The sequence below is a fragment of the Bdellovibrio bacteriovorus genome (assembly GCF_001592745.1).
In the GTDB taxonomy this organism is placed as follows: domain Bacteria; phylum Bdellovibrionota; class Bdellovibrionia; order Bdellovibrionales; family Bdellovibrionaceae; genus Bdellovibrio; species Bdellovibrio bacteriovorus_B.
Map to the genome: position 1 here is coordinate 1372635 of NZ_LUKD01000001.1, position 115343 is coordinate 1487977.

At 44.5% G+C, this 115343-nt stretch carries 112 protein-coding genes (2 of these 112 cut by a window edge); 50 read left to right on the forward strand and 62 right to left on the reverse strand.

Annotated features, from left to right (window positions below; translation table 11 throughout):
- Positions 1–413, reverse strand: partial view of a substrate-binding periplasmic protein gene (locus AZI87_RS06595; RefSeq protein WP_063205613.1) — the 5' portion only. It extends 325 nt beyond the left edge of the window; the window shows 413 of its 738 coding nt (coding positions 1–413); the start codon lies at positions 411–413; the stop codon falls past the left edge of the window.
- A gap of 157 nt (positions 414–570) precedes the next feature.
- Between AZI87_RS06595 and AZI87_RS06600 the strand changes: the two genes are divergently transcribed.
- The 10 genes from AZI87_RS06600 to AZI87_RS06645 all read left to right on the forward strand — a co-directional run bounded on the left by AZI87_RS06600 (position 571) and on the right by AZI87_RS06645 (position 10039).
- Positions 571–933, forward strand: coding sequence for a hypothetical protein (locus AZI87_RS06600; protein ID WP_063205615.1), 363 nt, complete (start codon positions 571–573; stop codon positions 931–933).
- A gap of 104 nt (positions 934–1037) precedes the next feature.
- Entirely contained in the window at positions 1038–2708 is a 1671-nt protein-coding gene (locus tag AZI87_RS06605; RefSeq protein WP_063205617.1) for a hypothetical protein, read from the forward strand.
- 123 nt (positions 2709–2831) lie between these two features.
- On the forward strand, positions 2832–3581 hold the full coding sequence (locus AZI87_RS06610; protein ID WP_063205619.1) for a hypothetical protein: 750 nt from the start codon (positions 2832–2834) through the stop codon (positions 3579–3581).
- Between the two features lie 92 nt (positions 3582–3673).
- Positions 3674–3976: a hypothetical protein gene (locus AZI87_RS06615; RefSeq protein WP_063205621.1), complete on the forward strand. Its 303-nt coding sequence runs from the start codon at positions 3674–3676 to the stop codon at positions 3974–3976.
- A 13-nt stretch (positions 3977–3989) separates the two neighbouring features.
- Positions 3990–4415: a nucleoside-diphosphate kinase gene (gene ndk / locus AZI87_RS06620; protein WP_041873596.1), complete on the forward strand. Its 426-nt coding sequence runs from the start codon at positions 3990–3992 to the stop codon at positions 4413–4415.
- Between the two features lie 27 nt (positions 4416–4442).
- Entirely contained in the window at positions 4443–5624 is a 1182-nt protein-coding gene (locus tag AZI87_RS06625; RefSeq protein WP_063205623.1) for a class I SAM-dependent RNA methyltransferase, read from the forward strand.
- Between the two features lie 23 nt (positions 5625–5647).
- Positions 5648–6394: a tetratricopeptide repeat protein gene (locus tag AZI87_RS06630; RefSeq protein WP_063205625.1), complete on the forward strand. Its 747-nt coding sequence runs from the start codon at positions 5648–5650 to the stop codon at positions 6392–6394.
- On the forward strand, positions 6394–7515 hold the full coding sequence (locus AZI87_RS06635) for a helix-turn-helix domain-containing protein (RefSeq protein ID WP_063205627.1): 1122 nt from the start codon (positions 6394–6396) through the stop codon (positions 7513–7515). Before AZI87_RS06630 ends, AZI87_RS06635 begins: the two co-directional genes overlap by 1 nt.
- 2 nt (positions 7516–7517) lie before the next feature.
- Positions 7518–8831 (forward strand): ArnT family glycosyltransferase, encoded by a 1314-nt coding sequence (locus tag AZI87_RS06640; protein WP_063205629.1) that lies wholly within the window; start codon positions 7518–7520, stop codon positions 8829–8831.
- The gene (locus tag AZI87_RS06645) at positions 8828–10039 is read left to right on the forward strand and encodes a hypothetical protein (RefSeq protein WP_155722506.1); all 1212 of its coding nucleotides are present in this window, start codon (positions 8828–8830) and stop codon (positions 10037–10039) included. Before AZI87_RS06640 ends, AZI87_RS06645 begins: the two co-directional genes overlap by 4 nt.
- Here the strand turns inward: AZI87_RS06645 and AZI87_RS06650 are convergent.
- Positions 10029–10340, reverse strand: a complete 312-nt coding sequence (locus AZI87_RS06650) for a 2Fe-2S iron-sulfur cluster-binding protein (RefSeq protein ID WP_253696524.1) — start codon at positions 10338–10340, stop codon at positions 10029–10031. The genes AZI87_RS06645 and AZI87_RS06650 overlap by 11 nt on opposite strands.
- Before the next feature lie 69 nt (positions 10341–10409).
- Between AZI87_RS06650 and AZI87_RS06655 the strand changes: the two genes are divergently transcribed.
- Positions 10410–11024, forward strand: a complete 615-nt coding sequence (locus AZI87_RS06655) for a 3'-5' exonuclease (RefSeq protein WP_063206602.1) — start codon at positions 10410–10412, stop codon at positions 11022–11024.
- 52 nt (positions 11025–11076) lie between these two features.
- On the opposite strand, the gene AZI87_RS06660 is transcribed toward AZI87_RS06655, so the two are convergent.
- From AZI87_RS06660 to AZI87_RS06670, 3 genes are all read right to left on the reverse strand, one after another.
- Positions 11077–12696: an NAD+ synthase gene (locus AZI87_RS06660; protein WP_063205631.1), complete on the reverse strand. Its 1620-nt coding sequence runs from the start codon at positions 12694–12696 to the stop codon at positions 11077–11079.
- On the reverse strand, positions 12693–13046 hold the full coding sequence (locus AZI87_RS06665; protein WP_253696682.1) for a DUF2203 domain-containing protein: 354 nt from the start codon (positions 13044–13046) through the stop codon (positions 12693–12695). Before AZI87_RS06665 ends, AZI87_RS06660 begins: the two co-directional genes overlap by 4 nt.
- A 133-nt stretch (positions 13047–13179) precedes the next feature.
- Complete coding sequence (locus AZI87_RS06670; RefSeq protein WP_253696526.1) at positions 13180–14043, reverse strand: hypothetical protein; 864 nt, start codon at positions 14041–14043, stop codon at positions 13180–13182.
- A gap of 31 nt (positions 14044–14074) precedes the next feature.
- Here AZI87_RS06670 and AZI87_RS06675 point away from each other — a divergent pair, with 31 nt between their 5' ends.
- Entirely contained in the window at positions 14075–15451 is a 1377-nt protein-coding gene (locus AZI87_RS06675; protein ID WP_063205637.1) for a tetratricopeptide repeat protein, read from the forward strand.
- On the opposite strand, the gene rimO is transcribed toward AZI87_RS06675, so the two are convergent.
- Positions 15448–16821: a 30S ribosomal protein S12 methylthiotransferase RimO gene (gene rimO / locus AZI87_RS06680; RefSeq protein WP_063205639.1), complete on the reverse strand. Its 1374-nt coding sequence runs from the start codon at positions 16819–16821 to the stop codon at positions 15448–15450. The two genes, AZI87_RS06675 and rimO, sit on opposite strands and share 4 nt — an antisense overlap.
- The gene (locus AZI87_RS06685) at positions 16818–17465 is read right to left on the reverse strand and encodes a LolA family protein (RefSeq protein WP_063205641.1); all 648 of its coding nucleotides are present in this window, start codon (positions 17463–17465) and stop codon (positions 16818–16820) included. Before AZI87_RS06685 ends, rimO begins: the two co-directional genes overlap by 4 nt.
- A gap of 747 nt (positions 17466–18212) precedes the next feature.
- Between AZI87_RS06685 and AZI87_RS06695 the strand changes: the two genes are divergently transcribed.
- Positions 18213–19037 (forward strand): protein-glutamine glutaminase family protein, encoded by an 825-nt coding sequence (locus tag AZI87_RS06695; RefSeq protein WP_063205645.1) that lies wholly within the window; start codon positions 18213–18215, stop codon positions 19035–19037.
- Here the strand turns inward: AZI87_RS06695 and AZI87_RS06700 are convergent.
- The 6 genes from AZI87_RS06700 to AZI87_RS06725 all read right to left on the reverse strand — a co-directional run bounded on the left by AZI87_RS06700 (position 19034) and on the right by AZI87_RS06725 (position 24288).
- Entirely contained in the window at positions 19034–19504 is a 471-nt protein-coding gene (locus AZI87_RS06700) for a 23S rRNA (pseudouridine(1915)-N(3))-methyltransferase RlmH (protein ID WP_063205647.1), read from the reverse strand. The two genes, AZI87_RS06695 and AZI87_RS06700, sit on opposite strands and share 4 nt — an antisense overlap.
- A gap of 3 nt (positions 19505–19507) precedes the next feature.
- Complete coding sequence (gene nadD, locus AZI87_RS06705) at positions 19508–20539, reverse strand: nicotinate (nicotinamide) nucleotide adenylyltransferase (RefSeq protein ID WP_063205649.1); 1032 nt, start codon at positions 20537–20539, stop codon at positions 19508–19510.
- Positions 20539–21570, reverse strand: coding sequence for a GTPase ObgE (gene obgE / locus AZI87_RS06710; protein ID WP_063205651.1), 1032 nt, complete (start codon positions 21568–21570; stop codon positions 20539–20541). The genes nadD and obgE overlap by 1 nt, the downstream gene beginning before the upstream one ends.
- A 189-nt stretch (positions 21571–21759) precedes the next feature.
- Positions 21760–22020, reverse strand: a complete 261-nt coding sequence (rpmA, locus tag AZI87_RS06715; RefSeq protein WP_063205653.1) for a 50S ribosomal protein L27 — start codon at positions 22018–22020, stop codon at positions 21760–21762.
- A gap of 26 nt (positions 22021–22046) precedes the next feature.
- Entirely contained in the window at positions 22047–22604 is a 558-nt protein-coding gene (rplU, locus tag AZI87_RS06720; protein WP_063205655.1) for a 50S ribosomal protein L21, read from the reverse strand.
- A gap of 208 nt (positions 22605–22812) precedes the next feature.
- A complete protein-coding gene (locus AZI87_RS06725; protein ID WP_155722507.1) occupies positions 22813–24288 on the reverse strand; it encodes a hypothetical protein in 1476 nt (491 codons plus the stop codon).
- A 157-nt stretch (positions 24289–24445) separates the two neighbouring features.
- Between AZI87_RS06725 and AZI87_RS06730 the strand changes: the two genes are divergently transcribed.
- Complete coding sequence (locus tag AZI87_RS06730; protein ID WP_063242565.1) at positions 24446–24757, forward strand: helix-turn-helix domain-containing protein; 312 nt, start codon at positions 24446–24448, stop codon at positions 24755–24757.
- Here AZI87_RS06730 and AZI87_RS06735 read toward each other — a convergent pair.
- The gene (locus AZI87_RS06735) at positions 24717–26237 is read right to left on the reverse strand and encodes an Rne/Rng family ribonuclease (protein ID WP_063205659.1); all 1521 of its coding nucleotides are present in this window, start codon (positions 26235–26237) and stop codon (positions 24717–24719) included. The genes AZI87_RS06730 and AZI87_RS06735 overlap by 41 nt on opposite strands.
- Before the next feature lie 118 nt (positions 26238–26355).
- On the opposite strand from AZI87_RS06735, the gene AZI87_RS06740 reads away from it, so the two are divergent.
- On the forward strand, positions 26356–27453 hold the full coding sequence (locus AZI87_RS06740) for a type IV pilus twitching motility protein PilT (protein WP_063205661.1): 1098 nt from the start codon (positions 26356–26358) through the stop codon (positions 27451–27453).
- Here the strand turns inward: AZI87_RS06740 and AZI87_RS06745 are convergent, their stop codons facing one another.
- Positions 27454–27828 (reverse strand): hypothetical protein, encoded by a 375-nt coding sequence (locus tag AZI87_RS06745; protein ID WP_063205663.1) that lies wholly within the window; start codon positions 27826–27828, stop codon positions 27454–27456. It lies immediately after the preceding gene.
- A 60-nt stretch (positions 27829–27888) separates the two neighbouring features.
- Between AZI87_RS06745 and deoC the strand changes: the two genes are divergently transcribed.
- The 7 genes from deoC to AZI87_RS06780 all read left to right on the forward strand — a co-directional run bounded on the left by deoC (position 27889) and on the right by AZI87_RS06780 (position 35934).
- On the forward strand, positions 27889–28551 hold the full coding sequence (deoC, locus tag AZI87_RS06750; protein ID WP_063205666.1) for a deoxyribose-phosphate aldolase: 663 nt from the start codon (positions 27889–27891) through the stop codon (positions 28549–28551).
- Positions 28551–29870 carry a thymidine phosphorylase gene (locus tag AZI87_RS06755; RefSeq protein ID WP_063205667.1) on the forward strand — a complete coding sequence of 440 codons (1320 nt, stop codon included), beginning with the start codon at positions 28551–28553 and terminating at the stop codon, positions 29868–29870. Before deoC ends, AZI87_RS06755 begins: the two co-directional genes overlap by 1 nt.
- A gap of 27 nt (positions 29871–29897) precedes the next feature.
- A complete protein-coding gene (locus AZI87_RS06760) occupies positions 29898–30713 on the forward strand; it encodes a purine-nucleoside phosphorylase (RefSeq protein ID WP_063205669.1) in 816 nt (271 codons plus the stop codon).
- Positions 30714–30942: 229 nt separating this feature from the next.
- A complete protein-coding gene (locus tag AZI87_RS06765; RefSeq protein WP_063205671.1) occupies positions 30943–32172 on the forward strand; it encodes a S8 family peptidase in 1230 nt (409 codons plus the stop codon).
- A gap of 138 nt (positions 32173–32310) precedes the next feature.
- Complete coding sequence (locus tag AZI87_RS06770) at positions 32311–33879, forward strand: acyl-CoA carboxylase subunit beta (RefSeq protein WP_063205673.1); 1569 nt, start codon at positions 32311–32313, stop codon at positions 33877–33879.
- 23 nt (positions 33880–33902) lie between these two features.
- Positions 33903–35405 (forward strand): acetyl-CoA carboxylase biotin carboxylase subunit, encoded by a 1503-nt coding sequence (accC, locus tag AZI87_RS06775; protein ID WP_063205674.1) that lies wholly within the window; start codon positions 33903–33905, stop codon positions 35403–35405.
- 1 nt (position 35406) lies between these two features.
- The gene (locus AZI87_RS06780) at positions 35407–35934 is read left to right on the forward strand and encodes an acetyl-CoA carboxylase biotin carboxyl carrier protein subunit (protein ID WP_063205676.1); all 528 of its coding nucleotides are present in this window, start codon (positions 35407–35409) and stop codon (positions 35932–35934) included.
- A 56-nt stretch (positions 35935–35990) separates the two neighbouring features.
- Here AZI87_RS06780 and AZI87_RS06785 read toward each other — a convergent pair whose 3' ends face one another.
- The 7 genes from AZI87_RS06785 to AZI87_RS06815 all read right to left on the reverse strand — a co-directional run bounded on the left by AZI87_RS06785 (position 35991) and on the right by AZI87_RS06815 (position 41517).
- The gene (locus AZI87_RS06785; protein WP_063205678.1) at positions 35991–36914 is read right to left on the reverse strand and encodes a hypothetical protein; all 924 of its coding nucleotides are present in this window, start codon (positions 36912–36914) and stop codon (positions 35991–35993) included.
- A gap of 124 nt (positions 36915–37038) precedes the next feature.
- On the reverse strand, positions 37039–37338 hold the full coding sequence (locus AZI87_RS06790) for a hypothetical protein (RefSeq protein WP_063205680.1): 300 nt from the start codon (positions 37336–37338) through the stop codon (positions 37039–37041).
- Positions 37335–38936 (reverse strand): hypothetical protein, encoded by a 1602-nt coding sequence (locus tag AZI87_RS06795; protein WP_063205682.1) that lies wholly within the window; start codon positions 38934–38936, stop codon positions 37335–37337. The genes AZI87_RS06790 and AZI87_RS06795 overlap by 4 nt, the downstream gene beginning before the upstream one ends.
- Before the next feature lie 77 nt (positions 38937–39013).
- Positions 39014–39703, reverse strand: coding sequence for a hypothetical protein (locus tag AZI87_RS06800; protein ID WP_063205684.1), 690 nt, complete (start codon positions 39701–39703; stop codon positions 39014–39016).
- A 72-nt stretch (positions 39704–39775) separates the two neighbouring features.
- Positions 39776–40537: a twin-arginine translocase subunit TatC gene (tatC, locus tag AZI87_RS06805; protein WP_063205685.1), complete on the reverse strand. Its 762-nt coding sequence runs from the start codon at positions 40535–40537 to the stop codon at positions 39776–39778.
- Positions 40534–40863: a Sec-independent protein translocase subunit TatA/TatB gene (locus AZI87_RS06810; protein ID WP_063205687.1), complete on the reverse strand. Its 330-nt coding sequence runs from the start codon at positions 40861–40863 to the stop codon at positions 40534–40536. The genes tatC and AZI87_RS06810 overlap by 4 nt, the downstream gene beginning before the upstream one ends.
- Positions 40864–40881: 18 nt before the next feature.
- A complete protein-coding gene (locus AZI87_RS06815; protein ID WP_063205689.1) occupies positions 40882–41517 on the reverse strand; it encodes a hypothetical protein in 636 nt (211 codons plus the stop codon).
- A gap of 162 nt (positions 41518–41679) precedes the next feature.
- Between AZI87_RS06815 and AZI87_RS06820 the strand changes: the two genes are divergently transcribed.
- Positions 41680–42735, forward strand: a complete 1056-nt coding sequence (locus tag AZI87_RS06820) for a hypothetical protein (protein ID WP_063205691.1) — start codon at positions 41680–41682, stop codon at positions 42733–42735.
- On the opposite strand, the gene AZI87_RS06825 is transcribed toward AZI87_RS06820, so the two are convergent.
- Positions 42730–45333, reverse strand: coding sequence for a M16 family metallopeptidase (locus AZI87_RS06825; protein WP_063205693.1), 2604 nt, complete (start codon positions 45331–45333; stop codon positions 42730–42732). The genes AZI87_RS06820 and AZI87_RS06825 overlap by 6 nt on opposite strands.
- Positions 45334–45349: 16 nt before the next feature.
- Between AZI87_RS06825 and hemW the strand changes: the two genes are divergently transcribed.
- The 7 genes from hemW (at position 45350) to lon (ending at position 53324) form a co-directional block, all read left to right on the forward strand.
- Positions 45350–46522 (forward strand): radical SAM family heme chaperone HemW, encoded by a 1173-nt coding sequence (hemW, locus tag AZI87_RS06830; RefSeq protein WP_063205695.1) that lies wholly within the window; start codon positions 45350–45352, stop codon positions 46520–46522.
- A 73-nt stretch (positions 46523–46595) separates the two neighbouring features.
- Positions 46596–47120, forward strand: coding sequence for a nucleotide exchange factor GrpE (grpE, locus tag AZI87_RS06835; RefSeq protein ID WP_063205697.1), 525 nt, complete (start codon positions 46596–46598; stop codon positions 47118–47120).
- A 9-nt stretch (positions 47121–47129) separates the two neighbouring features.
- On the forward strand, positions 47130–48137 hold the full coding sequence (locus tag AZI87_RS06840) for a DnaJ C-terminal domain-containing protein (protein WP_063205698.1): 1008 nt from the start codon (positions 47130–47132) through the stop codon (positions 48135–48137).
- Positions 48134–49810, forward strand: a complete 1677-nt coding sequence (locus tag AZI87_RS06845) for a penicillin-binding protein activator (protein ID WP_063205700.1) — start codon at positions 48134–48136, stop codon at positions 49808–49810. The genes AZI87_RS06840 and AZI87_RS06845 overlap by 4 nt, the downstream gene beginning before the upstream one ends.
- A gap of 107 nt (positions 49811–49917) precedes the next feature.
- A complete protein-coding gene (locus tag AZI87_RS06850; RefSeq protein WP_063205702.1) occupies positions 49918–50289 on the forward strand; it encodes a TraR/DksA family transcriptional regulator in 372 nt (123 codons plus the stop codon).
- 117 nt (positions 50290–50406) lie between these two features.
- Positions 50407–50778, forward strand: coding sequence for a TraR/DksA family transcriptional regulator (locus AZI87_RS06855; protein WP_063205704.1), 372 nt, complete (start codon positions 50407–50409; stop codon positions 50776–50778).
- A 140-nt stretch (positions 50779–50918) separates the two neighbouring features.
- Positions 50919–53324, forward strand: a complete 2406-nt coding sequence (gene lon, locus AZI87_RS06860; RefSeq protein WP_063205706.1) for an endopeptidase La — start codon at positions 50919–50921, stop codon at positions 53322–53324.
- Between the two features lie 88 nt (positions 53325–53412).
- Here lon and AZI87_RS06865 read toward each other — a convergent pair whose 3' ends face one another.
- Positions 53413–54036, reverse strand: coding sequence for a L,D-transpeptidase (locus AZI87_RS06865; RefSeq protein ID WP_253696528.1), 624 nt, complete (start codon positions 54034–54036; stop codon positions 53413–53415).
- 160 nt (positions 54037–54196) lie between these two features.
- Here AZI87_RS06865 and AZI87_RS06870 point away from each other — a divergent pair, with 160 nt between their 5' ends.
- Positions 54197–55498, forward strand: a complete 1302-nt coding sequence (locus tag AZI87_RS06870; RefSeq protein WP_155722508.1) for an MFS transporter — start codon at positions 54197–54199, stop codon at positions 55496–55498.
- Here the strand turns inward: AZI87_RS06870 and AZI87_RS06875 are convergent.
- Positions 55488–55979, reverse strand: a complete 492-nt coding sequence (locus tag AZI87_RS06875; RefSeq protein WP_063205710.1) for a hypothetical protein — start codon at positions 55977–55979, stop codon at positions 55488–55490. The genes AZI87_RS06870 and AZI87_RS06875 overlap by 11 nt on opposite strands.
- A gap of 271 nt (positions 55980–56250) precedes the next feature.
- Between AZI87_RS06875 and AZI87_RS06880 the strand changes: the two genes are divergently transcribed.
- On the forward strand, positions 56251–57450 hold the full coding sequence (locus AZI87_RS06880) for a patatin-like phospholipase family protein (protein WP_063205712.1): 1200 nt from the start codon (positions 56251–56253) through the stop codon (positions 57448–57450).
- Here the strand turns inward: AZI87_RS06880 and AZI87_RS06885 are convergent.
- The 10 genes from AZI87_RS06885 to AZI87_RS06930 form a co-directional block, all read right to left on the reverse strand.
- On the reverse strand, positions 57447–59375 hold the full coding sequence (locus AZI87_RS06885) for a transglutaminaseTgpA domain-containing protein (RefSeq protein ID WP_063205714.1): 1929 nt from the start codon (positions 59373–59375) through the stop codon (positions 57447–57449). The two genes, AZI87_RS06880 and AZI87_RS06885, sit on opposite strands and share 4 nt — an antisense overlap.
- Positions 59372–60316: a DUF58 domain-containing protein gene (locus AZI87_RS06890; protein WP_063205716.1), complete on the reverse strand. Its 945-nt coding sequence runs from the start codon at positions 60314–60316 to the stop codon at positions 59372–59374. The genes AZI87_RS06885 and AZI87_RS06890 overlap by 4 nt, the downstream gene beginning before the upstream one ends.
- On the reverse strand, positions 60252–61166 hold the full coding sequence (locus AZI87_RS06895; protein WP_063205718.1) for an AAA family ATPase: 915 nt from the start codon (positions 61164–61166) through the stop codon (positions 60252–60254). The genes AZI87_RS06890 and AZI87_RS06895 overlap by 65 nt, the downstream gene beginning before the upstream one ends.
- A 137-nt stretch (positions 61167–61303) precedes the next feature.
- Entirely contained in the window at positions 61304–62764 is a 1461-nt protein-coding gene (locus tag AZI87_RS06900; RefSeq protein WP_063205720.1) for an NADH-quinone oxidoreductase subunit N, read from the reverse strand.
- Complete coding sequence (locus tag AZI87_RS06905) at positions 62764–64317, reverse strand: complex I subunit 4 family protein (RefSeq protein ID WP_063205722.1); 1554 nt, start codon at positions 64315–64317, stop codon at positions 62764–62766. The genes AZI87_RS06900 and AZI87_RS06905 overlap by 1 nt, the downstream gene beginning before the upstream one ends.
- Before the next feature lie 3 nt (positions 64318–64320).
- Positions 64321–66234 (reverse strand): NADH-quinone oxidoreductase subunit L, encoded by a 1914-nt coding sequence (nuoL, locus tag AZI87_RS06910; RefSeq protein ID WP_063206604.1) that lies wholly within the window; start codon positions 66232–66234, stop codon positions 64321–64323.
- 28 nt (positions 66235–66262) lie between these two features.
- A complete protein-coding gene (nuoK, locus tag AZI87_RS06915; RefSeq protein WP_041875668.1) occupies positions 66263–66586 on the reverse strand; it encodes an NADH-quinone oxidoreductase subunit NuoK in 324 nt (107 codons plus the stop codon).
- Positions 66576–67112, reverse strand: a complete 537-nt coding sequence (locus AZI87_RS06920; protein ID WP_063205725.1) for an NADH-quinone oxidoreductase subunit J — start codon at positions 67110–67112, stop codon at positions 66576–66578. Before AZI87_RS06920 ends, nuoK begins: the two co-directional genes overlap by 11 nt.
- Before the next feature lie 10 nt (positions 67113–67122).
- On the reverse strand, positions 67123–68274 hold the full coding sequence (locus AZI87_RS06925; RefSeq protein WP_253696533.1) for a complex I subunit 1/NuoH family protein: 1152 nt from the start codon (positions 68272–68274) through the stop codon (positions 67123–67125).
- Positions 68275–68284: 10 nt separating this feature from the next.
- Complete coding sequence (locus AZI87_RS06930) at positions 68285–68653, reverse strand: NADH-quinone oxidoreductase subunit A (protein ID WP_063205729.1); 369 nt, start codon at positions 68651–68653, stop codon at positions 68285–68287.
- 121 nt (positions 68654–68774) lie between these two features.
- On the opposite strand from AZI87_RS06930, the gene mfd reads away from it, so the two are divergent.
- The gene (gene mfd / locus AZI87_RS06935) at positions 68775–72299 is read left to right on the forward strand and encodes a transcription-repair coupling factor (RefSeq protein WP_063205731.1); all 3525 of its coding nucleotides are present in this window, start codon (positions 68775–68777) and stop codon (positions 72297–72299) included.
- Here mfd and AZI87_RS06940 read toward each other — a convergent pair.
- Positions 72296–73051 carry a hypothetical protein gene (locus tag AZI87_RS06940; protein ID WP_063205733.1) on the reverse strand — a complete coding sequence of 252 codons (756 nt, stop codon included), beginning with the start codon at positions 73049–73051 and terminating at the stop codon, positions 72296–72298. The genes mfd and AZI87_RS06940 overlap by 4 nt on opposite strands.
- Positions 73052–73232: 181 nt before the next feature.
- On the opposite strand from AZI87_RS06940, the gene AZI87_RS06945 reads away from it, so the two are divergent.
- Both AZI87_RS06945 and AZI87_RS06950 read left to right on the forward strand, forming a co-directional pair.
- Entirely contained in the window at positions 73233–74777 is a 1545-nt protein-coding gene (locus AZI87_RS06945; RefSeq protein ID WP_253696536.1) for a glycoside hydrolase family 3 protein, read from the forward strand.
- Between the two features lie 236 nt (positions 74778–75013).
- Positions 75014–75976, forward strand: coding sequence for a hypothetical protein (locus tag AZI87_RS06950; protein WP_063205734.1), 963 nt, complete (start codon positions 75014–75016; stop codon positions 75974–75976).
- Positions 75977–76046: 70 nt separating this feature from the next.
- On the opposite strand, the gene atpC is transcribed toward AZI87_RS06950, so the two are convergent.
- The 10 genes from atpC to AZI87_RS07000 form a co-directional block, all read right to left on the reverse strand.
- Positions 76047–76460 carry an ATP synthase F1 subunit epsilon gene (gene atpC / locus AZI87_RS06955; RefSeq protein ID WP_063205736.1) on the reverse strand — a complete coding sequence of 138 codons (414 nt, stop codon included), beginning with the start codon at positions 76458–76460 and terminating at the stop codon, positions 76047–76049.
- Between the two features lie 58 nt (positions 76461–76518).
- Positions 76519–77925: a F0F1 ATP synthase subunit beta gene (atpD, locus tag AZI87_RS06960; protein ID WP_063205738.1), complete on the reverse strand. Its 1407-nt coding sequence runs from the start codon at positions 77923–77925 to the stop codon at positions 76519–76521.
- Positions 77926–77936: 11 nt separating this feature from the next.
- On the reverse strand, positions 77937–78824 hold the full coding sequence (atpG, locus tag AZI87_RS06965; RefSeq protein ID WP_063205740.1) for an ATP synthase F1 subunit gamma: 888 nt from the start codon (positions 78822–78824) through the stop codon (positions 77937–77939).
- A 12-nt stretch (positions 78825–78836) separates the two neighbouring features.
- The gene (gene atpA / locus AZI87_RS06970) at positions 78837–80360 is read right to left on the reverse strand and encodes a F0F1 ATP synthase subunit alpha (protein ID WP_063205742.1); all 1524 of its coding nucleotides are present in this window, start codon (positions 80358–80360) and stop codon (positions 78837–78839) included.
- A gap of 2 nt (positions 80361–80362) precedes the next feature.
- On the reverse strand, positions 80363–80911 hold the full coding sequence (gene atpH / locus AZI87_RS06975; protein WP_063205744.1) for an ATP synthase F1 subunit delta: 549 nt from the start codon (positions 80909–80911) through the stop codon (positions 80363–80365).
- Between the two features lie 3 nt (positions 80912–80914).
- Positions 80915–81463 (reverse strand): ATP synthase F0 subunit B, encoded by a 549-nt coding sequence (locus tag AZI87_RS06980; protein WP_063205745.1) that lies wholly within the window; start codon positions 81461–81463, stop codon positions 80915–80917.
- 10 nt (positions 81464–81473) lie between these two features.
- Positions 81474–81905, reverse strand: coding sequence for an ATP synthase F0 subunit B (locus tag AZI87_RS06985; RefSeq protein ID WP_063205747.1), 432 nt, complete (start codon positions 81903–81905; stop codon positions 81474–81476).
- Between the two features lie 94 nt (positions 81906–81999).
- Positions 82000–82365 (reverse strand): bactofilin family protein, encoded by a 366-nt coding sequence (locus tag AZI87_RS06990; protein ID WP_041875711.1) that lies wholly within the window; start codon positions 82363–82365, stop codon positions 82000–82002.
- Positions 82356–83381, reverse strand: a complete 1026-nt coding sequence (locus AZI87_RS06995) for a ParB/RepB/Spo0J family partition protein (RefSeq protein WP_063205749.1) — start codon at positions 83379–83381, stop codon at positions 82356–82358. Before AZI87_RS06995 ends, AZI87_RS06990 begins: the two co-directional genes overlap by 10 nt.
- Positions 83374–84207 carry a ParA family protein gene (locus tag AZI87_RS07000; RefSeq protein ID WP_063206606.1) on the reverse strand — a complete coding sequence of 278 codons (834 nt, stop codon included), beginning with the start codon at positions 84205–84207 and terminating at the stop codon, positions 83374–83376. The genes AZI87_RS06995 and AZI87_RS07000 overlap by 8 nt, the downstream gene beginning before the upstream one ends.
- Before the next feature lie 121 nt (positions 84208–84328).
- Between AZI87_RS07000 and AZI87_RS07005 the strand changes: the two genes are divergently transcribed.
- Positions 84329–84829 (forward strand): hypothetical protein, encoded by a 501-nt coding sequence (locus AZI87_RS07005; protein WP_155722509.1) that lies wholly within the window; start codon positions 84329–84331, stop codon positions 84827–84829.
- A gap of 27 nt (positions 84830–84856) precedes the next feature.
- Here the strand turns inward: AZI87_RS07005 and rsmG are convergent, their stop codons facing one another.
- The 8 genes from rsmG to rpmH all read right to left on the reverse strand — a co-directional run bounded on the left by rsmG (position 84857) and on the right by rpmH (position 91883).
- Positions 84857–85522, reverse strand: a complete 666-nt coding sequence (gene rsmG, locus AZI87_RS07010; RefSeq protein ID WP_063205751.1) for a 16S rRNA (guanine(527)-N(7))-methyltransferase RsmG — start codon at positions 85520–85522, stop codon at positions 84857–84859.
- Positions 85473–87401 (reverse strand): tRNA uridine-5-carboxymethylaminomethyl(34) synthesis enzyme MnmG, encoded by a 1929-nt coding sequence (mnmG, locus tag AZI87_RS07015; protein ID WP_063205753.1) that lies wholly within the window; start codon positions 87399–87401, stop codon positions 85473–85475. Before mnmG ends, rsmG begins: the two co-directional genes overlap by 50 nt.
- A 2-nt stretch (positions 87402–87403) precedes the next feature.
- Positions 87404–88846, reverse strand: coding sequence for a tRNA uridine-5-carboxymethylaminomethyl(34) synthesis GTPase MnmE (mnmE, locus tag AZI87_RS07020; RefSeq protein WP_063205755.1), 1443 nt, complete (start codon positions 88844–88846; stop codon positions 87404–87406).
- 71 nt (positions 88847–88917) lie between these two features.
- Positions 88918–89478: a protein jag gene (locus AZI87_RS07025; protein WP_063205757.1), complete on the reverse strand. Its 561-nt coding sequence runs from the start codon at positions 89476–89478 to the stop codon at positions 88918–88920.
- Positions 89479–89528: 50 nt separating this feature from the next.
- A complete protein-coding gene (yidC, locus tag AZI87_RS07030; protein ID WP_063205759.1) occupies positions 89529–91166 on the reverse strand; it encodes a membrane protein insertase YidC in 1638 nt (545 codons plus the stop codon).
- Positions 91150–91473, reverse strand: a complete 324-nt coding sequence (gene yidD / locus AZI87_RS18425) for a membrane protein insertion efficiency factor YidD (protein WP_367613501.1) — start codon at positions 91471–91473, stop codon at positions 91150–91152. The genes yidC and yidD overlap by 17 nt, the downstream gene beginning before the upstream one ends.
- Positions 91385–91744, reverse strand: coding sequence for a ribonuclease P protein component (gene rnpA, locus AZI87_RS07035; protein WP_063205761.1), 360 nt, complete (start codon positions 91742–91744; stop codon positions 91385–91387). The genes yidD and rnpA overlap by 89 nt, the downstream gene beginning before the upstream one ends.
- Positions 91734–91883 carry a 50S ribosomal protein L34 gene (gene rpmH / locus AZI87_RS07040; RefSeq protein WP_011166211.1) on the reverse strand — a complete coding sequence of 50 codons (150 nt, stop codon included), beginning with the start codon at positions 91881–91883 and terminating at the stop codon, positions 91734–91736. The genes rnpA and rpmH overlap by 11 nt, the downstream gene beginning before the upstream one ends.
- A 184-nt stretch (positions 91884–92067) precedes the next feature.
- Here rpmH and dnaA point away from each other — a divergent pair, with 184 nt between their 5' ends.
- From dnaA to AZI87_RS07095, 11 genes are all read left to right on the forward strand, one after another.
- Positions 92068–93483 carry a chromosomal replication initiator protein DnaA gene (gene dnaA / locus AZI87_RS07045; protein WP_063205763.1) on the forward strand — a complete coding sequence of 472 codons (1416 nt, stop codon included), beginning with the start codon at positions 92068–92070 and terminating at the stop codon, positions 93481–93483.
- A 227-nt stretch (positions 93484–93710) separates the two neighbouring features.
- Positions 93711–94817 (forward strand): DNA polymerase III subunit beta, encoded by a 1107-nt coding sequence (gene dnaN / locus AZI87_RS07050; RefSeq protein WP_063205765.1) that lies wholly within the window; start codon positions 93711–93713, stop codon positions 94815–94817.
- Positions 94817–95944, forward strand: a complete 1128-nt coding sequence (gene recF, locus AZI87_RS07055; RefSeq protein WP_063205767.1) for a DNA replication/repair protein RecF — start codon at positions 94817–94819, stop codon at positions 95942–95944. The genes dnaN and recF overlap by 1 nt, the downstream gene beginning before the upstream one ends.
- 47 nt (positions 95945–95991) lie before the next feature.
- Positions 95992–98409 carry a DNA topoisomerase (ATP-hydrolyzing) subunit B gene (gene gyrB, locus AZI87_RS07060; RefSeq protein ID WP_063205769.1) on the forward strand — a complete coding sequence of 806 codons (2418 nt, stop codon included), beginning with the start codon at positions 95992–95994 and terminating at the stop codon, positions 98407–98409.
- Positions 98410–98435: 26 nt separating this feature from the next.
- The gene (gene gyrA / locus AZI87_RS07065) at positions 98436–100919 is read left to right on the forward strand and encodes a DNA gyrase subunit A (protein ID WP_063205771.1); all 2484 of its coding nucleotides are present in this window, start codon (positions 98436–98438) and stop codon (positions 100917–100919) included.
- 1 nt (position 100920) lies between these two features.
- Entirely contained in the window at positions 100921–101718 is a 798-nt protein-coding gene (locus AZI87_RS07070; protein WP_063205773.1) for a tetratricopeptide repeat protein, read from the forward strand.
- Complete coding sequence (locus tag AZI87_RS07075; protein ID WP_063205775.1) at positions 101718–101942, forward strand: AtpZ/AtpI family protein; 225 nt, start codon at positions 101718–101720, stop codon at positions 101940–101942. Before AZI87_RS07070 ends, AZI87_RS07075 begins: the two co-directional genes overlap by 1 nt.
- A gap of 6 nt (positions 101943–101948) precedes the next feature.
- Complete coding sequence (locus AZI87_RS07080) at positions 101949–102305, forward strand: hypothetical protein (RefSeq protein WP_063205777.1); 357 nt, start codon at positions 101949–101951, stop codon at positions 102303–102305.
- Entirely contained in the window at positions 102295–102984 is a 690-nt protein-coding gene (atpB, locus tag AZI87_RS07085) for a F0F1 ATP synthase subunit A (protein WP_041875744.1), read from the forward strand. The genes AZI87_RS07080 and atpB overlap by 11 nt, the downstream gene beginning before the upstream one ends.
- 37 nt (positions 102985–103021) lie before the next feature.
- A complete protein-coding gene (locus tag AZI87_RS07090) occupies positions 103022–103342 on the forward strand; it encodes an ATP synthase F0 subunit C (RefSeq protein WP_041875746.1) in 321 nt (106 codons plus the stop codon).
- Between the two features lie 238 nt (positions 103343–103580).
- Positions 103581–104567, forward strand: a complete 987-nt coding sequence (locus AZI87_RS07095) for a MerR family transcriptional regulator (RefSeq protein ID WP_063205779.1) — start codon at positions 103581–103583, stop codon at positions 104565–104567.
- Positions 104568–104944: 377 nt separating this feature from the next.
- Here AZI87_RS07095 and AZI87_RS07100 read toward each other — a convergent pair whose 3' ends face one another.
- The 8 genes from AZI87_RS07100 to AZI87_RS07135 form a co-directional block, all read right to left on the reverse strand.
- Positions 104945–106315: a phosphomannomutase/phosphoglucomutase gene (locus AZI87_RS07100; RefSeq protein WP_063205781.1), complete on the reverse strand. Its 1371-nt coding sequence runs from the start codon at positions 106313–106315 to the stop codon at positions 104945–104947.
- Between the two features lie 45 nt (positions 106316–106360).
- Positions 106361–107317 (reverse strand): 4-hydroxythreonine-4-phosphate dehydrogenase PdxA, encoded by a 957-nt coding sequence (locus AZI87_RS07105; protein ID WP_063205783.1) that lies wholly within the window; start codon positions 107315–107317, stop codon positions 106361–106363.
- Complete coding sequence (locus AZI87_RS07110; protein ID WP_063205785.1) at positions 107310–108254, reverse strand: peptidylprolyl isomerase; 945 nt, start codon at positions 108252–108254, stop codon at positions 107310–107312. The genes AZI87_RS07105 and AZI87_RS07110 overlap by 8 nt, the downstream gene beginning before the upstream one ends.
- Positions 108247–109215: a peptidylprolyl isomerase gene (locus AZI87_RS07115; RefSeq protein ID WP_063205787.1), complete on the reverse strand. Its 969-nt coding sequence runs from the start codon at positions 109213–109215 to the stop codon at positions 108247–108249. Before AZI87_RS07115 ends, AZI87_RS07110 begins: the two co-directional genes overlap by 8 nt.
- 15 nt (positions 109216–109230) lie before the next feature.
- On the reverse strand, positions 109231–110040 hold the full coding sequence (locus tag AZI87_RS07120) for a peptidylprolyl isomerase (protein ID WP_063205789.1): 810 nt from the start codon (positions 110038–110040) through the stop codon (positions 109231–109233).
- A gap of 53 nt (positions 110041–110093) precedes the next feature.
- Positions 110094–110621 carry a lysophospholipid acyltransferase family protein gene (locus AZI87_RS07125; RefSeq protein WP_253696540.1) on the reverse strand — a complete coding sequence of 176 codons (528 nt, stop codon included), beginning with the start codon at positions 110619–110621 and terminating at the stop codon, positions 110094–110096.
- 128 nt (positions 110622–110749) lie between these two features.
- Positions 110750–111718: an electron transfer flavoprotein subunit alpha/FixB family protein gene (locus tag AZI87_RS07130; protein WP_063205794.1), complete on the reverse strand. Its 969-nt coding sequence runs from the start codon at positions 111716–111718 to the stop codon at positions 110750–110752.
- Positions 111719–111727: 9 nt separating this feature from the next.
- Positions 111728–112501: an electron transfer flavoprotein subunit beta/FixA family protein gene (locus AZI87_RS07135; RefSeq protein ID WP_063205796.1), complete on the reverse strand. Its 774-nt coding sequence runs from the start codon at positions 112499–112501 to the stop codon at positions 111728–111730.
- A 183-nt stretch (positions 112502–112684) separates the two neighbouring features.
- On the opposite strand from AZI87_RS07135, the gene AZI87_RS07140 reads away from it, so the two are divergent.
- The 3 genes in view from AZI87_RS07140 to AZI87_RS07150 are tightly spaced (at most 11 nt apart) and all read left to right on the forward strand, a layout consistent with a single transcriptional unit that may run on beyond the window.
- Positions 112685–113344: a succinate dehydrogenase cytochrome b subunit gene (locus AZI87_RS07140; protein WP_063205798.1), complete on the forward strand. Its 660-nt coding sequence runs from the start codon at positions 112685–112687 to the stop codon at positions 113342–113344.
- 11 nt (positions 113345–113355) lie between these two features.
- Positions 113356–115272 carry a fumarate reductase/succinate dehydrogenase flavoprotein subunit gene (locus tag AZI87_RS07145; protein WP_063205800.1) on the forward strand — a complete coding sequence of 639 codons (1917 nt, stop codon included), beginning with the start codon at positions 113356–113358 and terminating at the stop codon, positions 115270–115272.
- 10 nt (positions 115273–115282) lie between these two features.
- A protein-coding gene (locus AZI87_RS07150) for a succinate dehydrogenase/fumarate reductase iron-sulfur subunit (protein WP_063205801.1) crosses the window boundary here: on the forward strand, positions 115283–115343 show its 5' portion. 728 nt of this gene lie beyond the right edge of the window; the window shows 61 of its 789 coding nt (coding positions 1–61); its start codon is at positions 115283–115285; the stop codon falls past the right edge of the window.

Here is a 115343-nt window from a genome sequence, read left to right on the forward strand (position 1 = left end):
ACGTACTGAAGCATGGTCCCGATAGTTTTCCCTTTTAGATCCGAAACCTTTTTCGGCATAGTCTCAGGCCCAAGAATGATTTCTCTTTTTGAAAACAGAGTTTTAGAAAAATCCATTTGATCTTGATTGCTTGCCCACACTTTGCTTGTGTAGCACATCATATCCACTTGGCCCTTCAGCAAATAGCTGTCCAGACGATAACGCGTGATAATACTAAAGGTGGCGGTTCGCCCCATAGCTTGCGCCAGAGCGGCCGCATATTCGGCCACAAGTCCCTTTGTTTGGGGGGATTTTTCATCAAAAAGCAAAGGCGGTGCAAGTCCCGCGGGAATTCCAATTCGAACTTCCTGGACATCAAAGGCAAAGGCTATCGCCGTAGCAAAAAGAATAGTGGCCAATAAAAATAGACGCATTGGTTTCGAGCTTGCTGCAAAAAAGGAGCTTTATCAAAAGCATATTGCAGCTGGCGTTAAAATATTTCACTGTTCTTTAAGATTCCATCAACGGGCTGATTTTGATTAGGTCAGGTAGCACGGCCGTGATAGAAGCTCCTAAAATTAGGAGTCTTTCATGAAAAAATTGGTTTTTGCCATTCTTGTATCTCTTTTTTCAACCACAAGCTTCGCACAACAATTGGAGCTTCCTCTTCAACCTAAACAATGCATTTCAGTTCAAGAAGCCGCAGTTGCTTTGAATAATTACCTGACTCCCCTTATTGGTACGGTTCCTTCTGACGACTTCGAATGGGCAGATCAAGAGGTCACTCAAGAAGATGTCTCTCGCGCACTTCGTTCATTGAAATGGAATCAAAAAGCGTTCAACTATCAATCCACAGCGGTGACTGAAGGTTACTGTGCAGCGGGTGCAAGCTGCTGGGGTTACTATGAAGTGGATTGCGCAGGAAACGTGACTGCGAACTACGACGGCGAATAGGTCGTCCTCACCCTGAAGTATTTTCAAAAAATCGTCCGCTAATCTTTGTAAAAGCTCAGAATATTATTGTCTTGTAATGGTCCCCAAGGAATAAACTTGGGGCCATGAAGTTCATTACGATCTTGTTATTGATTCTTTCTTCCCATTCGTTCGCGTCTTCTCCAGATTGGTCCGCTGGTGTGGCCATCCCGACAAATGGACGCCACAATATCTATCAATGGTCCGACGAAGATTTCGTACAGATTAAAAATCGCGGGAAAATCCATACGCAGATTTATCCGGTCACGGTCACCGGTATGCTTCCGCCTTATTGGCCAACGGTGCGATTGATTGAAGAAGACAACAAAAATCCTTTTAAAAAATGGGTGCAGTCGATCCTTCACGGAGTCAGTGGCTTTGACTCTTTCAATGATGTTCTTAGGAATCTGGGTCTTCACCCTTACCCCAAAAAAACTGATGAAGGTGTTTACTCTGTACCCTATCCAGAGAATATCGGCCCTGATGATCTGATGGGTTTGGGACTAATTCAGCGAAATGGTGCCGAAGGGTTTACCTTTAGCTGTGCCGCCTGCCACTCGAGCAATCTCTTTGGCAAAACAGTTTTAGGAATGACCAACCGTTTTCCAAAAGCGAATGAGTTTTTCATCAAAGCTAAGAAATTGATGGCTGTGACAGATCCGTATCTTTTCCAAGCCTACACTGGAGCGACGAACGCTGAGCGCGAACTACTATCTGAAGCGCAAGATCATCTGCGTTTTGTTTCTTTAAAGCAGCCTATTGCGTTGGGGCTAGATACGTCTTTGGCGCAAGTGGCTCTATCTTTAAATCGTCGGTCAAAAGATGCTTATGCAAGCTACAGTGAGTGGTACGCCCGCTTTCCTCGTCATGATGCGATCTTAGACAATCACCCTGCGGATTCTAAACCCGCTGTGTGGTGGAATTTAAAATACAAAAATCGCTGGCTTTCCGACGGCAGTGTCTTAAGTGGAAATCCTATTTTCACTAATATCATCTGGAATGAGGTGGGCCGTGGTGCGGATCTCGTTCAACTAGAAAAATGGCTTGCAGAGAACAGCGCCGTTATCGAAGAACTGACAACGGCTGTGTTTTCTTCAGAAGCACCTTTGATTACTGATTTCATCCCTGCAGAGAAAATTGATCTTGGCCGTGCGAAATTGGGAGAACAAATCTTCAATACAAACTGTGCGAAATGCCACGGAAATTACGATAAAGCCTGGAGCCTTGCGGGTTCAGAAAATTTGCCTCTCAAAGAGCAGCTTAAAACGGTGCAAGTTCGCTACAAACAATCCACACCTGTTGTCGATGTGGGAACTGATCCTTATCGTCGTCTAGGAATGAAGTCTTTAGAGCAACTCAATGACCTTGAGATTTCAAAAAAGAACGGCATCGTGATTAAAGCCCAAGAAGGATATGTGCCGCCACCCCTTGTAGGTATTTGGGCTCGTTGGCCGTACTTGCATAACAACTCGGTTCCGAATCTTTGCGCTCTTCTGACTCCATCGGATCGTCGTCCCGTTGCCTACTATTCGGGTGATGCCTTGAATCCCACAACCGACTTCGATTTAGAGTGCAATGGCTATCCCTTGGGAGATAAAACTCCGAAGTCCTGGCAGACTCGTGACCATTATTTTGACACTCGCAAGAAGGGCATGAGCAACAAAGGCCATGACGAGCGCATTTTCATTAAAGACGGAAAAGAAATTCTGTCTAGTACGGATAAGCGCAATTTGATTCTTTTCTTGCAAACTCTCTAGTGGTTGCGAATTCCACCGGGTTATCCACATTCCAAGCTGTCGATACTTTCGACAGCTTCAGAATTCTTTTCTGAAAACATTTCGGGGCCCACATGAGCGAGTGGCTTATGTTAAAAAGACCTCATGAAAAGAACGTGCATTTTAATTTTTAGTGCTATCGTCCTTTGCGCCTTCAACTCATTTGCAAATTCTGAAGAGTCGTTTGCCCGAGGCTTCCTTATTGCTGTCGACACCCGTGATCACAAAGCGTGTGAACAAGCCTTCTTAAGAGTTTCTGGAGCCACCGGCCTGAAAATCTCAAGCTTGTGTGCTCAAGACGGCCGTAATCCTTTTGCCGTGGCCGTCATCACTGTTCCTATTGATGAATTCGAATTTCTTTCTGAAGTCACAAATAAACACGGCTCGAATGCGCGTGCATCTCGTGCTGACAGGTCTGTGATTATGACTCTTCCGCATGATCGCGATACTGAAACATACTTTCGCATCTCCGCACGTCGCGATCGCATGTCGATTACCGTATTCCGCGAAAGTGATTTTGGTGCGATGGATGAGCGTCGCGAACGCTTTCTAATCATGTCATTCGTGATGAAAAATACAGGCTCTCAGGGACTGCAGGACCAGCGCGTGGCATCTTCCATTGATCGTCGTTTGGTCTACAATCGTGGCGCAACGGAATTGACTCAGTCACAGTACAAATCTATCGCCACCAAAGCTTCAAACATTATTGATGCCATTAATGGTGCTGTTCAAAATATCACTTCGCCGCGTGTTTCCCTAGATGTCTTCGTTCCTCCAGATGCTTGCGATGCCAATCGCTTCTGTCCTAATGAAGATGTTATTCGCCTTGGTTTAAGCGTCGTAATTCGCTTTTAAAATCAAACAGAGGGCGGATTTATTTCCGCCCAATTTTCGTTTGACTATTTGCGGCAAAAATCCTAAGAAAAGCCCCAATCCTGGGAGCTAAAATGAAGAAACTATTAATTTTTATTCTATTGGCAGCAAGCCCTGCTTTGGCCGGCCGTATTGACGAAATCGTCATCATGACGACAGAAAGCGTGGAAGAGACTTTGGATCTTTGGAACACGGATAAAACCTACGAAATCACGTATCAGGATTTCACAACGCCGGACCAAGGATTTGATCTTGCGGTGAAAACCAAGCTCAACGTAAAGAATGTCCGCGAGAGCCAAAACCAAGAGTGGACATGTGTCACTCAATTCGTTAAAACTCCTAGGTTCTTTGACGTTTCTAAAACAGATTGTAAATAAACAAGGAGATACCATGGCTATCGAGCAAACATTCTCAATCATCAAGCCAAACGCAATGAAGAAAAACGCTATCGGCGACATCATCAGCATGTTTGAAGCAAACGGCTTGAAAATCGCTGCTGCGAAAATCACTATTCTTTCTAAAGCTAAAGCTGAAGAGTTCTATGCTGAACACAAAGAACGTCCTTTCTTCGGCGAACTAGTTTCTTTCATGACTTCAGGCCCAGTTTGCTTGATGTGCTTGCAAGGTGAAAACGCAGTTTTGAAAAACCGCGAAATCATGGGTGCTACTGATCCTAAAAAAGCTAACGCTGGAACAGTTCGCGCTAAATTCGGTGACAACGTTGGTGAAAACGCAGTTCACGGTTCTGACTCTGCAGCTTCTGCAGCTCGCGAACTTGCTTTGTTCTTCGAAAAGCACGAAATCTGCAACGTTTAATCATTTAAACTGAAATTGCGAATTTAAATGTCTGCAAAATCAAACAAGGGGGGAGCGCAAGCTCCCCTTCTTGGTTCAAAGATCAGATTGAATATTGAAAAGCTTGCCATTGGCGGTGCTGGAGTCGCTCGACACGAGGGCATGGTTGTCTTCGTTCCTCAAGCAGCGCCTAATGAAGAAGTTTTGGCCGAAGTCACTTTGGTCAAAAAGAATTTTGTCGAAGCAAAGATCCTGGAAGTTCTGAATCCGGGAGCTTCTCGCCGAACTCCACCTTGCCCGGTGGCCAACGTTTGTGGTGGCTGTAATTGGCAGCACATCACTGAAGAAGAACAGCTCGCACAAAAAGAGAACCTGGTTTTTGAAACTCTGAAGAAGTTCAATCCCTCTTTGGAATTTGAATATCTACCAATTCAAAAAAGTCCCCGTTCTTTGAGGTATCGCAACCGCATTCAACCGAAGTTCCAACACGGTCGCTTTGGTTTCTTTGCACGAAACTCTCACGATATTGTTGAAATCAATGACTGCCCGATTACGGAAGAGGCCTTGACCGAAAAGTTCGCGGAAGTAAAAGCTTGGGCTCAACAAAAGAATGCCAAAGAGCTCCTTCGTCTTGAAATGTACATCTCGGAGGAAGGTCTAGTTCGCTACGGCCTTATCACTGATGACGACGACGGCATTGGCTTTTCTCAAGTGAATCGCTTTCAGAACGAAGACCTGGTTCGCACCGCCCTAGACTGGGCTGGTGATTATGAATTCAAAAATGTTTTCGATCTTTATGCCGGCGCGGGAAATTTCACGTTTCCTTTGGCACAAAAGTATTCGTCTTCCACGATCACCGGCGTGGAGCTGAATCCTAAGCTTGTGGAACGTGCGAAAAGCAAAATCAAAGAAAAACGCATGAAGTACTTCCTTTCCGACGTGGAGACCTACATGCGCCGAGCACAAATCGGGACTGAAGACTTGGTTTTGCTAGATCCGCCTCGTGCAGGAGCCAGCGAATACATCATGCGCGCTCTGGCCTCAGCGGCCCCTAAAAGAATCATCTACATCAGCTGTCACCCGGTGTCCTTGGCTCGAGATCTTAACTGGTTCTTTGCTTGGGCGCAGAAGCTGGGCAAATCGGCAAAGCTCGCAAGGGTGCAAACCTTTGAAATGTTCCCTCAGACCGACCATGTTGAGACTATTGCAGAGCTCAGGGTTGACTCTTAGTCTTCAAATGATACCTTTTTAACATGCGTAAATGGATTCTCGCACTGACTCTTTTATCTGCACTTGGATGTGCCAGTCAGGACAAGCAAAAAGCTGATTTGTACTTGCGAATGGGTGCTGCTCAAATGGAAAGCGGCAACTATCCGTACGCGCTTCGCGACCTTCTTAAAGCAGAAGAACTTGATCCTAAAAATGCGGCGACTCAGAACAACCTGGGCCTCGTCTACTTTTTCCGTGAACGTTATGACTTAGCCGAAAAGCATTTACACCAAGCTTTAGAGCTTGAGCCTAAATACACTGAAGCCCGCAACAATCTTTCTCGCGTTTTAATTGAACAAGGAAAATATGCGGATGCTGAAAAAGAACTTCGCGTTGTTTTAGCAGACTTAACTTACCCTACACCAGAAAAAGCCTACATAAATTTGGGTCTGGCGAAGTTCAATCAAAAGGACTTCACGGGGTCGCGCAGTGCTTTCACCAAAGTACTCAACGTAAATCCCGATGACTGCATTGGGAACACTTACTTCGGCCGTACGTTCTTTGAAACTGAAGATTATGCGCGCGCAGCAGAAGCTTTGGATCGCGCGATCGGCTTCTGTCAAAAAAGCCTTTATGATGAACCTCACTACTACAGTGCTTTGGCTTACTACCGCCTTGGAGACAAATCCAAATCGGTGGCTCGTTTTGAAGAGCTTATAAAGTATTACCCTACCGGGAAATACCGTGAAAAAGCCAAAGGCATGCTCAGCTTGATTCGAAAGGGACATTAATGAAAAAAACCGGTGAAATTTTAAAGAAAGCCCGCGAGCAAAAAGGCCTGTCTCTGCATGAAATTGGTCTTTCTTTGAAAATTAACAGCAAGGTTTTAAAAGCCATCGAAGAGGGTGATGATTCTCAATTGCCTGCGAAAACTTTCTTGCGCGGTTTCGTACAAAGTTACGCAAATTTCCTGCAACTGGATTCAGACAAGGTTTTGGAAGTGTTCTATGAAGAGATGGGCTCAACAAAACCAAAACCTTATATCCGTGAAGTAGAAACGCCTAAATCTGAAGTTACCGAAACACGTCCAAGTTCAAGCGTTACAAGCACTGAGAAGCCGACCGAGACGGATGCCGAAGCCACGGTCACACCGATTCGTCGTGCAGCGCCCGCTTCATCGGGAAAATCGGATCTAAAATCCCTTCAAGAAAATAAATCCACTAAAACCATCGCGATTATTGGTGTAGGGGTCGTGCTTATTGGCCTTATTCTTTTCACAAAAAAGATGATCGATAAGTATTCTAAAGAAGCTGAAGTTCCAAGCGGTGAAGTTGCGCAAACAATGGAAGGTGCAACACCAGTGACGGCTGAAACACCAACGGTGACTGATGTTGACACCAATGGAGATGCAAGCCCGCTGACAAATTTAACGGCGAGCCCGACGCCAGCAGCTCCGTCGAGCCAGGCTTCTCCAACACCAACAGCCTCTCCGCTTGTGTCGACGCCAACTCCAACGCCTTCACCAACACCGGTTGCTGCGGCATCACCAACTCCAACCGCGACTCCGAAGGCAAGTCCTACGCCAAGCCCGACAGCTTCGCCGACGGCAACTCCAGTAGCAACAGCAAGTCCAACACCAAGTCCTACGCCGACTCCGTCGCCCACACCGAAAGAGACGAATAAACCCGTTGAACTTATCGTAGAGGCTTTGGATACAGTTGAAATTGAGTACTCTGCCCCGAACGGGAAGCCGCAAAAGATCCGTCTGTCTGCTGAACAAGTTCATACTTTCAAAAGCAAAAGTGGTCTTCGCATCAACTTCTCCAATGGTGGTGCCGTGAATCTGATCCACAATGGACGAGAAATCGGCATCCCTGGTGATTTGGGTAAGCCTATTAAGTTGAGCTACTAATCTTGAAAGATTTCCGCCGCATTTGGGCTATCAGCCTTATTGTAAAACTGATTCTTGCGGCACTTATTCCCTTAAGTGCCGACGAAGCCTATTACTGGGTTTGGTCGCAAAGACTTCAGCTCAGTTATTTCGATCATCCCCCGATGGTCGCTTGGTTGTTTTATCTAGGTCAAATTTTTGAACCTTTCATGCACGCCGTTCGATGGCCCGCCGTGATTTTAGGTCATGGAATGTTGGCGGTTTGGTATTACATACTGAAAGATCATGTTCCGTTTGAGAAGATCAAGGTGTGGGTTTATCTTGCTTTATTCTCTCCCCTTTTAGGATTTGGATCCTTGATCGTCACGCCTGACTTGCCGGTGATGTTCTTCTGGTCGCTATCGATTTTGTTGGCACTCAAAGCACTTCAAGAAAAATCACTGGGAATTTACGCCGCTTTAGGGGCAAGTTTAGGTTTAGGATTCTGTGCTAAATATCACATCGTCCTTTTTGTGCCCTGCCTTTTGGTTTATCTATTCGCCGAAAAAAAATGGAAAGAAGTGCGCATTTCGGGCGTACTACTTACGGTCATCACGGGTTTAATTTTCTGTGCGCCAGTGATCCTTTGGAACGTTCAAAACAACTTCGCCTCTTTTGAATTTCAATTAAAACACGGCTTAGAAAAAAGCAGCTATAATCCTGAATGGACGCTTTCTTACGTCCTTGGCCAAATACTGATTCTTTTCCCGTTAGTATTCTGGGCAGCTTTGCGTTCAAAGGTTCCTGCGAGTTTGCGTTGGCTTTATTACTTCGGTTGGGGACCTCTTTTGTTCTTCTTCCTGACTTCTTTCCGCGCCCTTGTGGAAGCCAATTGGCCAATCATCGCTTATCCTGCGGTTTTAGGCTTAGCTCTGTTTCACGAAAGAATTCAGAAGTGGCTTAAATATTACGTCATTTTTTGGGGAAGCATTATCGCTCTTGTGCTTGCGACACTTTTTACACCCGCACTTCGCAAGCTGAATGATAAAGTTAACGAACCTTACGAGTTTCAAGAACTCAGCACCGTGGCTCGCGAATACAGCCCGCTGTACGCAAGCTCCTATCAAATGGCGGCTTCGTTATGGTATTTCAGCAAAGTTCCGACATTTAAATTAAAAGACATCAGTCGTTTTGATTTTTTTGACACTCTTCCTGAGGCACAGCCTACTTCAGGCAGATTTTATTTAGTGAAGCGCGAGAGAAATGGTTTACCTTCTTGGATTTCCGAACAACAATGGCAGATGAAAGAGATTAAAAAGATATCTCCAGATTTTGTTTTGTTGGAATTCACAAAATGATCAAACTCTTTGGTGCTTTTTCATTCTTGCTTGTTACTTACTTCCTTTACGGATTTTATATAAATCAGTACGAGGTTTCCGTCGTTCCCCAACAGATCACGCGTGAACACGCTAAGAATTTAAATGACTACAAAGGTGTGATGAATGTTCACACAGATTTAAGCAGTGGTTCAGCCCCCGCAAGCTTTGTTATCGCCTCTGCAAAATTAGCGAATTTAGATTTTTTGATGTTCACCGACCTGAACATCTTCAATATGCCGACAACTTTTGAGTCTTATCACGGAAATCTTTTGGTTTTTTCTGCTGGTAAGTACAGCTATCTTGATTCGCGATTGATTTATTATTCGTTAAATCAAGAAAGCATCGGAAGTAATTTGGGCGAAGCTCAAGTAAAGCTTGCCGATCTGCTTTCACAAAAAACAGGCGCCAGCAAAGAGTCACTAACCATTCTAACTCATCCCTACAAAGCTGGATATTCTTGGAGTGGTGAAATTCCCGAAGGCCTTGATGGTTTTGAACTTCTTAATATGAAGAGCTTGGTGAACCGTGCCTGGGAAGAATCGAAAATTTCCACGATCTGGAGTTTATTGATTTATCCCTTTAATCCACGCCTGTCGTTCCTTCGACTTTACACTGAGCCCACAGATGAAATTGCTTTGTTAGATAAAATGAGTCAGCAACGTCGGATTATTGTCTATGGCGGAACCGAAGCTTCGGCCCGAGTTATTCCGTTAGCAAATTATTTCATTCGCTTTCCTAGCTACAAACGCTCTTTTGAATTTATGAGCAATCATGTTTTGATGAAGTCGGAACTCACTGGAAGCTTCAACAGTGATCGCACGAAAATTTTTAATGCTTTAAAAAGCGGGAATTTTTATATCGCTCTTGATATGCTCGGAGATCCCAAAGGATTTGTAGCTACCATCGAGAGCGAAAATAAATCTCACTTGATGGGTTCTGAAGTGAAGTTTTCTAAGAACATGTCTTTGAAGGTGGCTTTGCCGGTGAAGCCCAAAGACTTCTTTGAAATCATCATAATTAAAAACGGCGAAGTGGCGGCACGAATCAACGATCCCGAAACGGTTTATCAAATCCCCGAGCCGGGAGTTTATCGAGTGCAGGTGCGTGTCAGCCCAATGCTCCCACTTCCTGACGCTAAAAAATGGATCACGTGGATTTACACGAATCCGTTTTACGTTACTCCTTAAGTCTTATTTCAACTTCCAAACCTTGTATCGGTGGAGTTTGGCAGGCTAAGCGCTCTTCATCTAAAAACTTTCGGTCCTCAGCCATTTCGCTTTCAATTTCGTTGCGAGGGCCGATGTCTGAAAGTCCTTTTCGAACATGCACAAGGCAAGTTCCACAAGTTCCATTGCCGCCACAGGTATGGCTGATCTTAATTCCCGCGCGCAAAGCGACTTCCAGGACGGTTTCATCCTTATGACTCACCGGGACATCTGGGTGGTCTGGTAAAAAGGTTATATATATTCCAGACTTAGTGCCTTTCACGGCCAGGAACTCCTTCAAAGAATGACTCTTTTGTTGAAACCGCTCTCTCCATTTTGTATCAATAAATCCATGAGATTCATAGCTTTTGACTTAGAGACCACTGGAACTGTTCCTGGCGTAGACCAAATCGTTGAAATCGGGGCTGTTCGCTTCATTGACGGCCAACCTGAGGCGATCTTCGCAACACTTGTAGACCCACAACGTCCTATTCCTCCAGGCGCCTCTGCGGTGAATGGTATTAGTGACGACATGGTTAAAGGCAAGCCTTTCATTGAAAGCCTTCTGCCAATGTTTGCGGAATTCTGTGGTGACGATATTCTTGTCGCGCACAATGCGCCGTTTGACTCTCAGTTTTTAACTGCGGATATCAAAAAGTATGAAGCTGCTGCTCCTAAAGGTTTGATCCTGGATACACTTCCTATCGCAAGAAAAGTGTTCCCAGGTCTTCCAAACTACAAACTTGGAACTTTAGTTCAGCACTTGAAAATCCCGACAACGGATTTCCATAGAGCGGAAGAAGATGCCTCTTATTGCGGCCACTTGTTCCACCAAATGGTGAAAAGAATTTCTATCGGCGGACAACCTCCACAAGTTACAAACCTGGTGGCGTTGACCGGTAAGCCAGAACTTCGCTTCCCACAAATCGTACGCCAGCCAAAACAAATGGATTTCTTCGGCGTTTAATTTTCTTTGAAAATTTAAAACTAAAAAGCCCTGAGAGATCAGGGCTTTTTTTTTATTCTTTAGCTTTGTGAGCAATCGGATAGCGTCGGCCGCGACCGAAAGAATGTGGTGATACTTTCAATATTGGCGGAGCCTGCCAACGTTTAAACTCCGTACGCATCAAAACTGGCAATAACCATTTGTCGGTCTCAGTTTTTGCCGGCCCTGATCTTTCCACCAGGTAAGCCACAGATTTATCAAGATCTTCATACGGCGGCAGACTATCTTGGTCCTTTTGATTCGGACGAAGTTCTGCCGACGGCGCGCGCGTGATGATCTCTTCTGGAATCACTTCACCTTGTTGGTTGTAATAACGAGCCAAGGCATAGACTTGTTCTTTAGTTAAATCTCCCAGGGGAGCTAAGCCACCACACATGTCTCCGTACAATGTGGAATATCCAGCGGCATATTCGCTTTTATTCCCCGTCGTAAGAAGCATGCTGTTTTCTTTATTTGAAAATGCCATCAAAGTTAAGCCCCGCAAGCGAGCTTGCAGGTTTTCATGAACCAATCCGAAATCTTTAAGATCAATTCCTTTTTCAAGGCCTTTGACAACCTGATCATACATAGGGCCGATCTCGACAACTTTGAATTCGACACCCAGGTTTTTTGCTAAGTCTTTCGCCAAAGTCAGACTTTTTTCAGCGTTAAAAGGACCAGGCAGTCCAATCGTTGTTACATTCGACGGACCTAAAGCATCCACCGCCAATGCGGCAACAACCGCAGAGTCGATTCCTCCGCTAAGTCCAAGATGCACTTTTTTCATTCCCGTTTTTGCGCAGAAATCACGGATGCCTAATACCAGTGCGCGACGAAGTTCTTCTGTCACATCTATTTTCGGCGTTTTATTCCACACTTCCATCGTGTCGATATCAATAACGTTGATATCTTCTTCAAAGGACTGACACGTTAGAACTTTCTTTCCTTTTTTATCGATAACGAAGCTGGCCCCATCAAAGATAATTTCATCCTGAGCTCCTACAAGATTTACATACATCATCGGAGCCTTGAAATATTGAGCTGTCTTACTAACGACGTATTCCCTTTGCTTCATCTTACCGACGAAATAAGGCGATGCACTGAGGTTGATCACCATGTCGATCTTTTGTTTTTTAACCTTTGCTAAAGGATTCACCACATACGGCGAACGGCCTTCTTTGTCTGGCCAGCCCCAAATATCTTCACAAATTGTAAGAAAGAATTTTTTCCCCTTCCAAGTGAAGTAGTTCTTAGAAAGATCACCTGGTTGGATAAAACGAGCTTCATCAAAAACATCACCCGTCGGTAAAAGTTGTTTGTGAAAGAATCGAGGCTTTTGACCTTTTGCCGCAAAGACCGCGCTATTAAAATAAGGCCGTCCCATTTTTTTGGGATTTTTGGTGATCAATCCAAAAATAATACCGATGTCTTTAGGAATTTTTGAAAGCAGGGATTTTAATTCTTGTTCTTGTTTTGCAACGACCTTGGAACGTTCTAAAAGATCAAAGGGATGATAACCAAACAAGGCGCACTCGGGAAAAACGACAAGATCACACTTGCGTTGTTGTGCCTGGCGAATGAAGTCTAAAATTTTTTCTTTATTGAACTGGAAGTCAGCGAGTGTGGGATTTATTTGGGCAATAGCGATTCTCATTCAATCACTATACGCCCAGAAAACCCGTCTTGGTAGCCATGCCAGTGATTAATCTCGACTTCTGGAAACTTCCAGCAATAAAAGCCTTCGCCGTTGTCAAAGTCTGCCATCCAAAGGCCTTTCGGTTCGGCTCCCAACTTTTCGACTTTGACTTGCCAACGGTCAATTATGACATTGATTTCAGCTTCGATAGCTCCCACCGATGGATGCGACTTGTCGGAAAAAGCGTCAATACGATTAAGGTGAGTTTTGACTTGGCGGCTTGCCTCATCAGTCATGCGATAGATCAGCGGCAAAAGACGTCGCGCTTCCTGCAACGTGAATGTTTTTTTGCGATTGATTTCAACCACATTTTCCAAAGACGATCCCCCACCCTTATGTCGATGAAGGCTGTATCCATGAAAGATGGAAGTGTTTCAAGCAATTAAAGCAAAGACAGATAACTTAAGAATTTATATGAAGAATTTCTAAACGCGACGCAGATTATCCAGAATCGCTCTTAGACATTTGCAACGCTTGACCGCCAATAAAGATCACAAGAGCAATGACCAACGCCGCTATGAACAAATAGCGTATAAAATTTCCAATCGTCATCGGCTCGTCTTCTTGCGCCGTTGTTTTAATTTCGGGTTTTTTAACCAGAATTTTCTTGGGCGGAGGCTTTACGGACTCTCCGGCAACGATGCGCCCACCTGTTCCATCGGCTTTCTTCTCAAGCTTCTTTCTTTCCGCTTCAGTTAAGCCTGAAATACCCACGGACATTCTTTTTCTTTGAGGGGCGACGTAGCGGCCGCCATTACTCGCTCTAAAGAAGCCCCCATTGCCACCATTATCCAAGGCGATTTCTACAACCTTACCGCCGCCTTGCGAGTTCCCGCCGGTTTCGACACCGGAAGAGGGGCGACGTCCTCGGTTCATATAGGAACCGCCACGACGAGAGGATGATCCCGCATATGTTCCACCGGAACCGCCGCTGCCGCCATCAGAAGAACTGCTTGAGCCTGAATTATTCTTTGAGGATGAGCCGTCGCCGGAAGAACCATTGCCATTTCCACTGCCCGGTGGTCTTCCATTCGCCAAAGTTCCCGGCTGAAATTTTTTATCGCATTCAGAATCTTCATCAACAACCGATGGAGTGTCGCTGCCAAGAGTTGGAAGCTCGCCGTACTCAAGAAGACAGGCGACGTATTTTCCCATGTAGTTATCAACGAATTGCCCAAACGGTTTGAAGATCTGATTTGCCAACATCAAAATCAGAGAAACAGTAATAACCAACATCAGAACGTATTCGATGACGGCCTGACCTTGTTTATTCCCAAGTCTAGAAGTAAATTGAGATTTCTTCACTCGTACGAGCATTTAGGTCATAATACAACATATGATGACTGGACTGAATTTCAATCGCTCCTTATTTATCCTCTTCTTGGCTTTTGTCTCATATTCATACACTCCCCAGGCTTTAGGCCAGAGTAAGGATGAATTCTCTCTGTTCGAAAAAGAGCTCGATGCAAACTCTTCCGCAGAGGTAAAACCTTCGTCGGCGCCGAAGCCTACCGAGAAAAAGAGTTCGCCTCCGGCGAAAGCCGTTTCTGCTCCGGCCGCTAAGACCACGCCAGCTCCGTCACCTACACCAGCACCCTCAGCTAAGACCACCCCGTCCCCAACTAAAGAATCTCCAGCTCCAGCAAGTCCTGCGGCTCCAGCGCAAACTACACCCGCTCCGGTTGATGCGAAAGTCCCAGAAACAGTGGCGGCTACCGTATCTACAACTTCCGCCGAAGAAACTTCAGATCAAAAGATTGAACGCCTAAAAAAGGAAATCCGCAGCGGTCCTAAAAATGGCGCTTTGATCGTCCAACTAGCAGAAGAATTTTACAAAAAAGAAGACTATGAAAAAGCGACGCTGCTTCTGTGGAAACACGTCGATAAAATTGATCGCAAAGGCTTAGTGCTTTTGGCGAAGGCCCATGAAAAACGCAAAGAGCCCAACGAGATGTTGCGTGCTTTGAATGTGCTTATCGGAAAAGACGAAAAAGATTTTGAAGCTTATTCACTCATGGGTAACGCCTATGTCATGAGCCGCAAAACCAAAGACGCGATGGAAAGCTATAAAAAGGCCACCGAACTGAATCCGCAGTATGAGCCGGCTTACGATGGGTTGATCGACCTTTACGAAAAGCGAGAGCCGCCAAATCTTTATGAGTTGCGCATCCTTTATCAAGACATGGTCCAAAATATCGGACCACGTCCTCAGTATCTGCGTAAACTTTGCGAAATCAATACGATGGATGCCACCTATGAGCCGGCAGTTCATGCCTGCAATGAAGCCATTCGTAAAGACCCTAAAGTCGCTGATGGTTACGTTTACCTGGGTATTAGCCAGAAGGCCTTAGGTGAAGACGATGTGGCTTTAAAAACGCTCAAGAAAGCTTCTAAAGACTTCCCGAAGTCAGAGCTGGCGCAATATCAGTATGGAAAGCTCTTAGAAGATCAGAAGAACTATGTCGATGCGATGAAACAGTATAAAGCCGGCACAGAGGCAGATCCTCAGGCGGCCCGTTCTTGGTTGGGGCTTGCGACTTCGTCGTTTGAAATTCGCAAATTTGATTTAGCTTTGATCGCGTTTAAGAACGCCTGCAAGTATGACAAAAAAAATGCCGTGGCCTTTAGAAAAGCCACGACAATTTTAAGAAACCAGAAGAACTCTCAATGGATCGGAAAGTTTGAAGACGCTTCCGAAACTTGCACGTTCTAATTTTCGGTGACGATACCACCTAGAAGATCGTATTCCATACTATCGGTGATGTGAACTTTAACCATGTCACCGACTTGTGCTTCACCTTCATTGATAAGAACAACTCCATCGATGTCCGGAGCTTGACCCCAGAAACGGCCTTGCAATAACAAGTCAGTCTCTTCACTGAAGCCTTCTACGATCACGTCGATAGTTTTACCCACAAAATCCGCGTGTTTTTCGCGAGAAATATTTTGCTGAATTTCCATTAAAGCATCGTGACGGAACTGTTTTGTTTCTTCATCAATTTGATTTTCCATGCGGCCGCCCGGAGTGTTCTCTTCTGGAGAATACTTAAAGCAACCAACGCGGTCGAATTGTTGTTCAGCTACGAATTGCAAAAGTTCTTCGAACTGTTCTTGAGTTTCACCTGGGAAACCTACGATAAATTGCGTGCGGATCACAGCTTCTGGGATGTGCTCACGGATATTCATCAAAGCCGTTTCGACTTCATCACGAGTCATCTTACGGTTCATACTCTTAAGAACAGCGTCATTGATGTGCTGTAAAGGCATGTCGAAGTACTTCACGATCTTTTTGCTGTTTTTGATCACTTGAACCATCTCAGGAGTGATTCCATCTGGATACAAATACATCAAACGGATCCATTGAAGACCTTCAACTTGATCCAAAGCTTTCAGCAACTCGACCGGGCTTTCTTTGCGAGTTGGATCTTTACGGCGGATATCCCAACCGTAGTCTGTGAAGTCATGGCTGATAATGATGAGTTCTTTAACTCCACCTGCGACTAAAAGTTTTGCTTCAGCGACGATAGCATCAATCGAACGAGATTGAAGGTTTCCGCGAATCAAAGGAATCGCACAGAAAGCACAACGCTTCATGCAACCTTCAGAAATTTTCAAATAAGCACGGTGACCCGGTTGAGAGTTCACGCGCGGAGTTGCTTCTTCTTGAAGATAAGTGGGAAGATTAAAGAATGTTTTCTTCGTATCGCCCGCATCGGAATTTTTAAGAATCTTTGCGATGTTTTGGAATTCACCAGAACCTACGAAAAGGTCTGCTTCCGGCAAACCTTCAACAAGGTCGTCTTTATAACGCTGAGTTAAGCAACCTGCGACAACGACTTTTTTAATTTTGCCTTCTTGCTTAAGGTCACTCATATCCAAAATTCTTTGGATGGATTCTTTTTTTGAATCTTCGATGAAACCACAAGTGTTTACGATCACCGTGTCCGCTTCTTCAGCTTCGCCAACAACTTGGTAGCCGTCCTTCATCAAAGTACCGGCCATGATCTCACTGTCGACAAGATTCTTTGGACAACCTAAAGAGATAAAATGAACTTTGTTGTTTTGAGTTGTCTCTTGTTTCATAGATCCGTCACCTGTGCACCTTTAGGCGGTTGGTATTTAAATAAGCTTTTCTTTTCTTTTTTCTTAAACTCGATGTCCGAAAACTTCAGTGTCGTCAGATTTCCGATATCGTCTTTATAAGAAATCTCGTTCAGCGTGCTGTCTTTCGGGTTTATCACGACTTGCATCGACTTCACCGTCAGATCATCGTACAGCGGGGTTACATCGAGCTTCACAAGATCGCCCGCTTTTTCTTCCTTCTGAACTTTAAAGTTCTTTTCTAAATCCGTTCCCAGAAGCGAAGAAATCAAAATATGCGACCTAGTTTTTTTATCGACTTTACCTTTAGCTACTTGAACAGGTCCGCCGAATTCTTTTGGAGGAGTTTGCTCACTCCAAATCGTCGAACCATCGAAAACCAAAAGAGTTTGTTCTGGTTTTGTGTTTTCCCAGCGGAACTTGCCGTTCGCTAAAAAGATTTTTCCTTCGTGCTTTGTTTCTTTGCCCAAAAGTTCTGACTTCACAGACTTTTCCACGCTCATTTCCACAAGCTTGGCGTTACGATATTTCTTAGAAACTTTTTGAAGAGTCCCATTTCCCGTTGCCGCAAAAACACCCCAGGAAAAGGTCATTAGGAAAAACAAGATACTGATTCTTTTAAACATTCGCGATTTATAGCAGATGTCTGGACGCTCCGCAAGAGAGCCTCCTATGAGCTAGGACCCAAACCTCAAAATGAGCTGGGCAGCCTAGTGCTATGTGAGCCGCCCTCGCTGTAGCCCCTGTAGTTAAGACATCATCGGCAAAAACCCAGAGCGTCTCAGGCGCAAAGTCCACAGGGCTTGTAGAATTTTCACGAAGCTTCATCTCTATCAGGGCCCTCTCCGCCCGGTCCGCTCCGCGCTGGTGATGCTTTGAAGTCTTCTCTAGGCAGGGTTGAAAACCCGCCCCTAAGGCCTTCGAAATCCCTTGGGCCCAAGCGTACGAATGATCCTTTTGATCTCTGCGTTTGGCAGGGGCCGGGACGACTTGAACGGGTCGTCTAAGAGAGACTAGAGGTAACGTTTTCCGAACGAAATCTTGCGCATAATAGCTCCAAGCCTCTTCGTTGTTCGTTCCCTTTAGCGATAAAACAAGTTGGGAAAGAATGTCGCTTCTTCCGGGATCCCAGTTGTAATGAGCCCGCGCCTGAAAAGGTGGAAGTAGAATCGGGGTTGCTTGCTCCCACCGATCTAATTTTAGAGCACAATATCTACAAAACCGCCCCTTAGTAACCAAGAAGGATCCGCAATTCAGACAGCACGACAGGTGTCTCTTAAATAAATTAAATGTTGGATTCATCACAGTGCTTCTACTGCAAATTCTTTGACAGCTTTTGCGGCCAGGCCTAGAAAATGACTAGAGGGGAAATCATGAAACTTTTTGCTCTGATTCTTACTTTGGGTCTTTCACTTCAAACCTTCGCAGCTCACCGTGGTCTTTCGCCAGTTCGCAGGGCAGGTGAAACTTACCAACAAGCTCGTGACCGCCATTTCTTTAATTGGAATTTTAAAATCCCTTCTCCATTCCCATCGCCATTTGATGATCATCAAGAAGAGATGTCTTTTGGCTCACCAGTGGATAGATATAAAAAGCCCTTGAAGAATTTAGATCTTAGCGAAATTCCCGATGTGGGCTCTTACGCGGATCTAGAACGTGAATTCAAATATGTTCGCGACTCCCGTTTCATTCAAACAGACGATCCATCATTTCCTCGCCGCTTAACATGGATGTATCCAGATGATGGCTGTTACGCTCGTGCGGAAATGGCGAAGATTGAATTGGTTGAACACAATTTCCCTGCGCCTAAAAAGATTTTTGTGTTCGGAAATCTGCACGCAATCACGAAGAACTCCCCAACGGGAGATGTTATGTGGTGGTATCACGTGGCAGTGACTTACAGAGTGGGTAACGAAGCCTACGTTTTTGACCCAGCGATTGAACCAACACGTCCGTTGAAACTGACAGAATGGAATGACAAAGTCGGCGGCACTCGCTCGAACGTTCAATACTCCATTTGCCACAAAGATACGTTTGACCCTTCCCAAGACTGTGTGAAACCGCACGCATTGACTGAGCAGGAAGCGTTGAGCGAACAGGTTTCTTTCTTAGAATACGAATGGGACCGCGTGAAAGACTTGGGTCGTGATCCTTACAAGGAACTGGGTGAATTCCCACCTTGGTCTGTAGTTCACTAGATATTGTGGTACGGAATTTTTTTGATGATCGTAAAGGCGCGGTAGATTTGCTCTAAGCTCATCGCCTGCGCCATTAAGTGATTCATCACCATGGGCGACAGCGCCACCTTCAGATCGGCTCTTTTTCGGACGTCTTCGTTAACACCAAACGCCCCACCAATAATAAAAATAGAGCGCTTTTTGGAACTTCCCAGAATGTTTTCGATTTTTTTAGAAAACTGAATGGAGTCAAAGGCTGATCCGCGCTCATCAAAAAGAACGACGAAATCGTCGCTATTGATATTCTTAAGAATGAGTTCGGATTCTTCGTTGCGTTTAAAATCAGCATCTTCACGAGCGGATTTTTTTGCTTTCAGACTTTGAATTTCAAAGGGAATAAAGAAAGAGATCTTCTTTTTGTACAACTCGCTGACCTCATCAGCCCATGCCTCTTTGGCCGTCGCGAGATTGTACAAAATGAATTTCATAGATTACTGAGCCTCGCCCTTACCCAAGTAAGGATCTTTGAAGCCGAGGTCTTTGCCTTCTCTCCAAAGGTTTTCAAGGCTGTATTCCTGACGAACGAAATCATAGAAGATGTGAACGATCAAAGAACCGTAGTCCACAAGAACCCAGCGTCCTTCGTCGATACCTTCCACACTTTGTGGATGCACGTTGTATTCTTCTTTTACCGCCATCACGATGTTTTCAGCCATAGCCGCTGCGTGACGAGTGGAAGTACCTGACGCAATCAAAGTGTATTCGCTTGGAGCTGCAATTCCCGTTAAGTCAAAGCCACGGACGTTGATGCCTTTCTTAGCAAACAAGACGTTCGCGCAGAATTCAGAGAACTTTTTAAAGTCCCCGATACGGTCACCCAAGTTACGATAAAGCTTGTGATCTTTGATGTAAGATTCAACAGCTAGCGGAAGATATTTTTCAACCGGTTTACCCGTGCGCAACCACTTACGAAGCTCACTTGCAGAAATTTCGATATCACGCAAAGTGATGAACTGAATATTACGGCCGGTATTCAACTCGATAAAGTTGAAATCAAAATCTGAAACCATCGGCTTTAAGTAGCCTGGCATTTCATCTAAAGATTCTGGAGTTTCGTAACCAGGACGAGTCGTAACCACCAAATTCACTTCAGAAAGAAGCTTTTGATAGTCTTTCCATTGAGAAAGCTCTTCAAACTTATCCGCGCCAACAACCAAATAAAGATCGTTAGCGTCGTAAGTTTTACGAAGATTCAAAACTGTATCAATCGTGTAGCTCATGCCACCGCGTTTGATTTCTTGATCGTCTACGAAGTAAGTCTCGCCATATTGTTCAAAGGCTAGGCGAGTTAGTTCCAAACGTTGTTCTGCTGTTGGACCCTCAACCGGAGTTTTCAAAGGGTTTTGAGCCGCAGGAACGATGTGAACTTTTTGAAGGCCGACTTTTTTCGCTACTGTTTGAATAGCGTTGATGTGGCCCATATGCGGAGGATTAAAACTTCCACCAAAAATACCTATTTTCATTATTCTTCTTCCTCTTGCATGATTTGACGAGCAAGTTCTTGAATAAATTCTTTGATATTTTTGCCCGTCACTGCCGAGATTGCATAAGGCTCTTGGCCCGAAATATCTTTGAACTTATTCTTAAGTTTCATCAGTTGTGTTTCGCTTAATGTGTCGATCTTGTTGAGCACAACAAACTGAGGACGCGTGGCAAGAGGGAAGAATCCTTCTTTGTCTTCGTTGTTGGTGTCGTACATCTTAAGCTCGTTATTAATATCTAAATAATCTTCCACTGGATCACGCCCCGACATACCGGAAGCATCAATCAAGTGAATGAAAAGACGCGTGCGTTCGATGTGCTTTAGGAATTGAATTCCTAAACCAACGCCTTCGTGCGCGCCCTTCACTAATCCTGGGATATCCGCAACGACGAATGACGTGTAGTCACCGGCTTTGACGACACCCAAGTTCGGAGTCAAAGTTGTAAAAGGATAATCCGCAATCTTCGGACGAGCCGCAGAGATGCGCGATATCAAAGTGGACTTTCCAGCATTTGGAAAACCAATGATTCCCACGTCGGCGATCAATTTCAACTCAAGCTTAACTTCAATCTCTTCACCGTCTTCGCCAGGTTGTGCATAGTCCGGAGCTTGATTCACACTTGTTTTGAAAAACTCGTTACCCATTCCGCCACGTCCGCCTTTAAGCAAAACGTACTCAGAAATTCCCGTCATATCGACGATGATTTCGCCCTCAAGAGTGCGGATCACTGTTCCCTCTGGAACAATCATCACCAGATCTTCACCATTGTGACCGGATTTTTGTCGACCCATGCCCATCTGGCCATTTTGAGCCGCATATCTTTTGTTCTGACGAATATCGACAAGAGAATTGATATGTTTAGATGTACGGATAATGACGTCGCCGCCTTTTCCACCGTTACCACCATCAGGACCACCGCGTGGCATAAGCGACTCGCGGCGATAGCTGACGCAACCAGGGCCGCCTCGGCCTGACGCAAGAGATATTTTTACTTCATCGATAAACTTCATATAGCACCAACGGTCACGGCTGTATCACAGATTCACTGAGAAGGGCATGCCAGAGTAAGGACATTGAAAGCGTTATAGGGGGAAAAGACGAGGGGCGAGGCCCAAACAGAAAAAGGAGCCAGTTTGAAGTGGCTCCTTTTCAGTATGAAAAATTCTTGATGCTTATCCGAACTGGTTTAATCGAAACGATTAAACAGCTTTTGGATAAACGCTAATTTTGAAACGTTCTTTAGAGAAACGTTCAAACTTAACAAGACCTTCGATAACAGAATAGATCGTGTAGTCACGACCCATTTTAACATTGTTACCCAAGTGGAATTTTGTTCCACGTTGACGAACAATGATTGTTCCTGGAAGAACTTTTTCACCACCGAAGCGTTTTACACCTAAGCGTTTACTCTGTGAATCACGACCGTTCTTTGTACTACCACCGGCTTTTTTACTTGCCATGACTAACCTCTCTTAAGAATTAAAAATTATGCTTTCTTAGAAGTTTTCTTAGCTGCTTTTTTCTTAGCGCCAGTTGCTTTTTTTGCAGTCTTTTTAACTGCTTTCTTAGCAACTTTCTTTTTCGCTACTTTTTTAGCCGCTTTTTTAACAACTTCTGCAGTTCCTTTGTTCGCTGCACGCTCTTTACGAGCTGCTACGCGAGCTTGTGCTTTTTCTGCACGAACTGCTGCTACGTCTACTACTTTTGCAGATTCATCTGTTTTCGCAGTTTTACCGTCGAAAGAGATCGCCTTAACAAAAAGCTCTGTGAACTCTTGTTTGTGAGTTGCGAACTTTCTGTAACCTTGACGACGCTTCTTTTTGAAGACGATTTGTTTTCTTGTTTTAGCTTGTTTTGTAACTACAACAGTTACTTTCGCGCCTTTTACAAGAGGTTGACCAACAGCAGTGGACTCACCACCAACCATCAAAACTTCGTTGATTTCAAACTCTGCGCCAAGTGCTTGCTCAAGCTTATCTACTTGAAGAACGTCACCAGCTTGAACTTTATATTGCTTACCGCCTGTACGAATAATCGCGTACATGAAATACCTCCAGCTACCCGAATTAAGCCAATGGTAAATGCCACCTCGCACTAGGTTTTGTCAACCTAATACATGCTATTTTTTTCAGCTTTAAAAGGGAGAAAAAGAGAATAGCTTTCGCCCCCCTTAAATGCAAATCTTTGTTGCAGATTTTTAGAGGGGTCCAGGGTTAAAAGAAAAGCCTGTTTTTTCAGCAGCTTAGCTAAGATTAGGGCTTCAAAAGTTCACGCTTAATCGCGTCGCTTAGTTGAACCTTAGGGCTGTTTACAAGAGCTTTAATCATCTCCATGTGATCTTTATATGCCTTCTCAGTCCCCGCTGTACGAGTTCTGGCGGCAATAACGCGGAGCTCATCTTTTTCTCTGCGCAAAGACTCAAAGATCACTTCGGCCTTCTCGCTGCTGTTTCTGATGGCACTTTTGCTTTCCAGGAAATATTCCGCAGCTTTATCGTAACGGCCGGCATGAGCATTAATGCTTGAGCCTACCAAATAGTCCCTTTCGGACTTCTGCACTTTTGCATCTTTCAAATAGACTTCGTAGGAATCCGCCGACTCTTTATACTTCTTCGTCGCCTCTTCTACTTTGTTGGATGTGCGAAGCTTGTCGGCCTCAAGCCGTGTTTGGTTAAAGTACACACGTGCTTTATAACTATCTCCATACATCCCGGCGATTCCCTGGCGCATGAGCTGATTGCGTTCAACGTCGGAAAAGCCGGCCGCCTTTAAGAGATCTGCTTTCTGTTTTAAATCCGCCGCAGAATAAGTTCCGTATCCACGGCCGGTCTCTGAGGCTATTTCGTGCGCTTTTACCAAAGCCTCTTTTTGTTCGGCCGTCAGGGCGCGACCCAATGATTTTTCCGCTTCAGCAATGCGTTCCGCGTTTGTAAGCTTGGCCATTTTCGCGAGATCAACCGCCGCTTCTCCTGCTTTACTTGCGACCGCCGTTTCTTTAGCGGCCAATCCTCCCGCTTGCAGAAGTTTTGCTAGCTTGGGAGCTTTCGCTAATACGTTCACGGCCTTTCCGGGGCTTACGACAGAAAGAACACCGTAACAGAGCATCTCGGCTTGCGCTTCATTATTAAAGCACGCAAGCTTCACGCCTTGTTTTTCTAGGTACTGCTTTCCTTTTTCTAAAAGATTTAAAGAGACCTCAGACATTTTCTTTAGATCAGCGTCGCTCAGCGAACCGTCTCGACGCATTCTCCACAAGGCCAGTGGTGCTAAGATAGGGTTAGAGAACATGACAGCGTTTGAATATGTTTTGATTGATGAATCAAACGTGCTCGAACGGCACTCAGGGCTGTTCCAGCATTCACGAATATTGGAGGCTCCCTTGCCGGCTAAATCCGGAATCGACGAAAGAGCTTCCCAAAAATCTTTACCCACTTCGACCGCGCCGGAAAAACATCCTTTCAACTGATCAATGGGTCTCATTAATCCTGAATCACAAACCGCGCCCGGTGAGCAAGAACGAATAGAGGACGCGACTTCAGGATCCGACTTCGCCAGGTTTTCACAGCCCGCAAGCTTTTGCTCGGCCTTACACATTTCTGACGCTAGCTTTAAAGGCTCAGGAATTCGTTCGCAATCTCCTAAAAATTTTGAACATGACAAACTGATGTCGGCTGAAAACACCGACAATGGAAAAAGCAAAGTTAGAATAAGGAGTTGAATCGCCTTCATGAACATTACATCGGCATTTAATGGTGGTTCTAAACAGCTTTTATGGAATAACTAGGGGCCCTGGGTAACAGGGTCTAGGCTAGGAGGTACTGCTGCGCGTGATGCAATCTCTAAAAAGAAATTCTAGGGTTATTGAAAACAGAATGAGGTGTTCTCGATGAAGAAGGTTGGGGAATTTCTGAAAAAATCTCGCGAGGCTAGGAATCTTTCTCAGGGAGATGTTTCCACCCACCTCGGCTACAACACCCCTCAGTTCATCTCAAATTGGGAACGCGGTCTTTCTCTTCCCCCCGTCACCACTCTAAAAAGCCTCGCAAAACTTTACAAAATAAATGCTGACGAACTTTTTCAAATGATTTTGGAAGAGCATCTTGAACAGACAGCAGAATCTCTTCGCCAAAAATTTGAGGAAGAGAATCTAAAATATTCTAAACAAAGAAAATCTCGTACTGCTCTAAGTGGTAGTTAGGCTCGATCTTGAAGGCCACTGAGCGCCCGAGTTTTTTCTCGATGCTTTCAAGGCTTTCGCCTTCGACTTCATAAATCCAATCCACGACACCGCTGTGACAATGAATGACGACATTGGTTTTCTTATTGATAAGCATGTCGGCATCACGCTCTAGTTCGCGGAAGATTTCATTCGCTACTGTGGATTTACGTTTAATATAACCTTTTCCATCACAGTAAGAGCAAGGCTCACACAAGGTCTTAATAAGACTTGGACGAATGCGCTTACGAGTCATCTCTACAAGACCCAACTGAGACATAGAAACGATGTTTGTGCGTGCGCGATCGCGCCCTAATTCTTCGGCCAAAGCTTCTAAAACTTTTTCGCGGTGAGATTCTTTTTCCATATCGATGAAATCGATGATGATGATACCGCCGCAGTTACGAATGCGCAGTTGGTGCGCCGTCTCGCGAACCGCTTCCAGATTGGTTTTTAAGATGGTGTCTTCAAGATCTTTTTTCCCGACGAACTTACCCGTATTCACGTCAATGACTACGAGTGCTTCGGCTTCATCAATCACGATGTAACCGCCGGACTTTAACCAGATCTTTCTTTCCATCGAGCGAGAAATTTCAATATCAATGTCGTACAAATCAAAAAGAGGTTTTTGTTCTTCGTAAAGTACGATGTTTTGTTTGTACTTGGGCATGAACTGAGAAACGAACTTCACAACTTTTTTGTGAATTTCGATATTATCAACCCACACGCTGGTCACATCTTCAGACATCAAATCACGAAGCGCACGCAGCTCGACATCAAGTTCGGTGTGAACCATGCCCGGTGTTTTTTTCTTTTCATAGTTTTTGAAAATTTCTTTACTAAGACGATCTAAGTATTCGATGTCCGCTTTCAACATCTCTTCAGAGGCGCCCTCGCCTGCGGTACGTACGATCACACCCCCGGAAGGATTGATTTTTTGTACCAGCTTACGCAGGCGTTCACGTTCTGTCTCATCTTCAATACGGCGAGAAATTCCTAAGTGGCGTACAGTCGGCAAAAACACGACGAAACGACCTGGCAAAGACAGATGCGTCGTCAAGCGCGCACCTTTCGTTCCCAAGGGATCTTTAGCTACCTGAACTAAAATGGACTGACCTTCTTTTAATAAATCCTGAATAGGAGTTTTATTTTGATGTGAAGGAAGTTTGTCGTCATCCCCTTCCATTTCCAAGGGTTCCTCACGATCAACATCAGACAAGAAGTTGTCGTCCACGTCTTCACGGATATCGCCGACATAAAGAAAGGCCGCTTTTTCTAAGCCGATATCCACGAAGGCTGCCTGCATTCCAGGAAGAACTCTTAGTACGGTCCCGCGATGAATCGACCCGACCAAGGTCGGCGAAGTTTTACGTTCAATTTTTAAATCAGAAAGAATGCCGCCATCGACATAGGCCACACGAGTTTCTTGAGGTCTCACATTGATGAGAATTTCAGCTGACACAACAACCTCCTACCCTAGTTCATTAGTCCAGAAACAAGACCGAGAGCAAATAATATTTAATATTGAAACACATCTGACCGAAAAGATCATGGAAATAGAGCCTTTACCGGAGATTACGATGGCAACAATTGATGAACTGTTCAAACTCATGGTGGAACAAGGAGCCTCCGACTTGCACATTACAAGCGGCGCACCTCCGTATTTGCGTCTCCATGGAAACATGATTCCGTTGAACTATCGCGAATTGACGAACCAAGACGTACAAGGTTTGCTCTTCGAGATTCTTTCTGAGAAGCAGAAAAAAGCCTTCGTCGAAAAATGGGAACTGGATTTTGCCTACACCCTTTCAGGCATCGGACGTTTTCGTTGCAATATCTTTATGCAAAGAAAAGGTCTTGGCGCCGTTATGCGTATCATTCCAGAAAAAATCAAAACGGCACAAGAATTGGGTTTACCTCCAGCAGTGATGGACATGATCGATTGCGATCGTGGTTTGATTCTAGTTACCGGCCCCACGGGTTCGGGTAAATCAACAACGCTCGCTGCGATGATCCATCAGATCAACGCCACTCGTGAAGCGCATATCATCACGGTGGAAGACCCGATCGAGTTCGTACATCCCAACTTAAAAGCCTTGGTGAATCAACGTGAAGTTGGAAGTCACACGAAAAGTTTCGCGAACGCCTTGAAAGCGGCTCTGCGTGAAGACCCAGATATCTTGCTTGTCGGTGAGTTGCGTGACTTAGAAACTATTTCGTTAGCTTTGACGGCTGCAGAAACAGGTCACATCGTGTTTGGTACTCTTCACACGAACAGTGCTGCTAAAACTGTCGATCGTATCATTGACGTTTTCCCTGCGGGTCAACAACAACAAATCCGTACGATGCTTGCAGAAAGTTTGCGTGGAGTCGTCGCGCAAACACTTTTCTCGCGCGCCGATGGACAAGGTCGTGTGGCCGCTTACGAAATCATGCGTAATACAAAAGCCATCTCGAACTTGATTCGTGAAGGTAAAGTCCATCAAATCCCTTCAGCCATGCAAACGGGCTCAAGTCAGGGTATGGTGCTTTTCGAAAAATACATCGAAGACTTGGTTCGCAAAGGAAAAGTTTCTGCAGCCGATGCAAAAACTTTCTTGGGTCAAGCTGGCGGTGGCGATACAACGATTCAAGGAACTCTGGCGGGAGGCTCTGCCCCACGCACCAAAGTTGGCTAATTAGAAATCGTACGAAAATTGAACTATTGAGGGAGCCTTGGCAAGATTTGCCAGGGCTCTTCTGCTTTTGAGTTCTTGATCAAAGACATTGGAATAATCATAAGTTTTGGCAGCTGGGCGCGAGGAGTCATAAACAACATATCCCAAACCAGCCGCAAATCCGATCAAAGCTCCGGTCGTGATATTGTCGGTGTGCTCTTCGGGTTCACCATAAAATGAGAGAGTGCTTAGCCCCAGGATCGCTCCGCCCAGACTGGAAAACAAAACAGTTGCAATACTTCTTTTCACCGTTCTGTCTGCTTGCGCAAAAGAGGCAGAGGAAGTGAACAAAATCACGGCTGTTAGTAAAACTGAGGTCCACTTCTGTAGTGTCATGATTGCCTCCTGCAACGAACTAAGATAACTTTTCTTATTTAAACACTCTTGAGGTGCCCGGTGCAACTAAGTCGTTATATTGACCATACTCTTTTGAAACCTGAAGCGCAGTTAGCGCAAATCGAAAAGCTTTGTGCAGAAGCCAAAGAACACGGCTTTTTCAGTGTTTGTGTAAATACCTCTTACGTCCCTGCGTGTGCGGAACTTCTTAAAGGCTCCTCCGTCAAAGTTTGCTGCGTTGTCGGCTTTCCTTTGGGAACAATGGATACGGAAAGCAAAGCTTTTGAAACTTCAACGGCCATCAAAAACGGCGCAGGCGAAATCGATATGGTGATCCATGTTGGTGCTTTAAAAGACCGTCGCTTAGACTATGTGCGAGACGATATCAAAGCCGTTGTGAAAGCCGCGCAAGGTCGCACGGTGAAAGTGATCATCGAGACGTCTCTTTTAAATAACGACGATAAAGTGTTGGCATGCAAAGCCGCGATGGAAGCCGGGGCTCACTTCGTAAAAACATCCACAGGATTTGGTGGCGGTGGCGCGACGGTTGATGACGTCAAACTGATGAAATCAGTTGTTGGTGATGCACTGGAAGTGAAAGCCTCTGGCGGTATTAAGGATATCGCTCAAGCCAAAGCGATGATTGATGCCGGCGCAACTCGCCTAGGCACAAGCTCTGGAATCATTATTGTTCAGGGCGGAACCGTTCAAGGAGGTTACTAATGGCATTTCTTCCAGCAGAAATTATTAAAGCGAAACGCAACGGTCGCGAACTCTCCTACGATGAGATCAACGAATTTATTCTGGGATATGCGCGCGGTCAGATTCCTGATTATCAAATGTCGGCGCTTTTGATGGCGACATTTTTTAAAGGCATGACGACGGAAGAAACTCTGTCGCTTACGAAAGCCATGCTTCACTCTGGTGAAGTTGTGGATTTTTCTTCCGTGCCGGGATTTAAAGTCGATAAACACTCTACAGGTGGCGTGGGCGATAAGACCAGCTTGATTCTAGGTCCGATCGTTGCCGCTGCTGGCGTGCCCGTCCCGATGATTTCAGGTCGCGGCTTAGGCCATACCGGAGGAACGTTAGATAAGCTTGAATCTATTCCTGGATTCAATACACAAAAATCTTTGCCTGAATTCGTGGAGCTGGTTCGCAAACATGCGATTTGCTTTATCGGTCAAACAAAAGAAATCTGCCCTGCGGATAAAAAGATCTATGCACTTCGTGATGTGACAGCGACGGTGGAAAGTCTTCCGCTGATTTGTGCTTCGATCATGTCTAAGAAATTGGCCGAAGGCATTGATGGCCTGGTGCTGGACGTGAAGTTTGGTTCTGGCGCCTTCATGAAAACTCCCGCCTTAGCAGAAGAACTCGCTTTGAATTTAATGGCTATTGCTAAAGGCTACGGTAAGAAAGTAACTTCTTTACTGACAAACATGGATCAGCCTTTAGGTCGCTTTGCCGGCAATTCTTTGGAAGTCGAAGAATGCGTTGCGATTATGAAGAACGAAAAATTCATCGGGCCCGGCGGATACGATCTTTATGAGGATACGCGCGAACTCAGCCTTCAACTTTCAGCACACATGCTTCTTTTAGCAGGAGTTGGCCGCACGGCTGAAGAATCTTATAAGATCGCTTCTGACATGCTGACATCCGGTAAAGCGATGGCGAAGTTTGAAGAGCTCTGTGGAATACATGGTGGAAATCTTAAAGCCCTTCCGAAGCCCCAACACAAAATGATCATTACAGCTGAAAAAGATGGTTATGTTCACGGCTTCCATACAGAAAGCATTGGTATTGCGGGCATTATAATTAAAGCCGGTCGCGCGCAGACGACGGACGTAATTGCGCCTACAGCCGGGATAGAGTTTCACGTTAAAGTGGGTGACGAAGTCAAAGCGGGCGAAGCTGTCTTCACGTTGCATGGCGATGATAAGGATCTATTGCAGTCAGCAGTTCCTCTGTTGAAATCGGCGATTAATATTTCCTTGCCAAAAATTGCAAAGCCTAGTTTGATACTGAAGACTTTGAGCTAATACTCAAGGGACGCAGAGGAGAAAATTTTGGTATTAAATAAGCTTCAAGAAACCATCACCTATATCCGTACTAAAACTTCGGCAAAACCGAAGATCGGTGTTGTTTTAGGTTCAGGCCTTGGCGCTTTTGTGAAGGATGTGGAAGTTGAAATCACACTTCCTTATAAAGACATTCCTCACTTCTCTCCTCCAACAGTCGAAGGCCACTCTGGAAATTTAATTTTCGGTAAAGTAAATGGCCAGCAGATCGTGATTCTTCAAGGGCGCAATCATTATTACGAAGGACACAGCATGGAAAGTGTTGTGTTCCCTACTCGTACGCTAGCGATGTTGGGCATTGAAACTTTGATCCTGACAAACTCTGCCGGTGGTTTTGGTGAAAACATGCAAGCAGGTGACTTCATGATTATTGAAGATCACATCAACTTGATGGGCACGAATCCACTCATGGGACCGAACATTAAAGAACTGGGTCCTCGCTTTCCTGATATGACCGAAGCTTATGACAAGCGCTTGATCTCCATCATGGAGCAAGTTTTGTTAAAGCAAGGCACACGCTTTCACAAAGGCGTTTACTGCGGCGTAAGTGGTCCTACTTATGAAACACCTTCTGAAGTTCGTTACTTAAAACTGATTGGCGGTAAAGCTGTCGGTATGAGTACGGTTCCAGAAACAATTGCGGCGAATCACTTAGGTCTTCGTGTAGCGGCTTTAAGCTGCATCACGAATTTGGCAGCAGGAATTTCTTCGCAAAAACTTTCGCACGATGAAGTGACTGAGACTGCAAAACGTGTCGAAATTCAGTTTTTATCTTTCCTAAAAGAATTTATCGGACAGATCTAAATCAGGTCTTATTTCCCTTAAAAATATGAGGCTTCTTAATGTCATTATTGAGTGACTGTGGAGCCGTAATTTTTCCGCACTAGGCTTACCTTTAGATCCTTGGGTCCAGGTCCAGTTTAAACCGTTCTAGCCTCAAATTAAGACATATAATTACCGAAGAGCTAACCGATTGGGCCAACCGATTGCGTCTCACTAATAGGGACCAGGATGGCCCGCACAGGGAGTGAACATGGATGTTCAAAAAATTCTCTCGGCGGTTGTCTGCATCTTCGTATTAGCATCTTGTGGCAACAAATCGCCTAGCACCGTATTTCCAGAAAATGGAGCGATGGACTCGAGCGCATGCACGGGCCAAGCAATCCAGAATAAATTCATCGTCCAATGGGAAGATGGAAAATTTACGGTGGAACAGGCCGCAAACGCTGACGAATTTACGAAAAATTTTATCGAGCCACAGCTAGAGAAGATCCGCTATGTGGAGTTCGACCGTCAAATTCAAACATCTAAAACTGATGAAATTCAAGCCAATGCCTATTCCGATAGTTGGGGGCAGACAAAGATAGGTGCGCCTTCTTTGTGGGCTCAAGGTATTCAAGGACAAAATGTTAAAATCGCGGTTGTTGATGCGTTCGTCGACACAAGCCATCCGCAAATCAAACCGCGTATTGCTGTGAACACGGCAGAGATTCCAAATAATGGCAAAGACGATGACGGAAACGGTATTGTTGATGACTATTATGGAGCTTCGTTTGTCTCTATTCCAAATAACAATCCAACACCAAGCTCGCATGGAACTCATGTGGCAGGTATCATCGCTGCGGATGAGCGCTATGGCTCTGTTCAAGGCGTCGCTCCTCGGGCGCAATTGATTCCTGCGCAATTCATTGCCAATGATGGTGGTGGTTCGTTAGGTGATGCGGTTCTTGCTTTGCAATACTCTGCTTCGCGTGGAGCTAAAATCATCAATGCAAGTTGGGGTGGCGCTCCGTGTGTGGCTTCTCTAAGAAATGCTTTTGTTGAACTTCAAGGTAAAGGGATTTTGGTTATCGTTGCCGCTGGTAATGATGGACGCGATGTCGATGTTTACCCTGAGTTCCCGGCTTCATTCGGATTAGCGAATCAAATCACAGTGGCTGCTTCTTCCGTGTCAGATTTTATGACTTCATGGTCGAACAGTGGATTTAATCTTGTTCACGTGGCCGCTCCTGGTGAAAGAATTTTAAGCACGGTTCCAGGCAACTCGACAGCTTATATGGATGGTACAAGTATGGCGGCTCCAATGGTTTCGGGTGCAGCCGCCCTTTTATGGAGTGCTCGTCCGACCGCTTCCGCGCTGCAAATTAAAGAGTCTATTTTGCAGTCCGTCGACGTCGTTCCAGGACACGAATTTAAAGTAAAAACTCAAGGACGCATTAACGTACAAAAGGCGTTCGAAGTCTTAAAGCAGTTAGTTCCATAAATTCAATAACATAGCCTCAATCGCGCGTCGCATAAATAGTAGGCGGCGCGTCTCTAGTTTTAAGGTGATTCCTAACAACCTCATGATAGATTGGTCCCTTGTTTTTAAAGGGGTCATCCCTTCATAAAAAGGAATCATATGAGCACAGAAATTTCATCTGGCATTCAAGCTCGCCTGAACGATCTTGAAAAACGTAATGAAGCTGCAATGGCCGGTGGTGGCGCTGCACGTATTGCGAAACACAAACAAGGTGGACGTCTTACTGCCCGCGAAAGAATTGATGTTCTTGTCGATCCAGGCAGCTTTGTAGAGATGGACCGTTTTGTTACTCACCGTTGTACTAACTTCGGTATGGATAAAACTGTTGTTCCTGGTGACGGCGTTATCACGGGCTACGGTCGCATCAACGGCAAACTCGTTTATGTCTCTTCTCAAGATTTCACTGTTATCGGTGGATCTATGTCGCGCACTCAAGCCAATAAAATCTGTAAAGTGATGGATTTGGCGATGAAAAACGGCGCGCCTTTTATTTCTATCAATGACTCTGGTGGCGCTCGTATCCAAGAAGGTATTGAATCCTTGGGTGGTTACGCGGACATTTTCACTCGCAACACAATGGCTTCTGGATTGATCCCACAAATCACGGCGATCATGGGCCCATGTGCGGGTGGCGCAGTTTACTCCCCTTCTATTACCGACTTTGTCTTCATGGTGAAAAACACAAGCTACATGTTTGTGACAGGTCCTGATGTTATCAAGACCGTAACTCATGAAGAAGTGACGAAAGAAGATTTGGGTGGGGCAACAACTCACTCTGCAAAATCGGGTGTGGCTCATTTCGCTGCTGAAGATGACAAGCACTGCTTGTTGTTGATTCGTGAATTGATGAACTTCCTGCCTTCAAATAATTTGGATGATGCTCCGGTTCTTCCGACGAATGATCGTCCCGACCGTGTGACTGAATCTTTGAATACATTGATTCCAGAAAATCCAAAAAAACCTTACGACATGCTAGGCGTGATCACAGAGTGTGTGGATGAAGGTTACTTCCTTGAAGTTCATAAACATTTCGCGCAAAACGTGATCGTGGGTTTTGCACGTTTCAACGGACGCCCAGTGGGTATCGTTGCAAACCAACCGAACGTACTTGCAGGTTGCTTGAATATCGAAGCTTCTCGTAAAGCGGCTCGTTTTATCCGTTTCTGTGATGCTTTCAACATTCCAATCGTTTCTTTCGTCGACGTTCCGGGCTTCTTGCCAGGTAAAGACCAAGAATGGAATGGCATCATCACTCACGGTGCAAAGCTTCTTTACGCTTATGCAGAAGCGACTGTACCTAAGATCACTATCATCACTCGTAAAGCTTACGGTGGTGCTTACATCGTCATGGGTTCTAAACTTCTTCGTTCTGACGTGAATCTTGCTTACCCATCTGCGGAAATCGCGGTGATGGGTGCTGAAGGTGCTGTCAGCATCATCAGCCGCGAAGAGATCTCGAAAGCCAAAGATCCTGTCGCAGAAAAAGCTCGCCTGACCGCAGAGTACGAAGCGAAGTTCAGCAATCCATATGTTTCTGCAGAACTTGGATACACAGATGAGGTGATCGAGCCCGCAATGACTCGTAAACGCATCATTGATTCACTAGAGATGTTGAAACATAAACGCGACATCATGCCGGCTAAAAAGCACGGAAATATTCCTCTTTAATCAGAGGGTGAAGGAAGCTTTATATGGCATTATTTAAAAAAATCCTGATTGCGAACCGTGGGGAAATCGCCATCCGCATCACTCGCGCTTGTCGTGAGTTGGGTATCGGATCTGTGGCGGTCTTCTCTGATGCGGATCGTGACAGTCTTCATGTTTTCTTGGCGGATGAGGCTTATCACATTGGGCCTTCTCCTTCGAAAGAAAGCTATTTGAACTACAAAAAAATCATCGAAGTAGCAAAACAAGCTGGCGTGGACGCTATTCACCCGGGTTACGGTTTTCTTTCTGAAAACACCGTCTTTGCAAAAGCTTTGGAAGAAGCGGGCATCACTTTCATCGGACCTACGGTTTCTAATATTGAATCCATGGGTGATAAGCTTTCCGCAAAAGCCTTGATGAAAAAAGCCGGTGTTCCAACGGTTCCAGGCAGCGATGGTGGGGTTGAGACTGTCGAGCAGGCGCAAGCTATTGCTGAAAAAATCGGTCTACCTGTAATCATCAAAGCCTCTGCCGGCGGTGGTGGTAAAGGGATGCGTGTTGTTCGTAAGATGGATGAGCTTGAAAGCGCATTCCGCGCTTGCCGCTCTGAAGGTCAGAACTATTTCGCCGATCCAACAGTGTACATTGAAAAATTCATCAACGATCCAAAACACATTGAAATTCAAGTGTTCGGCGATAAACACGGAAACCATGTTCACTTGTTTGAACGTGAGTGCTCAGTTCAACGTCGTCACCAAAAGATCATTGAAGAATGTCCATCCCCTTCTGTGCCGAACGACGTTCGTTTGCGTATGGGTGATGCGGCTGTTCGTGCGGCTAAGCAAATCAATTACGTGGGTGCGGGAACTATCGAATTCATTTTCGATAATACGACCAAAGAATTCTACTTCATGGAGATGAACACTCGTCTTCAAGTGGAACATCCGATCACGGAAATCGTGACTGGCTTTGACTTGGTGAAAGAGCAGATCAATGTAGCGGCCGGCAGACCTCTTTCTTTCAAACAGGAAGATATCAAACAAAAAGGTCACGCGATCGAAGCGCGTATCTGTGCTGAAGATCCTATTACGTATAAACCTCACCCTGGTGTGATTCGCGCGTGTCGCCATCCACAGGGTCCGTTCATGCGTGTGGATTCTTACGCGTATCCTGGTTACGAAGTTCCTATCTTCTATGACCCGATGATCGCGAAAGTTATCACTTGGGGTGATAAACGTGACGAAGCTATCGATAGAATGCAGCGCGCGTTGTCTGAGTTTGTTCTAACGGGAATTAAGACCAACATCGTTCTTCATAAAACGATCTTGGATCATCCGAAATTCCGCGATGGATCTTATACGACTCAGTTTATTGAAAAGAACTTTGAAGTGATCGAACCGCAGCTCTTTAAAGAAGTTGAAGATCCTGTGTTTTTGATTGCGGCGGCTATCACTGCTTACAATGACCGTAAATCCAAAGATGTTCGTCAGTTGAACCTGACTTCAAACTGGAAACGCGTCGGTCGTAAACTTCAATTAAGGACGTAACATGTATTTTGAAGCAGAACTTAACGGCAAAAAATATAAAGTCGACGTGACCGAACAGCGCTCTACTTGGAAAGTTTCTTTACAAGAAGAAGGCAAAAACTGGCTTCACTACGACATTTCAAAACGTGACTTTAAAGAGGCCGAGCAATACATCAGCTTCCTTTTTGAAGGGAAATCTTACTTGATTGACGTGATCGGGCAAGACACTGAATACACTGTGTTTACTCGTAACTCATTCCGTACAATCAAAGTCTTCAATGATGAAATGCTTCTGCATGAATCTTTGAAAAAAGGCGGCAACTTCGGCGCAGATCAAGAGCTGAAATCCGGAATGCCTGGTAAGATCATCGAAATCTTTGCCAAAGAAGGCGAAATCGTGAAAGCCAATAAACCGCTTCTTATTATGGAAGCAATGAAAATGGAAAACGAAATGCGCGCCACTCGCGACGTGAAGATCAAAGAAATCAAAGTTAAACAAGGCGACTCGGTTGAATCCGGGGCCGTGTTGATTAAGTTTGAAGAGCCTTAGGGCTTAAAGAAAAAGGGGCTGATGAAGCCCCTTTTTTATTTCTACAATCGTGGCACTTATTTTGTGCCGCTAGATTTTTTCTCTTTCGGTGCAGGGCTTGTTGGACTCCCCATCATTCCACCGTTAGTCATACCGCCAGTAGCGCCCATTACAGCGCCCGTTCCGCCGATCATCATACCCATGCCACCACCATACATACCCATTCCCGGATACATTTGGCCACCCATAGCGCAGGCTGTGATAAAGCCAGATACATCTACATTTCCACCGATTTCTTGTTTGGGTTTTCCTGCCCATTCAAACGTGGCGAAAGATTTTCCTTCTTTAGCTAGTTCCTTTTTTCTTTGGTCAAAAGCCATTTGCGCTGAAGCAATCAAACCCACACACTGACTAGCGTTCTGGCTACCAATCTGTTTCATCATTGGTTCGATTTTTGCGCAGAAGTCTTTATCGTAAGTGACTTTCGCTTCTACTTTTTTATCATCCGGCATTTGATACATCAGACTTTGCTTGATGTCGCACTCTGAACCTTTACGCTCAAAAGCAGTTTCGGTGGCTTTTGTGATTGGAAAGTTCCATCCGTTTTTCTTAGCTTCTTCGCGGTATTTCTTTTGTTCGGTGATATCGAATTCTTTATTCACGGAAACGATTTTACCGTCCTGTCTTTTAACGTGAATCACGCGTTGAACGGTTTCAAACTCGGGCTTTCCCATACCTGTGCCCATTTTCATTTGTTTGGTTTTATAAACAATCGTTTCTACGCCGTCTTTGTTACTTCGAGAAACAACGTTTTCAGGACGCAGAACTTGCGTTGCCCCATTCGCATCGAAATAAAGTGAAGCGCCATCAGCATCCATTCCATAGGTGAAATCTTGTACGGCACCGTTGGCCGCCATCACACATTTATCGCCAAAGTAACCCACTGCAGTTGCTTGAGCCGAGCTCGCAAGCATGACAAGGCCAAAGACAGTTTTAAACATTGATCCTCCATGAAAGTTCCGGTGATTTTTATAAAAATACGAACTTATTTAGGATAATTCGAAACCTGCAGTTCCACAGTCCCGAACCCTAAAAACTGGACTCTAAAGTGTTTCGCTCAAAAAACTAGGGCTTAATGCGCGCGACAATTCGGCAACTCGAAAGCTCGACCACCTGTTTAACGGTTTTTTGTTGGCCACAAGCGAGTACATATCTTGGACACGCCTGGTTTTCTTCATAATAGCAAATCTGTCCCTGACGCTGTTTTGCGTGCCAGTTAATACGATAGCGGGGATCAGTGGATGTCGGGGCCTGACTTAACCACACCTTTCCATTCTCTTGAAAGACATATCCTTCTACCTTCGTGTTCTTAGCGAAAACAGAAGCCGAAAATAGCAATATCGAAGTAAGGATTAATGGCCTCATCGTACCCCCGACTTACTTTTTTCACGACTGGAGCTTTGTTCGTTTATTTTCTCAGACCCCATTTGCGCGATTTCTTCAAGTCGCGCCCAAGACTTTTCGGAAGCCCCCGCTGCGAACTTTTCTATACATCGAGCTTCTTCAGAATAAAAATCTTCGTGCGGTTTAATCATCTCGCAATAACTAGCAATGGGTTTTGAATTGCTTGTAAACGCCAGATAAGTATCAATCGCGTTTTTTCCTACATGTTGCTTGAAGCAATCCTGTCTTCTTTGTGACTCTTTAAATGTTTGTTCGGCGCTAGCTAACGCGGGAATGGGACGAGCACATTTATTTATGACATGTCTTGGATTTAGTGAAGTTTTCGACCAATCCATAAATACCGTTTCCATGTAGGCTGCTTTTCCTTGAGCACATGCCGACGGGATCGGTTTCTGATCGCAGGCCTTTAAGTCTTTAACTAAATCTTCAATTTTTCTTTTCTTATATTCTTCAAATCCCGCTTCATCGTTAATAGCGTAAAGGTCTTCTAAGCGACTGCGTATTTCTGCTTTACGTAACTCTGAAGCTTCGTCATCACTTTCGCGATAGAAATCCATTTCCCCTTGAAGATTTTCAATCATACGTGGGAGGTCAGTTTCCATATTTCCGTCTTGAATCAAGGCCTTCAGCTGTTCAATGGCGGCTGCTTCAAAAGTAGATCGGTTCTTTTTAAGCTCGTTCTTTTCGGTCTCTATCATTTCTTTTTTACTGCAACCCGTTTTATTTTTTAAATCATTGAGGTACTTGAAGGTCGAACTATTCTGAGACAAAAGGTTTTTAACAATCTTTGCTCGCTTCTCAATAATTTTAAGTGATGAATTTTCCCTCGAATCACGACACCAATTTTCGACAAACGCCTGAGCCTGACTGCGTGGCAATGAGAATACTGCCGGGCTAGTGAATGGAAATTGCGCCGGATGTCCCATCTGAATTTTTTTATAGTCTTCGCTAGCTTTTAAGAAAGCCTCTTCATAACTACTGCCTTGATCAAGCGCACGCTGAAAAAAAACTGGAAAGTCATGAGCCATGACTTCGTCTCCGGCTACTTTCATGGTCCAAGCTTTTAAGTCCGATCTTGTGGAGGCAAAGGCTTGTGTCTTAGGAAGGTCGGAAAGAGTTTCAGGTATCCTGCCACTATAGCAGTTCAGTGCATAGACCGTAGTTTCTGCTTGTGGGTTGTTTTTTTGAAAAGCTTGGAGAGAATTCTTAAGATCTTGGACTTCGATAGATTTTTTATAATCTGTATTAATGCCATCTGAAACTGCTAGGTAATACTTGTCATCCTTTACGATCCCATGGCCTAAAAATTCAACATGAAGTGAATCCACGTTCTTTAATTGTTTTAAGCTTTTTTCAAAATTAGATTTCTCGGCTTTGGTTTTCGCCGCCGGAGAAAGACGTACGATTTTATAGCCGTAGGTTTCATAGAATTTAATCGCGGATGCTTCTCGTTCTTTTAAAACTGGATGAGAATCTCCGACAAAAAGCACGGCCACCTTGTCGCCAGCAAATGAGGAAACGCACCAGAATATCAGCAGTATCGAAACAATAGATTTCATCCCTTTTAGAATATCGAAGGGCGATAGTGTAAGGAATAGGGCACCTCAAAGAACTGGTCTAGGTGCCTTCTTTTTATCTATGGGAGCTTGAGCTTCGGACAACGTTTTTGGATAAACGTCAGCATCGCTTTGTCATTGTACTTAAGATAGATGTCGCCGTCGCTGGTGTACTTAAAGAGTTCTGAGTTCTTCACGGAACATGACGTGTTGTTCACATCTCTAAAAACAGAACTCGCGTTTGAATTGGATGTTGGAGGAGAACCTAATTTAAATCCACCGTCCAGTATAATCCCTTGGAAGTTTGTGATTTCAATGCCACCGCGGTTGGAGGGCTCGACATAATCAGCGACTATAACATTTGCGCGCGTGATGCTTTTTAAACGAGCTTTCTTGGATTCAAACACGAATTTGTCGCCCGTCACGTGGGTGACGATCAACTCGCGCGTATCGTCTTTCCATTCGTAGGAAAACGCCTCTGTATTTCTTGGAAAAAGATAGAACTCACGAGCCCCCGTTGTTTGGGATTCGTCGCCTGGCCCAAATGAGTTAAAGACCATGAACATGCCTTCTGAAGTGAAAAGATGATCGCGATAGATTAAATCCTTCCAGGCATCGTCGGGCGTAACAGAAAAAAAGCACTCGCCATTTCCTGACAACATTTGTTGGATTTTTGTACCATCACGGCGTTCAGCGATATCTGGGCAGCTTGCCTGATCCGCAGCGTGGGCTATTCCTACAGATAAAATAAGACTTAACAAGAATGACATGGATCCCCCTGGAAATAGCTGACCTTATGGCGGAACACTTGTCAATTTAGCGGACGACGGGTCCTGGAAAAACTATTCGCGCTCGTTCACTCGCTCAGTGAACTCTCGCTTCTTTTCAAAGACGCCTACGATAATCACAGCGACTTCAAATAGCACCCACATAGGCGCCAGCATCATCACCATGCTTAATAAATCGGGAGGCGTAATAATGGCGGCGATCACGGCGATAGTCATTACCGCGTAACGACGGTTCTTACGTAGGAAAGACTGGGAGACGATTCCCAACATGCCAAGCACCACGATGACTAATGGCAACTCGAAGGCCACACCGAACATCAAACACATTTGCGTGAAGAAGCCCATGTACTGATCAATCGAGATCATCGGCTTATCGACGTCGCCTCCAAAGTGCATCAGGAACTCAAATGCCATCGGCAAAGCGATGTAGTAAGAAAAGGCGGCACCCAAAACAAAAAGGACAGTACCAGAGACGATAAATCCTAAAGTGTACTTACGCTCTTTCGAATAAAGACCAGGAGCCACAAAAAGCCAAACTTGATGAAGCCAGAAAGGACACGAAATCAAGATACCGCAGACAAACGCAAGCTTAAGGTGCGCGATGAATTTATCTAAAGGACCTGTGTAGATCAGACCGCCACCTGGAAGATACGGCGCAATCGGCGCACGGACAAAATTGAAAATCTGATCACTAAAACCGTAACAAATCCCGGTTGCGATAACCAAAATCAAAGCACAATTGATCAAGCGCTTACGCAAATCAGCCAAATGCTCATACAACGATTGCGCTCGTGAATCTAGTTCTTCGCTTCTCATGAGGGTTTGTGCTCTTTATCTTCGGTGTTTTTTTGTTCAGTTTGTTCAGTGAGTTCCATCTGTTGAGGATCTGAAGCTTCTTCACTGATAGCAGGATGATGATCGTAAGACGGTGGCTGAGATTGTTTCTTAGGCGCTTCGTTGAAATCAATGCGATCAAAACGCGCTTGCTGCTTAAGTTCCTCACCCAAAACATTTGTGCTGCGTTTAAGCTCGTTGATAAAACGACCCAGGGTGCGAGCTAACTCTGGAAGCTCTTTCGGCCCGATCACGATAAGGGCCAATACACCAAGGAAAATGAGTTCTGACATGCCTAAGCCAAACATGGCGTCAGCATAGTGGAATCAGCCTTGCTTGCCAAGCTTTACTTGGTCTTGCGGCAGAGTCAAAACACCCATTTCAACGAGTTTTTCACGTGCCAGTTCCGATCCGGTTCGCATATAGCGGTCGTAGAGGCGAAGAATACTTTCATCGCTCTTAATGAATGAGTGGTGGCTGATATATGTGAGTACGTCCACGAAATCCAAAAACTGTCGAGAGAACGTATTGTAAACTTTGGCCAAAGTGTCTTCTCGCGTGCAGTGAGCTAGCGAGGCATAAGCAGCTCCGCCGATTTCCGCATAGTAATCCACATCCACTATTTTTCGCGAAAGGGAGTCACCAAAAAAACCGCTGATATAAAGAGTTCGATCACCTAGTTTTCTAAGTAATTCGGTTTTGGTTACAGCATCAGAGTTTTGTGCTGTTAAATACATTTCAGCCAGTGTTGTGGGATTCTTCTGTCCGGCTTCGTTGGCGTATTCGCTTTCAAAAAGATTGCGAGCATCCAAGTAGTGCTGCAGAAGATTTACAAGATAGCTTTCCACCAAAGGAAAGGTTTGAATCTTTCTTTGGCTTAAACCCTTTTGGACCATTTCTTGGAAATAGCCCTCAGGACTTACAAAAAGTTCTACTGAGTCGGTCGAACGCTTTTCCCTCATACCTAAGAGTTTAACAAAACTGAGGGGGGATACGGTTAATTGTTTTTTTGTATTCTAGGCCTAGGTCTCAGAATGTCTCACTTTGAAACACCTTCTCGGCATGCCCCTTGAATTCTTAGTTTTAGAAGCCTTAATGAATTTGTATAAGGCAAGGAGCCCGCTTTGAAGCCCCTTCTTCTGGCTATAGTTTTGTCATCAATCGGCGCATTTTGTGCTGATCCTGCATTTGCGCAAAAATGCTCAAGCATTTTTTCTTCGCAATATGCTTTAGATGGCAAGGTGGAGGTGGACGCTCGCGCTCTTCATAGTACAAAAACAGCGGACGAATACGCACAAACTATCACGGAAATTAACTCCTTAATTGCGCCTTTAGAAATCCCACAGCAAGTAAAAGTGTCCGTAGGCATGGCCTTTAAGTTTTCACACTTCAACGCGGGGGATTTTTCCGTTTACATAGGCATACGCCCTGACTCTATGGGAAAGATGCATCCTAAAGTAAATCAAACGACGATGGCTCACGAATATGGGCACGCCATCTTTGAGCACAATCTTATAAAGGATTTGGAAAGCTATAAATCCCTTCGGCACAAGGCCATTCACTTAGAAGCCCAGGTCGAAGCCGCCGCTCGAGAGTCTAAGAATCTTGTATATCGTTCCGACGTCACTTTTGATAAAAAGAAAAAACAAGAGCTTCAGTGGCAGGCAATTGAAAAAATGCTGGAGTCAAAATCTTTAAAAAAAGAATTCAAAGCCTTTCAACGCTATTGGATTATCCGCACCGCTTTTCATGAACTCTTTGCCGATGCGGTGGCTTTGACATACACACGTGACCCCAAAAGTATAGCTAAGCTTTTAAAATCAAAAGAAGAAACCAATAAAGAATTTAGCTCTAATGAAATTATTCTGCGCGACTTCACCGATGGTCGCCATCACCGCAATGAACAGACGTGGAAGAAAGAACATCCTTTCTATACAGAGTTCGCAGCGGATGTTTACTACTCATTCTTACCGGCTCGATGGGAACTTTGGAATATAGCAAAAAATAAAATCGACAGTGAGAACTATCGAAAAGAACTTCCTTATAAGGTCTTTTCAATTCTTGAAAGAAACCTATCCGAGTCGTTAGCGCTCAGCCCGGAAACTGTAGGTCCCACGGGCCTTAAAGATATTCAGCGCATGAACGATCAAATCATCGAAGACTTCAGACGCGAACTATAGTTCAACGTCTGAAGGTCCTACAAGACTGATAACTGAAGGTTGAGAGAAGATCTTTTGTGCAAGCTTTTGCACATCTTCTGGCGTCACCGCGAAATACTTATCTGCAACATCCAATGTGTCTTTGTAATCAAGACCATAAATATCATCGAATAAAAGAGCATTACAGATAGTGCTCTTTCTTTGTAATTCGATATCGTGACGTCCGATCAAGTATCTTTGTGCACGTCCCAACTCTTCCTCGCTGATTTTAGTATCAGCCAGTTTTTGGAATTCGGCTTTCAACATCTGGATGGCTTTTTCTGATTTTTCTGGCGAGCATCCGATATATCCACCGAAATATCCACATTCTAAACCTTCCATGTGCATTGGCGAAACGGAATAGGCCAAAGAGTTTTTATCACGAAGTTCAATAAAGAGTCTTCCGCCTTGACCGCTCAGAATAGATTGAATGATTTCAAGTGTGAAGCGGTTCGGATCTTTCAATGTCAGACCACGATAGCCGACAATGATATGGCTTTGTTCTTTTTTTAGCTGCTGATAAAGCTTTTTTCCTTCTTTAAGTTCCGCAATCGGAAACTTGTTAGCAATTCTTTCGCCTTTCGGAAAAAGCTTCGTAATTTCCTCAAGCTTGTTCACCCATTTATCTTTATTCACATCACCCACCACACAGAAAGTCAGATTTTTTGCGTGGGCAATTTTCTTATAATACGCCATCAGGTGTTCAGAATTAATGGCATTGATAGAAGCTTCCGTTCCGATCATATCGCGTGCGTAAGGGTGTCCTTTAAAAATTTCCTGGAGGAAGCTAAGAACACAAAGCTGAGCGGGGTTGTCGTTGCGGGCCTTGATCTGATTTTTGATAACAACTTTTTCCCGCTCAAGAATATCTTGCGGGAAAAGCGGATGTAAAAGTGAGTCGGCATAGATCTCAAGCATTTTATCTTCAAATGGAGAAAGATAGTCCATCGAAAGACCGGCGGAGTTTCTGCCGCCGAAGGCGCCCAAGCCTGCGGCTAGCTCATCCACCTTTAAGTTAATATCATCTTCCGTAAAATTCTTGGATCCCGAAAGCCAGTTGCGAGAAAAAAGCTCCGTCAACCCGGTCTGGTTTTCGTTTTCAACACGCGTACCTCCCAAAAAGGCCGCTTTCATTGCCACATAAGGAGTGTCCTTTTGATCACGGATCAAAAGTGTCGCACCCGAAGACAACGTGATTTTTTCAGTTTCAGGAGTGTGCTTAACCGCTCCGACGTTGATGTTAAATTTCTTAGCCTTAAACTTCATGGTGTCTTTAGAAAGCTTCGCGCCCTGCAAAGCTTTCTTTAAATCCTTCGCAAAAGATTTAAGAATCTGCTCCGCCTCTTTCTTGTCCATGTTCGTCATCAGTGAAAGGCCGAAGTTTTCAGGCTTAAAATATTTTTTTGCGACTTTCTGAATGTCCTCAGGTTTTAGCGCGTAAATTTCCTTCATGTATTTACGGTAGTAGTCATGATCGTTGTAATAGAACTCATTACTACCCGCTTTTCTTGCAATATTATCCACAGTCTCCATCGAATAAACTTCGTGGCTCGCAAAATTCGTAATGGCCTTTTGCATTTCTGCGGATGTTGGCGGCTCTTCGATCAACTTCACCAGCTCTGGCGTGACTTTTGTTAAAGCCTTCGCCAGATTTTCTTTCTCAAGATTAAACGAAACCGCAAAAAGTCCATCATCTTGCATAGAATAACTGAAGGAACCGACAGAGTTTGTTAGTGGTTCACGAATACGCAAGCTTTGCATAAGGCGGCAAGAGTCCCCTTGCCCCAGAATCGCCGACAGAACTTCAAGCGCGGCGATATCTTTGTGTTTTACACTCGGAATACGCCACGTCAGATACCCGGTTGTTTGCTCAAATTTCGTCTGCTCAACTTTAATGCGAATGGCTTTTTGTACAGGTTCTTTCGTGCGCGCTACTTTTTTGAGTTTGTAAGGCGCAAAGGCCCCGAAAAGCTCTTCAACTTTTTTCTTCATCTCTTTGGACTCGAAATCACCTGCCACCACCAGGAACATATTCGAAGGAACGTAGCGGCTGTGGTAGTATTGAAGGATTTTTTTCGGTGAAACGCCGTTAACGACCTTGTCGTAACCAATCACGGGGCGGCCATAAGGATGTTTTTTAAAGACATTTGTGAATAACAATTGGCTGGCACGACGGCCCGGGCTGTCTTGCCCACGTTTGATCTCTTCAATAACCACTTCTCGTTCATTGTCGATTTCTTTGGGGTCGAAAGTGGGAAATCCCATCATTTCGCTGATCACGTCTAAAGCGACGTCAGAAAATTGCTTGGAAATGGTCACGTAGAAGACAGTTTGGTCAAACGAGGTGTAGGCGTTAAGCTCCCCGCCAGAGCCTTCCACGGTGGCGGCGATTTCACCGACATTGTACTTGCGAGTGCCTTTGAACACCAAATGCTCGATGAAATGTGAAAGACCCTCTTCACCCTTTTTTTCATCCGCAGAGCCCGTTTTCACCCACATTTGAACTGAGACCACAGGTGACTTATGACTCTCTAAGAAAAGGACTTTCATACCGTTTTTTAGTTGAAATTTTTTAGACATACTCTAGATAACTCCCATGGCATTTGGCGTCTACGTTCACATTCCTTACTGTATTCAGCGCTGCACTTATTGTGACTTCGCGACTTACGAGCAAAGTAAGATTTTGCCTCCGGATCAGTACGTCGAATTGCTATTTAAAGAAATTCGCCAGAAGCATCGTTATTACACCCCACAAAGTTTGGACACTCTTTACTTTGGTGGCGGAACACCGAGCTTGATCCCTGCTCCTCTCATTGTATCGATTATAAAAGAGCTGGGTAGATACGGATTTACAACTAGACCCGATACCGAAATCACGATTGAGATCAATCCGGCAACCATCAACGAAGATAAATTGAAAATGTATTTAGATCATGGGGTGAACCGATTCAGTGTCGGTGCTCAAACCTTTGATGATCGTTTGTTGAAAATGGTTCATCGCGAACACTCGGCGAAACAAACATTAGAAACCCTGGACCTTTTGCGAGCGCACAATCTGAACTTCAGCTTCGACATTCTTTTTGCGTTGCCGTCACAGACTGTCGCAGGTTTGAAAAACGATGTGAAAATCGCCATTGAACAAGGCGCAAAACATATCAGCCCCTACTGCCTGACTGTTCCTGATGGTCATCCTCTTTCTAAAGGTCGTCCTTTGGATGATGAGCAGGTAGAGATGTTTGACATTATCGCTGATGAGCTAACGGCAAAAGGTTTTAAGCAATACGAAATTTCCAACTTTGCCCTTCCCGGTTTTGAGTCACGACACAACATGCTTTATTGGGTGGACGAGCCTTATTGGGGCTTAGGACTCAGTGCGCATTCTTACAGTCTTGAGTCCGCGTGGGGCACACGCTACTGGAACATCAATTCTATCAACGAATACCAAAAGCAGATTTTAGCTTTTGATGGACAAGAGTTTGATTCCCCGGCAAAGCACTTGCCTGCCGCACAACATGAAATTCTGGAGATGCATCAAGCTCTCACAGACTTTTGTCATACTTCGATGCGTTTAATGCGCGGGCTCAGCCAAGAAAAGCTTTCTAAAAAATTCCCGCCTGAGATTTCAAACAAAGTACAAACTCTTTTAAACGGCCTGATCAAAAAGAACTGGGTTCAGTATGACAACGGGCACTGGTCTCTCACACGCGATGGCTTAGTTTTGAGCAACAAAGTCTTTCAAGAATTAACCTTCTTGCCAGAGGATATTTAAGGGCCTGCTAGGGCACCGGACATTGACAATCCTAAACGAATACACAATCTTAAGTATTGCGAAAGGAACCGTCATGTCAGAAGAAAATAACTCTCAAAATTCCAATTCTGCCAATCCAGAAACTGCGGCCGCGAACGGCTCTTCTGAAATTCAGAAACTTCAAGAACAAGCAGAGAAATTTAAAAACGATTTCCTTTATCTTCGTGCGGAGTTTGAGAATTACAAACGTAACGCTATTAAAGAACGCTCCGATCTTGTGAAATACGGTGGCGAAAGATTTATCCGTGACCTCTTGGAGGTTGTGGATAATTTTGAGCGCGCCTTGCAAACAAACGTCACAGCCGAAAACTATGCAACATTCCGTCAGGGTGTTGATATGACGGCACAAGAATTAAAGTCTTTGTTGCAGCGTCATTCAGTGCAAGAAATCCCCGCACAAGGTGTTCCTTTTGATCCAAATATTCATGAAGCGTTAAGCAGTGAGGCAACAGAACAGGTGGCGCCTGGTCACGTGGTTCGCGTGTTTAAAAAGCCTTACAAGCTTCATGATAAAGTGATTCGCACAGGTCAAGTGGTGGTTGCTAAGAAACCAGAATAAGAGGGTTGATTGTCTAAAAAAGACTTATACTCCACATTAGGTGTCTCTCGATCCGCCTCGGCGGACGAGATCAAAAAAGCTTATCGCAAGCTTGCGATGCAATATCATCCTGACAAAAATCCCGGCGATAAAAAAGCCGAAGAAAAATTCAAAGAGATCAGTCAGGCCTATGATGTTTTAAGCGACACGAAAAAACGCGAAATGTACGATCAGTTCGGTCACGCTGGAGCCCAAGGCTTCGGCGGCGGGCCCGGTGGATTTGGTGGCGGCGCGGGAGCTGGTGGATTCGGAGGCTTTGGTGGCTTCGGCAACCAAGGCGGCCAACAAACCGGCGGTGATCCGTTTCAAGATATCTTTGGTGATGTCTTCGGAGAGATTTTTGGTAACGCTCGCGGTGGCACGAACACTCGCGGACGTCGTCAACAAGCGAAAGGCACGGACCTTCGCTACACTTTGAATATTTCTTTTGAAGATTCAGCCTTAGGCGCTGAAAAAGTCATCAGCTTTGTTCGTCAAAAAGGCGGCAAAGAAGAAACCGCTAAACTTTCAGTAAATGTTCCTGCTGGTGTTAAGGAAGGCCAAAGATTGAAACTTGCGGGAGAGGGCGACTCCCCTGCTGGGGCATCTGCGGGTGACCTTTACGTCATTATCAACATTCAAGAGCATCCTCTTTTCAAACGAAATGAAAATGACGTGATCTTGGATCTTCCGATCGTTTACACCGATGCGATTTTGGGAACTAATATCGAAGTTCCAACACTCACGGGTAAAGCGATGATTCGCATTCCTCCAGGAACACACTCTGGACAGACCTTCCGCCTTAAAGGCAAAGGTTTTCCTAAATTGGGTGGATTTGGCTCTGGAGATATGCTGGTGAAGGTTCTTGTCGATACACCTCATCACATTTCATCACGACAAAAAGAACTTATTGAAGAACTTGCGAAGTCCACGGAGTCCTCGCCTCTAGTTAAAGCCTTCCAAGAAAAAGTCTCGCAAATTATGAGGAATAGAAAATGACATCTCGATTCGCACTTCTGTTAAGCGCATGCCTCTTAGCTTCCTGTACGACGGTCGCGACAAAAAAACGTCCTCCGTACAAACCGACTCCGGTGACGACGACGACAAAGAAACCTAAGTCGATGGCAGGTATGACAGCGGGCCGCCCTCCAGAGCAAATCCAAAGCGAAACTTTGACTTTGCCTGAGCCGCCTAAAACAGAAGATGCGTTGGAGTATCTGCGCGTTCTTGTAAATAAATCCGTTCAATCTCCGACAAAAGCCGAACAGGATGCCAATCGTCTTCATGCCATTGATATCGTCGAAAACAAATTAAACGAAGATCAACTTGAAGACGTTGCGGATAGTTCTGACTTCGGATTCCTGCGCGCTCACGCCATGTATCGCCTAGGTGAACTTGCTTTAGATAGAAAAGACACTTCAGCGGCTAAAAAGTATTTCGCAGCCGTTGAAGATTTCGTTCCCGGTACAGACCAAGCTATTCGCGCACAAGAAATGATCCAACAGTTGGACGCCTCTAAGAACGTGCACACAGAGACGGTCGGCGTTGTTCTGCCTTTAAGCGGAAGAAATGCTCCGGTCGGTCAGCGCGCGCTACGCGGACTAGAAATGGGCCTTGGGCTTCATATTCCTGGCTCTGGCTTTAAATTGGCGGTTATGGACAGCGAGGGAAATCCCGATTCAGCTCGCCGTGGCGTTGAACGATTAGTAAAGGAAGACAACGTCATTGCCATTGTCGGAAGTTTATTAAGTAAAACAGCTCCGGCGGTTGCGGCAAAATCAGATGAGCTAGGTGTTCCTACGGTCGCTCTTTCGCAAAGATCTGGTCTTACTGAAATCGGTCCTACAGTATTTAGAAATTCTTTGACTAGCGGAATGCAAGTACGCGCTCTGGTTCGCACGGCCATGGATGATCTGGGAATGAAGAAATTCGCAGTTCTTTATCCGAACGATGCCTATGGAGTCGAGTTCGCAAACATCTTCTGGGATGAAGTTTTGGCGCGTGGTGGACAAATCACGGCGGTTCAAAATTATTCGACGAAAGAAACCGACTTCCGTCTGGTCATTCAAAGACTTGTGGGAACCTATTTCGGCGAAGCTCGCCAAGACGAGTTCAATCTTCGCATGAAAGAGCTTCAACACAGCGATAAAAAAAGATCTGTGCGTCAGTCGAATCTTGAAAATATTCTTCCCCCCATCACTGACTTTGATGCGATCTTCATTCCCGACAGCGTGAAAGCTATGGGTCAGATTTCTGCGATGCTTTCGTATAATGACGTTAAAAACGTGAAATTGATGGGCACAAATCTGTGGAATACGAAAGACGTCGCTCGCCGAGCGGGGAACTTCTCGAACAATCTGCTTTTTGTGGACAGCTTAACTCCAACGGCTCAGGACAAATCGCGCTTCGTTGCGGAATACAAATCTTTGTATAATGAGGATCCTTCTTTGATTGAAGTTCAGGCTTACGATGCGGGCCTAATTTTGCGCCAGCTTATCGTTGCCGGAGCCGACAGTCGTGAGGAACTCACACAAAAGCTAAGCCAGCTCAGCCGCTTCCCTGGCGCTTTAGGGCCTCTTTCCATGAATGCAGAGCGTGAAATCGAGCGCCCTGTCACCGCCCTAACTATCGAAAAAGGCGAAGTAATTCCCTTTAAGTCCGGCGTTAAATAGATTCCATAAAATAAATTAATGACGATTTTTTAACCTCCCCCTGGGGTGTGCCTGTCTTAGGTACACCAGCGACGACGCAGTCGCAAAATCTAAAGAAGGGGGTTGTTATGACAAGTCGTATTTCTGAAAACTTAGTGATGGAGTGTAGAAAGAAACTTCTTATCGCAAAACAGGATGTTTTGAATAGATTCAGAACAGCCCAACGCGAACTCGCTCACACAGAGCGTGGCGGAGACGAAGCCGATCAATCTGTCGCTCATATAGCTGAGCATTCTTTTTTAGTAACTCAAGAACGCATGAGAAACCAACTTGTCGAGATCGAGATGGCCCTAGCGCGAATCGAACAAGGAACTTTCGGAGTCTGCGAAGAAACGGAAGAAATGATTGAGACGGATCGCTTGCTTGCGATTCCTTGGACACGCCTCAGTATCGAAGGTGCCGAGATGCGAGAAGCAGTAGGTCGTAGATTTGCTCGGTAGGCACCGCGCCAAGAGCCTGCTTACTAAAACGTCACGCAGCGCTTTTTTGATGACATGATCTCAAACCCCCGTAATAAGGAAGCCACATTCGGCCAGATCATCATATCGGGGGGTGAGATGAACGTAACCGAACTTACAGAACAAGAACTTCAAAATTTGCGTGAATCTTTGCTTTTCCAAAAGAGCTCGATTCTTAATAAAACGCATGAGTTTAAAGCCGAACAATCCAGCATCGGAAACGTTGCGGATGAAGCAGAAGCGGCTTCTCAAGATATCTCTAATAATATCTCTATCCATCTTCACGAAAGAGACCGTACGGCGCTTTATGCGATCGAAAGAGCTCTTTCAAAAATCGCTGACGGGACATACGGCCAGTGCGAATCTTGTGGTGAAATCATCGGAGCACGCCGACTTCAGGCCAGACCTTTTACAGCTCTTTGTATTGAATGTATGGAAGAACAAGAGAGCCATTCCAATCTATTCCAATAATTTCTGAATTCACTCATTGGACGAGGTCCGCTGACATGGATGTCAGTCCAAATTTTATTTTTTGATTCAAGCTCCCACTGTCTCATGCCGAGAAGTTTCATACTAGAAACATAAATGCCCGCATTACGCGGAGGAGCGGTATGAGTTTTGACGATAAAGTCCTAGAAATCCCACAGACACTTCCCATGTTACCTGTGAGAGACATCGTTGTATTTCCTTATATGATTATTCCGTTGTTCGTAGGCCGCGATGCCTCGATCCGCTCAGTGGAAGAAGCTTTGGCGAAGAATCGTTTGATCTTTTTAGCTTCCCAAAAAGACATTTCCGAAGAGAATCCGTCTCCTGACAATATCTACACAGTTGGTACTGTGGCGATGATCATGAGAATGAGAAAACTTTCTGACGGTCGCGTGAAAATCTTGATCCAAGGTGTAGCTAAGGGTCGTGTTAAGAATTTCACGAAAACATCTCCTTCTTTCGAAGTGGCTGTAGAAAAAATCGAAGAAATCCCAACACAAAAAACTGTTGTTGAAAATGAAGCCCTTATCAGAACAGCAAAAGAGCACATCGAGCGTATTATCGCTCTAGGTCGCCCTCTTTCTCCAGACATCTTGTTGGTGTTGGACGATGTTTCTGACCCAGGTCGTATCGCCGACCTTATCGCTTCTAACTTGGGTATCAAAGTTCAAGACGCTCAAAAAGTTCTTGAGACTTCTGATGCTACAGAAAGACTTAAACTTGTTAATGAGATTTTGGCTCAAGAACTTGAAGTCATGCAGACTCAGCAAAAAGGTCGCACGGGTGGCAAGGAAGATATGTCCAAGTCTCAACGCGAATACTTCTTGCGCGAGCAAATGAAGGCTATAAAGAATGAGCTTGGTGAAGGCGATTCTAAATCTGAAGAGATGGACGAACTGCGCGAAAAACTTGTTAACGCAGGAATGCCACCAAATGTAGAAGCGGAAGCTTTGAAACAGCTTGGACGTTTGGAGCGTATGCATCCAGATGCTTCTGAAGCGACAATGGTTCGCACATACCTAGACTGGATGGCGGATCTTCCTTGGAGCAAAAAATCTGACGACGTGATTGATCTTAAGCGTGCTAAAGAAATTTTGGACGAAGATCACTACGAACTAGAAAAAGCCAAAGACCGTATCATGGAATTCTTGGCGGTTAGAAAATTGAAACCGAACCTTAAAGGTCCAATCCTTTGCTTCGGTGGTCCTCCGGGCGTAGGTAAAACGTCTCTTGGTAAATCTATCGCTCGTGCGATGGGCCGTGAGTACTTCCGTATCGCTCTTGGCGGCGTGAAAGACGAAGCCGAGATCCGCGGTCACAGAAGAACTTATGTTGGTGCAATGCCTGGTAAAATCATCCAAGCACTTCGCCAAGCTAAGACAAACAACCCAGTTATCGTTCTAGATGAAGTTGATAAATTAGGTTCTGACTTCCGTGGTGACCCTTCTGCCGCAATGCTAGAGGTGTTGGATCCAGAACAAAATGCAACTTTCCGTGACAACTATTTGAACGTCGATTTCGATCTTTCAAATGTGTTGTTCATCGCAACAGCTAACGTGTTGGAGAATATCCCACCAGCTCTTCGCGATCGTATGGAAATCTTGAACATTCCTGGTTACACAGAGAATGACAAACTTTTGATCACGAAGAAACACTTGATCAGAAGACAAATTGAAGCCAACGGTATCACTGAAGAGAACATCAAGTTCACGGACGAAGGTATCAAGTACTTGATCGCGGGTTACACTCGTGAAGCGGGTCTTCGTAACTTAGAACGCGAAGTGGGTTCTGTCTGCCGTAAAGTGGCTAAGATGGTTGTGATGGGCGAAACTAACTTTGTAGAAATCACTCCAGCAGTGGTTCCAGAGTTACTAGGTCCTCCTCGCTTCCAACGTGACGACAAGTTTGCCGACTCTCAAGTAGGTGTTGTGCAAGGTCTTGCTTGGACACAAGCCGGTGGTGAAGTTCTTACTATCGAAGCTTTGAAAATGAAAGGTAAAGGACATCTTGCATTGACGGGCCAACTTGGCGACGTGATGAAAGAGTCGGCTCACGCAGCAATGTCATATGCTCGTGCTCACCAAGAAGAATTGGGTATCCCTGAAGACTTCTTTGAAAAGTACGATGTGCATGTTCACTTGCCAGCGGGTGCCATTCCTAAAGACGGTCCTTCTGCAGGTATCACTCTTACAACAGCGCTTGTAAGTTTGATGACAGGAACTCCAGTTCGTCACGATATCGCGATGACTGGTGAAGTGACTCTACAAGGTCGCGTACTTCCTGTCGGTGGTATCCGTGAGAAGTGTTTGGCAGCTTTGAACCTAGGTATTACAAATATCATCATCCCGATGGCTTGTAAGAAAGATATCGCTGATATCCCTAAGGTCTTCAAAGACAAGATCAACTTTATCTTCGCTGAAAACTTAGATGAAGTCTTCGCGGTTGCTTTCGATAAAGAAGCAAAGAGCCAAGACAAAAAGACGGCAACGAAAAAAGATCCAAAAAAATCGAAGAGCTTGGCTGCTTAATAGTAGCCCAAGCCCATCGCCCCTCCCAAAAATAAAAAAGGACCGAGAGATCGGTCCTTTTTTATTTGCTGAATCTAAATTCAAATATCTATTCGTGAACAGTGATCCAAGTTTTGTAGATACCGTGTTCGCGCACCAAACGGTTGAATTTGAAAGCATTGTCTGGATGAACGCGGATGCAGCCATGAGAAGCTCTTGTTCCTAGTTTCTTCCAGTTGCTAGTGCCCGTTCCATGAATCGCAAATCCACCCGAAATAAAGACCGCATAAGGCATGTTACCAAGACCGTTGTAATCGCCGCCTGGATATTTTGTCGAAGTGTATTTGTCATAAATACGACCGTTCGGATGAGTATCGAAATTAGGAGTTCCATGACCAGGAGTTCCCGTTGATACCGCCCATGTGTTCGTGTGTACACCATCGATATACAAATACATTTTTTGTTGTGATCTAGAAACTTGCGCCCACACTTTGCAAGAACTGCGATAACAAGTAGGACCCATGGGACCGATCAAGTTTTCAATGAACGGAGAAGAACCTGTTTCTTCGAAATAGATTTGATCCATTTGTTGAAGAGTTTCTTCGATATTCGCATCAAACGGATTAAGTTCATCCATCACGTTTTCGTTGTCCGCAACTTCCACCTCTTGTGCTTGTGCAGAGATTGCCAACGAAGAAACTAAGAAGAACGCTGTCATTAAAGATTTAAACATTTGACCCCCTTCAAGTCAGAGGTCGAAATATCGACTGTGTTACCGTTTGGCAATGAAGATGTTGTAAGGAACGCGCCGCTCTTTGATGACACGGATGCGATAACGCAAGTAGTTTAGAAAACATCCTCTTCATATCATTTCTGGGATAGTTTGAGTTTTGGTGGATAGACACAAACACGAAACTTCAGCAAAAGGTTTATGGGACGTCACCGGGATGGTTTCTCTCGGCGTGATTCTTGTTTTCTATTGCTATTATCTGACGGGAATTCTTCATTTTGAAACGTCGCAAACAAAAGAGTCTTCTTCGGGTCTCAGTGTCGTTGCTTCCTATCTGAGTTTTGCTACTGGATTTATATTTCGTCCATTGGGTGCGATATACTTTGGAGCACTTGCTGATACGGGAGGAAAAAAACGTGCACTGGTGAAATCCTTTAAGATGTTAGGGATCGTTTCTTTATGCATGGCTTTGCTTCATGACTCGTACATGCCAGCGGAAGTAGCTTCGATTTTCGTGATCATTGTTCGCCTACTGCAAGGATTTGCTACCGCCGGAACTGTTACTTGCGCGATTGCCTATATTTATGATCTAGCGCCGACTTTAGAAAAAGGACGCTTCACTTCCTGGCTGCAAATGGCCGCTCCGTCCGGCTATTTGATTGCGATGGCGATCGTGATTCTGTTTAAACTTTTTGTTTCCGCTCAAGATTTGGGATCTTGGGGTTGGAGAGTTTGTTTCCTCTTAAGCGGCCTTATTTATCCCTTGGCCGTTTACATAGACCGGAAATTTCCAGATGCTCCTTTGGTCTATGCAAATGAAACCTCATTGAAAACTCACCTAAAAAACCTTCTAAAAGATCGCACTTCATTAAAAAAGATTTTTACCTTTGCGCTTTCTATCGCCATTAATGTTGGAGTCCTGGCTTACTTTTTTAATCTTTACCGTCTCTATTTTTTAGGTCCCCTATTAAAGATACCTTCAGATGCTATCGGGTTTATTGTCGCGATTTCGAGTTTGTTTCTGCTTCCGCTTTATCCCCTTTTTGGAGTTATCTCCGACAAAGTGGGACGGGCAAAAATGTGCCTTCGCGGAGGCTTGCTAGGCATCTTGGTGTTATTTCCATATTTTTATTTCATGCAGAAGTTTGCGGGCACTGAAGGCGTTGGAGTTAACAAGGGAGCCTTAATTATCGTCATGATGCTGACGGGATTTATAATCACTCTTAGCTATGCCCCGATTGTTGCGCTTGTTTGTGATTCCGTGACTCCACGTTATCGAGCGGTCTCTTTCGGAGTCATTTATAACATTGGGTTTTCGTTCATACCCTCGCTACTACAAATAACAGGAAGCTATTTTTACGATCGAAATGCGTCGATTTATGCTGGGATTTATGCGGCTTTAGCGGTCTCTGCTGTGGCGAGCGGTATTAGTTATCTGATTCGCCCTAAGAATACTATTGCTTAAAACCTTTTAGACGATCATTTTCTGATTCTAATACACGAACCAAAGTTTTTAGGTCTGCCACTTCGTCTTTCAATTGAAGAATTGTTTCTTCTTTGTCTTGAAGGATCTGAGTGTAGGCTTTTTTAAGTTCGTTCAGAAGTTTATTGGCAGCAGTTAGGATCGGCTCATCTTTGTTGGCCTTCATTGATTTATCTTGAAGGTCCTGAGCTTTCAGAAGGTCGTCTTTTGAAGAAGCGGACATAGTGTCGTTACCTTTCATCATTCCATGATGAGCACCCACCAAGGCGTCGCTGTCTTGGGAGGGGCGATGTACTCGTTGATGGGTACCCATCGGTTCGTCCATGATGAAGTACTTGCCGTCTTCAAATCGGAATTTGATGTCGTCAGCTTTGATTCGACGGCGGAGTGTGCTCACACTAATTTTGTACTTAGTAGAGTAATCCGTTAGCGGTAACCATGAACCAGTAGCTTCTACGTTCATCAAATTTCCTTACTAGCCAAACTTTTCGGGGTGGTCGCCCTACTCAGCTTGCGTATCCAACATTAACACACGACTTCGGTCTGTCAAATTTTGTGTGAGTAGTTATCCAAATTCAACAAAATTCAGGACCTTGATCTGGCTATCCACACTTTTTTTAGCCTATCCAACTAGACCTTCGTCTGACTAAGCAACCCTAAGTCATGGATTTTCTTAAGTTCCAAAGAATCCTTTGCCCGAAAGTCCAAGAACTCTCATACTTAAAGATAACACTATGCGGATTAGAGATAAGAAAAAAGTGGCCCTAGTATTAAGTGGAGGCGGCATTAAAGCGGCGGCCTTTCACATTGGGGTTTGCTTAGCTTTACAAGAAAAAGGCTTTCGCTTTGCCGGAGGCACCAAAGAGATGGTGCGTCAGAACTTCGGCGAAGACGATCCATTTACCATCCGTCTTTACGTTGGCTCTAGCGCCGGCGCTTTCGTAGCTTCAATTCTTGCCGCCGGCTACCCGATTGAATCGTTGATCAACGCTTTTCAAATCGGTTCGGGCAGCCACCCTTCTTTTGATAAGTCTGATCTGCGATATTTAAAACCGATCAGTTACCGTGATATTTTCAATTTGAACTCCAGTGGTCTGTTGAAGTTTATTCCGCGAACTTTGATGGAAAAGGCATTAGTTACTGGTGGCCTTGAATCGCTTTTGAAGAACGGTCTTAAGTTAAATGGTCTTTTTTCAACCAAAGGGATCGAAGGTTATTTGCGCAAAGAGGTTTTGTTGGATAACGACTTCGCCCGTTTGGGTGTAGGTCTTTTCATTATCGGAACCCAGTTAAATCATACGCGAAAAGCCATCTTTGGTAATTTCCCGGAATCTTATAAAACCGAGAACACGAAATACATTAACTACGCCACGATCAGTGATGCAGTGGCTTGTTCGACGGCTTTACCGCCGGTTTTTGCTCCTTACGGAATTAAGCGTCCGGATGGAAAAGAGATGTATTACTATGACGGTGAAATCCGCGACACTCTGTCGACCCACGTCGCGGCAGATTACGGCGCAGATCTAGTGATCTCTTCTTTCTCGATTCAGCCTTATCACTACACAGAAGAGATGGGTTCGCTGCATGACTATGGAATTCCACTGATCGCGAATCAGGCTCTTTACCAAGTCGTTCAGCAAAAAATCATGCGTCATATTCAATATAAGAATGACATTCGCGGTATCTATAATGCCGTCGATGGTTACTTCAAACAGATGAACTTGCCGGCTGAACATCGCGACAAACTGCTTGAAATCATTCGCAATCGTGTGAACTATCGCCCGGAAGTAGATTACATCTATATTGCCCCACGCCCGAATAACTACGAAATGTTTTTCGTCGATCACTTCAGTTTAAATCCTGAGATTTTAGCGCGCATTGTTCGTATCGGATTTAAATCCGCGATCAACGTACTTCGCCATTACGACGTTTAGTGACTGCGAATTTCTTTCTTCCAGTTTGTTAAAAGCTCTTTGCCCGACGAAGCTGTTTTACCGGCGTAAGTTTGTTCGTCATAAAATGTTTCGATTTCTTGAAGAATCGTTTTCAAATAAGGAAACTGTGCCTGTAGCTTTTTTAGAAATTCCAGAGGAGGCTCTGAATTTTCGCGCTGGATATTCTTTTTTTCGGCCCACTTTTCCACGGTTTGTAATAGAACTTGCGCCTCATTGAGGTTTCTTTTCTGTTTGAAAAGACTGCGGAAAATTAAAACAAGTGCTGCAATGACAACGGCAAGTAAGAAAGTGGATTGAATTCTGTAATTCAACAAAGCACTCCAGAAACTTTGCTGAGACGTTTTATCAAAATCGATAAGGAAGTAAGTCCATCGATAGTTGATATCTTCCACCCAAAAACTGACTTCATCCCATAGCAGAAGATCTTCTTTCACCGGCGGACGCCAATCCACGGCGCGCGCAAAGGCCCGCTGATCTTCTTCCGAAAGTCCAAAAAATTCTTCGGCGCCAATCACCAAACGAAGAGGCGCAACCCATAAAGTTGGATCGATTCGCTGCCATTGTCCTTCACTAAAGATTTCAACCCACGCATGAGCGTCTTTTTGCGAAACTTTCCAAAAATTTCCCAAAGGATTAAAGCGGCCGCCCTGATATCCCACGATCACTCGCGCTGGAATTCCTAAAGATCTTGCGAGAGTCGCGTAAGCTCCCGCAAAGTGCTCACAGAATCCTCGTTTTCTTTCAAAAAGAAAAGTTTCTAGATCGTTGGGACCATAAACCCCGGGGGATAGCGTGTAAACGAAACCGTTATCTACAAAAAGTTTTTGCAGCTCTTCGACCTTTTCGGGAATAGAAAGATTTCTGCTTAAGACACCGTCGACCCATGCGCGAACACGTCCTTGCACGGGGGGAACCTGAAGATCTTCATCCTGCGGAGTCGTACTGTCCTTATAGTCAGGCTCATAGTATCCCCGATACATCGAAGATTTATTTAACGGTCGAATAGAACGATAGATGTTCTGAGGAAGCGCTAGAACTTGGTTCACGTCCAAGTCGACATGCTTTGTTCCATCTAAAACAAAAAGATAGAGCTGAGATGTGGGCTCAATTGCGACCTCATAAGTCGGCAAAGATTTATAGTCTTCTGTGGAAGGAGCCCTGAACCCCAAGCGTCGCGGACGCCAGCTCAATCCCCGCGATTGAGTCAAAGCCGACCCACGCCAATAGAGATCTACTGACTTATTTATCGGCAGATTTTCAATCTTGGCTCGAAATGCTGTTGCCGTGTTCGTTGCAAGTTCCGCTACCATTCCGGGATTTATTTCATCGGTAAAACCAATCTCTCCGAACTGAGCAGAACCGCGCGACATCGCCCACGGCAAAACAAAGCGTGGAAAGGCGAAGAATAAAATCACGGCCATCGGCACTGAAAGAATGAATATCTTTAGTAATACTTTCGCGCGAGCCGGCAGCGATTCAGGCAAGAGTGAATACCAAAGTCCGACAAAGGCCAAAACGGAAGGAATTATCCAATATATATCTAAACTAAAAAGCGCTTTCACTGAAATCAAAAGAAAGCCCAGAAGGATCACAAATTTATGATCGCGTTCGTTCTGATAGTCCATGATTCTTAATGAAGAAAGAGCTAACAAAAATGTGTACGCTGGTTCCTGGCCAATCAATGTGCGAAATTGAACAAGCACTTGAATCAACAGAAGGACACTCAAGATTCCCGTGGCCTTTCTAGATAAAGGTTTCCACTGAAGATTTTCTACGCCCCACTTCCAAAAGAGCATGATGAAGCTGAACACAGCTATCCATGCGGAAACCTCAAGCGCAACCATCGCCATGGCGATAATAAAAGAGACTGCGAGTGCCTTCTGAGAGTAGAACCTTTTCGTCATAAAAGGTCTTCCCTGCTAAGATGAGCAAGAACCTCTAGGCACATCTTACGATGAGCAGAGCTTTGATCTTTAGCGATATAGTGCTTTCCGACTTCCAGAGAAAAAGAATGGCCTAGCTTATGTGCTTCATCAATCCACAAACACAGTTGAGAAATTCTTTCTTCTTCACCGCTTAAATGAGCCGTTTGTTTCCAAGAAAAATGCAGCGAAGGCTTCTCGGACTCTTCAAAGTTCTTTACGAGCAGTTCCTGTCTGCGTGCTGTCGCTTTCCAATCTATTCGTCTTAAAGAATCCGTGCTTTGGTAAGTACGATGCTCTCTGAATAAGCCTGTATTTTCACTGTCCGTTTCAGCATAAGAGTTTTGTGGAAAAGCCTCTTCGCCTTTTCTTGCTGGATAAATCGTTATTTCTCGAGGGGTTTTAAAAACTCTCCATGCTCTCAATAAAGAAAATGGAAATGTACTTTGAACTGCTATTCTGGGAAGAAGCTGCCGCCCGCGTTTTTTAAAAACAAAAGGCACAAGAACCACGTCCTCTTCCTGTGGCTCAAGATCCGTGCGCGAAGAAGTTTCAGGATACTTTTCGAAATAGCTTTCGACCTGAAAACACGGCGACTTTGCATTATTTTTCAAGGTTACGCTTAATGCCGATGTCTCATCACAAAAAGCTTCGTCGATGTGAACATCAATCGCATCAACACCATCGACATTTTTATTGGTAATAAAAGTTCCTGTGAAAGCCACAGAGATTAAGAAAAAGAAGAAGATGTAGATCAAATTGTTCGAATATCCAACCGCCATAAAAAATAGAACTAGCGACATCAACCCAAAGGCGATGCCAAATCCCGTCGGCAGTATATAGGTTCGCGTTTTCTTTTTAGACAGGAACTGGCGTGCTTTTTTGTAAAGCCCCTGCCCACTCACGGCCGCGTTTGATGCCATGATTGCCTCCAAGACGATGTCCTAATACAGGAATCAAAACTTGTTGAACATCTTCAGGTCGTAAATAGTTTCTTCCATCCATGAAGGCCCACGCCTTCGCGGCTTTCGCTAAAGCCATTCCTGCGCGAGTTGAAAGTGGTGCCCCTTCAAATCCGGGGCGACGAGATCGCTCTAAAAGATCCGCGATGTACTGAGCGACATTAGCGGACACCTGCACTTTTGTAACTTCGATCAAAGCTTCTGCAATTTCAGTTTCACTAAATAGCGGCTGAATTTTTTGCAGCAAATGTCGAGGATCATCACCTTTTAAAATGCGCACTTCGGTTTCTTTAGAAGCCGGATGTAGTTCTAAACTCATTAGAAAACGATCTAGCTGACTTTCTGGAAGAGGAAATGTGCCGGTCTGCTGATGCGGATTCTGAGTTGCAATGACATAGAATGGATGAGGTAACGGCCAAGTCACTCCCTCAACAGAAACTTCGCCTTCCTCCATCGCCTGCAGCAAAGCACTTTGGGTGCGTGGACTAGCGCGATTTAATTCATCCGCCATCACCATTTGCGAAAACAAAGGACCTTGATGAAATACGAACTTATGTTCTTGAGGATGATAAATCTGTCCGCCAATTACGTCCGCTGGTAAAAGATCAATCGTGAATTGCACGCGACGAGTTTTTAATCCGGTGAGTTTACCCAGCACTTGAACAAGAGTGGTTTTACCGACTCCCGGCAAATCTTCGATAAGCAAATGGCCGCCAGCAAGAAGACAGGTGATAGCCAAACGAATTTCAACATTCTTATCCAGAACGACCTTCGAGGCCTGAGCAATGAGTTCGTGAAACTTCTGATTCATGCTCAATAAGGATATTAGGTCTTACTGCACGGGAGTAGCTATTCTCCGAAGTCCCGATGAAAGACTAGCGATTTACAAATAAAAAAGCCCTGGTAGTTGCCAGGGCTTAGTATGTTTTTTATCGAAATGCAGTCAGCTTAGAACAAGCTTTTTTCTACAGCCGAGAAGATCGGACCAGAGACGAAGCCCATGATCACAATCGCAAGAGCCATGATCACAGTCGTCACTGTTGTTGCATTCAATGAATGACTTGCAACTTCTGCGTTACCTTCTTTCATGTACATAACTACAACGGGGCGCAGGTAGTAGTAAACACCGATCACGGAGCTAATCATACCCCAGATCGCCAACCACAAAAGACCCTCACCGATAGCTGCGTTGAACAGATAGAATTTACCGAAGAAGCCAAGAGTCGGTGGAATACCGGCTAGTGACAACAAGAACACAGTTAAGCAAAGAGCTAACATCGGTCTTTGTTTCGCAAAGCCTGCAAGATCATCCACGTTTACAATGTGGTTCTCTGATTTTTCAAGCATGCTTGCAATCGCAAACGCACCCAAAGTCATCAAGGCATAGCTTAGAAGATAGAAGATAACCCCTGAAGCACCAAACGCACCGTTATCGCTAACGCCCGCTGTAATGATACCAATCAACAAGTAGCCTGAGTGAGCTACTGAAGAGTAAGCAATCATACGCTTGAAGTTGTTTTGGATGATCGCCGCTGTGTTACCCAAGATCATTGTGATCACGGCCAACCATTGCAAGATATCAAACAAGTGATCTGAACCGATCAAAGACTTCGTTGCAATCACGCGCAAGAAAGCGGCGAAAGAAACTGTCTTAACCGCTGTCGCCATGAACGCCGTGTGCGGAGTTGGAGCCCCTTGATACACATCCGGAGTCCACGCATGGAATGGAGCAATCGAAACCTTAAAGCAGAAGCCCAAGATAACGAAAGTGATACCAAACAAGAAAAGACGGCTTGTTTGTACTAGCTCTGCCGCGCTATCCATGAATGCCAGGATATTTGTTCCACCCGTTGAACCGAAGATAAATGCCACACCATAAAGGAACAATGCCGAAGCAAATGAACCCAAGATGAAGTATTTCAAAGCCGCTTCTTTAGAAAGCTTCTCTTCGTGGCTCATCGCAATCATCAGGTACAATGCCAAAGACATCATCTCTAGACCGATGAAGACCATCAAAAGATCCACGGCGGAGACCAGGATCAACATACCAACCGCCGAGCTCATCGCAAGGAAGATCAATTCAGAGAACTGTTTTCCTGTCGTTGATGGATTTTCATACATCATCACCATCGCTGCACCCGCAGCACCCAAAGCAATGATACCCATCCACTGTGTTACGCCGTCAAAGATAAGACCGTTATTAAACGCTGTCTTACCGCCACCACCAAACACAATCAAAAGACCAATCGCGATCACGATACCGATAAGGGCTTGCGCCAAAGTCACGGCATGAGGCTGCTCGCGGTTACCGCGAAGAACTTTAGCTGTGATTGGAATCAAGCTTACAAGGAACAAGGCGATCATCGGAGAGATCAACAAAACGTCACTAAGACCGACATTCATATTCATTAGTTACCTCCTTGCGCGTGCTGAGTGGAAGTTGCGCCAGGCTCTACAATAGTGAGGTTATAGTTACTTCTGTTGTTCACTAGATAATCAATACTTGCCTTTGAATAGTTCAAGAAATGATTCGGGAAAAGACCCATCCAGAACACCATGATAACAAGAGGAACAAGGACCGCGATTTCACGTGCATTTAAGTCATGAAGTGGGTGATGTTCGTCTTTCACCAACTCCCCTTTTTCACCGAAGAACACGCGTTTGAACATCCAAAGCATGTAAACAGCTCCCAAGATCACACCTGATACCGCAAAGTAAGCAAATACAGGTTCTGCTTGGAAAGTACCAAGAAGGATCAAGAACTCACCCACGAAACCGTTTGTTAGCGGAACCGCGATCGAAGACAAAGTGATGATAAAGAAGAAGATTGTGAAAAGAGGTAAGACTCCTGCCAAACCACCATACTTGCTGATTTCACGAGAGTGCGTTCTTTCGTAGATCATACCGATCAACAAGAACAGAGCACCTGTAGAAATACCGTGGTTCAACATTTGATAAAGACCACCGGACATCCCGTAAGCATTGAATGCAAATAGACCGACTAAGATGTAACCCATGTGCGATACAGAAGAATACGCCACAAGTTTTTTCACATCCGGCTGCACCATCGCGACCAGGGCGCCGTAGATAATTCCGACTGTACCGATCAACATGAACAACCATGCCCAGTATTCGGAAGCTTCTGGGAATAATGGAATCACCCAGCGCATGAAGCCGTAAGTACCCATCTTAAGCATCACACCGGCTAGAATTACAGAGCCTGGAGTTGGCGCTTCAACGTGGGCATCCGGCAACCAAGTGTGAACAGGGAAGGCCGGAACTTTGATTGCAAAGGCCAAAGCGAATGCGAAGAACAATAAAGTTTGAAGGCTGAAGAACGTGCCACCTACAAACGGAATTTTAAGTTTGTAGAAATCAAGAAGACTTGCACTCATCGTGCCTGTCGCTTCTTGGGTTAGGTACATCATATAGATGATCGCAACGAGCATCATCACAGAGCCGGCGAAAGTATAGATGAAGAACTTCACCGTTGCGTAAATACGACGAGCACCACCCCAGATACCAACCATGAAGTACATTGGTACTAGAGAAAGCTCCCAGAATACGTAGAAGAAGATCGCATCCATCGCCAAGAAAGTTCCAAGCATCGCTGTTTGCAACACAAACATCGCTACGTGGAAGCCTTTAACTCTTTCTGTGATCGACGTCCAAGAACCCAAGATGATGATCGGGGTCAAGAACGTGGTTAAAAGAACCAACCACAACGAAATACCGTCGATACCCATGAAGTACTGAATGCCGAAGCGCTCAATCCACATGAACTTTTCAACCATCTGAAGACCTGCAGAGTTCGGATCAAACTGTCTGAACAAAGCTAAGCTCAAAATAAATTCAACGATTGAAAGGCCTAAAGCCAAGTGACGAATAGTATTCGACTTTGGCCAAACAGCGACGATCAACGCGAACAAAAGAGGTAGGAAAACAATGCTACTCAGGATCATACATTACCTCATGATCACAAATGAAAGAGCCACAACAACACCGATACCGATGTACATCGCGTACTGTTGCATATTACCAGTTTGGATAGAGCGAACGAACGAGCCCATACCGCGAGCTAGGTCGCCGGCCAAGTAAGTCGCTTTATCGATGAAATTCACATCGATGTAGTACCAAGTGTTTTTGCTGATGCTAACAAGTGGATTGATGATGAAACCGAAGTAAGCTTCATCAACGAAATATTTGTTATACACAAGGTTGTACACAGGCTTGATGCTGTCGGCGATTTTCTTCGGAGTCTCTGGAGACTTCACGTAGAATTGGTACGCTACGATCGCAGAGATCAAAGCCAAACCAACAGAAACGCCCATCAAAGTCCACTCTGTCGTATGATCAATAGCCGTCCAACCTGGGATCGGAGAGATCATTGGGTGCAACCAGTGTTCCCATACGTTTGGAAGGTGACCCAAGTGTTCACCGATCACGTGAGGAATACCGATCCAACCACCGATCACAGAAAGAATACCTAAAACGATCAATGGAATCGTCATAAGCGCTGGAGATTCATGCGGGTGAACATCGCTTGGAACGCGGCTCTTACCCCAGAACGTCAATGCCATCAAACGAGTCATGTAGAACGCTGTCAAAGTAGCACCCAACGCACCCATCGCCCACAGGATCGGAGAACCTAGTGGAGAGTTGAACGTATAAGCCAAGATTTCATCCTTAGAGAAGAAACCCGCAAATGGTGGCATACCGATGATTGCGACCCATCCTAAGAAGAATGTCACGTGAGTGATAGGCATGTATTTTTTTAGACCACCCATCTTACGTATATCTTGTTCTTCGTGCATCGCGTGGATCACGGAACCCGAACCCAAGAACATCAAGGCTTTAAAGAACGCGTGAGTCATCAAGTGGAACATCGCTGCTCCGAAAGCTCCCACACCGCAAGCCAAGAACATATAACCAAGTTGAGAAACCGTAGAGTAAGCTAGAACTTTTTTGATATCCCATTGGGTCATGCCGATTGTAGCAGCCAAAACGGCTGTCGCCGCACCGATGATTGCAATAACCATCATTGTGTTCGGAGCCATAATGAATAGCGGATTCAAACGCACGATCATGTAAACACCGGCCGTAACCATCGTCGCCGCATGGATAAGTGCGGATACAGGTGTTGGACCAGCCATGGCGTCTGGAAGCCAAACGTACAATGGAATCTGTGCTGACTTACCAGTCGCACCGATGAACAGGAACAAAGTTCCCAAAGTCACCGCACCCAACCAAGAAGCTTCTGCTGTTGTAGGAGCTAGTGCATTCAACTCAGAAAAATTCAAAGTTCCGAAAGTGATGAAAAGGATGAACATTCCAAGCAAGAAAGCAGCGTCACCCACACGGTTTGTGATGAAGGCTTTCATGCCCGCTGCGGCTTTTTCTTTGTCTGTGAACCAGAAGCCAATCAATAAGTAAGAGCAAAGACCAACGCCTTCCCAACCCACGAACATCACAAGCAAGCTGTCACCAAGAACTAGTAACAACATGTTGAAGATGAAAAGGTTCAGGTAAGCAAAATATTTTGCCGCACCTTTATCGTGGTGCATGTAACCGATCGAGAACAAGTGGATCAAAGTACCAACACCCGTGATCACAAGAATCATGATGGAGCTGATTTGATCGACAACAAAACCGGCATTTACTTTAAACTTATCAACTGCCATCCACTCAAAGAAGCTCACCGCAATTTTGCGAGATTCCGCAGGCATCGCTACAACGTCTAATACCAACAAGATCGCGCTGATGAAGGAAATCGCAATTGCTGATGTGGCAATCACACCCGCCACGTTGGCTGAGTGTTTTTTATAACGAACTCCGTTGATCAAGAAACCAACGAATGGAGCTAGGATCAAAAGGGCCATTAAAAGAGAATGATTCACGGCTGCTCCCTTATCCTTTCAAGTGTTCAAAGAAGCGAATATTCACTTCGTTAAAGCGTTTAAAGATTGAAACGGCCAATGCCAAACCTACCGCTGCTTCTGCCGCTGCGATTGTCATGACAAAGAAAACCATGATGTGACCGTCAAGAATGCCTAGGTACTTACTGAAAGCGATGAACGTCAAGTTCACCGAGTTCAACATCAACTCTACAGACATCAAAAGAACGATCACGTTACGGCGAAGAAGAACTCCGGCCATACCCATCATGAACAAAAGTGCTGCCAAAACTAGATAGTGAGTCAGGCCAATGTTGTTAATGAAATCAGTGTTCATGTGTTCCACCTTTACTGCGCGCTAGAGCCACCGCACCAACTGCGATCACTAGCAAAAGAACGCCCAATGCTTCAAAGCCGAAGATGTATTTAGAGAAAAGGATTTGGCCCAACGCTTTTGTTGTTTCCATTCCCGTTCCTGCTGTCACTGGATTGTCGGCCGTTTTCTCGTTCAAAAGACCAACAGACATTGCAATCGCACCGACAACCAAGCCCGCAAGCAATCCCACGGAAGCGATTTTTACCGCTCCCGAGAACTTACCTTTCGTAAAGGCCTGTATATCTTTCTTCAAGTCGAAGAGCATGATCACCATGACGAAAAGAACCATCACGGCGCCGGCGTAAACGATCAACTGAACGCCTGCGATAAAGTAGGCATTCAAAGTCACGAACAACGCGGAGATACCCACCATCGTCATCGCCAAACAAAGCGATGAATAAATCGGGTTAGATAAAAGAATGACACTCAGGCCGCTGACCAGAGTGACAATCGCTAAGAACCAAAAAAGAAATGCATCTGCTGTCACGTTATTCTCCTCACAAAGATGCGATGTAGATCACAAACGCGGTAATGATCGTGTTTGCTAGCGCCCAAGGAAGCAAAGTCTTCCAACCGAAATCCATCAATTGGTCATAACGGAAGCGTGGAAGCGTCCAACGAACCCAGATGAAAACCCACAAGAAGAATGCAAACTTGATATTGAAAACAAGGAAGTGGATCAACGCCATCAAAGCACTTGCCCAACCGGCAGAAGACGTCACGGATGCCGCCCACTCTTGAACTTGCTCAACGGATACATACGGAATTCCGTAACCACCGAAGAAGAACAGCGCCATCAAACCGGAAGCGATCATCATGTGACCGTATTCACCAATGAAGAACATGTTGAACTTGAATCCGCCGTACTCTGTGTGGAAGCCGGCTACAAGCTCGGATTCACCTTCCGCTAAGTCGAAAGGAAGACGATTTGATTCAGCAAAAGCGGTTGTGAAGAATAAAAGAGCTGCCAATGGTTGATAGAAGATACCCCAATTTGGAAGCCAGCTTGCAGTGATTGTGTGACCCAAGAAGACGAATTGAAGGGGGCCTTGTTGAGCCACCGTCATGTCTTGAAGGTTGAATGTACCGTAAAGCATGATCACGCCCACGATAGAAAGACCCAAAGCCAACTCGTAAGAGATCGTTTGCGCCGAAGCACGAAGAGCGCCCATCAAAGAGTACTTGTTTCCTGAACCCCAACCCGCCATCAACAAAGTGTAAGCAGCCAAAGAAGAAACACCCAAGATGAATACGATACCAACGCCGATATCATAACCTTGAACTAAGAAAGTGTACGGACCCCAAGTAGAGCCAAACATTTCAAATGTTCCCACTTGAATTGGTGTCGACATCGGAATTGCAGAGAACGCCACCGCACCAGGAATCAATGCAAATACCGGAGCTGCGTAGTACAACAAAGGTTTTGCCGTATCTGGAACGAAGTTTTCTTTCGTCAAGAATTTCACAGCGTCAGCCAAAAGCTGCATCAATCCCAAAGGTCCTACGCGGTTTGGTCCCAAACGATTTTGGATGAATGCGGAACCACGGCGCTCTAGCCACACAAGAATAGGAACTGCCTGAACCATCATCAAAAAGATGACGACAAGTTTTAAACCGTTAACGGTAATTTCAAAAAGATCTTTACCCATTCCCATTTGCTTAGTCCCATTCCAATGCTTTTGATTTTACTTCCCAGAAAAGTCCGAAGATGAAAATTCCGATGAAGACCATCATCGAAATAAGCACGAACAGACCTTGTCCTGAAGATAAGAAATCACGGAAAGAAGTTGCCCATGGATACATGAAAATGATCTCGATATCGAAAAGGATGAAGAGGATCGCAGTAAGATAATACTTTACTGAAACCTTTGTATCTTTCTTATCAAGAGCAGGAATACCGCACTCGTAAGGCTCGTACTTGATAGAGTTATAAACGGGTTTGCCGCCTGTTTTGGACGCGACCCATACTAAAAATGCTCCGAATAGAGCGATGAAGATGACGATGAAAATGACTCCACCGAGTGGCACTGTACCCCTCCAAAGTTGTCGTTATTATTTGGATTTCAATTAGTTATATATGTGTCGTCTGTGAAAACCAAGAAATATGAATGGAAACAAGGCGATAAGCATGGCAAGATGAGCCCACCGAATGAAAGCCGAAATGACTCATACAAGGCTTGAATCCATCCTGGAAAGGGCCTTCGAAACAACACGCGGAAAAATTCAAGTGACCGGAGCTGCATCTCCGCTCGCGCTCGCTTACTTTTTGTCGCAGACTTACTCTAAAAAAATCAACAGCTTGCCGCACTTAGTTGTTGTTAGCAGTCTATCGGAAGCGAACAAACTTCAGCAGCTTTTAGAGTTCTTTGACCCGTCTCGTCACAGCACAATTTTACCTGCTTTCGATGTTTCACCTTACTCCGGTCTTTATCCAAACTCGAGAGTCGTTAGTGATCGGGTTCGTTTCTTGTCTCGAGCCCAGCAAGCGAAGGCCGGAGAAATCTTCATATCTGTTTCTGACGCGCTGACGCAAAAAACTTTGCCGGTGAAAATCCTGAAGGAATATTCGCGTCTTCTAAAACCCGGTGATGAACTTCCTGAAGACATCGCCGAGTATTTAAACTCGCTTGGCTATTCTTCAGCTCCGATGGTGGAGGATAAAGGTCAGTATGCTTTGCGCGGAGGTATCGTTGATATTTTCCCGCCAACGGAAGACGAACCAGTTCGTCTTGATTTATTCGGCGATCAAATTGAATCCATTCGTCACTTCAATGTTTCGGATCAACGAAGCACGGATGAAGTGGCTTCATTCGTGTTAACTCCGGCGCGCGAAATTCTTTTCCGAGATGAAAATCACGAAAGACTTTTGCAACGAGTCCGCGCGATGATCGATGGCCGCGAGGTTGATAAAGCCGAAGCAGAAGAAACTCTGCGCTCTTTGGTTTTAAAGAACTCATTCCCTGGAATTGAATTCTTGCTTCCCTACTTCTATGGAGAACTTGCTAGTCCACTAGAACATTTTTCATCGGCGGTGAACGTATGGTTCTTAGATCCGATTGAAATTTCCAGATGGACGGATGAAGTTTGGGCGGAGATTAAAGCGGACTATGCTTCAAGTACTCAGCACGTGATTCGTCCCGAGTTAGAATTACTTTACTCTCCATTTGAAACTTTAAGTTTTCCGGCGGGATCGCGTGAAATTTATTTCTCGTCGCTAGAGTATTTAGAAAACGCTGAGACCAGCGAAGATGGTAGAGTCGAATACCGTACGGCACTGACTCAAGACTTTACGAACTTAAGTTTAAATAACGCCGTTGGTTCTGAAATGTGGCTGCAAGCCGCGACTAACAAGCTGAACAAATGGCGTGACGACGGTTACCGCATTTTCATTGGTACGAAAAATCAATCCCACATTGAGCGCTTAAAATTAATCTTTGATAAGCTAGGTCTGAAAGTCGCACGCGCGAGTGAGGATGAGTATCGTTGGGACTCTTGGTTGATGGAGCAAGACAGTGACACTCATCTTGTTCACGTTATTCCTCGCTATCTAACTGAAAGTCTTCGTCTAGATGAGGAAAAAGTTATTTTCTTACGCGACGAAGATTTTTATGGAAAGAAGCAGCGCGCTCGTGAATCCTCCGGAGCTCAAGACTTTCAAAAACAAGCCAAGCGCCTGGCGTTCGGTGATTTAAAACCGGGCGATCTTGTTGCGCATGTTAAACATGGTGTTGGTCAATATGAAGGTCTTAAGATCATGAATATTGGCGGTGTCGAATCTGAATACATTCAGGTCGGCTACAAGGATAAGGATAAACTTTATCTTCCTGTTTATCGTGTGGGCCAACTACAGAAGTTTTCTGGCGCCGCCAGCACGACAATTCTTGATAAACTGGGCGGCACCGCCTGGGAAAAAACCAAAGCGAAAGTTAAGGCCCACGTTCGCGATATCGCTGCCGACCTTTTGGCTCTTTATGCAAAACGTGCCGAGCTTCATCGTCCGCCTTTTGTCTTTAAAGATAGTGAAATTCAGATGTTCGAAAATAGTTTCCCGTATGAGGAAACTGACGATCAAATGCGCGCGATCAACGATATCATGCGCGACTTAAAATCCACAAAACCGATGGATCGTTTGGTCTGCGGCGACGTGGGCTTTGGTAAAACCGAAGTCGCTATGCGCGCGGCGTTCTTTGCCGTGCAGGCTCGTCGTCAAGTCGCTTTGCTCGCGCCAACCACCGTACTTACGTTTCAGCACTTTGAAACTTTGAAAAAACGTTTTGAAGGCTGGCCGGTGGATATTCGAGTTTTAAATCGTTTCGTAACTCCGTCGGAAGTCAAAAAGACTTTGCAGGATCTTAAAGACGGCAAGGTTGATATCATCGTCGGAACACATAAGTTATTAGGCTCAACAATTCAGTATAAAGACCTAGGTCTTCTGATTGTCGATGAAGAACAAAAGTTCGGCGTTACTCATAAAGAGAAAATCAAAAAGATGAAGGTCAGCGTTGATACTTTGACCTTGTCGGCAACGCCCATTCCAAGAACTTTGAATATGGCTTTAGTAGGAATTCGGGATTTGAGTTTGATTAACACCGCTCCGGTGGATCGTTTGCCGACACGTACTTTTGTCACAAAGTTTGATGAAGAGACGATTCGTAAAGCCATCACCGCTGAAATTTCTCGCGGCGGTCAGGTTTATTTTATCCACAATCGTATTGAGTCTATTTACGGCTTAGCGGATGAAATTCGCAATATCGTTCCCGAAGCGCGTATTCGTATTGGTCACGGACAGATGGAAGAGCATGAGCTTGAAAAAACTATGCTTGCCTTTTTCCATCACGAAATCGACGTCCTTATCTGTACAGCGATTGTTGAATCAGGAATGGACGTACCAAGAGCGAACACCATGTTTATCGATTCGGCTCATATGTTTGGGCTGTCTCAGCTTTATCAATTGCGAGGCCGCGTAGGCCGAAGCAAAACTCGCGCTTATTGTTATTTGATGATGCCGCGAAATCGCAAGCTCGATAAAGAGCAGCAAGAACGCTTAAAGATCATTCAAGAGAACACCGCTTTGGGAAGCGGTATTAAGATTGCGCAGTACGATCTTGAGCTTCGCGGAGCCGGAAATATTCTGGGCGAAGAACAATCCGGTCATATCAACTCTGTCGGTTATGAAATGTACATGGATCTTTTAAATGAAGCTTTGGCTGAAGCTAAAGGCGAAGCCGTCGACGATATGGAACTAGATCCAGAAATCAACTTGCGCATCCCTGCGATGATTCCTGACAACTATATTTCGGATATTCGCATCCGTCTTAGCTATTATAAGGCCCTGGCAGACATTACCTCGAACGAAGATTTGGATCGTATCGAAGAAGAATTGCGCGATCAGTTCGGCGCCATCCCTGAGCCTACCGTGAACTTGATGGGTTTAATGCTGATCCGTCGTCAATGTAAAGAACTGGGTGTGCGTGATATCAGTGCCGGCGTAAAATCTGTTTCATTGATCTTCACTGAAAAAACGAAGTTGAAGCCAGAGACAGTGATTCAATTGGCGGTTCGCGAAAGTAAGAAATACTCTTTAACTCCCGACAATCGCTTGAATATCAAGCTGCCGAATATTTCATGGTCTGCGGTTCACGAAGAACTCGAAACTCTTTTGAAGCTGATTTAAAATTCTAAGCGAAGACCCGCGCCGTAAAGAAAATCCGTCGTAGTGTCGGGATCATCTTCTGCTGAAGTAGCGGCGTATTGTGTGGCATACACGTCGATGAAAGTATTTTCTAAACCCCAGTTAAAGGTGGTTTGCTTTGCGGTTTGATAATCCAACCAATCAAGCTGCAACAGAAATCCAATGGTGTAGTTAAATCCCATTTGCGTTGTCGCCGAAAAAGAATCTGTTGGAGACGATTCGGAAAGACCCATTTGCCAGATATTCAGTCCGAGATAAGGAGCTACATAAGGCTCGGCCATAAAGTTATCGGCAACAAATTTTAATCCAATTCCATACTTAGTAACTTCTAAAGAGCGATCTGAACCCGAACGATTGTCTTCAATTTTTCCCATGCCATAATCAAGGCCCAGCGCCAATGCGCCTAAGGCAAAATTATATTTATAATCAATGCTCACGCGGATCAGAGGAATAGGATCGGTCCCAAAGAGGTCGCCGTAACTTAAATTATCTAAGGTCGAGATATAATTTTTTAGATCCAGGCCTTCGTAATCAACTCCGAAATACATACCATGGGTCTCGCGTCGATCCTTGTAAGGGGCCAAGTTGTCTTGGACAACTTCGACTTCCACCAACGGAACATTTTCATCTTGAGGTGTCGTAGGAGCGGCTTCTTCTTGTGCGAATGACAACGATCCGGCAAGAACGGAAAGAACGAAGCAGACTTTGGATATCAGACTTAGGTGCAATTTCATGTTGTCTCGCAAATATCGCCTACCTTCAAAAGTGGCGAATGATATTCTTTTATCTATGAGCAAGTATATCAGAGATTTAAATCGAATTTTGAGTGTTACTCTGCTCACGCTTCTCTTTCCCTACCTTGTGCTAGCTGCCCCGACCACCCTTACACAAATAATCGATAAAAAGATTGCCGCCATGACGGTTGAAGAAAAGGTGGGACAGCTTTTTATCGTTGGGTTTCCACAGAAAACCGTCACTCCCGATTTAGAAAAATTCATCGCCGCCAACAAGCCGGGCGCATTTTTACTTTTCAAAAGAAACATTCTTTCTGTTGAGCAAATTAGGAATTTGAATACGCTGTTGTATCGAACAAGCTTTAAGTATTCAAAGCTTCCGCCCTTGATCTCTATCGATCAAGAAGGTGGATCGGTCTCTCGTTTACCTATTTATCCCGCTCCACCGAATGCTTTGGCAATTGGGCAGACGCAGTCGCCATTATTAGCGGAAGAAATGGGCTATCAAACAGGACTCTTTCTGCGCGAGGTTGGATTCAATATGAATCTTGCACCGGTGCTAGATGTGACCGATCCTTTAAGTGGAAGCTTCATCGGTGTCAGATCTTTTGGATCAGATCCCGATGTTGTGAGTGAGTTGGGTGTTGCCTACTCTAAAGGTTTATTAAAAGCGCGCGTGATTCCTACGGCCAAGCATTTTCCGGGTACAGGCAATCTTAAAGCCGATCCACATCTTAGTGTAGTTCAGAATAATTCCTCTTTAGAAGCTTTAAAACAAACAGATCTAAAGCCCTTTGAGGCTTATGCGAAGCTAGGTGATAAAATTGCCTTAATGCTTTCGCATCTGATCTACCCGGCTTTAGATAAATCTCGCGAACCTGCGAGTTTTTCTAAACCCATTGCTCAAGATCTTTTGCGTGGTGAGATGAAGTACAAAGGTTTAGTGATCACTGATGATCTTCAAATGCAGGGCTCAAAACAACTTCTACGCCCTGAAGTCGCGGCTTTAAAAGCACTTCAATCAGGCGCCGACATCGTTATGCTGACTTGGTCTTTTGCCGATCAAGGAAAGGCTTTTGAACACGTTAGAAAAGCGGTGCACTCAGGGGATTTTAAAGAAGAACTTCTAAACGAAAAGCTTCATCGCATCCTTACGGTCAAGGCATTTGCAAATCTATACAGAAAAAATCCTTCCTTGCCGTCTTTGACTCAAGGACTGACGTTAACCTCGAAAGATTATTCTGAAGTAGAAGCAAATATCCTTGATCAGAATCTTCGCACAAGTTTAATTCCGCGATCATTGCCCGGCAAGAAAGAGCCACAAAAAAGAAAAGTCGCCTCGGTTCATAAAGTCTGCGTCCTTGCACCTTCAAGCGCCTTCATTGCCTCATTCAAAAAATCTGCAGGAAGATCGGTGTCTTCCAAATACCTCACCGGTGATTTCAGCAAAGATCTTGCAGCCGAATGGATGACTTCAACGAAGTGCCCTGTGTCCGTGATCGCCATCACCGGCCCAAAAACCGCAGCTCTGGTAAAATCGCTTTCGCCACAAGAAAAGAAATCCGTCATCGTAGTAAACCTTGGCGCACCAAAACTATTAACGAAAGAAAAAGGCTATCTCCGAGTCCTTCAGCTTTACTTCAACCACACAGACTCCGGCCAAAAAGTCGCTCAACACCTCGACGACATCTTAGCCTCCTCCACCACATCCTACGTCCTCCGCTAGGTACCTGCTTCCCTTTCTGTCTAAAAGGTACCAGATTACCCTAATCCCCTAGCACCTTTTGGGTGACTAAACTTTAGACAGTGAGGGCGCGGGATGTCGCTCTGGGTGCTTACGTTTCGGGATGGCTTAATCTGCATCGGTTGGAGACGAATTTAATTCGTCTTCAGGAGCCTAAATCTCGGCATGAATGGGTCTGATTTTGCATTGTCTCTTTATAGATTTAGAGAGGCGGTAACGTGTCTGGAATTAAACTAGTATCAAAAGGTCTTTTGGCATTAGCGCTACTTCTTTCTGCGGGCCTAACATTTCACACGGTGGAATCCGAAGCAGCTCGCAAACAAACACGTAAATCGGCGGCCAGGGCTGTACGTAATAAGGGAACTCCGGCAGGAGTATTCGCCCTTTATCAAAATCCTGTGTTTGGATACGGGAAATGTTTACCTCGCCTGGTTGAATCTGCAGACACGATTCTAAATCGCAACGGAATTGACACAGTAAAAGCTAACGATAAAGAAAAAATCGCGCTAGCTAAGGGTGTTGCTCAAGTCGAACGCCTTTTAGGTCAACCGATTCCTCGTGATTATCAGTATGACTATCAATGGATCGAAGCTTCGGGTCCTTGGAACTCGGGAATTTCTCGTCGCGGTTTCGTGACCGTGAAGCGCCCCCGCGGATCTCTTAAAGGTCAGCTTACAGGCCGCATGATGCATGAGTTGGGTCATCGCTTTGGTCATGCTAACAATAACGAAAACTACAACGAATACCGTCAACACATGCGCGGTAAGAAGTGCATGATCACAACTTACTGTGGAAAAAGCTTGAATGAAGAATTCGCTGAAGTTTTCGAAGCCTATGTTGTAAATCCTGATTTCTTGGCTAAGCACTGCCCTGATTCTTATGCTTACTTTAAGAATAAACTATTCAGAAATTCTGAAGATTTGAATGTATCGTGTGAAGATCCAGATTCTATCTTAGAGCATGATGAAGAAGATGATATCAACGCGGTCGAAGATTCAGATGAAGAACAAATTGATGAAAGCAATGATTTCAAAATGCTTCTTCCAGAGTTAGGTCCAATTCCTGCGGCGAACCCACGCTTCACGAATATCGATTATACTCTGACTCCACCAGAGCCGACAGTTCCCCTTTCGGAAATGAAGATTCCTGCCCCAACAGCTCGTCCTCGCGGATTGAGATAATCATAAGGATTAAAAAGAAAAAGGCCCTCTTTTCAGAGAGCCTTTTTTATTTTCGAATTTGAAATTTCGATTACTTCTTAGCCTGAGAAGCAACTTCGATTTTCGCTCTTGCGCGAGCCCATTCACGTTGGAACTCTGTCCAGTCTTCGTCAGTGATGACTTCGTTCATCACTTTCTTTTCTGATTCCGCAAGGTATGCTTTAGTCATTTCAAGGTCGATCTCTTCTGGCAAATCAGCGATATTCGCTAAGATGTTCACGCCTTCAGGACTTACTTGGCAATAGCCCCAGCTGATAACAGCGGTTTCTTGCTTTTCTTTTCCTTTAAGTTTCCATTTCATCACGCCTGTTTCCAAAGTCGTGATCAAAGGCGCGTGACCAGGAAGAATATTAAGCTCTCCCTTAAATGCTGGAACAGTCACCTCTTCAACCTCTTGGCCTACGAGGATGCGCTTTTCCGGAGTCACGATCGTTAATTTAAACATATCTCGCCCTTTCAAGCGGCAGACGCTTTAGGCAGCCTGCCGATGGGAAGTGCAGGTATTACGCCTGCAACTTCTTCGCTTTCTCGATAACGTCTTCGATAGTTCCAACAAGGTAGAACGCCTGCTCTGGAAGAGCATCGTGTTTACCATCAAGGATCTCGCGGAAACCTTTAACAGTGTCTTTGATATCAACGTAGCGACCTGGCAAACCAGTGAACTGTTCAGCAACGAAGAACGGCTGAGACAAGAAACGTTGAATTTTACGAGAACGAGATACAACAAGTTTATCTGCTTCAGACAACTCGTCCATACCCAAGATCGCGATGATATCTTGAAGTTCACGGTTACGTTGCAACAACGCCTGAACGTCACGAGCACATCTGTAGTGTTCTTCACCGATCACGCTTGGATCCAAAAGACGTGAAGTTGACGTCAATGGGTGAACCGCAGGGAAGATCGCCATAGCTGCGATATCACGGTCAAGATTCGTAGTCGCATCCAAGTGAGTAAATGTAGTTGCAGGAGCTGGATCCGTATAGTCATCCGCAGGTACGTAAACCGCTTGAACTGACGTGATCGAACCTTTTTTAGTAGAAGTAATACGCTCTTGAAGAGTACCCATCTCTGTAGACAATGTTGGTTGGTAACCAACGGCAGAAGGGATACGGCCAAGAAGTGCAGAAACTTCGGCACCCGCTTGAGTAAAGCGGAAGATGTTATCAACGAAGAAAAGAACGTCTTGGTTTTCAACGTCACGGAAGTATTCAGCAACAGTCAAACCAGTCAAAGCAACACGCGCACGTGCTCCTGGTGGCTCATTCATTTGACCGAAAACTAGAGAAGTCTTAGCCAATACGCCAGACTGTTTCATCTCTTGCCACAAGTCATTACCTTCACGAGTACGCTCACCTACACCGGCGAACACAGAGAAACCACCGTGCTCAGTAGCGATGTTACGGATAAGTTCTTGGATAAGAACTGTTTTACCAACACCCGCACCACCGAACAAACCGATCTTACCACCCTTTGCGTAAGGAGCTAGAAGGTCAACGACTTTAATACCAGTCATCAACATCGCAGCTGCAGTAGCTTGGTCTTCGAACTTAGGAGCAGTTCTGTGGATACCCCAATGTTCTTTAGCGTTTACTGGACCCATTTCATCGATAGGCTCACCAACAACGTTGATGATACGACCCAAAGCTTCGCGACCAACTGGTGCTGTGATTTGAGTGCCCAATGCTTTAACTTTTTCGCCACGAACTAAACCTTCAGTTTGGTCCATAGAGATCGTTCTTACAACACCGTCACCCAAGTGCTGAGCAACTTCAAGAACTAGGTTGTATTCAACGTCAGAGATAAATTTATTAGATACACGAAGAGCAGAGTTGATCGCTGGAAGTTCTCCGCCTTCAAACTCTACGTCCACTACGGGACCCATAACCTGTTTTACTTTACCGAATGCCATTATTCAGCTCCCTATCCTTTAAGCGCTTCAGCGCCAGATACGATTTCAATCAATTCTGTAGTAATTTTTTCTTGTCTCAATTTGTTGTACGTCAGAGTGAGTTTATTGATCATCTCTTTCGCATTGTTTGTCGCGTTTTCCATCGCGCTCATACGAGCACCATGTTCACCCGCAACAGACTCGGACATACATCTGTAAACTTGAAGGTCGAAATGCTTCTCAAGCAACTCTTTAATGATTTGCTCTGGAGCTGGTTCGAAAATCATATCTACAGAAAAGTTCGCTGCAGTCTCAGCTTCAGTGTTGAAAGTCGTCAATCCAAGATCAATTGGAAGAAGAGTTTCAGCCGTTACAACTTGAGAAATTGCAGATTTGAATTCGTTGTGAATCACACGCACTTCGTCGTATGCACCTTCGAGGTAGTCATTCATCACACGATTCGCAACTTTAGAAGCCAACTCATAAGAGATGTCTTTATCAAGCTTCGTGATGTAATCAACCGGCTTAATACCTCTTCTGGCGAAGTAGTCATGACCACGACGACCCACGAAAAGGAAATCGATCTTCTCAAGGTTTGCTTTATTACTATTATAATAAGCTTCAGTGAATTTATTGATATTGCTGTTGAAGGCGCCACAAAGACCGCGATCTGAAGTGATAACAACAAGCAAAACTTTCTTTACTTGTTCTTTCTTCTCCATCAACGGATGCGTCACCTTGTTTGTCACAGCGATATCCGCAATCACCTTACGCAAAGTCAGAGCATAAGGACGCATATTAACGATGTTATTCTGCGCCTTTCTCAACTTCGCAGCAGACACGAGCTTCATCGCTTTCGTGATCTGCTGGGTGTTTTTAGTGGACTCAATCTGAGCCCGGATATCCTTCAAGCTTGCCATTTAAGCACCAAATTACTTGTTAGAAGGTTGGAAGATAGCTTTGAACTCTTCAAGAGCTGCTAACAACGCTTTTTTAGTGTCGTCGCCAATAGCTTTCTTCTCGCTAATAGTTTTGATGATGTCAGAGTGCTTGTTTTTCAAGAACTCGATCATCTCTTTTTCGTATCTCTTAACGTCTGTTTCTGGGTAAGCATCAACGAACGCGTTTCCAGCCGCGAAGATCATAACGATTTGCTCTTCAACTTTTACTGGAGAGTACTGAGGTTGTTTCAACACTTCGATCAAACGACGACCACGAGCCAACTGTTGTTGAGACGCTTTATCCAAGTCAGATGCGAACGCAGCGAATGCTTCCATAGAACGGAACTGAGCAAGCTCAAGTTTCAAAGAACCTGCAACTTGTTTCATCGCTTTAATTTGAGCGGCACCACCCACGCGAGAAACTGATTTACCTACAGAGATAGCTGGACGCACACCTTTGTAGAATAGATCTGATTCAAGGAAGATCTGACCGTCAGTGATAGAGATCACGTTCGTTGGGATATATGCAGAGATATCGCCCGCTTGTGTTTCGATGATTGGCAATGCAGTTAATGAACCGCCGCCTTTATCAGCTGACAATTTAGAAGCACGCTCAAGAAGACGGCTATGGCAATAGAACACGTCGCCTGGGTAAGCTTCACGTCCTGGAGGACGACGAAGAAGAAGAGACAATTGACGGTAAGCTTGAGCTTGTTTCGTCAAGTCATCGTAAACGATCAATGCATGTCTGCCAGTATCACGGAAGTATTCCGCCATTGCCGTACCAGAGTAAGCAGCAAGATATTGAAGTGGAGCTGGATCAGATGCATTCGCCGCGATAACAGTCGTGTACTCAAGAGCGCCCGCTGCACGCAATTTTTCAACTACTAGAGCAACAGTCGATTGTTTTTGACCGATAGCTACGTAGAAGCAATGAACGTTTTGACCTTTTTGGTTGATGATAGCGTCAACTGCGATAGTCGTTTTACCAGTTTGACGGTCACCGATGATCAACTCACGTTGACCACGACCGATTGGTACTAGAGCGTCGATAGCTTTGATACCTGTTTGAAGAGGTTCTTCAACTGGGTGACGGTATACGATACCAGGTGCTTTTGTCTCAACGATACGAGAGTGAGGCGTGTTGATAGGACCACGACCGTCGATCGGGTTACCAAGAGCGTCTACTACGCGACCAAGAAGAGCTTCACCAACTGGAACGGAAACGATTTTTTTAGTTCTTTTAACAGTGTCGCCTTCTTTGATTTGGCGATCTTCACCAAACAAAACGGTACCAACGTGACCTTCTTCAAGGTTCAATACCATTCCGTATACTTCACCTGGGAACTCAACAAGTTCACCAGCCATTGCGTTTTCAAGACCGTAGATACGAGCAACCCCGTCCCCTACTGCAAGAACGCTACCTGTTTCACTTACTTCAATCTTTTTATTGTATTGATTGATTTGCTCTTTGAGAACGCGACTGATTTCGTCGGCACGGATTTGTGTTTCCATTTTTAGTTGGCTCTCCTGTTTAATTCTTCATTCAATTTTTTTAAGTGCGTGTCGATACTGTCATCAAAAGTCCATCCGCCAACTTGAGCAACAACGCCGCCCAAAAGCTTTGGATCTTGCTGGTAAGTCAATACGATCTTCTTATTAAGGACCTTATTGATTTTTTGTTCGATTTCTTTTTGTGCATCAGCTGACAGCGGCTGAGCAGAACGAATCACGCCACGAGTGATACCCTCTTCAAGGTCCAACATTTCTTGGAATGCGTGAACAACTTGATCAAGTGCCTCAAGACGGCCTTTTTCGCCCATCAATACCAATGTATTAAGCACTTCCTGAGAAACGCCTTTACCAGTCAAAGCCGCTTTTACTGCAGTGACTTTTTGGTCAGATGAAATCATCGGATTTGCAAAATAACTTTTTACAGAAGCGTCCATTTTGAAAGCCTCAGAAATCGCTTTCAATTCACCGAACACTTTTGAGTGTGTGCCTTGTTGTTTTGCTACGGCCAAAAGGGCTTTCGCGTAACTTTTTGCTACTTCACTAGTTCTCATCGGCTACACTCCAACGTGGTTGATAAAATCTTTTTGAAGTTTTTGTTGATCAGCGGAACCAATGTCTTTTGTCAAAACAGTGCGAGCCGCCTCCATAGAGTCTTTCAAAAGTTGATTGCGCAATTCGTTTTGTGCGCGCTGAACTTCAAGCTTTGCCGTCAACTCTGCATCTTGACGAATGCGCTTAGTAACTTCGTTAGCTTCATCCAAGATTTGTTTTTTCATGTCGTCAGCATGAGCTTGAGCTTTACGAAGAGACTCTTCGCGAGTCGCATCCAAGTTCGCAAGTTTGTTTTTGATATCAACAAATTCTTTTTCTGCTTGCTCGCGAGCAAATGCAGATTTTTGAGCCGCCTCTAGGTAAGCCGCTTTTCTTCCAGAGAAGAAAGATACGATGCCATCTTTAGTGAAATAGATAAGACCCGCAACCAAGATAGCTACGTTGATCGCCTGGTACATAACCGCTGATGGAATACCATCATGGTGACCACCGCCAGCCGCAAGTGCTAGCGCAGGAGCTGTGATAATAAAAAGTGATACAAGCAACTTCATGTCTGCCCTCTTATTTTAACAACTTAGTAGTGATTGCCATCGCCACAGCACTTGTTTGAGTTTTCAACTCAGACGCCGCTGCTTGAACTGCAGATGTGATTTTTGTGCGATTGGATTGAACAAGCTGCTCAGATTCAGAACGAGCTTTAGCAACAAGAGCTTCGTAGTCTTTGTTTGCTTGAGATTTCGCGGCATCAACGATGCTTTTAATCTGAGAGTTCAAGTCACGAGTTTTGGTTTCGTACTCAGTTTGCAACTCTACGGATTTATTTTGATATTCAAGAGCTAGATCTTCGCCCCCCTTTGTTCTTCTTTGTCTTTCATCCAAAGCGTGCGCATATGGTGCGAACACGACTTTGCTTAGAAAGATCAAAGCAATAGCAAAAAGAACAAACTGAAAGGCCGCTGTGGTATTGATACCTAATTGTCCAAAAATGTCCATTTGGTTGAAATCCCTACTGATTTTTTGAGCTTTGGGATTAGCATCCGTGCTTGGAACTGGTCAACGTAATTTTACTACTTGATAATGTTAGTGCCTAAGACTTAGGCATATAGGACGCACCCTCGAAAACAACCCCTTCATCAATGCGCAAACTAGGGCTTGTCACCGTGCCTTTAAACACAGCAGGTGGGTGCATAATAACTCTGCGGCGGGCAAAGAGATTTCCCTCAACCCGGCCACTAATAACTATAGTATCAGCCTCAATTTGGGCGGTCACAAAGGCGCCCTCATTAATAACGATGGTATCTTTAGTAAAGATTTCCCCCTTAAAATCCCCGCCGATTTGCACGGTGCCTTCGAAGCTGAGCTTTCCTTCGAAATGCGTCCCCTGGTCAAGGATTGCTGTCACATGACCAGAAAGGAGATCTTCTTGTAATGATGGAGGAAATGCTACTGCCATCCTTCTTTAAGCCTATCTACTAAGTTAGTAAGTTCATCGTCCGAATAGAAGTGAATACTAATCTTACCTTTTGAGTTGGAATAATCAATGTTCACTTTCGTGCCCAGGATCTTTTGTAGCTCGTCGCCAAGCCCCGCGATCAAGCGTTGTGTAACATTAGAATCAAAGGAGACTGGCTCCTCTTTTTCGTCCGCTCCCTTTACAACGGCCTGCACCATTTTTTCGAGCTTACGAACCGCAATTTTTTCGTTCACAACTTTTTTCGCGAACTCAAGCTGCTTCTTTGGATCCGGCAAAGCCAAAAGAACTTTTGCGTGTCCCACGGATAAAGTGTTTTCAGAAATCATGTTTTTAATTTCTTCAGACAAAGAAAGAAGGCGCACGGCGTTTGCGACTGTCGCACGATCCTTACCTACTTTTTCAGCCACTTGCTGTTGAGACAATTTAAACTCTGTGATGAGGCGAGAATAACCCTCTGCCTCTTCGATCGGATTCAAATCTTCACGCTGAATATTTTCAACAATCGCCAATTCAAGTGCTTGTTTGTCATCGTAATTCTTAAGGATAACTGGAACTTCATGAAGTCCCGCAAGCTGAGCCGCTCTCCAACGACGTTCCCCGGCTACGATTTCAAGTTTCCCTGCGGTCGTACGACGAGCCACGATCGGCTGAAGAATTCCGTTCTCTTTAATAGACTGAGACAGCTCTTGAAGCGGCTCTTTTTCAAAGGACGTACGTGGTTGGTACTTACCCGGAGAAAGCTTATCAATTCCCACTTTCCAGATTTTGCTCTCAGGATCTACGGGAGGGGCGACGGGTGTCGCTTGTTGAGAGCTCACAGGAGCAGTGGGAGTTGATGGAGTTGCTACATTATTAGATGCTGTTGCGCCAGTCGGAGCCGACGCAGAAGGAGCCTTGGTTGGAATTTCTGCCGGAGCAGGTCCGCCCAATAAAGAGCCTAGGCCGCGACCCAAACCCTTCTTTTTGTTTGAAGATTCAACAGCAAAATCAGACATTTACTTCCCCTTCGTAAGCATTTTGTTGTGTCTGCGGAGCTGCTTCCGAAGTCGTTTTTTGCACTGAACGCGCAATAACCTCTTTAGCTAATTCCAGATATCTTGTCGCGCCGATGGATTTGCTGTCGTATTCGAAGATGGATTGACCATGGCTCGGTGCCTCGCTGAGGCGTACATTTCTTGGGATGATGGCGTTAAATACTTTATCGCCAAAGTGATTCTTGATCTCGGTCACAACTTGGTGACTTAGATTATTACGACTATCGAACATCGTTAGAACGATGCCTTCGATGTGCAATTGCGGATTCAAATTCTTTTTGATCAAACCTGCTGTATTTAGAAGTTGGCTCAATCCTTCCAGCGCATAGTATTCACATTGAAGTGGTACCAAGAAACTATCTGCCGCATTCAAAGCATTTAAAGTAATTAGACCCAATGATGGTGGACAGTCGATGATCACGAAGTCATATTGATCAGCTACTGTCGCGATCGCTTGTTTAAGACGATATTCACGATGCGGCATATCAACAAGCTCAATCTCTGCTCCGACTAGATCAGGATTAGCCGTGGATACCTTTAAGTTTCCATTTGCTGTGTTTTGAGTAGCCTCGGCCAAAGTTTTTTCGCCGATGAGTACGTGGTAGCTGTTCGCATCCTGGCTTTCGTATCTTTTGATACCCAAGCCGCTGGAAGCATTCCCTTGAGGATCCATATCGATCAAAAGAACTCGTTTTCCGAGGGTAGCCAGGGCAGAAGAGATGTTAACAGACGTCGTTGTCTTGCCTACGCCACCTTTTTGGTTAGCTATACAGATCGTTTTTGCCATTTTTCCTCCTTGAGATTCAAAAATCAGACTTTTTGGAAAAACTTGCAAGAATAAAGACTAGTTTTTCGCGCCACACCTTATGATTTTTTGAAAAACAGCCGATGTTCCACGTGGAACAACCATGTTTTTACGAATTGTCTGCCTAATCATTCTTTCTTTCGCGCTTTCCGCGTGCAATAAGCCGGATCCAAACCCCGAGCTGAAAGATCCTATTTATTCAGATCTATCTGCAACTCTCGCGGCGACAACTCAAGCGATTGAGGCAGAGAAAAAAGCTCTTGAGGGATTCCAAAAGGAATTGTCAGAAGTAGTTCCGCAAACAGGACAAATTAAGTATGCGCAAAAGAGAGTTTTCGACTCCCAACAAAAGATCGCGCGCCTTGAACAAGAAAAGCAGTATTATGAGCTGAAAATTGAGGCTCGAAAGAAGTCTTCGAAGAAATCCTATATGGCGGCCTTCAAGAAGGGTGAATCCTGGCCGAATCCAAAAGAATTCGAGGACTATCAAGCAGAAAAGAAGTTTAGGGAAGCCAAAAGAACCTGGGATGTGAAACAACGCATGCAGGAGCTGGGTGTAGGAGACGAAAAAGCCCCAGCGGCACCGGCTGAGGCTCAACATTAGAATGTTCCACGTGGAACATTGAATGATTTAGGCGATTTTCTCTGTTTTAACGACTGAAAACTTCACGGCACCTACCGGAAGCTTGTATTCTCCCACAAGTGATGGCGTCCAGATGGAACAAAGCTGTGTCGGAATTTCTCCAACTTCAATCCCCCACTCCTCGCTCTTAAGATGGAATAGAAGACCGCCCTTTGGCATAAACTTACGTGCCACTAGAATTGTGCGGGATATATTGGAAAAACCACGAGTCATAGCAAAGTTCACGCTGTTCTCAGGCAATGATTCCACATTCTTATTTTCAATAGACACATTTGAAAGCTTTAACGATGCGGCCACGTGGTTTAAGAACTCACACTTCTTTTGATCCGTATCAACCAAAACAACGTTCACCTGCGGGTACAAGATCGCAAACACCAAGCCCGGGAACCCATTGCCGCTGCCAAGATCAAATATCTTATCGATCTTCGCATTGGATTTATGAATGGCCTGTGAAGCTAAAATAGAATCAGCAAAGTGAATCGCGTCAGCTACAAAAACCGTCTTAGGAGAGATCAAACTCAGAGTGCGATTAAACTTCAGAAGTTCTTCGTGGTAAGCCTTAAGTCGAGTCTTAATCTCAGGACTTAAATCCGGAAACCATTCATCAATTCGCCAATATATGGTCGGAGCGTCCTGTTGATCCTTGTTGTTCAAGTCCCATCTCCTTGATCTTTTTGTGACCTTTTAGATGGATCATTATAGCCTGAATTGCAGATGGATTGACACCACTTATGCGTTGAGCTTGGCCTAAGGTACGTGGCTTAACGCGTTGCAGCTTATCTTTTTCCTCGTTAGAGAGGCCGCGAATATCTGCATAGACCAAGCCTTCCGGAAGAACCATTTCTTCTAATCTTTTCGATTGATTGATGAGCTCCATCTGTCTTTTCACGTAGCCAGAGTACTTCACTTCAATTTCAACTGGTTCACTGACATTTGGATCAGCATCCACGCTAAAATTAAGCTGTTCTAAGTGAGAACAGGAAATCTCAGGTCGGCGCAGCAACTCTTCGAAAGTTAAAGACTTTGTTAATTCTGGAGTCGGAAATGTCGCTAACAACTCCTGAACATCTTTGGTTGGATAAACCTTTTCTGAGCGCAGTCTTTCAAGCAAGTTTTTACGTTTCAACTGAAGATCACCCAAGATTTGCAAAGAAGCTTCAGAAACAATACCGATCTTTGAAGCAATAGCCCCTAACCTGTCGATAGTATTATCTTCTCTCAGAACCAAACGATGTTCTGCGCGTGACGTGAACATGCGATAAGGTTCGCGCGTTCCTTTTGTCACAAGATCGTCGATAAGAACACCAATATAGGCTTCATCGCGATTCAAAATAAACTCATCACGACCTAAAATACTGTGAGCCGCATTTATGCCGGCAACAAAACCTTGAACTGCTGCTTCTTCATATCCGGAGGTTCCGTTAATTTGTCCAGCCAGGAAGAGCTGACGAATTGTGCGGGTTTCAAGACGATGCCAAATTTGAGTTGGTTCAATATAGTCATACTCAACCGCATAGCCGTAGCGAACGACTTTAACATTTTCCAAACCCGGAATCGTTTTCAAGAAAGCATCTTGAACATCTTCAGGCAGGCTTGTTGAAATCCCCTGAAGATAAATAAGATCCGTATTTAATCCTTCGGGCTCTAAGAAAGTCTGATGACTGTTTTTTTCTGCGAAACGAGTGATCTTATCTTCGATCGATGGACAATAGCGCGGTCCTACACCCTCAATGATTCCGCAGAACATAGGTGATTTATCTAAGTTAGCACGGATAATTTCGTGAGTTTGTTCGGTCGTGCGAGTTAGGTAGCAAAGAATTTGCGGAAGCTTCAACTGATTGGAAGAGCGATAGCTAAAAGGATAAACCTTTTCATCACCCGCTTGAGGGGTCGTTTTAGCCCAATCAATACTGTCTTTATGAAGGCGCGCTGGAGTTCCCGTTTTTAGGCGCTTCACCTCGAAACCAAATTGTGCCAACTGATCTGATAAACCGATAGAGGGTTTATCACCCACGCGGCCGCCCGCCTCTTGGCGAAGACCGATGTGCATAACACCATTCATAAAGGTGCCTGTCGTGATGATCGTTGCTTTGGCGAAAATTTCAGATCCATCTTGAAGAACCACGCCAACACAAAGATCTTTCTCTAAAATCAGGCGCTTTACTTCACCCTCTAAAAGATCCAAGTTCGGTTGATTTTTTAAGGCGTCAGTTTGAAATTGAGAATACAGATGTTTGTCATTTTGAACACGGGTCCCACGAACCGCGGGGCCCTTGGAAGAGTTTAGGCGTTTGTACTGGATTGTGGTCTCATCAGCTGCCACACCCATTTGTCCACCCAATACATCAAGCTCACGAACCATGTGGCCTTTTGCCAAACCACCGATAGAAGGATTGCAGCTCATGTAAGCAATGCGATTGATGTTGGAAGTAACCATTAATGTTTGAAGTCCAAGACGTGCTGATGCCAAACAAGCTTCAACGCCTGCATGTCCCGCGCCGACAACAATCACATCATATTTTTTTGAATTCATAGTTACTTCCCGATACAAAACTCTTTAAACACACGATCCATGATTTGATCATCAAAGCGTTTGCCTAAAGTTTCTTGGATGGCGATCAAGGCTTCTTTAAATTCCAATGCTAGGAACTCTTCACCTAAGCCATCTTCAACAACACTCTTAGCGCGCTTTGTGTTCTCAAGAGCTCGCGAAAGATTTTCGAGATGACGAGAGTTGGAAATCAAAACAGTGTTTTCCATCTGCAAGTCTGCAAATTCATTCACGAGTTCATCAAGGACTTGGGCACGCACCTTTTTATCAAGAGCGCTTACAAAGAACACTTTTCTTTTGAAGAAGCCTTCTAAGTCCCCGATTTTTTGGAAAAATTTACTGTTTTTAAGGGCATTTTCGACACTTTTTCTATCAGGAGAACCCGATAGACGGTCTGTTTTATTAGCTAAAATATAGGTTCTTTGAGGATCTAAACCATCCAAAATGGTGACTTCTTCCGGAGAAATCCCCTTTTCAATATCAAAGACAAAGAAAACCACATCAGACTCACCTGTGGCCTCACGGCTTCTTTGAATACCGATCTTTTCAACTAGGTCTGATACGGATTCGCGTAGACCTGCCGTATCTAGGAATGTGAATTTCACACCCTTAAAGCTAGTATCCCCATGAATCACGTCACGAGTGGTTCCTGGAATATCTGTGACGATAGCTCTTTCGTCTTCTAAGAAAAGATTTAAAAGGCTCGATTTACCAACATTTGGAAGACCTGTTAAAACAACGCGGAAACCATCTTTTAAAAGGCGTCCCACTTTGAAAGTTGAAACCAACTCTTCAAGTCCGATTTGGATTTTTTCAAGACGTGCGATCACAACGCTGTCTTCAACAACCTGAATACCTTCAGTCGAAAAATCAATTCCCGCTTCAGCCAATGCTAGAACCCAAGTCATATCATCTTCGATGACTTCTAGTTTTTGCGATACGGAACCTTTAAGTTGACGAAGCGCCAGGCGCGCCGCTTGCTGACTTTGACTTTCGATCAAAGAAAGAACACTTTCCGCCTGAACTAAGTCCAATTTTCCATTCATAAACGCACGATAAGTGAACTCCCCACGATCTGCGGGACGCGCGCCTAAAAGAACTAATTGTTGAAGAATACTTTGGCAAATGACCGGGCTTCCATGGCAAGAAATCTCAATAACTTCTTCTCCCGTGAAAGAGCGACCGTGTTTAAAGTAAGTTGCCAAAACCTCGTCAATCTCTTCAGCTTCTTGGTTTCCTTGAGCAAGGGATTTCAAACTACCAAAATAAGCTTTATGAGACTCAGGATGTTCAGGCAAAAAAGAACAGATCTTTGAAACAATGGAATAAGTGCTGGGACCACTCACACGAATGACGGAAATACCGCCGACTCCGTGAGGAGTGGAGACCGCACAAATTGTGTCTTTATCACGATCCCCACGAAACATTGAAAACTCCTCTTGGTTACTGCTTCAGCCTATGCGCCCGAAGGCGCTTTGGCTCTGCCGGCGTCCGCCGACTAATCCTGTACTACTGCAGAGTCGTCTGCAGAGCCTTGAGATTGTCCTTTGGCTGGATAAATTTTGATCTTTTTGTAAAGGCCATCACCTAACGAACGGCTTTTTACGCGTGGATCTTTCGCAAGATATTGATGAACAACTTTGCGATCTTTTGGTGGCAATGCACGGTAGTAAACTGATTTACCTTGCTCGATGCAGATAGCTTTCAAGTTTTCTGCACGCTCAATCAATGCATTTGCGGACTCATCACGATAACCACCACAATCTACTGTGATGTTCGTTTTGTCTTCTGGGAAATTGTGTTGAACGACGCGCTTAAGGAACAATTGGAAAGCGTCTAGCATCTGACCTTTTTTATCTTTAAGGATTTCTTCGTCAGCACCGTTGAATTCTACAGCTAATGTAGATCCGCCGTCTTCTTCCTTCTCAGATTTGAGTTCGAAAGTAAGATCGAATTGTGCTTTCTCGATGATCCCCTCTAAGGTCTTTTGAATAAGTGCCTCAACTTCGCTGTTAGCACCTTTGCTTTTTCCCCCGAAAAGCTTGCTAAAAAAACCCATTTTACCTCCTAGGTATAAAAATCTATTTCAAACGGAGCTTTAAAAAGCTCTTACTTCTTCGCCTTGGCAACAACTGCAGGTGCAGGAGCTGGCGACTTATCACGCATGATCAACCATTGCTGAATGATACCGAACAAAGTGGAAACAACCATATAAAGAGTCAAACCACTTGGAAGCTGCAACATGAACAACGAGAATACCACCGGCAAGAACAACATGATTTTTGCCTGCATCGGATCCATTGTTGATGGCGTGATCTTTTGTTGAATGAACATGAACACGGACATCAATACCGGCAACACATAGAATGGATCATGCGCACTTAGATCGTGGATCCATAGTACAAACGGAGAGTTATAAAGCTCAATACTTGAACCGATAACACGATATAGAGCGAAGAAAACCGGAATTTGTAAAAGCATGGGCAAACAGCCACCAAGTGGGTTCGCGCCGTTTTGTTTCATCACGGCCATCATCTCTGTATTCAAACGCATTGGATCGTCTTTATACTTTTCACGAAGGTTTTGGATAATAGGTTGAACCTTTTGCATCGCCTTCATGGATTTGAAAGACATGATGTTGAAAGGAAGAACACACAGACGAACCAAAAGCGTCAGAAGAATGATCGCAAAACCCCAGTTACCCACCATTGAGTGGAAAGCCTTCATCACATAAAGAAGAGGGCGCGCGATAAAACCAAAGAAACCGAAATCAATAATCTGTGCAAGCTCAGGATCTACAGCTTTTAAAGCGTCGATTGATTTAGGGCCCGCATAGAAAATTTCAGAGAAATTCATCTCAGATTTCAATTGTACCGGCTTATAAACCAGTTCAGCCAACGCCGATTTATTTGCTACTTCAGAAGAAACTTTCACCTCAGGGATGATTTCTGATTTATCAAGAATCGCTGCTGCAAAGTATTGAGAGCTTACTGACAAGATAGAAGTAGATTGGAACTGCTGAACAACGTTTTCTTTTGCGTTGCTGAAGTTCACCGTCTCATGAGTCCCACCAGAATGAACGATGAAGAAATCTTGGTGCTCATATGATGGGAAGAAGAATGAAGAAGAACCTTTCACGTGAACTGTTTCAGGAATCAATAGTGAGAAGCCCTTTTTAAAGTCTTCAGTTGGATTTGAAACAGTGATTGTATTTGTGAAAGATGAATTTTCTGGATTGAATTTTAATTCTCTTTTCACTGTTGTTGAACCGACCGCCGCAGTTCCAACATAGTGACCAGGAGCTTCTTCAACTACGTTGAAAGTCACAGGTTTTTCATCCCCTGCCCAACGCATTTCGAACATCGCAAGTTTGTCAGATTGACCAATCTTGATGTTGTTCTTTTCTTTATCCTGGTAGTTATTCACTGTGAAGTTCTTAAGGCCCATCCCATGATTAGTCAGAGCGAAAGAGACTTTATCAGTTTTGAAATTGAAGATCTGTTCTTGAGCTTCAGGTGCGGCTACGACTTCAGATTTAGTTTCGATGGCGCTACCTGGAGTGGCAGTAGCTGCAGGAGTCGCATTTGATTCTGTTTTCTGAGCTTCAGTTTGCTCAGTTTTTGGTTGGTTATAGCCGGGATATTTTTTACCAAGATATGTCTGCCAACCGAAGTAAACAATAGCGACAGCAGCTACGGCAATAAGTGTTTTGGGGTCAAAGGAGGGGTTGTCATTCTTTTGTTGCATGGATACTTCCTTTTTGAGGAACCGGATCGTACCCATAAGGCCCGCCCGGACGACATTTACATACTCTCTTTGTGATTAACCAAAGAGCTTTATGAGTATGATGAGTTTGAATGGCCTCTAATGCGTAGGCGGAACAACTGGGTTCAAAGCGACAAGAACCACCCAAATGAGTAGTCCCTAATGTTCGATAAGCCCCGATCAATAACCAAAGCGCTGCCTTAGATATTTTTTCGAAGGACTTCCAAACCGCGATCCAAAGCTTTGACAAATTCCTCGTGTGGGAGGCCTTTATAAAAGTTTGTATCAATAGGTTTAAAGATGATGTTGATGTCGGCTTCAATAGGTTTTCCCGCCACAAGTGAAGCCCTGAAATATTCCCGTGACCAACGTTTCAATTTATTTCGAACAACAGCCGAGCCGATTTTACGACTAGCAGTAACTCCGAAACGCAACTGACCTACTGAGTTCTTCTGATAATTCAGAAGTAACCATTTAGTAGGCCAGTATCTTTTTCCCGTTTGTTTTAGAGAGAGAAAATCAGAACTTCGCTTAATAACTAGTGGAGAACTATTTTCCACCTGTAGAAACCGTCAAACGCTTTCTTCCTTTAGCGCGACGACGATTAAGAACTTCTTGGCCAGCTTTTGTAGCCATACGAGCGCGGAAACCGTGTGTAGTTTTACGACGTTTATTTGATGGTTGGTATGTACGTTTCATTACTCTTCTCCCCGGACAGAAAATTACGACGCTAAATGACGTCAGTTACATCTATATATGTATGCCACAAAGTTGTTCACAACTAGATACGTGGGGCACTAATAAAGCACGTTGCGGCAATAAGGTCAACTGTTGAAAACTTCAGCTCCCCTTGTTAAGACCTGCCCTGCTTGAGGGGAATCGCGTGGAGTTAAACTCGTCTTTTTGGACACTAATCAAATCAAAGATGAAAAGCCGGAACGATAACAATAAGTTATTGGATACCTGGCTGGACCCTATTGAATACGTGAATACCGCGGGTACTCAAGAACGACCAAGAATAATACTTGGGGTCCCAAATGCTTTACATCAGTATTTTGTGATCGAAAATCTTCAAGATAAAATTTACACTGAGATTTCGGATACTTACGGGAAGCCTTTTGAGGTTGAGTTTAGTATTACGGGGAACAAAGTAAATGCTCATATTGAGACTTCTCATATCCCTGATGAAGTTATGGGTGGTACAGAAATCCTTCAGGCGCAATTAGCTCGTGCTCAGAATATCCAGATTACTCAACCAAGGTCTGGGCAGGATACTCTTAACCAAGAGCTTACCTTCTCCACATTCGTTGTGGGAAAAAATTCCGAGTTCGCGCATGCAGCTTGCTTCAATGTCGCCCGCAACCCTGGGGCCGACGATTACAACCCTCTCTATATATATGGACCGGTTGGAATGGGTAAAACGCACTTACTTCATGCCGCTGGAAACCATATTCGCGAGCAATATCCGCAACTTAGAATTACCTATATTTCGGCTGAACGCTTTATGAATGAGTGTATTTCGGCGATTCGTCGCCACGAAATGGATAAGTTCCGCCAAAAATATCGCGAGAACTCAGACATTCTTTTAGTGGATGACGTGCAGTTCATCGCACGCGGTGAAGCGGTTCAAGAAGAATTTTTCCACACTATCAACAGCTTTATCGACAGTCGTAAGCAAGTCATCTTAGCCAGCGATCGTATGCCGAAAGATATCCATGGTTTAGAAGACCGCAGTCGCACTCGCCTAGAACGCGGTTTGATTGCAGATATCACTATGCCGGATTTAGAGACTCGTATCGCGATCCTGCGTTATAAAGCCGAAAAATTTAACGTTCGTTTACCTGAAGATGTTGTGAATTATATCGCAAGAATCTCAAAACGTTCGATCAGAGAGCTTGAAGGTAATCTTAAGAAGGTCAAAATGTTCTCTGAACTGCAAGGCCTTCCGATCGATCACGAGCTTGTTAAACGCATTCTTTCGCACCATGAAACGCAATCCACGATCTCTGTTGAAGAGATCATGAAGCTTGTAGCAGACCATTATAAAGTGCGCGTTTTGGATCTTAAATCCTCTACTCGCGCCAAGCCAATTGTCGTTCCACGTCAAATTGCGATGTATTTGATTAAGAAGTTCTTGGATAAATCTTTAGTGGATATCGGGAAGGCTTTTGGCGGAAAAGATCACACAACTGTGATGAATGCTCTAGAACGCGTCAAGAATCTACAATCCACGGATCAAGATATTTCCAAAGATATCGAAGATTTAGAACAGAGAATCCACAATATCACAGGCGTGTGAATGTGGACTGTGGATAAGGTTGAGGAAAAATTTGGGGCTTAAAATGTGGATCCGAGTTACCCCCAAAATCAACCAAGTTTAAGACGATTTATGCAGAGTCTTTATCCACAAGTGTTTTTTAGTGTTTACATGGGTTTAGGGGATTTGTTAGGTTTTCCACGCCCCTACTACTACTACTAGTTATTTATATTAATAGTAATAGTTAATAAGAGGGCTCAAGAGGTTGTATGAAACTTGAAATTGATAAAAGAGATTTATTAAGCCTTATCGGAAAGACACAGAACATTGTTGAGAAGCGCAACACAATGCCCATTCTCATCAACGTCCTTTTGGAAGCTGATCAAAATGCTTTAAAAGTTTTTGCAACAGATTTGGAAGTCAGCCTGACAGACCAAACAAAGGTTCAAGTACATCAACCGGGAAAAGTGGCGGTCTCTGCAAAAAGTCTTTTCGAAATCGCAAAAGAACTTTCTGAAGGCCCAATCACTTTAATCAAAAAAGAAAACAACTGGTTGGAAATCAAGCAAGGGAAGTACACTTCAAAAATCGTCGGTATCTCTGCTGAAGAATATCCGATCTTCCCAACATACAACTCTCAAGGTTTTATCAGCATCAATGCCGGTGTTCTGAAAGAGATGATTGATAAAACAATCTACTCTGTTTCCAATGATGAAACTCGTTACCACCTGAACGGTGTGTTCTTTGAACTTTCACCTCAAGGTGGATTTAAGATGGTGGCGACGGATGGTCACCGTATGAGTCTAGTGAACAAACCGCTTTCTGAAGTGAAAGTGGCCGCTACTCAAGGTGTTATCATTCCTCGTAAAGGTCTTCACGAAATCAAAAAGATTTTGGAAGGCATTGATGGAAATGTGGAAATCGCAATCGAAGGTTCTCAATTCGTGTTGAAACATTCATCAACAATCTTGATGATCCGTTTGATCGAAGGAAAGTACCCGAATTATCAACAATTTATTCCACAGAAACTTCCGCAAAAAGTAATGATCCACCGTGAAGCATTCTTAACTTCATTGAAGCGTGTATCACTTTTAGCGAACGTAAAATCCAAAGCGGTGCTGTTAAATCTTTCTAACGGCCGTATGGAAATTTCTTCGAACAACCCAGAGCTTGGTGACGCGAAAGAAGAGATCGAAGTTGAATACGCAGGCGGAGAAATTAAAATTGGTTTCAACGCGAAGTATGTGACTGACATCTTGACGAGTATGAGCCAAGACAAAATTGATTTCGAATTGAACGATCATCTTTCTCCTGGATTGATCCGTCCTCACAACGACACGTCTTACACTTGCGTTGTGATGCCTATGAGAATCTGATGATTTTTGAAAAGCTACGTCTTGTTAATTTTCGTAATTACCGGGACGTAGTAGTTCCATTTTCTCCGCGTGTGAATGTATTTGTCGGTGAAAATGGGCAAGGTAAAACAAATCTTCTTGAGGCCATGTACCTGATTTCTCAAGGAGACTCTTTTCGCTACAGTGATAATCGCACCTTGATCAACTCGAATAACCAAGAGGCTTTGATCCAAGCGCTGATTACTCAAAATGATCTCCACTACAAACTCAAACTTGGATTAAGCAAAAGTCGCAAAGTACTAACTTTGAACGATAAGAAAGTGTCTTCCACTGACGTGCGCAAGATTTTTGCTAGTGTCGTGTTCAGTCCCGAAAGTTTAGCATCGATCAAGGAAGGTGCGGATTATCGCCGTGAACTTGTAGATGAATTACTCATCACCTTTGAACGAAGAAATGCGGATTTGATCGCGGAATATCGCAAAGCTTTGAAAACGCGCAATAAGATCCTTAAAAACTATTTGGAGGGTTTGAACGACAAAACGGTCACGGAGAACCTTTTGGACGCTCTAAACCCCCAATTCTTGCGTTTAGCGGCCGATTTAAGCCACGCCCGGATCAATGCTCTAGCGGGTCTTTCGAAAGATTTTAATAATGCCATGCAGTACATTTCTAAAAATGACGCTGTGGATATCTCGGTGGAATACCTGATTTCGGATCAAAATGCGGTGGGTTTTACCCGAGAAGAAGTCCAATTTGCGCTGCAAAAAAGGATGAATGAACTGCATGATGCGGAGCTCTCATCTGGAACCAGTCTGGTAGGCCCTCACAAGCACGATATTGTGTTCCTATATGGGCAAAAAGACTCAAGATTTTATTGTAGCCAAGGGCAGCAAAGAGCCATCATATTGTCTTTCAAAATGGCCCAAATTGTGTATCATAGGAAGGCTCACGGAACCTATCCGGTTTTGATGTTAGACGATGTTTTATCTGAACTCGATAAAGCCAAAAGAGATGCACTGATTACGTTCTTACACGAGATCAATACGCAGATTTTTGTGACGACGACAGATTTCACATTGCCTGAATCTTTCAGCCTCGATCAGCTTTCCGTTTTGCGCATCAAGGATGGTCACATCCTCGATGAATAACTTCACTCTGGTTTTCCAGGGTGTATGCAGTCAGTGAGGGGTACACAGTGTCAGTCGAAGAACAAAAAACATATTCCGCCGACTCGATTCAGGTTCTTGAAGGACTTGAAGCCGTTCGTAAACGTCCAGGGATGTATATCGGTGATACCGGTTTCAAAGGTTATCACCATCTTGTGTATGAGATTGTGGATAACTCGGTAGACGAACATCTTGCAGGACATTGCAAACACATCTACGTCACAATCAATGCCGATGAATCGGTTTCAGTTCAAGATGATGGCCGCGGTATTCCCGTAGGCGCACACAAAAATGGTAAATCTGCTCTTGAAATCGTTATGACCGTTCTTCATGCCGGCGGTAAATTCGACGGTGGTGGTTATAAAGTTTCCGGTGGTCTACATGGCGTGGGTGCTTCTGTTGTGAATGCACTTTCTGACCGTGTTTCTGTCGAAGTTCATCGTGAAGGTTTCGTATGGAGACAAAACTATGAGCGTGGCCGCATCGTCGCGCCAGTAGCTCAAGGTGAAGCTTCGAATAAAACTGGAACGACAGTGACGTTCAAACCGGACCGTCAAATTTTCAAAGATGAAACTGTCATCTATGATTTCGCTACACTTGCAAATCGTTTTCGTGAACTTGCATTCTTGAATGCGGGTCTTCATATTTCTTTGAAAGACGAAAGATCAGGAAAGAAACAAGATTTCCAATATGCAAACGGTGTTGCTGAATTCGTTCAGTACATGAATCAATCTAAAAAATCTCTTCACAATGAAGTCGTTTACTTCAAAGGTGAAAAAGACAATGTCGACGTAGAAATCGCTTTGCAGTGGAATGATTCTTATTCGGAATCTATCTTCACGTACTGTAACAACATCAATACTCACGAAGGTGGTACTCACTTAGTTGGTTTCCGTGCGGCTTTGACTCGTACAACGAATGCGTACGCGACGGAAAAAAACCTTCTGAAAGATTTGAAAGCAAACCTTGAGGGTGAAGACATCCGCGAAGGTTTGGCAGCCGTGATTTCAGTAAAGGTTCGTGAGCCTCAGTTTGAAGGACAAACGAAAACGAAACTTGGGAACACCGAAGTTAAAGGTATCGTTGAAGCCTTAGTGAATGAAAAACTTGCGGACTGGATGGATCGTAATCCTGCCGTGGCTAAGAATATTATTTCTAAGTGTGTGGAATCGGCGCGTGCTCGTGAAGCCGCTCGTAAAGCTCGTGATTTGACTCGTCGTAAGACAGCACTGGATGGTGGATCTTTGCCGGGTAAGATGGCGGACTGCCAAGAACGTGACCCCGCACTTTGCGAATTATACCTGGTGGAGGGAGATTCTGCCGGTGGATCTGCGAAACAAGGACGTGATCGTCGTACTCAAGCGATTCTGCCTTTGAAAGGTAAAATCCTAAACGTCGAAAAAGCGCGTTTTGATAAAATTATTTCTTCTGAAGAGATCAAAGTTATTATCTCTGCGTTGGGAACTGGTATCGGTAAAGACAACGTGAACGTGGATAAAATCCGCTATCACAAAATCATTATCATGACCGATGCCGACGTCGACGGATCGCACATCATGACTCTGCTTTTGACATTCTTCTATCGTCAAATGCCGGAGGTTCTAGAGCGCGGTTATGTTTACATCGCTCAACCACCACTTTACCGTGCGAAAAAAGGTAAAGAAGAAACTTATTTGAAAAACGAAGCAGCATTAACCGAGTTCCTTTTAAGCTCTGGTTTGAATGCTTTCAAAATCAAAGGAAAAGAAAGCTTGAAAGAAGCCGATCTTCGTCAATTGATTTTGAACATTCAAAGATTCAATGACCTTCTTCGTGTATCTTCAAAAAAGTACGACAAAGATGTTTTGTATTTCTTGTTAAGCAAGGTAGGCGATTTCGAAAAAACTTTCGCCGACGCTGGTAAAATCCAAACTTCTTTGAACGATTTGGGTGATTGGATTAAAGGAAATCAAAAACTGGGTATCACAGAGTACAAAGGCGAAGTTAAAACAGATGAAGCTACAGGAAAACCTTATGCTGACATCTACACTGTTCGTTACGCGGATCGTATGACGACAAAATTCAGCCTTGAAAGCTTGCGTTCTTCCGAAATTATCGAGCTTCGTAAAATCTGGAATGATATCCAAGGTGTGAGCACTCTTCCGATGACAATCATGGAAGGTGAAACTGAAATTGAGTTCGATAACTACAACGAATTCTATTCTCACGTAATGGAATCTACGAAAAAAGGAATGTACATCCAACGTTACAAAGGATTGGGCGAGATGAATCCGGAGCAGTTGTGGGAAACTACACTGAATAAGGAAAACCGCACTCTTCTTCAAGTAAACATTGATGATGCTGTTGCAGCGGATGAGACATTCTCAATCTTGATGGGTGAAATGGTTGAACCGCGTCGTCAGTTCATCCATGACAATGCCCTTCTTGCTCGTAGTTTGGACGTTTAATTTTAGTTTTTTAAGTTGGTGAAGTTATGGAAAATAATAATGAAGAAAAAGGCGTAACCCGCGTCGATGTCAGTAAGGAAATGCGTGATGCCTACCTTCAGTACTCGATGTCTGTTATCGTGGGTCGTGCCCTACCCGATGTTCGCGACGGTTTAAAACCAGTTCACCGCCGTGTCTTGTTTGCACAAAGTGAAATGAACAACCGACCTGGCAGACCTTACTTGAAGTCTGCCCGTGTTGTCGGGGACGTAATCGGTAAATACCATCCTCACGGTGACTCTGCGGTTTACGAAACTATGGTTCGTATGGCCCAGGATTTCTCTTTGAGATATCCACTTGAGGATGGACAAGGAAACTTCGGTTCTATCGACGGCGATAGCGCGGCAGCTATGCGTTACACTGAGATCCGTATGACTCATCTTGCAGAAGAACTTTTGCAAGATATCGATAAAGAAACTATTCCGTTCGGACCGAACTACGACGACTCTTTGCAGATTCCTCTAGTTCTACCGGCGAAGTTCCCGAATCTTTTGGTGAATGGTTCTTCAGGTATCGCCGTTGGTATGGCGACAAATATTCCTCCGCACAACTTGGGCGAAGTCATTGATGGTTGTATTGAACTTATCAATAAGCCGGACTGTACACTTGAAGACTTGATGGTTCACATCAAGGGCCCAGACTTCCCATCTTACGGTGTGATTGCCGGTCGTGAAGGTATCTTGCAAGCCTATAAAAAAGGCCGTGGTATCATCACATTGAAAGCCGTTGCGGAAATCGTACCGGGCAAAGACCGTGAAGAGATCATCGTTACTGAGATCCCTTACCAAGTTAATAAAGCAAAATTGATCGAAAGCATTGCGGACCTTGTTCGCGACAAACAAATCGAAGGTATCTCTGATATCCGCGACGAGTCATCTCGTGAAGGTATGCGTATTGTGATTCAATTGAAACGCGGTGAAAACGCCAGCGTTATCTTGAATCGTCTATACAAATACACGCAAATGCAAATCAGCCTGGGCATCATCATGCTGGCTTTGGATGCGAAAAACCAACCGGTCACTTTCGATCTAAAAGGTATGCTTGAAGCATTCGTTGATCACCGTCGTGACGTTGTTACGAAACGTTGTATCTTCGAACTTAAAAAAGCCCAAGAGCGCGCTCACATCTTGGAAGGTTTGAAAAAAGCCTTGGATCACATTGAAGAAGTGATCAAAACGATCCGTGCTTCTAAGGAAGCGACGACGGCTCGTGAAGCCTTGATGGCGAAGTTTGAATTCTCTGAACGTCAAGCAGTCGCGATTCTAGAAATGCGTTTGCAACGTTTAACAGGCCTAGAACGTGATAAAATCATCCAAGAACTTGACGAGTTGATGAAACAAATCGACTGGTTGAAATTCGTTCTTGCCGATGTTCGCGAAATTTACAAAATCATCGTGGGCGAACTAGAAGACATCAAAAAACGTTACGCTGACCCTCGTCGCACTCAAATCCAAGGAAACCTTGATGATATCGAGGATGAAGATTTGATCGCGGACGAAGACATGGTTGTGACTGTTACGAACACGGGTCTTATCAAACGTATGCCAACAGCTGAATACCGCGTGCAAAAACGTGGTGGTAAAGGCTTAAAAGGCATGGAAACGAAAGAAGAAGACTACGTAACAGATCTATTCTCTGCTTCGACTAAGACTATGCTTCTTGTCTTCACGGACAAGGGTAAAGTTTACTGGTGTAAAGTGCATAAACTTCCACTAGGAAGCCGCACTTCGAAAGGTAAATCTTTGGCGAACGTCGTTCAGCTAGCAAGTGGTGAAAGTGTTCGTGCGATTCTTCCAGTGGATGAATTCAGCGAAAACAAATACGTTGTTATGTTGACTGAAAAAGGTGTGATTAAGAAAACATCTTTGGATTCTTTCGCGAATCCAAGAGCAGCCGGTATTATCGCATTGACGACGGATCTTGAAGACGGAGTTATCGACGTTAAGATCTCTGATGGTCAAAGTGATATCTTCATCGCGACTAAAGAAGGTATGTCGATCCGCTTCAATGAAGCTGACGTACGTGAAATGGGTCGTACTGCTCGTGGCGTAAAAGCAATCACGTTAGCTAAAGACGACATCGTCGTTGCTATGGAAGTGCTAGAAAAGAACACGAAAGACACGATTTTGATGGTGACATCAAAAGGTTACGGTAAACGCTCTGAAACAGGCGAATACCGCATCCAATCTCGTGGTGGTGTAGGTATTATCACTCAGAAAACGACAGAAAAAGTGGGCGTTGTTATCGGTACGAAGAAAGTTTCGGAAAAAATGGAACTTATTCTTTCCACTGATAAAGGACAAGTTATCCGCATGAAAGTGACGGACATCTCTGTTCTAGGACGTAACACTCAAGGTGTTCGCTTGATCAATATCGATGAAAAAGAAGAAACCGTTACAGGTGTTGCAGTTGTTGAAGAAGATGATGCAACTGAAGAATCAACGCCGACTCCAGCAGGAGTCACGCACTAAGATGGTCAGAGGCCTTCTGATTGTCTTAGTGTTGGCCCTCACCGCCTGCTCTTCCCAAGAGGAGGCGGATTATAAGCAAGCCCAAAAAGAAATAGCTCAGGAACATTACCGTATTGGCCTGAGCTATTTAGATCGAGTCATCAAAAGAAATGCTCCAACGAAATATCCCTTAGAAGCTGCTCGCGAGGCCGCGCGCATTTCATTTTTTGAGATCAAAGATTTTAATAAAGCCGTTGATTATCATCACTTCATTGTTTTGCATTCGACAGACGAAAAAGAGCGCCTTGAGTCGCAAAAACAAATAGCTGCGATTTATTTTAATAATCTTCAGAACTATCAGCAGTCGATCATTGAATATAGCAAACTTCAACAGATGCCACACACGGATCTCGAAGCGGCTCAATATAAGATGAACATCGCGCGTGCTCAGTACTATCAGAATAATTTTTTTCAAGCTGAGTCCGAGATTGATTCACTCTTAAAACTGAAAGGCGACGAGAACACTCGCTTTAGTGCTTTGATGTTAAAAGGAAATATCTTGGTCGCGCGCAAAGACTTCGCAAAAGCGGCAGAGATATTTAAAGAGCTGATTCAAAAATATCCAGAAAAGGCGATTCAAGAAAACGTCGCGCTGACGTTGGCTGTTTGTTATGAAGAAAATTTGGATTTTAAGAGTGCCATTGCCGTTCTTGAAGCCCATAAAGAAAAATACAATCCGCCTGAATACATCGAACTTCGAATCAAGCGCATGCAAGAGCGCATGAAAAATGCTCCGGGAGCGAAAGGCTTTAGGAAGTAATGAAGAAGTATATAATTTTTGCATCCATGGGCTTTGAACTTGTCGGTTTGATCTTGGGGTGTTTTTACCTAGGGCAATTCCTCGATCAAAAGTATCAAACAAAAGGCCTTATCTTTGTCGGTTTGACCTTTGCGGCTTTGATTGGCTGGTTATGGAGAGTCATCTGGCTTCTTCGTAAACTGCAAAAAGAGGATGAGAAGAATTCAGATTCCGATAAACCCTAGGAAGCCATGAAACCTATTTTAATAGCGCAAATCTTCGTGATCGTTCTTGGCGGCCTGCTTTTGCATCTTTTTTCCGCACCGCAACATGCGCTTTCCTTTGTAGCGGGCTCCTCAACCATCTTTCTTAGCTTTTTATTACTGGGTTGGGGCTGGAGCCTTATCTTCCAGAAGAAATTGGTTGCCCTGTCTATCGGTATCATTGTATTTAAGTACGCGATTTTAGGGATTATTATCTTTAAGCTAACAGCCATGCCATGGTTCGATACCTTATGGTTCGCAATGGGGGTTGCTAGTTTTATTCTTTCAGCGTTTGTGTATGCGGTGAAAGAAGCCTTACGAGAGGGAAAAGACCATGTCATTTAACTGGACACAACTCATTCCTGGTGTTGGTCACGAGTACGCACACGTTGCAACTCTTGGTGCCGCTACAGTAGCAACAATGGCTATCGGTATGGCAGCTCGCGCTTCACTTGGTAAAGGTGAAACGGCAGTTCTTCCAGCAAGCAAATTTTCTCTTCGTGGCATCATGGAAATGTTGACGGAAATGATGGATGGACTTGCAGAGATGGTTATCGGTGAACACGGTAAACACTATGTTCCTTTCTTCACTTCTGTTTTCTTCTTTATTCTTTTAAACAACTTGATCGGGATGATTCCAGGGATGACTCCTGCAACTGAAAACATCAACACGACATTCGGTTTCGGTGTTTTGATGTTCTTGTTCTATAACTTCCAAGGTGTGAAAGAAAACGGCGTGTTCGCTTATCTTAAACACTTCATGGGTCCGGTTCTTTTCCTTGCTCCTTTGATGTTCGTGATCGAACTAGTTTCACACTTTGTTCGTCCGTTCTCTTTGGGTCTTCGTCTTGCGAACGTTATGATGGGTGACCACACAGTATTGTCTGTGTTCTTGGATCTAGTTCCAATTGGTGTACCTATCCCATTTTACATCATGGGATTGTTCGTATGTTTTGTTCAGGCTTTTGTATTTACATTGCTTTCAATGGTCTACGTGGCATTCGCGATTGCACACGATCACTAGAGAGCAAACTTAACCACTCATATTGAGGAGAAATCACATGAAAAAAATGATCGTTGCTATGGTTGCTTTGTTGGCTTCTGTATCTGCATTCGCACAAGAAGCTGCTCCAGCTGCTACTGAAGCTGCTGCTTCTGTTGCTACTGACCGCGGTTTGGTTGCTATCGCAGCTGCTATCGCTATCGCATTGTCTGTATTCGCAGGTGCAATGGCTCAAGGTAAAACAGCTTCTACAGCTCTTGATGGTATCGCTCGTAACCCAGCAGCTTCTGGTAAACTATTGATCCCAATGATCTTGGGTCTAGCTCTTATCGAATCTCTAGTTATCTACGCGTTGATCATCGCTCTTCGTCTTGCTTAATCGCGGTCGTCGCTAAGGACCCGATCGACTTCGTTGTCGGGTCTCGACTTGCTCTCCGGCGTACAAAAGTACGCCTACGTGGCAGCCGAAACCCTCCGCCTTGCGCTCGGACCCTTATCGCCAACCTTAGTTGGTTGGTAGAACGAACAAGAATTAAAAGGCTGGGATTTTTTCCTGGCCTTTTTTATTTTGTGGACCTTGACCCAAGGGTAAGCCTGAGATTCATCTAGAGGTTAGGATGAAGAACTGGCTAACGATCGGACAATTTTCAAAAGCAGTTGGTGTTTCGGCAAAAGCTTTGCGCCTTTATGAGAAGATGGGACTGCTTAAGTCTCGCACTCGTGGAGAAAACGGCTATCGCTATTACGACGACACACAGTTGGTTTTGGCAAAACGTCTTAAAGAATTTAAGGACTTGGGATTTAGTCTTGCGGAAATAAAAAGTCTTTTACAGTCCGATCATGCACTTGATTCTGAAAAATTAAAAATCACAATGCGCACGCGACTTGATCTTATCAATCAGGAAGCCGAGCTTCTTAAAGAACAAAAGAAACAAATCGAAACCATCCTTTCCTCCATCGAAAAAAAATCAGAGCCGCTTAAGGCTGATGAGAGGAGAGTCATTATGAGTTTGTATGGCAAGGTTTCCATTGTTGTTACTGGCGTCAATGGTTTAGAAAAAACGGCTGAATATATTCAGAAACATTTTAAAAATGCTGGACAGAGTGTGCCTACTTTTAAGTGGCACGCTGAACTAGTATTACCTGAAGAAAAACCTTATATTCTTGTGGTTCCAGAGAAAGATCTTTTGTTCGGTGATATATCTAGAATTCAAGCAGATGTTGTTGTTATCAAAAACCTAAGTGAGCACTCGGCGGAACTTGAAAAAAATTATTTAAAACTGTTCAGCGCTATCGGCCCTCACGTCAATACAGTGGTGAATGCTGATGATCGAGCTTCCGTTTCGTTAATGGCAAATCCCCATATTCAAAAAGGACGAATCTTTTATTTTTCAAAAAATCGCGCGCTAGAAAAACAGATTAAATTTATCGGTGGTGTCTTAAGCAGCGGTGATGAACTTGATATCTACGGGTTTAATCTCAAATCACAGGTGCACGTGAAAATAGATAGAATCATGGCGCTGGAAGAAGAGATGGCATTGATCTCTTCACTAGGTGCTGTACTCACTGTTGGGTTAGATCAAGAACAACTTCAGATTCGATAAATAGGGTCTGAAAAATGCAAAAGCGAATCAGGCCTTTGCCAGAATCGCTTTTGGTGGATCTCCTGTCCGATAAAAACAGGAGGTATCCGATGCGTAAAAACACGTACTTACGTATTCGGCGTATTCTTGAGATTACTAAAGTAATCCTTGTGATTATTTTTCTGATCCTGACTATTTTTAAGTATTAGGTATCTGAAGCAAGAACCTCCAACGTGTGCATAGCCTAAGGACCGGTGACTGGGAATCGGGCTGTTAACACGGTAGGAGTGAAACACGGACGAGTCTGGTGAAGGCTCAAATAAAAAGCCCGCTCTTTTGGAACGGGCTTTTCTTTTTTAACCTGGTACTTTTTTGAAACGATAGGAAGCAGGTACCTTTTAGAGGTATTTGTTTACTACGGCTTCTACGCGGTTGCGGATTTTGTCCAGTCCGGCTTGAGTTGTGGATTCGTAGCGAACGACGACAACAGGTTGTGTGTTTGATGAACGGCACAAAGCCCAACCATCTTCGAAAGACAAGCGGATGCCATCAGTGAAGTCCACTTTGTAGTCGACGCCTGGCTTGTTTGGGAAAGCTTCGATCATTTTTTCTACGATCAAAACTTTTTTCTCTTCAGTTGTGTCGATACGGATTTCTGGTGTGTTGAATGCTGGTGGCAAACCTTCAAGCAATTGTGGAATTGTTTTTCCAGTTTTTGCCAAGATCTCTACCAAACGCAAAGCCGCGTAAGGAGCATCGTCGTAACCGTAGTTGCGATCTGCGAAGAAAACGTGACCTGACATTTCACCACCGAATGGAGCTTTTTCTACTTTGATTTTTTCTTTTACCAAAGAGTGACCTGTCTTCCACATGATCGGCTGGCCGCCGTGCTCAGAAACATCGTGGTACAAGCGATCCGAACATTTTACGTCGCCGATGATCTTTGCGCCTTTTTGTTCAGCTAAGATTGAGCGAGCGATGATTACCATCAATTCGTCACCGTAAACCATGCGACCTGTGTGATCGACAACACCGATACGATCGGCATCACCGTCAAAGCCGATACCGCAAACGGCACCTTCTTTAGCGACTTGTTTTTTTAGATCTTCCAAGTTTTCTTCTACAGTTGGATCTGGATGGTGGTTCGGGAATGTTCCATCTGGTTGTTCAAATAGAATTGTTGGATTTAAACCAACAGCGTTGAATAGTCCGCGAACTACGGATCCACCAGCGCCGTTACCGCAATCAAGAACGACTTTCGTATTTTTGATGGTGCCGAATTCTTTTTTGTAGCGCTCGTAGTACATAGGCTTGATATCGAAATGTTCTTCAGAACCCTTTCCATCAATGTACTCACCTTTTTGAATGATCTCGCGAAGTTTTTGAATTTCCGCACCGAAGATTGTGCCCTTGCCTACAGAAATTTTAAAGCCATTGTATTCAGGAGGATTGTGCGAACCCGTAACTTGAATCGCGCCATCGACGCCTTTCAACTCAAAAGTTGAAAAATAACAAACTGGGGTTGTCACAAGACCCAAGTGAATAACTTTAGCTCCGGAATCCATCATCCCTTTTGCAAGATTCTTGATAATTGCTGGAGAACTTTCACGAGCATCACAACCCAAAGCGACTGTTGGATTTGTAAGGCCTTTATTTTGTTTCATGTAGACAACGTAAGCGCGGCCCAAGAGGTATGCGAAATTATCGTCGAATTGTCCGTTGTAAACTCCACGGATATCGTACTCTCTAAAAATAACCGGTTGAAACATAAGTCACCTCTGTAAATAAGTGGAAGTATTTAGAAATATGATTTTTTAACGCGAGAGTCGAGCTAATTTTATAGCCCAGCGAATGGCATCAATCATCGAATGCGGATTGGCTTTATTTAAACCGAAAATATCCTTCGCCGTCCCGTGATCGACGCTGGTTCTAACAAAAGGAATGCCTAAGCTAATATGAACGCCGCTATCCTGCCCGTGGATTGTTTTAAACGGGATTAGGCCCTGGTCATGGTAAAGAGCCACGTACATTGAATAGCGCTGCCAATTGGAAGGGAAAAATGCGGCATCGGGGACCAAAGGACCTTCCACCGGGATTTTATTTTCTTTTGCAAAGGCTGAAAGCTGTGGGAACAGAAGGAGCTCTTCCTTTCCAATAAGGCCTTGTTCGCCCGCGTGTGGATTTAAACCTAAGACGGCAATCGGCCGCTTAGCTTGAGCCGCGGGAAGTTTTTTGCGAAGTTCATTGGCGTTTTTTAATGTTTCTGCAAGCACGGTGAAACTGAGGTGCTTTGTTACGTCTTTGATGGGTGTATGTGCGGTGGCAAGAACCACGCTGAATTTTTCTCCAACGAAACCCATGTTCACGTATTTGCTTCCGGAGAGTCTTTTTAAAATATCCGTGTGCCCAAGATCTTTAAAACCGGCCTCTTTAATGCTGGTTTTTGAAAGAGGAGCCGTCGCGATGCCATCTAGAACTTTTTCTAAGCAAGCTTCGGCACTTGTCTCTACCCATCGAGCGGGCGATTCATCGGAAGCAATATCGATTAGATAAGGCCCATCGATTTTTAAGGCTTCTTGAAGGGATTCGACGGTGATGCGTTCAAACTTCTTGTCGATGAGACGGAGATATTTTTTATCGGCCTCTTCCGGGCGCCACAAAATAAATTGAACGGTTTTTTGTGGACCCAGTTTATGAAGGGCTTTGGCAGTGACCTCAAAGCCAATGCCGTCGACGTCGCCGGTGGTAAGAGCGATTCTAAGTCTACTCATTGATACGAACAAAGATCTCGTCGCGTTTGCTTTGCAACCATGTTTTAAGTTGGCGCTTAAAGCTCGCTTCTAAAAGTTGGGCCTTGATACGATCTTTGGCTCTTTCAAACTTTGGATCTGTCGTCAGTTTTTTTCCAGTGAGCTTCACGATATGATAACCCATACGCGATTTAACAACGGGAGTTGTTTCGCCTACTTTTAAATTTGAAATGGCTTCTTCAATCTCTGGCAAGAATTCACCGGATTTGAATGTACCTAAGCTTCCGCCAGAAGAGAAATTCGGATCTTCACTGAATTGTTGAGCCAAGGTTTCAAAATTATCACCGGCACGGACTTTACCGGCGGCAGCTTGTGCTCTTTGAAGTGCGGCTTCAGCGCCGCCTTTCTTTGGATTAAAAAAGATGTGTGAAACCGAAAATTCATCAATTGATGGACGGCTGCTGGGGCTTGTTTTCAAGTATTCGTTCAAAGCATCTTCATCAGAGATACGAAGTTTTGAAATGATCTCTGAATCCATTAAAGATTGTTTTTCGATACTGTGTTTAAGAAAAGTCTTATACTCCGACGCAGAGATTCCTTGGCCCTTGATGATGTTTAATAGCTCGGCCTCAGTGACGTTATTTCTTTTCGCCATGCTTTTAAGTTCAGACTCCACGCGGTCCGAAGTGACGGAAAGATTTAAACGTTTTACTTCAGACTCTAAAATCTTTTCGTTAATAAGATAATCTAGCTGAGCTTTACGATCCCCTTTTAGACTTGTCGGTGCTTTATCAAATAACAACGCTTCGTCGATAAGGCCTGGTTTGCCGATACGATTTTGCAGTTCTTTAAAATCGGATTCCAAAACTAGCTCGGTATTCACGATAGCCACAGTTTTTTCCACAAGCTCGGCGTGAACTGGTGTAGCAATCAAAAATGGAAAAAGAAAACTAATCATTGGGTCCTCGCGTATCAACCGTAATCGAGTTCATTAAATCGTAGTCCTTTAGGACTTTACTACTTCTGAGCTGAGCATCAAGCCAAGCCACATACTCCGCCTGCTCGCGTTGAGCACGAAGAGCGCGAATAATCTGTGATTTGACCTCTTCTAGCGGCTGAGTCGTTGGTGGAGCCTTCTTTTCTACGCGAATAAGATGAACACCAAAAGGACTTTTAACGGTTTGTAGACCGGCACCGGCGCTAAATAACGGGTCAAAGTAATCCACACTGCCCTTTTCAATCCAACCGACAACACCACCTGTTTTACCTTCGGGAGTGATTGAAAACTTACGAGCGATCTCGCCGAAGTCGGAAGTTTTTAAATCAGTTCTAATGGCATCCGCTTTGGCGTCTTCATCAACAACGATCTGGCGGATATAAATACGCTCTTTACGTTTCCAACGGTCTTTATTGTCTTCGTAGTAGCGTTTGATTTCTTCGTCAGTCGGGGGCTTAATCTTTTCGTTTAGTTTCTTAAATACTTCTTTTTCTACCAAACCATAGCGGAGTTCTTCGCGCCACTCTGAAAAAGAAAGGTTTTCTAAAGCCAAAGCTCGACGAAATGAAAGATCATCGGGATAGTTGGCTCGAAGCTTATCAACTTCTTTATCCAGCATGTTTTCAGAGATCACGATGCTTTGGGAGCGGGCCCAATCCAAAGTTAGACTCTTTACTAAGAAGTCGCGCAAAATTTCTTCTTTAACACGATGGATATTGTTGGGATCTTTGGCCGCTAAAGCATCGAAGTTGCGAAGGCGACGTGCTAATTGGTTGGCGAACTGTTTTGAAGTTAAAACATGATCGTTCACCTTCTCTACGGGCTTGGTAGAGATCTTTTGGTAACTGGAAGGACAACCCGCTAAGGTAAAGGCCATTAAAATAAAAAGCCCCGTACTTGCGGGGCTCTTTAGAAATTTCATAAGAAATATTCCTTATTATTTTATCGCACTCTTATTTTCTTTAATTGAGTACGATCTTTTCAACTTATCGAAGTATTCGTTGAAGATCTGTTTTCTTTTTTCGTCGAAAACAGCAGCTCTGATTTGACGCTTATTTGCGTTCTCAAAGCTTCTACGTCCCGTAAGTTTAATGATGTGGAATCCGAACTGAGATTCGATGAGCCCCTTGATTTCACCGACTTTCATGGATGCCGCAGCTTCATAATAACCTGGAACAAGAGTTACACGAGATTGCCAGCCGATGTCACCACCTGCTTGCTTAGAAAGAGCATCGTCAGAATAAAGTTTCACAAGCTCTTCAAATGGTCTTTTGCTTTTCTTAACTTCGTCAAAAATTTCTGTCGCACGTTTTTTAGCTTCAGCTACTTGCGCTGGAGTCGCGCCAGGTTTGAACTCAATCAAGATGTGGCTTGTGCGAAGTTCTGGGTTTTTAGCGTACCATTCTTGCATTTCTTTATCAGAAACTTGGATCTTTTGAATGCGAGGACCAAGATCTTTTTCAAGCAAAGCTTTGTACATTTCCTGGTTGAAACGCTCTTGAACCACAGGGTCTTTAGCCAAGCCACGTTTTTCAGCTTCTTGAAGTCCCGTTTCGTAGCGGATCAAGTCTTCAAGGAAAAGTTCTTTTGTTGGAGGGTTGATCGTCTGAGAACGAACCTCGTTGTACTTTTTGTTAAACTCTTCAACGGTGATAGATTTTTTTCCAACCTGAGCCACAACATCCGTGGATTTTTGCGCATAGGAGTTCACAGAGATGAGCATCAAGATGCTTAATAGAAGTTTCATACTTTAAAAGTCCCTTTAAAAAGTTGAAGACAAGTCACCCTAAAACGCTAGCACTAGGCATCATTATCCGCAATGAATTTAAGAGCTTGCTGTCTCGCGTGGTGCAAAAGCCCTTCTAACTCTAGAGCAAGGTCTGGGTTTCGTGGATCGACTTCACGAGAGATCGCCGTCATGGGACCCACCCAGTAAATGATCACTTTTGCGAAGGGTTTTGGAAGAAAAGTTTTATTCCAAGATTTTGGAAAATGAATCGCGCGGTCGCACGCAACACCGGCTGCGTAAATCGGGCCAGAAATCATGCGTGAGATTTCAAAAACTCCAGGCTTTACTTTGTGTAACGGACCTTTCGGGCCATCAACTGCAAAGCTGCAATTTCCCCCGTCTTTTATCAAACGCAAGAGACCTTTCAGTGCTTGAACTCCACCACGCGTGGAGGAGCCTCGGCTGGTCTTTGCCCCCAACCATTTTAATACCGTCGCCATCAACTCGCCGTCTTTGGATTGCGATGCGATTGTAGCAATGCGATAGCGTTTTACGATGGATAAAAGAGCAAGCTCATCCCCATGCCAGTGCGCGAGCACGACAGGATTCTGAGTTTCTAATGAATTTTTCAGGGAATCTGGTTCGATAAGCCGAACCCTCCATGTCCATGAGAGGGTTCGGTAGAAGACAAATACAATAATCGGAAGAATGTATTTTCTAAACACGATTAGTGGTGAAGAGCCTTTTTAAACTCTTCAGTGAGTTTCGGAACGATTTCAAGAGCGTCACCCACGATACCGTAAGTCGCCTTTTGGAAGATCGGAGCATTGGCATCGTTGTTAATCGCAACGATAACTTTTGAACCACTCATACCTGCCAAGTGTTGAATCGCGCCCGAGATACCCACAGCGATGTACAAAGTGGGAGCTACTGTTTTACCAGTTTGTCCTACTTGCATGCCGTGACTAACCCAACCAGCATCAACTACGGCACGTGAAGCACCTACAGTTGCACCCAAAACGTCCGCAAGATCATGAAGAACTTTGAAGTTCGCAGCCTCTTTCAAACCGCGACCACCACTCACGATGATGTTTGCTTCTGTCAAATCAAGCTTTTCACTAGCGCCTTTAACGATCTCTTTGATCAAAGTCTTAAGATCAGGTTTTACAACCGCTTGTTCAACAACGTTTGCAGATTTAGAAGTGTCCGCCGCCGCTACCGGAAGTTGATTTGCACGCATCAAAACAATCTTTACAGAGCTGTTTTCGAAGTTGGCTTTAGCAAAACATTTTCCAGAATACATTGGCTTCGTCGCTGTGACGTTATCGCCAGAGATATTAAGCTCTGTGCAATCGCTTGCAATCCCCGTGTTCAAACGAGCAGCTACGCGCGGGAACAAGTCACGACCCGTAGAAGAAGCAGAAGCAAGAAGGATGGAAGGTTGAACTTTTTCAACAACAGAAACGATGTTCGCAGTGAAAAGCTCTGGATTGTATGAATCTAAAGAAGCGTCTTTAACAACGTGAACTTCATTCGCGCCGTTTTGAGCTGTCGCGGCTGTGACATCACCTGCGTGAGAACCGAAAACCACCGCAACAACAGTGTTTCCAGACTTAGCTGCTGCTTGAAGAAGTTCAATAGAGCTGCGTTTTAGATTTCCGTGAGATTGTTCAGCAAAAACTAATACTTTTCCCATGATTTACCTCTATAGAACTTTCGCTTCGTCGCGAAGAAGTTTAACTAGTTCAGAAGCTTGCGCTGAAGAATCACCCGCTAGCATTTTTACTGGTGGTTTTTCCGCAGGAAGTGCGAAACCGGAGTATTTAACTTTGATGTCCGAAGCAGGAATGTTCAAAGAAGCAAATTCAACTTCTTTGATCACTTTTTTCTTCGCCTTCATGATGCCTGGAAGACTTGCGTAGCGAGGCATATTAAGGCCTTTGTTCGCTCCGACAACCGCTGGTGTCATCATTTGCACCACTTCTTTTGCTCCACCTTCGATATCGCGCTCAACGACAACATTTTCGCCGTTGAAAGCAAACTTCGATACCACAGTTGTATGAGGAACATTCAAGAACTCAGCAAGCATTTGGCTGACAGAAGAGGCATTATCATCGATCGCCAATTTACCAGAGAAGATAACTTTAGCTCCGCCTTCAGCCTTAATAACTTCGGCCAACGCTTTAGCTGTAGAAAAATTGTCTAGATTTTCAGCATTTACAACAATCGCTTCATCAGCACCCATTGCCAAAGCTGTTCTTAGAGATTCGATGACGCGAGTCTTAGGACCTACGCTTAGAACCCACACTTGGGAGCCAGCATTTGCATCGCGAAGTTTCACAGCTTCTTCAACCGCATACTCGTCATAAGGGTTCAAAACCCATTTAATTCCCGCCGTGTCGATTCCGTTTTGGTCGGGAGTGATTTTAATCTTTGTTTCGGTGTCGGGCACCTGCTTGATACACACAAAAATCTTCATGTTTTTACCCCGTATTTTAGAGGTTTTGTTCTATCGCAAGTCTAGGAAAGGCAAAACTAAATTCCATATTTAACGTGTCGCGATACATGACGGGTGTCATAGACAAATCCAGCCCCCGAGGAGTAAGTTCAATTGTAAACTTATTGAGAAAATACAATGTAATAACACAAGGGGTTTTTCACCATGTCTGGATTTCTCGGTTCAACCGTCGGGAAAAAATACATAATGGGAATCTCTGGTCTAGTTTGGGCGGGTTTTGTACTCGCTCACATGGCCGGAAACTTATTAATCTTCGTCAGTCACGATGCTTACAATGCTTACGGACATGCGATCACAAGCGGCAACTTGCTTTATGTCGCAGAAGCGATTTTGGTTTTGGCCTTAATCACTCACGTGTACATGGCAGTTTCATTGACCGCGCAAAACAGAGCTGCGAAATCTTCGCGTTATGCAGTGGCGGCTTCAGGGCAAAAACGAGTGAGTCTTGCTTCTCGCACTATGGCGGTTCAGGGTTCTTTGATTCTTGTCTTTATCATTCTTCACTTGATCACTTTCAAATATGGCACTCACTACGAAACAACCGTGAACGGTGTTGTGATGCGTGACCTTGCTAGATTGATGGAAGAAGTTTTCCAAATGCCAGGCTATGTGATCTGGTATGTGGTCGCTCTTATTCTTCTTGGCTTCCACTTAAGTCACGGCGTGGGTTCTTCATTCCAATCTTTGGGATTGATGGAAGGCTCTTACCGCGGTCTTTGGAAAAAACTAAGCTACACATATGGCATCATCGTAGCTTTGGGTTTTATCGCTCAACCACTTTACCTTTTCGTGTTTGCACACTAAGGAGCAGATAAATGGCTAACAAATTAGATAGCAAAATTCCTAGTGGCTCTATTGAAGACAAATGGACCAAATCGAAGTTCGATTACAAACTAGTTAATCCTGCCAACAAAAGAAAACACTCTATCATCGTTGTCGGAACAGGTCTTGCGGGTGCGTCTGCAGCGGCATCACTAGGTGAGCTTGGATACAAAGTAAAAGCATTCTGCGTGCATGAATCTCCTCGTCGTGCTCACTCGGTGGCAGCTCAAGGTGGTATCAATGCCGCGAAAAACTATCAAAATGACGGTGACTCTACTTACCGTCTTTTCTATGACACGGTAAAAGGCGGCGACTTCCGCGCGCGTGAAGCCAACGTTTATCGTTTGGCCGAAGTGTCGGCGAACATCATCGACCAAATGGTGGCGCAAGGTGTTCCATTTGCTCGCGAATACGGTGGAACTTTAGCAAACCGTTCTTTCGGTGGAGCGCAAGTTTCTCGTACATTCTATGCTCGCGGTCAGACAGGACAACAGCTTCTTTTGGGTGCTTACTCAGAGATGATGAGACAAGTTGATGCGGGCACGGTTGAACTTCGCACTCGTCGTGAAATGTTGGACCTTGTTATCGTTGATGGAAAAGCACGCGGTATCATCGTACGTAACTTGATCACAGGCGAAATTGAATCTCACGAAGCAGACGCTGTTGTTATCGCCAGCGGCGGTTACTCAAACGTCTTCTTCCTTTCAACAAATGCGATGGCTTGTGCCGTGACGGCGGCTTGGAAAGCCCACAAACGTGGTGCTTACTTCGCCAATCCTTGTTACACACAAATCCATCCAACTTGCATCCCGGTTCACGGAGAAAACCAATCAAAACTAACTTTGATGTCTGAGTCTCTTCGTAACGACGGTCGCGTGTGGGTTCCAAAAGCCGTTGGTGACAAACGTCATCCAAACGACATTCCAGAAAACGAACGCGATTACTATCTAGAGCGCGTTTACCCTTCATTCGGTAACTTGGCTCCTCGTGATGTGGCTTCTCGTCAGGCGAAGTATCGTTGTGATGAAGGCCGTGGCGTGAATGAATCTGGTAAAGCGGTTTACCTTGATTTCGCAGATTCCATTAAACGTTTGGGTGAAGACAAAATTTCTGAGCGTTATGGAAACTTGTTTGAAATGTACGAAAAGATCACAGGTCAAAATCCGTACAAACAACCAATGATGATCTACCCTGCTCCTCACTACACAATGGGTGGTTTGTGGGTTGATTACAACTTGGAATCAACAATTCCAGGCTTGTTCGTCGCGGGTGAAGCAAACTTCTCTGACCACGGTGCGAATCGTCTTGGTGCTTCGGCATTGATGCAAGGTTTGGCAGACGGTTACTTCGTTCTTCCATATACTTTGGGTAACTATCTTGGTTCAACGAAGCTTGAAAAAGTTTCGATCACGAACGATGCCTTTAAAGCGGCTGAACATGGTGTGAAACAAGAGATCTCTAAACTTATGAACATCAAAGGTAACCGCACAGTTGATAGCTTCCACAAAGAACTTGGAAATATCATGTGGGAATACTGTGGCATGGGTCGTAACGAAGAAGGTCTTAAAAAAGCTCTTCAAGAGATTCCAAAATTGCGTGAAGAATTCTGGCAGAATGTGCGCATCCCTGGTGATGCAAACTATCTGAACGTAGAGCTTGAAAAAGCCGGACGCGTTGCAGACTTCATGGAGCTTGGCGAGTTGATGTGTCGCGATGCTTTGGAACGTAAAGAGTCTTGCGGCGGTCACTTCCGTGAAGAATACCAAGTTGACGGTGAAGCAAAACGTGACGACGCGAACTTCTGTCACGTGGCTGCGTGGGAATACACAGGCGAAAACAAAGCCTCTGTTCGCCACACTGAAGAATTGAAATTTGAAAACGTACATCTAGCAACTCGTAGCTATAAATAAGAGGCGTAACATGGCTGGAAAAACATTGAATCTGACTTTAAGAGTGTGGAGACAAAAAGGTCCTAAAGACC

What these genes read in the sequence shown, in the direction of transcription:
- AZI87_RS06900 (WP_063205720.1), bottom strand. Translation starts at nt 62,764, where the DNA reads ATGAATATGAATGTCGGTCTTAGTGACGTTTTGTTGATCTCTCCGATG.
- AZI87_RS06700 (WP_063205647.1), bottom strand. Translation starts at nt 19,504, where the DNA reads ATGAAATTCATTTTGTACAATCTCGCGACGGCCAAAGAGGCATGGGCT.
- AZI87_RS06635 (WP_063205627.1), top strand. Translation starts at nt 6,394, where the DNA reads ATGAAAAAAACCGGTGAAATTTTAAAGAAAGCCCGCGAGCAAAAAGGC.
- AZI87_RS06940 (WP_063205733.1), bottom strand. Translation starts at nt 73,051, where the DNA reads ATGAAATTGCACCTAAGTCTGATATCCAAAGTCTGCTTCGTTCTTTCC.
- AZI87_RS06880 (WP_063205712.1), top strand. Translation starts at nt 56,251, where the DNA reads ATGCGGATTAGAGATAAGAAAAAAGTGGCCCTAGTATTAAGTGGAGGC.
- AZI87_RS06895 (WP_063205718.1), bottom strand. Translation starts at nt 61,166, where the DNA reads ATGAATCAGAAGTTTCACGAACTCATTGCTCAGGCCTCGAAGGTCGTT.
- AZI87_RS07120 (WP_063205789.1), bottom strand. Translation starts at nt 110,040, where the DNA reads ATGAAACTTCTATTAAGCATCTTGATGCTCATCTCTGTGAACTCCTAT.
- AZI87_RS07000 (WP_063206606.1), bottom strand. Translation starts at nt 84,207, where the DNA reads ATGGCAAAAACGATCTGTATAGCTAACCAAAAAGGTGGCGTAGGCAAG.
- AZI87_RS06765 (WP_063205671.1), top strand. Translation starts at nt 30,943, where the DNA reads ATGGATGTTCAAAAAATTCTCTCGGCGGTTGTCTGCATCTTCGTATTA.
- atpA (WP_063205742.1), bottom strand. Translation starts at nt 80,360, where the DNA reads ATGGAAACACAAATCCGTGCCGACGAAATCAGTCGCGTTCTCAAAGAG.
- AZI87_RS06790 (WP_063205680.1), bottom strand. Translation starts at nt 37,338, where the DNA reads ATGAGGCCATTAATCCTTACTTCGATATTGCTATTTTCGGCTTCTGTT.
- mfd (WP_063205731.1), top strand. Translation starts at nt 68,775, where the DNA reads ATGAAAGCCGAAATGACTCATACAAGGCTTGAATCCATCCTGGAAAGG.
- recF (WP_063205767.1), top strand. Translation starts at nt 94,817, where the DNA reads ATGATTTTTGAAAAGCTACGTCTTGTTAATTTTCGTAATTACCGGGAC.
- AZI87_RS06625 (WP_063205623.1), top strand. Translation starts at nt 4,443, where the DNA reads ATGTCTGCAAAATCAAACAAGGGGGGAGCGCAAGCTCCCCTTCTTGGT.
- AZI87_RS06985 (WP_063205747.1), bottom strand. Translation starts at nt 81,905, where the DNA reads ATGGACATTTTTGGACAATTAGGTATCAATACCACAGCGGCCTTTCAG.
- AZI87_RS06600 (WP_063205615.1), top strand. Translation starts at nt 571, where the DNA reads ATGAAAAAATTGGTTTTTGCCATTCTTGTATCTCTTTTTTCAACCACA.
- atpD (WP_063205738.1), bottom strand. Translation starts at nt 77,925, where the DNA reads ATGGCATTCGGTAAAGTAAAACAGGTTATGGGTCCCGTAGTGGACGTA.
- AZI87_RS07145 (WP_063205800.1), top strand. Translation starts at nt 113,356, where the DNA reads ATGGCTAACAAATTAGATAGCAAAATTCCTAGTGGCTCTATTGAAGAC.
- obgE (WP_063205651.1), bottom strand. Translation starts at nt 21,570, where the DNA reads ATGAAGTTTATCGATGAAGTAAAAATATCTCTTGCGTCAGGCCGAGGC.
- AZI87_RS06850 (WP_063205702.1), top strand. Translation starts at nt 49,918, where the DNA reads ATGACAAGTCGTATTTCTGAAAACTTAGTGATGGAGTGTAGAAAGAAA.
- rpmH (WP_011166211.1), bottom strand. Translation starts at nt 91,883, where the DNA reads ATGAAACGTACATACCAACCATCAAATAAACGTCGTAAAACTACACAC.
- AZI87_RS06925 (WP_253696533.1), bottom strand. Translation starts at nt 68,274, where the DNA reads ATGGGTAAAGATCTTTTTGAAATTACCGTTAACGGTTTAAAACTTGTC.
- AZI87_RS07005 (WP_155722509.1), top strand. Translation starts at nt 84,329, where the DNA reads ATGTTTTTACGAATTGTCTGCCTAATCATTCTTTCTTTCGCGCTTTCC.
- AZI87_RS06815 (WP_063205689.1), bottom strand. Translation starts at nt 41,517, where the DNA reads ATGAGGGAAAAGCGTTCGACCGACTCAGTAGAACTTTTTGTAAGTCCT.
- rplU (WP_063205655.1), bottom strand. Translation starts at nt 22,604, where the DNA reads ATGTACGCGATTATTCGTACAGGCGGTAAGCAATATAAAGTTCAAGCT.
- dnaN (WP_063205765.1), top strand. Translation starts at nt 93,711, where the DNA reads ATGAAACTTGAAATTGATAAAAGAGATTTATTAAGCCTTATCGGAAAG.
- AZI87_RS07105 (WP_063205783.1), bottom strand. Translation starts at nt 107,317, where the DNA reads ATGAGTAGACTTAGAATCGCTCTTACCACCGGCGACGTCGACGGCATT.
- hemW (WP_063205695.1), top strand. Translation starts at nt 45,350, where the DNA reads ATGGCATTTGGCGTCTACGTTCACATTCCTTACTGTATTCAGCGCTGC.
- AZI87_RS06605 (WP_063205617.1), top strand. Translation starts at nt 1,038, where the DNA reads ATGAAGTTCATTACGATCTTGTTATTGATTCTTTCTTCCCATTCGTTC.
- lon (WP_063205706.1), top strand. Translation starts at nt 50,919, where the DNA reads ATGAGTTTTGACGATAAAGTCCTAGAAATCCCACAGACACTTCCCATG.
- AZI87_RS07110 (WP_063205785.1), bottom strand. Translation starts at nt 108,254, where the DNA reads ATGATTAGTTTTCTTTTTCCATTTTTGATTGCTACACCAGTTCACGCC.
- AZI87_RS06905 (WP_063205722.1), bottom strand. Translation starts at nt 64,317, where the DNA reads ATGATCCTGAGTAGCATTGTTTTCCTACCTCTTTTGTTCGCGTTGATC.
- AZI87_RS06825 (WP_063205693.1), bottom strand. Translation starts at nt 45,333, where the DNA reads ATGTCTAAAAAATTTCAACTAAAAAACGGTATGAAAGTCCTTTTCTTA.
- atpB (WP_041875744.1), top strand. Translation starts at nt 102,295, where the DNA reads ATGTCATTTAACTGGACACAACTCATTCCTGGTGTTGGTCACGAGTAC.
- AZI87_RS07095 (WP_063205779.1), top strand. Translation starts at nt 103,581, where the DNA reads ATGAAGAACTGGCTAACGATCGGACAATTTTCAAAAGCAGTTGGTGTT.
- atpG (WP_063205740.1), bottom strand. Translation starts at nt 78,824, where the DNA reads ATGGCAAGCTTGAAGGATATCCGGGCTCAGATTGAGTCCACTAAAAAC.
- AZI87_RS06945 (WP_253696536.1), top strand. Translation starts at nt 73,233, where the DNA reads ATGACGGTTGAAGAAAAGGTGGGACAGCTTTTTATCGTTGGGTTTCCA.
- AZI87_RS07025 (WP_063205757.1), bottom strand. Translation starts at nt 89,478, where the DNA reads ATGGGTTTTTTTAGCAAGCTTTTCGGGGGAAAAAGCAAAGGTGCTAAC.
- AZI87_RS06745 (WP_063205663.1), bottom strand. Translation starts at nt 27,828, where the DNA reads ATGACACTACAGAAGTGGACCTCAGTTTTACTAACAGCCGTGATTTTG.
- AZI87_RS07075 (WP_063205775.1), top strand. Translation starts at nt 101,718, where the DNA reads ATGAAGAAGTATATAATTTTTGCATCCATGGGCTTTGAACTTGTCGGT.
- AZI87_RS06610 (WP_063205619.1), top strand. Translation starts at nt 2,832, where the DNA reads ATGAAAAGAACGTGCATTTTAATTTTTAGTGCTATCGTCCTTTGCGCC.
- AZI87_RS06675 (WP_063205637.1), top strand. Translation starts at nt 14,075, where the DNA reads ATGATGACTGGACTGAATTTCAATCGCTCCTTATTTATCCTCTTCTTG.
- AZI87_RS06645 (WP_155722506.1), top strand. Translation starts at nt 8,828, where the DNA reads ATGATCAAACTCTTTGGTGCTTTTTCATTCTTGCTTGTTACTTACTTC.
- AZI87_RS07140 (WP_063205798.1), top strand. Translation starts at nt 112,685, where the DNA reads ATGTCTGGATTTCTCGGTTCAACCGTCGGGAAAAAATACATAATGGGA.
- AZI87_RS06615 (WP_063205621.1), top strand. Translation starts at nt 3,674, where the DNA reads ATGAAGAAACTATTAATTTTTATTCTATTGGCAGCAAGCCCTGCTTTG.
- AZI87_RS06695 (WP_063205645.1), top strand. Translation starts at nt 18,213, where the DNA reads ATGAAACTTTTTGCTCTGATTCTTACTTTGGGTCTTTCACTTCAAACC.
- AZI87_RS07080 (WP_063205777.1), top strand. Translation starts at nt 101,949, where the DNA reads ATGAAACCTATTTTAATAGCGCAAATCTTCGTGATCGTTCTTGGCGGC.
- AZI87_RS06810 (WP_063205687.1), bottom strand. Translation starts at nt 40,863, where the DNA reads ATGTTTGGCTTAGGCATGTCAGAACTCATTTTCCTTGGTGTATTGGCC.
- yidC (WP_063205759.1), bottom strand. Translation starts at nt 91,166, where the DNA reads ATGCAACAAAAGAATGACAACCCCTCCTTTGACCCCAAAACACTTATT.
- AZI87_RS06875 (WP_063205710.1), bottom strand. Translation starts at nt 55,979, where the DNA reads ATGAACGTAGAAGCTACTGGTTCATGGTTACCGCTAACGGATTACTCT.
- AZI87_RS06785 (WP_063205678.1), bottom strand. Translation starts at nt 36,914, where the DNA reads ATGTTTAAAACTGTCTTTGGCCTTGTCATGCTTGCGAGCTCGGCTCAA.
- tatC (WP_063205685.1), bottom strand. Translation starts at nt 40,537, where the DNA reads ATGAGAAGCGAAGAACTAGATTCACGAGCGCAATCGTTGTATGAGCAT.
- AZI87_RS07115 (WP_063205787.1), bottom strand. Translation starts at nt 109,215, where the DNA reads ATGAAATTTCTAAAGAGCCCCGCAAGTACGGGGCTTTTTATTTTAATG.
- nadD (WP_063205649.1), bottom strand. Translation starts at nt 20,539, where the DNA reads ATGAAAATAGGTATTTTTGGTGGAAGTTTTAATCCTCCGCATATGGGC.
- atpC (WP_063205736.1), bottom strand. Translation starts at nt 76,460, where the DNA reads ATGTTTAAATTAACGATCGTGACTCCGGAAAAGCGCATCCTCGTAGGC.
- AZI87_RS07070 (WP_063205773.1), top strand. Translation starts at nt 100,921, where the DNA reads ATGGTCAGAGGCCTTCTGATTGTCTTAGTGTTGGCCCTCACCGCCTGC.
- AZI87_RS07090 (WP_041875746.1), top strand. Translation starts at nt 103,022, where the DNA reads ATGAAAAAAATGATCGTTGCTATGGTTGCTTTGTTGGCTTCTGTATCT.
- AZI87_RS06660 (WP_063205631.1), bottom strand. Translation starts at nt 12,696, where the DNA reads ATGAGAATCGCTATTGCCCAAATAAATCCCACACTCGCTGACTTCCAG.
- AZI87_RS06655 (WP_063206602.1), top strand. Translation starts at nt 10,410, where the DNA reads ATGAGATTCATAGCTTTTGACTTAGAGACCACTGGAACTGTTCCTGGC.
- AZI87_RS06730 (WP_063242565.1), top strand. Translation starts at nt 24,446, where the DNA reads ATGAAGAAGGTTGGGGAATTTCTGAAAAAATCTCGCGAGGCTAGGAAT.
- AZI87_RS06685 (WP_063205641.1), bottom strand. Translation starts at nt 17,465, where the DNA reads ATGTTTAAAAGAATCAGTATCTTGTTTTTCCTAATGACCTTTTCCTGG.
- ndk (WP_041873596.1), top strand. Translation starts at nt 3,990, where the DNA reads ATGGCTATCGAGCAAACATTCTCAATCATCAAGCCAAACGCAATGAAG.
- AZI87_RS06755 (WP_063205667.1), top strand. Translation starts at nt 28,551, where the DNA reads ATGGCATTTCTTCCAGCAGAAATTATTAAAGCGAAACGCAACGGTCGC.
- atpH (WP_063205744.1), bottom strand. Translation starts at nt 80,911, where the DNA reads ATGAGAACTAGTGAAGTAGCAAAAAGTTACGCGAAAGCCCTTTTGGCC.
- mnmE (WP_063205755.1), bottom strand. Translation starts at nt 88,846, where the DNA reads ATGTTTCGTGGGGATCGTGATAAAGACACAATTTGTGCGGTCTCCACT.
- grpE (WP_063205697.1), top strand. Translation starts at nt 46,596, where the DNA reads ATGTCAGAAGAAAATAACTCTCAAAATTCCAATTCTGCCAATCCAGAA.
- AZI87_RS06800 (WP_063205684.1), bottom strand. Translation starts at nt 39,703, where the DNA reads ATGTCATTCTTGTTAAGTCTTATTTTATCTGTAGGAATAGCCCACGCT.
- nuoK (WP_041875668.1), bottom strand. Translation starts at nt 66,586, where the DNA reads ATGAACACTGATTTCATTAACAACATTGGCCTGACTCACTATCTAGTT.
- AZI87_RS06995 (WP_063205749.1), bottom strand. Translation starts at nt 83,381, where the DNA reads ATGTCTGATTTTGCTGTTGAATCTTCAAACAAAAAGAAGGGTTTGGGT.
- mnmG (WP_063205753.1), bottom strand. Translation starts at nt 87,401, where the DNA reads ATGAATTCAAAAAAATATGATGTGATTGTTGTCGGCGCGGGACATGCA.
- accC (WP_063205674.1), top strand. Translation starts at nt 33,903, where the DNA reads ATGGCATTATTTAAAAAAATCCTGATTGCGAACCGTGGGGAAATCGCC.
- AZI87_RS06980 (WP_063205745.1), bottom strand. Translation starts at nt 81,463, where the DNA reads ATGAAGTTGCTTGTATCACTTTTTATTATCACAGCTCCTGCGCTAGCA.
- AZI87_RS06770 (WP_063205673.1), top strand. Translation starts at nt 32,311, where the DNA reads ATGAGCACAGAAATTTCATCTGGCATTCAAGCTCGCCTGAACGATCTT.
- AZI87_RS06990 (WP_041875711.1), bottom strand. Translation starts at nt 82,365, where the DNA reads ATGGCAGTAGCATTTCCTCCATCATTACAAGAAGATCTCCTTTCTGGT.
- nuoL (WP_063206604.1), bottom strand. Translation starts at nt 66,234, where the DNA reads ATGGCCCTTTTGATCCTAGCTCCATTCGTTGGTTTCTTGATCAACGGA.
- AZI87_RS06890 (WP_063205716.1), bottom strand. Translation starts at nt 60,316, where the DNA reads ATGGCATCAAACGCGGCCGTGAGTGGGCAGGGGCTTTACAAAAAAGCA.
- AZI87_RS06855 (WP_063205704.1), top strand. Translation starts at nt 50,407, where the DNA reads ATGAACGTAACCGAACTTACAGAACAAGAACTTCAAAATTTGCGTGAA.
- AZI87_RS06780 (WP_063205676.1), top strand. Translation starts at nt 35,407, where the DNA reads ATGTATTTTGAAGCAGAACTTAACGGCAAAAAATATAAAGTCGACGTG.
- AZI87_RS06725 (WP_155722507.1), bottom strand. Translation starts at nt 24,288, where the DNA reads ATGAAGGCGATTCAACTCCTTATTCTAACTTTGCTTTTTCCATTGTCG.
- AZI87_RS06885 (WP_063205714.1), bottom strand. Translation starts at nt 59,375, where the DNA reads ATGACGAAAAGGTTCTACTCTCAGAAGGCACTCGCAGTCTCTTTTATT.
- gyrA (WP_063205771.1), top strand. Translation starts at nt 98,436, where the DNA reads ATGGAAAATAATAATGAAGAAAAAGGCGTAACCCGCGTCGATGTCAGT.
- rpmA (WP_063205653.1), bottom strand. Translation starts at nt 22,020, where the DNA reads ATGGCAAGTAAAAAAGCCGGTGGTAGTACAAAGAACGGTCGTGATTCA.
- AZI87_RS07135 (WP_063205796.1), bottom strand. Translation starts at nt 112,501, where the DNA reads ATGAAGATTTTTGTGTGTATCAAGCAGGTGCCCGACACCGAAACAAAG.
- AZI87_RS06845 (WP_063205700.1), top strand. Translation starts at nt 48,134, where the DNA reads ATGACATCTCGATTCGCACTTCTGTTAAGCGCATGCCTCTTAGCTTCC.
- AZI87_RS06865 (WP_253696528.1), bottom strand. Translation starts at nt 54,036, where the DNA reads ATGTTTAAATCTTTAATGACAGCGTTCTTCTTAGTTTCTTCGTTGGCA.
- rimO (WP_063205639.1), bottom strand. Translation starts at nt 16,821, where the DNA reads ATGAAACAAGAGACAACTCAAAACAACAAAGTTCATTTTATCTCTTTA.
- AZI87_RS07130 (WP_063205794.1), bottom strand. Translation starts at nt 111,718, where the DNA reads ATGGGAAAAGTATTAGTTTTTGCTGAACAATCTCACGGAAATCTAAAA.
- AZI87_RS06740 (WP_063205661.1), top strand. Translation starts at nt 26,356, where the DNA reads ATGGCAACAATTGATGAACTGTTCAAACTCATGGTGGAACAAGGAGCC.
- AZI87_RS06795 (WP_063205682.1), bottom strand. Translation starts at nt 38,936, where the DNA reads ATGAAATCTATTGTTTCGATACTGCTGATATTCTGGTGCGTTTCCTCA.
- AZI87_RS07100 (WP_063205781.1), bottom strand. Translation starts at nt 106,315, where the DNA reads ATGTTTCAACCGGTTATTTTTAGAGAGTACGATATCCGTGGAGTTTAC.
- AZI87_RS06630 (WP_063205625.1), top strand. Translation starts at nt 5,648, where the DNA reads ATGCGTAAATGGATTCTCGCACTGACTCTTTTATCTGCACTTGGATGT.